Below are 87,517 nucleotides of genomic sequence, written 5' to 3' on the forward strand. Positions count from 1 at the left end.
ACAAGCGCAGGATCCCCCGGCAGCAATTGCTGGAGCGAGAAGATCAGCACCGACACAAAGAACAGCGTCGGCACGATCTGCGCGATGCGGCGGGCGAGGAAGTTCAGCATCGCACGCCTCGCATCCTGGACGCAGCGGCGATCACTTGAACTTCAACCCCACCACGCGCACCAGCCCGTCGGGCATCTGCTTGTAGCCCTGGAGCTTGGTCGTGTGCGCGATCAGGAGCGTGCGGTGATAGATGTAGATGATGGGCAAATCGTCGAGCAGGATTTTTGTCAGCTTTTCATAGATCGCCTTGCGCTCGTCGACGTTGGAGGTCAATCTGCCATCCTCCATCAGCTTGTCCGCATCCGGATTCGCATATCCACCGTCGTTCTGCGCAGCCTTGCTGCGCATGAAGATGTAGGAGTTGCCGTCGGGATCGATGCGGCCGCTCCAGTTGATCTGAAAGATCTGGAATTCACCGGCCTGGGCCTGCTTGAAGGTCGTCGCAAATTCGACGGCGCGAATTTTGATGTCGAAGCCCGCTTCCGCGGCCATCGACTGGACGACCTGCGCCACGGCCTCGTTCTCCGCGCCCTTCGGGATCATATAGTCGACTGAGATGGGCGCGGTGACGCCGGCCTCCTTCAACAGCGCCTTCGCCTTGGCGACGTCGCGGCCACGCACCGGAAAAGCCTTCTGGTAATAGGGATGCGTCGGGCTCACCCATTGATTGCCCGGGGTGAACTCGCCGTTGAACACGACCTGGTTGATCGCTTCCCGATCGATGGAAAGATCGAGCGCCTGGCGAACTTTCGCCGACTGGCTAAGCGGCCCCTTGGCCTTGTCGTTGCCGATGTTGACGGTTAGGCCGAAATAACCGAGCTCTGGCGCGGTCGACAGCACGAGCCGTGAATCGGTGCGCACGTCCTTGATGTCGGTGGCGAGCACGCGCTCGATCAGATCGAGGCCGCCGGATTTGAGGTTGGCGAGGCGCACCGTGGCGTCGACGATCGGCAGGAACACGACGCGATCGATGTGGATGTTGTCCTTGTTCCAGTAGTCGGCGAATTTCTCGAACACCATGCGGTCCTGCTGGACGCGCTCGACGAATTTGTAGGGGCCGGCGCAGACCGGATGCAGGCCGAACTTGTCGCCGGCTTCCTTTGCCGCCTTGGGCGAGACCATCATGCCCGAGCGGTCGGTGAGCTGGGCGATCAGCGGCGAGTAGGGCGTCTTGAGCACAAGCTTGATGGTCAGGGGATCGACCACCTCGACGTGATCGACGCTGCCGAGTTCCGACTTCCGGAAAGAGGTTGGCAGCGTCATGTGACGCTCGATCGAGAATTTCGCGGCTTCCGCGTCGAGCGGCTCGCCATCATGGAATTTGACGTTGGGCCGGAGCTTGATCGTCATCTCCTTGCCGTCGGCGGAAGTCTCGTGAGACAGCGCGAGCTGCGGCACGATATTGAGCTTCTCGTCGATATCGAACAGCTTGTCGCAGAAGGCGGCGAAGACAATGCGGCCGACATAGGTGCGGCCGATGCTGGGATCGAGGATGTCGGGGTCCTCGGCGATGCCGATGCGAAGCGTCGTTTGGGCTTGAGCGCCGCCCGCGAGCGACGTCAGCAATGCCGACGCCAGGATTGCCAAACGCATGAAACTCATCGCTCTCAACCTCATTTTAGGCCAGCCGGGTTCGTCCCCAATGAACTAACCCCGCCGCCGCGTGCTGCTTCCGGGCCGCCGCTGAAAGCGGCGACCAATTTTTCGAGAATCGGCGAGAAGCCACCATCCAATGGGACGATCGCCTCGGAGGACGGCAGTTCCGACGTTCGATGGCAGGCCGTTGCATGTCCGGTGCCATCCGGCACAAGCTGTGGCATTTCGCTGCGGCAGCGGTCGACCACGTAGGGGCAGCGGGTGTGGAAGCGGCATCCTGGCGGCGGATTGAGCGCGCTGGGGATTTCTCCCTGAAGCACAATCCGGCTGCGCTTTGCCCGCGGTTTAGGCACGGGGATCGCCGACAAGAGCGCCCGGCTGTAGGGATGGCGGGGCGCGGCGAACAGCGCATCCGCGGCCGCGGTCTCGACGATCTGGCCGAGGTTCATCACCGCCACGTGGTCGGCGATGTGCTTGACCACGGCGAGGTCATGCGAAACGAAGATGTAGGCGAGGCCGAGCCGATCCTGGAGCTCGCCGAGGAGATTGAGGATCTGCGAGCGGATCGAGACGTCGAGCGCCGAGACCGGCTCGTCGCAGATGATCAGCTTCGGCTCGACCGCGAGCGCGCGGGCAATCGCAATGCGCTGGCGCTGGCCGCCGGAGAATTCGTGCGGATAACGCCGGGCCAGCCGCGGTTCCAGTCCGACCAGCCGCAAAAGCTCCTCGACGCGCTCCCGCCGCCGGGCGGGCTGGACGAGATCGTGCAGTGCCAGCGGCTCGGTCAGGATCTGGGCGACGGTCATGCGCGGATTGAGCGAGGCGTAGGGGTCCTGGAAGATGATCTGCGCCTCGCGGCGAAAGGCGCGGAGAGCTTGGGCGTCGAGCGAGAGCAGGTCGCGGCCGTTAAAGCGCACCGTGCCTGCGTCCGGCTCGATCAGCCGCAGTACGAGGCGGCTGACGGTGGATTTGCCGCAACCGGATTCGCCAACGAGCGCCAGCGTCTTGCCGGGGTCCAGCGAGAAGGAAATGCCATCAACTGCTTTGACATGCGCCAGCGCGCGGCCGAACAGCGAGCGCTCCGCGACGAAATGCTTGACCAGCCCCTCGACCTCGAGCAGCGCCATTACGACACCAAAAGTTCGAGCGGCGCGCGGATGCAGCGCGAGAGGTGGCCGGGGCTGACTTCGACCAGTGGCGGCGGCGCCTGGGTGCAGACGTCCAGCACGAAGGGACAGCGCGCGGCGAAGCGGCAGCCCGCGGGTGGCTGCGCCATGTTCGGCACCATGCCCTCGATCGTCGCAAGCTGCTCGGCGCGATGGTCGAGCCGCGGGATCGAACCGAGCAGGCCTACGGTGTAGGGGTGCTGCGGCGCCGAGAACAATTCGTCCACCGGCGCGCGCTCGACGATCTCGCCGGCATACATCACCGCGACCTCGTCGCAGACTTCGGCGACCACGCCGAGATCATGGGTAATCAGGATGATGGCCGCGCCGCTCGCCGCCTTCAATTCCCGCATCAGCTCGAGGATCTGCGCCTGCAAGGTGACGTCCAGCGCGGTGGTCGGCTCGTCCGCGATCAGGAGCCGTGGGTCGCAGGCCAGTGCCATTGCGATCATGACGCGCTGGCGCATGCCGCCGGAGAGCTTGTGCGGATATTCGTCGATCCGTCGCTCGGGCGAGGGGATGTGGACGCGGCGCAGCAGCTGGATTGTCCGCTCGCGCGCGCTGCGGCGCGAGCCGCCGCGGTGGCGCAAAATGGTCTCGATGATCTGGTCGCCGATGGTGAAGCTCGGATTGAGCGAGGTCATCGGCTCCTGGAAGATCATCGCCAGCCGGTTGCCACGCAGGTCACGCAAGGTCTGGTCCGAGGTCTTCAGCAGGTCAAAACCATCGAAGCGGATCGCGCCTGAGATCTCCGCGCTTTGCTTCGGCAGGAGACCCATGATCGCGAGTGAGGTCACGCTCTTGCCGCAGCCGGATTCGCCGACGAGGCCGAGCGTGGCGCCATTGGCGACGCTGAGGTCGACACTGTCGACCGCATGAGTGACGCGGCCGTCGTCGCCGTGAAAGCGAATGCGCAGATCCTTGATCTCGATGAGGGGACCAGCGCTCATGATCGTTTTGCGCGCGCTGCGGCGATGCTGGCGTCGATGACGCTGCGATCGGTGTTGCCGGCCGGGTTCTGCCGCGTCGGCAGCGCATCACGGAAGTGAACCCAGAGCTCGTGGCTGACGCGCTCGAGCCGTTCGAGCTCGCCGAGCGGATCGGGATGATCGTCGGCGCGCACGTCCAATGCCGGCCATTCCTCCTCGCCGTGAATCAGGAGCGCGGCAGACTGCTTGCCGCGCTTGTCACCGCCGGCGGCCTCGCCCGCCCGCATGGCGGCGAGCAGGCGGCGCGGGAAGGGCAGGCTGTCATTGGCGATGTAGGTTCTTGCGGTCTCGTCGAGGACGTCGGCACCCGCCAGCATGTTGCCGGCAATGGAGAAGCCGCTGCCGGCGATGTGTCCGCACCATTCGACGCAGTCGCGTCCCGTATGCGCCGCGATCTCGCCACTCGCGTCCATGATGTGGATCTGGCGGCTCTCGCGGCCATCGTCGGTCGCGAGCAGCGCGGCCAGCACGTCGTGCGCGTTGAGACCTTCACGCAAGAGCTTGACGCCGTCGATGCCGTAATAGGGATTGACGAAGGCTTGCGTCGCGATGGCGCCGAGGCCAGCCGCGATGTAGGGGACACGCGCGCCGACGGCAAAAAAACGGGTCGCGACTGCGATGCCGAACTGGCCGGCAGCAGGATCGCGCGCGATAATCGACCAGGTCATATGCTGCCTTTAGCGTCCTGCGGCGTAGCCCTGCATGCCGCGTGGATTGGCGGCGGCGCGGCGGCGCGGACCGACGCGCGAGGCCGCAGTGAGGCGGCCTTCCGACCAGTCCGGTCCGACCTCGACGATATGTCCGCGCTCGCGCAGATTTTCGATCGTCGCCTTCGGCACGCGGTTCTCGACCACGAGCACGCCGGGGCGCGCGGTGCGCGGCCAGAACGAGATCGGGAAATGCTCGGAGTGCCAGGCCGGCGCATCGATTGCCTCCTGGAGATTGAGGTTGCAATGGACGTGCCGCAGGAAGAACTGCGTGATCCATTGATCCTGCTGATCGCCGCCGGGCGAACCCCAAGCCAGATACGGCTCGCCGTCGCGCAGCGCCATGGTCGGCGACAGCGTGGTGCGTGGGCGCTTGCCCGGCGCGAGCGAACTGGGTTGGTTCTCCTCCAAATCGAACATTTGTGCGCGGCTGCCGAGACAGAAACCCAGCTCGGGAATGACAGGCGAGGATTGCAACCAGCCGCCCGACGGCGTCGAGGACACCATGTTGCCAGCTTTGTCGATGATGTCGAAATGAACGGTGTCTCCGCGCACCTCGCCGAAGCGCCCCACGGTCGGTTCGCCGGCGCCGAGCGCGCCGACGGCCTCGCGTTGGCCTTCGGCGCGGCGCAGCTTGACCACGCCGCCAAAGCCCTCGATCGCGCCGGGCCGGAGATCGAGCGAAGCCTTCTCGGAAACCAGCTTGCGACGTTCGTTGTTGTAGGCGTCCGAGAGCAGCGTCGTGATCGGGATCTCGCTGAACTTGGGATCGCCGTAGAATTTTTCGCGGTCGGCAAACGCCAGCTTGGCGCATTCGATCTGGAGATGGATGAATTCGGGCCCGGTCGGATCGAGCCCGTCGAGCGCAAAGCCCTTCAACAACGCAAGCTGCTGAAGCGTCACCGGACCCTGGCTCCAGACGCCCGCCTTGCAGACGGTATAGCGGCCATAGTCGTAGGTGAGCGGCGCCTCGATGGTCGGCTGCCAGCGCGCCATGTCGTCGGCGGAGAGCACGCCGCGATGTGGCGAGCCGCTGACGTCCATCACCTCCTGGGTGCGGCAGAACTTGTCGATGGCCTCCGCAACGAATCCTTGCGACCAGGACTTTCGGGCGCGCTCGATCTCCGCGTCGCGGCCGCCACCGCCACTCTCGGCTTCGTCCAGGATCCGCGCATAGGTCGCCGCAAGCGTCTTGTTGGTGAAGAGCGTGCCGGGCCTCGGCACCTCGCCGTTCGGCAGATAGACCGCGGCCGACGTCGGCCAATGCTTGCGGAACAATTGCTCCACGGTCTGAATCGTGGCGCAGGCGCGCTCGACCAGCGGATAGCCGTCGCGTGCATAGGAGATCGCGGGCTCCAGCACGTCGCGCACGCGCATCGTGCCGTAGTCGCGCAGCAGCATCATCCAGGATTCGAAGGTGCCGGGGACGCAGGCCGCGAGCAGGCCGGTGCCGGGCACCATGTCGAGCCCTTCGCTCTTGTAGTGCGCGATGGTGGCGCGCGCGGGCGCGGGTCCCTGACCGCAGATTACCTCGGTGCGACCGCGCTTCACATCGTGCACGATGACAGGCACGTCCCCGCCGGGGCCGTTCAGATGCGGCTCGACCACCTGAAGCGTGAAAGCGGTGGCGACGCCGGCGTCGAAGGCGTTGCCGCCCTTTTCCAGGATGGCCATGCCGACGGCGGTCGCGATCCAGTGCGTGGTGGCGACGACGCCGAAGGTGCCCTCGATCTCGGGGCGCGTCGTGAACGGATCGGGATTGACATTGCTGGCCATGGATTACCTCAGTTGCGGCGCGCGCAATTGATCACAGGGGATGCCGGGCCGCCAATGCGCTGATAGCATGGCACGCGCGCGTCACGCAGGCACCGGTGTGGCGTTGACCGCGTGGCAGGCGACGCCGTCGATCAGCTCCGGGGCTTTGTTGCGGCAGAGATCGAACGCCAGCGGGCAGCGCGGATTGAAGGCACAGCCGGGGGGCGGATTGATCGGATTCGGGATCTCGCCCTTCACCGGAATGCGCTGGCGACCGCTCATCGCGAGGTCGGGCACGGCGCCGAGCAGCATCTTGGTGTAGGGCATGCGCGGGCGGGTGAACAGCTCGCGGCTTTCCGCGATCTCGACGATGCGGCCGAGATACATCACGCCGACCCGGCTCGCCATGTGGCGGACCACGGCGAGGTTGTGGCTGATGAACATGTAGGTCAGGCCGAACTTGTCCTGGAGATCGCGCATCAGGTTCAGGATCTGCGCCTGCACGGACACATCCAGCGCCGAAGTCGGCTCGTCGCAGACGATGAATTCGGCTTCAGAAGCAAGCACTCGCGCGATCGCGATGCGCTGACGCTGGCCGCCGGAGAATTCGTGCGGAAACTTCAGCCGGTCGTCGGGATGCAGGCCGACGAGGCTGAGCAGCTCGCCGACGCGGGCCTGGATGTCGCGCTCCCCCTGGATCAGGTCGAAGGCACGGATCGGCTCGGAGATGATGGCATCGACGCGGAAGCGCGGGTTGAGGCTCGCATAGGGATCCTGGAAGATCATCTGGATGCGACGGCGTAGTTTTCGCCGCGCCAGGGCCTGCCGCGGATCCGTCATCGAGACGCCGTCGATCAACACATTGCCGGCGCTCGGCGGCAACAGGCCGACGACCATGCGCGCCACCGTGGTCTTGCCCGAGCCGGACTCGCCGACCAGCGCAAAGGTCTCGCCCTTCCTGATGTCGAAGGTGACGCCGTCGACAGCTTTGAGGTATTCGAGGTGTCCGCCTTCGAGTACGCGGTTGAGCCAAGGCTTTGAGACGTCGAACACCCGGCGCAGATTCGTGGCCTGGACGAAGGGATCACTCATGCCGCGCTCTCGGCCGGCACGCTGTCATAGAGATGGCAGGCGACCGACTGAGCGCCGCGCGGCAGCGGCTCCGGCCTCTCCACGCGGCACCGATCGAATGCGAATGCGCAGCGCGGATTGAACGAGCAGCCGCTCGGGATCGCCGACAGGCGCGGCATCGAGCCGGGAATCTGCACCAGGCGCTTGTCGTCGCCGGCGAGTGTGGGGATCGCGCCCATCAGACCCTTGGCGTAAGGGTGCAGCGGATTCCTGACGACGTCCTGCACGGGACCGATCTCGGCGACGCGGCCGGCATACATCACCGCGACACGGTCGGAGGTCTCCGCGATCACGCCCATGTCGTGGGTCACCAGCATCACGGCGGTGCCGTGGTCGCGCCCGAGTCGCTTGATCAGCGAGATGATCTGCGCCTGCACCGAGACGTCCAGCGCGGTGGTCGGCTCGTCGGCGATGATCAGCTCCGGCTCTGCGCAGATCGCGAGCGCAATCACCACGCGCTGGCGCATGCCACCGGAGAATTCGTGGGGATAGCCGTCGATGCGCTTTTCGGGCGCGGGAATTCCGACTTCGGCGAGCAGGTCGATGGCGCGGCGGCGGGCGGCCGCCTCAGACAGGTTCAGATGGGTTCTGATCGTCTCGATGAGCTGGTCGCCGATCTTGTACAGTGGATTGAGCGAAGTGAGGGGATCCTGGAAGATCATGCCGATGCGTTTCCCGCGAATGCGGCGCATCTCGTCCGGCGGCAGATTGTCGATACGCAGGCCCGCGAGATGAATCTCGCCGCCGGCGATGCGGCCGGGCGGGTCGATCAGGCCGATCACAGACAGGCCCGTGACGGACTTGCCCGCGCCGGATTCGCCGACCACCCCCAGCACCTCGCCCTTGGCGATGTCGAAGGAGACGCCGTCGATGGCGCGCAGCGTGCCGCGGCGGCCGGCGAACTCGACCTGAAGGTTGCGCACGGAGAGAACAGGTTCGATCATGGGCGGCGCATATTCATCGGAGCTTCGGATTGAGCGCGTCGCGCAGCCAGTCGCCAAGCAGGTTGATCGAGAGGATCAGAGCCGCAAGCGCGAGCCCGGGGAAGGCGACGATCCACCATTCACCCGCGAACAGATAGTTGTTGCCGATGCGGATCAGCGTGCCCAGCGACGGCATGGTTTCGGGCATGCCCGAGCCGAGGAAGGACAAGGTTGCCTCCGTGATGATGGCGAGTGCGAGGTTGATGGTGCCGATCACGAGGATCGGGCCTGTCGTGTTCGGCAGCACGTGGCGCAGCATGATCACGGGGGCAGGAAGGCCGATCAATTGTGCGGCTGCGACATAATCCTTGTTTTTCTCGACCATCACCGAGCCGCGCACCGTGCGCGCGTACTGGACCCAGAAACTCAGGCCGATCGCAAAGACCAGGACCGCCAGCATGCTCATCTCGTCGAGTTTGTTGCCAAAGACCGACTTGGCGATGCCGTTGATCAGCAGCGCGATCAGGATCGCCGGAAATGAAAGCTGTACGTCGGCGATGCGCATGATCAATCCGTCGACGGCACCGCCAAAATAGCCGGCCGTGAGTCCGAGCAGGATTCCGAGCGCGCCGGAGAAGAAGACGCCGAGCACGCCGACGAGGAGCGACACCCGCATGCCGTAGAGGATCGCGGAAAGCACGTCGCGGCCCTGCTCGTCGGTGCCGAGCAGGAAGGGGCTCTGGCCGTCGGCGGTCCACAGTGGCGAGATGCGCGAGTTCATCAGCTGAAGCTGCGCCGGATCGAAAGGATTCTGGACGGACAGCACCGAAGCGAAGACCGCGAGCAGAAAGAACAGCAGCGTCACGGTTGCCGCGATCATGGTGATCCTGGAGCGGCGGAACGAATAGACCAGGTCGCTGTCACGCGTGCGTTTGAACCAGCCAGGCGCCGCGGCGCGTGAACCTCGCTCTTCGACCTTGTGCGGAACGACGGCCTCGCTCATCTCTAGTGCGCCCGGCTGATCGTCGAGCGCAGTCGCGGATCGACGATGGTGTAGAGGATGTCAACCACCAGATTGATGGTGACGAAGATCAGGGATACCATCATCAAATAGGCGGCCATGATAGGGATATCGACATTCTGCACGGCCTGCACGAACAGGAGCCCCATTCCTGGCCACTGGAACACGGTCTCGGTGATAATGGCGAAAGCAATTACCGAGCCAAATTGAAGGCCGGCCACGGTGATGACCGGAATCAGCGTGTTGCGCAACGCGTGACCGAAATGGATAGCGCGGGTGGTGAGGCCGCGGGCGCGGGCAAAGCGGATGTAGTCTGTGCGCATGACCTCCAGCATTTCGGTGCGGACGAGCCGCATGATCAGAGTCATCTGGAACAGGCCGAGCGTAATCGAAGGCATGATCAGCGCTTTCAAGCCCGATAGCGTCAGGAGGCCTGTCGTCCACCAGCCGATATGCACGACATCGCCTCGCCCGAACGAGGGCAGCCAGCCGAGCGTGACCGAGAACAGGTAGATCATGAGAACGCCGATCAGGAAAGTTGGCAGCGAAATGCCGATCAGCGAGATCACCTGGAATAAATGCGCCAGCCAGGTGTCACGGCGGAGCGCCGAGTAGACCCCCATCAGGATGCCAATGACCATGGCAAAGATCGTGGCGCAGATCGCAAGCTCCAGCGTGGCTGGCATCCGTTCCATCAGGAGATTGGTGACGGGCAGGCGGAACTGGTAGGAGGTGCCGAATTGGAAACGCGCGGCATTGCCGATATAGCGGCCGAACTGCACGATGACGGGATCGTCGAGGCCGAGCGACTTGCGGATCGCGGCGCGTTCGGCGCCCGAAGTATCCATCCCGACCATCTGGTTCACGGGATCGCCGGCGAAACGGAACATCGAGAACGAGATGATTCCGACGGCGATCATGACACCGATGGCCTGGATGGCCCGGCGCAGTGTGAAAGCGAGCATCTGTTCCTTTCACATCTCTTGAGCAGCACGCATCATCGCGTTAGCCCGAAACGGCAAGTCCCGGAAGCAGGGCTTCCGGGACTTCACAACTTATCGACACCTACTCGTCCTGCTTGGTCGCCCAATAGAGCAGAACCTGGTTGTCCGCGCGCTGGGTCAGCTTTACTTTTTTCGACACGCCCCAGGCGAGCGCTTGTTGGTGCAGCGGGATGTAGGCCCAGTCCTTCATCGAGATCTCGAAGGCCTGCTTGATCAGGAGATCGCGCTTGGCCGTATCGGACTCAAGGAGAACCTTGTCGGCGAGCTCGTCGAACGGCTTGCTGCAATAGCCTGCCAGATTGGCTTCACCGCGGTTGGGATCCTTGGGGTCGTCCCGACAGCCCATGATGTCGTGGAGCACGTTCTGGGAGTCGAGCGTATCCGGGGTCCAGCCCAGCATGAACAGCGAGGTCTTGTAGCCGCCGGGCTTCAGCACCTTGGCGAAATACAGGGCCTTGGGTTGCGCCAGCAGGTCCACCTTGATGTTGATACGAGCGAGCATGCCGACGATGGCCTGGCAGATCGCGGCGTCATTGACGTAGCGGTCGTTCGGGCAGTCCATCGTCACTTCGAAACCGTCCGCATAGCCGGCGTCTGCCAGAAGCTTCTTGGCGGCGTCGGGATCGAACTTCGGCCGGGTGAAATCTTTCGAGGGAAGGATCTCTGGTGCGACCATCAATGCGGACGGCGTGGACAGTCCGCGCATGACCCGATTCTTGATCAGGTCGACGTCGATCGCCCGATAGACGGCTTCGCGGACGCGAACGTCCTTGAACGGGTTCTTGCCCTTGATGTTGGAATACAGGAGCTCGTCGCGCGCCTGATCCATGCCAACGAAGATGGTGCGGAGCTCAGGTCCGGTCAGGACCGTGGCGTTGGGGCTTGCTTTGACGCGGTCGATGTCCTGGACCGGAACCGGTTCGATCACGTCGACCTCGCCCGATAGCAGTGCCGCGACACGCGTGGCCGGGTTTCCGATCGGCGTGAAGATGATCTCCTTCAGATTATGCTCCGGCTTGCGCCACCAGTTCGGATTGGCCTTGAAGACGGTCTTCACGCCCGGCTGATGGCTGTCGATCATGAAGGGGCCGGTGCCGTTTTCATGGAGCGAGGCATAGCTCGGAGTCGTCGCGGCTGCTGGCGTCGGTGCCGCCGCATCGTTCGCCTCTGCCCATTTCTTGTCCATGATGTACCAGGTCGCCCAGAGCGCCGTCAGGATGGGATTGGGCGAGGTCAGGACGAAATCGACGGTGTAATCGTCGATCTTGACGGCCTTGGCATCGGCGGGAACGCGGCTCTGGAAATTCGAGCCCTTCGCCCGCACGCGCTCGGCCGAGAACACCACGTCATCTGCGGTGAAGGGGTCGCCATTGTGGAATTTGACGCCCTTGCGCAGGTGAAAGCGCCAGCGTGTCGGCTCCGGCGTCTCCCAGCTTTCGGCGAGTGCCGGGATGATCTTCAGGTCCTTGTCGCGCGTGACCAGGCCCTCATAGACATGGCCGAGATGTGCACTGGTCGTCGACTCGTTCAGTGTGTAGGGGTCGAGCGACTTCAGCTCACCCTGGTTGGCGTAGCGCAGCGTCTGGCTCGATGCCGGCGATACCGCCACCGCAAGCGCACCGGCGAGCGTCGCCGCAAACAGACTTCGTCCAACTGACATTCTTGACCCTCTCCACTCGCCCGCGCCGTGATTTTTGATTGTTCGGCGGGGCTGATCGATCCATGTTGCCCAGAGTTCTCGACCCGTGCAAGCGCCATTCCAGCAAGGAACGCGCCAACTTGCGCCGCTGTGCAGCAATGCTAACCAACAAACCGGGGGCGGGGCCGGAATTTGATTGACCATATCCGCCGATCGCGGGAGCAGGGCCCGGCCGCCCCGCCTCAGGTCGCTTGCGTTGCATACCGTCTCGCGGCGATACTGCGACAGGGCGCTCGAATCTCATCTGGAGGGGACATGAAAGTTAACATCGAAATCGATTGCACCCCCCTCGAGGCCCGCCAGTTCTTCGGACTACCCGACGTGATGCCGATGCAGACCGCCGTGATGGACAAACTACAGCAGCAGATGATGTCCAACATCGACAAGGTCTCGCCGGAATCCCTGATCCAGAGCTGGTTCACCTTCGATCCGAAGATCGCCGAGCGGTTTCAGGACATGTTCGTCACGATGGCCGGCCTCGGCGGCACGCGCAGCGGCGACAAGAAGAAATAATGCCGTCCGGGCCGGACGGGCCGCAGGCGTCAGGCCGGCTTCGTCCGCCGGGCCTCGGCCTGTTGCTTGCGGAGGCCCGCGGCCTGTTCGAATTCAACGCCAGCCTGCTGCTGTCGCCGCTCCTGATGCGCGCGCCGAGGGGCGATGGCCATCCGGTGCTGGCGCTGCCGGGCTTTCTCGCCAGCGACCTCTCGATGGCGCCAATGCGGCGCTATCTCAACGAGCTCGGCTATGAGGCACATGCCTGGCGGATGGGCCGAAACCTCGGTGGGCTGGGACGGATGCGGGACACACTGCGCGCACGTCTGGCCGAAATCCACGCCGCGAGTGGACGCAAGGTCAGCCTGGTCGGGTGGAGCCTCGGCGGGGTCTATGCGCGCGATCTCGCGCTCCAGGCGCCCGACATGGTCCGTTATGTCGTCACGCTCGGCAGCCCCTTTGCCAACGACGTACGGGCGACCAACGCCACGCGGCTCTACGAGGCGCTGTCCGGCGAGCGGGTCGAGGATTTTGCGGAAGCGCGCGAGGCGATCGCCGACGATCTTCCGGTGCCGGCGACGTCGATCTATTCGCGCGCCGACGGCATCGTGAATTGGCGAACCTGCCTGCTACGTCCCTCCGACCGTGCCGAGAACATCGAGGTGCACCTGGCGAGCCATATCGGGCTCGGCGTGAACCCCGCGGCGCTGTGGGCCGTGGCGGACCGCCTCGCGCAACCGGAGGGGGAGTTCTGGCCATTTGACCGGGCAGGGCCGTTTGCCATTGCATATGCCCCGCCGGAACAGGCAATATCGGCCTGACGAGAAGCGCTGCTTAAGGCGCCCGTCAACTACTCGGGAGGGAACTATGGCTGACGGTAAGAAGCTGTCGTCGCTGGACGCGTCGTTTCTCTATCTGGAAACGCCGGAAATGCCGATGCATGTCGGGAGCATGGCGATCTTTCGCCTGCCGGACGACTACAAGGGCGACTTTTTCGAAGACTTCAAGGCGATGATCGTCTCACGCCTGCACATTGCGCCGATCCTCAAAGCGCGGCTGGAGAAAGCGCCGCTCGACATCGATCATCCCTCCTGGGTCGAGGACGATCAGTTCGACATCGACCGTCACATCTTCCGCGCCAGCCTGCCGCAGCCGCGCGACCGCGCCACGCTCGAACGCATCGTCGGCTGGATGCACGCCAAGCTCTTGAACCGCGCGCGCCCGCTCTGGGAATTCTACGTATTCGAGGGCATGAAGAACAACGAGGTCGGACTCTATTCGAAGATGCATCATGCCGCCATCGATGGTGGCGCCGGTGCGGCGCTGACCAACATGATCTACGATATCTCGCCGGTCCCCCGCAATGTCGATCCGCCGACGGCAGGGGCCAAGTCCGCCCAGGAGCCGCGCGACATCGCCGCGAACCTGCTCGATTCCTATCAACAGCTCTTCACCCAGCCGCTCGATGCTTCGCAAGCCGCGAAGAACCTGCAACTGCCACGCACCGGCAAGAGCGACATCGGCTCGATCCTGTTCGACAATGCGATGTACCAGATCGAGAGCGCGGTGCGCTTTGCCGGCAACATCCCGACCATGGTCAAGAGCGTCTCCGAGGTGCTCGGCAAGGTCGCCGATCCGAAGTCGCGCGAGAGCCTTGCGAGCATGGTGTCGCCGCCGACCATGCTTAACAAATCGATTTCGTCCGAGCGCAGCTTCGCCGGGGTGTCGATCTCGCTGTCGCGATCCAAGGCGCTGGCCAAGCAGGCCGGCGGCAAGCTCAACGACGTGGTGCTGGCGCTCGCTTCCGGCGTGGTCCGGCGCTACCTGAAGGAGCACAGCACGCTGCCGGCAAAGTCGCTGACCGCGGCGGTACCGATCTCGCTGCGCGAGGAAGGCAACACCGAGGCCAACAACCAGGTGTTCGGCATGATCTGCTCGATCGCGACCAACATCGATGATCCCAAGGCACGGCTGGAAGCCATCATCGCGCAGTCGACCAAGTCCAAGGAAATGTCGCATCCGTTGCGGGCACTGATGCCGCAGATTTCCAACATCTCGATGCTGGGTACGCCGATCATGGTGCAGGTCCTGGCGCTGCTCTACAGCCGCTCGAACCTGTCGGACGTGTTGCCGCCGGCCGCCAACATCACGGTGTCCAACGTGCCGGGACCGCGGCAGACGCTCTACGCGGCCGGCGCCGAGCTGTTGCACATCTTCCCGGTGTCGATCTCGACGCACGGGCAAGCGCTCAACATTACCGTGCAGAGCTATCGCGACCAGCTTGATTTCGGCTTCATCGTCGGCGCCAACATCATTCCGCACGTGCAGGTGATGTGCGACATGCTGCCGGAAGAATTCGCCGCGCTGGAGGCGGCCTACGCTCCGCCGGTGGCCGACCTCAAGGGTGCCGCGGAATAGGAATGCGTCGATGATTGAAATGCCGCCGCTCAAGTTCGCGCAGACGAACGGAATTCGAATGGGCTATTACGAAGCGGGTCCAGCCGATGACAAGCCGCCGATCGTGCTGTGTCATGGCTGGCCCGAACTCGCTTTCTCCTGGCGCCACCAGATCAAGGCGCTGAGCGAGGCCGGCATCCGGGTGATCGCGCCGGACCAGCGCGGCTATGGCGCGAGCGACCGGCCCGAGCCGGTCGAGGACTATGACATGGAGCATCTGACCGGCGATTTGGTCGGGCTGCTCGATCATCTCGGGATCGACAAGGCGATCTTCGTCGGCCACGACTGGGGCGGCTTCGTCGTCTGGCAGATGCCGCTGCGGCATCCTTCGCGCGTGGCCGGCGTCGTCGGCGTCAACACGCCGCATTGGGACCGCGCGCCGATCGACCCGATCGCACTGTTCCGCCAGCGCTTCGGCGATCAGATGTACATTGTCCAGTTCCAGGACCCCGCGCGCGAGCCGGACAGGATCTTTGGCAGCCGCGTCGAGCAGACCTTTGACGCCTTCATGCGCAAGCCTTTGGCGCGGCCGGAGGCGAAACCGGCGGAGCCGCCGATCGCAGGTGTCGGCGCCTCGTCGAAGACCAATCTCGCATTCCCACAGATGATCGCGGCTTACGACGCCCGACACGATCCGCGTACACCGATCCTGACGGCCGACGAGAAGAAGGTGTTCGTCGACACTTTCACGAAAACCGGCTTCACCGGCGGCATCAACTGGTATCGCAACTTCACCCGCAATTGGGAGCGCTCGAAGGGGTTGGACCATCACGTGCACGTGCCGTCACTGATGATCATGGCCGAGAACGACGCGGTGTTGCCGCCGTCAGCGGCCGACGGCATGGAGAAGCTGATCGCTGACCTCGAGAAGTATCTGGTGAAGGAGAGCGGCCATTGGACGCAGCAGGAGAAGCCGGAGGAGGTCAGCGCCAGGTTGATCGAATGGCGTAGAAGGCGGTTTGGCTAGCTCGTCATTGCGAGGAGCGACGAAGAAATCCAAGCCTGTCGTCGCGGATGGATTTCTGGATTGCTTCGTCGCAAGAGCTCCTCGCAATGACGAGGGTTACAAAGGGGAAGCGCATTTACATGTCATCCAAGAACCGACTGGACCCGATTCCGCAGCCGCCGACCAAGCCGGTGGTCGGCAACATGCTGTCGCTGGATTCGGCCGCGCCGGTGCAGCATTTGACGCGGCTCGCCAAGGAGCTGGGTCCGATCTTCTGGCTTGACATGATGGGCTCGCCGATCGTGGTCGTCTCCGGCCACGATCTCGTCGACGAACTGTCCGACGAGAAGCGCTTCGACAAGACGGTGCGCGGTGCACTGCGGCGCGTGCGTGCGGTCGGCGGCGACGGCCTGTTCACGGCCGACACCAAGGAGCCGAACTGGAGCAAGGCGCACAATATCCTGCTCCAGCCCTTCGGCAACCGCGCCATGCAATCCTACCACTCGAGCATGGTGGACATCGCCGAACAGCTCGTCAACAAATGGGAGCGGCTCAACGCCGACGACGAGATCGACGTCGTCCACGACATGACCGCGCTGACGCTTGATACGATCGGCCTGTGCGGCTTCGAGTATCGCTTCAACTCGTTCTACCGCCGCGACTACCATCCTTTCGTCGAATCGCTGGTGCGCTCGCTCGAAACCATCATGATGACCCGCGGCCTGCCGTTCGAGCAGCTCTGGATGCAGAAGCGGCGCAAGACCATGGGCGAAGACGTCGACTTCATGAACAAGATGGTCGACGAGATCATTGCCGAGCGGCGCAAGAGTGCGGACGCAATCGGCGACAAGAAGGACATGCTCGCAGCGATGATGACGGGCGTCGACCGTTCGACCGGCGAGCAGCTCGACGACGTCAACATCCGCTACCAGATCAACACCTTCCTGATCGCAGGCCACGAGACCACCAGCGGCCTGTTGTCCTGCACGCTCTATGCGCTCCTGAAGCATCCGGACATTCTCAAGAAGGCCTATGACGAGGTCGACCGTGTCTTCGGCCCTGATGCCAATGCGAAACCGACCTATCTGCAGGTGACGCAGCTCACCTACATCACGCAGATCCTGAAGGAGGCGCTGCGGCTGTGGCCGCCGGCGCCGGCCTATGGCATCTCGGCGCTGCAGGACGAGACCATCGGCGGCGGCAAGTACAAGCTCCGGAAGGGTACGTTCACCACCATCCTGGTAACCGCGCTGCATCGCGATCCCTCGGTCTGGGGTCCGAACCCGGATGCCTTCGACCCCGAGAATTTCAGCCGGGAGGCGGAAGCCAAGCGACCGGTCAATGCCTGGAAGCCGTTCGGCAATGGCCAGCGCGCCTGCATCGGCCGCGGCTTCGCCATGCACGAGGCCGCGCTCGCGCTCGGCATGATCCTGCAGCGCTTCAAGCTGATCGATCACCAGCGTTACCAGATGCATATGAAGGAGACGCTGACGATGAAGCCGGAAGGCTTCAAGATCAAGGTCCGTCCGCGCGCCGACCGCGAGCGCGGCGCCTATGGTGGGCCTGTCGTGGCTTCGGCACCGAAGGCACCGCGTCAGCCGACGGCGCGGCCCGGCCACAACACGCCGATGCTGGTGCTTTACGGGTCGAATCTCGGCACCGCCGAGGAGCTCGCGACGCGCATGGCCGATCTCGCCGAGATCAACGGTTTTGCCGTGCATCTCGGACCGCTCGACGACTACGTCGGCAAGCTGCCGCAGCAGGGCGGCGTGCTGATCATCTGCGCTTCCTATAACGGCGCGCCGCCGGACAACGCGACGCAATTCGTCAAATGGCTCGGCGACGACCTGCCGAAAGATGCCTTTGCCAATGTGCGCTACGCCGTGTTCGGCTGCGGCAACAGCGACTGGGCCGCGACCTATCAATCAGTGCCACGCTTCATCGACGAGCAATTGTCGGCGCGTGGCGCGCGCGCGGTTTACCCGCGCGGCGAAGGCGATGCGCGCAGCGATCTCGACGGCCAGTTTCAGAAATGGTTCCCGGCGGCCGCCCAGGTCGCGACCAAGGAATTCGGCATCGACTGGAATTTCACCCGCACCGCGGAAGATGATCCGCTCTATGCGATCGAACCGGTGGCGGTGACCGCCGTCAACACCATCGTGGCCCAGGGCGGCGCGGTGGCGATGAAGGTGCTGGTCAATGACGAGCTCCAGAACAAGAGCGGGTCCACTCCCTCAGAGCGCTCGACGCGCCACATCGAGGTGCAGCTGCCGTCCAATCTCACCTACCGCGTTGGCGATCATTTGAGCGTGGTCCCGCGCAACGATCCGACGCTGGTGGATTCGGTTGCCCGCCGCTTCGGCTTCCTGCCGGCCGACCAGATCAGGCTTCAGGTCGCGGAAGGCCGCCGCGCGCAATTGCCGGTCGGCGATGCCGTATCGGTCGGCCGCCTGCTCAGCGAGTTCGTCGAGCTCCAGCAGGTGGCGACGCGCAAGCAGCTTCAGATCATGGCGGAGCATACGCGTTGCCCCGTTACGAAACCAAAACTGCTGGCGTTCGTCGGTGAGGAGGCCGAGCCGCTCGAACGTTACCGCGCCGAGATTCTGGCCAGGCGGAAATCGGTATTCGACCTGCTGCTCGAATATCCGGCCTGCGAGCTGCCGTTCCACGTCTATCTGGAAATGCTCTCGCTGCTTGCGCCGCGCTATTACTCGATCTCGTCCTCGCCGTCGGTCGATCCAGTTCGTTGCAGCATCACGGTCGGCGCGGTCGAAGGGCCGGCTGCGTCAGGTCGTGGCGTCTACAAGGGTGTCTGCTCGAACTATCTCGCCAACCGACGCGCGGACGATTCGATCCATGCAACCGTGCGCGAGACCAAGGCTGGCTTCCGGCTCCCGGATGATTCTTCGGTGCCGATCATCATGATCGGACCGGGGACCGGACTTGCCCCGTTCCGCGGCTTCCTGCAGGAGCGCGCCGCGCGCAAGGCGAAAGGCGCCGCCCTCGGCCCGTCCCTGCTGTTCTTCGGCTGCCGCCATCCCGATCAGGATTTTCTCTACGCGGGCGAACTGAAGGCGTTGGCGGCAAGCGGCATCACGGAGCTGTTCACGGCGTTCTCCCGGGCGGACGGACCGAAGACCTATGTGCAGCACGTGCTCGCCGCGCAAAAGGACAAGGTCTGGCCGCTGATCGAGCAGGGTGCCATCGTTTACGTCTGTGGCGATGGCAGCAAGATGGAGCCGGACGTGAAGGCGGCGCTGGCCGCGATCCACCGCGAGAAGCGCGGCAGCGACGCTGCTGCCAGTGCGCGCTGGATCGAGGAGATGGGCGCGAAGAACCGGTACGTGCTGGACGTGTGGGCGGGAGGTTAGTCTCCCTGCAACAGGCATAAAGCAGACGCAGGTTTGGGACAAAATTCTGCATTAAATCAGAAGTTGATTGTTTTGCGTTGCTGCAATTCATGATAGATTTGTGTGCTTTCGCACAAAGTATTGTTTGAACTAAGCCAGATTTTCAGCGCGACGGCGCTTTCCGGCTCGTCGCAATATTTTATCATTTAACGGAGGCGTGCATGGCACGAGCACCCGCTATCAAGCCGAACCGCAGAACCTGCGCGGCGATGGAGCACCATTTCATTTTGGCGGAGACCGACCCGGTCTATCGGAACAATCGCAGACTCATTGAGGCCGGTACGAAAACCACTCGTTTGGCGACGCGCACGAGCGTGATCCGCATCCCGGTTGTGGTGCATGTGCTCTATCATACTGATCAGGAAAACATCGACGTCAGCCAGATCGAGAGCCAAATTGCCGCGCTGAATCGCGACTACCGGCGACGAAACGAAGACCGGAGCCAAATCCCGGCGCCGTTTCGCGTGTTCGCCGCAGATACGCTCGTCGAGTTCGGGCTCGCTGTTCGGGATCCGCACGGCAATCCCACCAACGGAATAACCAGAACGCGGACGTCGAAGACCGCCTTTCCCTACAACGCAAGTGATCACCAAGCGACTAAGAAGTTGGACGAGATGGTCAAGTTCGATGGCTTCGGCAAAGCCGCCTGGCCGAGCGATTCTTACTTGAATTTGTGGACCTGCACGATCGACGGCGGTCTTCTCGGATATGCGCAATTCCCTGGCGGGCCGCCTGCGACCGATGGTGTCGTAATCCTGAACACTGCGTTCGGCTCGGGCGGGATCACGAGGCCGCCCTATAATCTGGGCCGGACCGCGGTTCACGAGGTGGGCCATTGGCTGAACCTCTTGCACATCTGGGGCGATGACAATGGCGGCTGTACCCGGTCGGACAATGTCGACGACACGCCCAATCAGGCCAATTCGAACGGCTCGGACGTCAGGCTATCGAGCTTCCCTCATATCAGTTGCAACAACGGACCCCATGGCGACATGTTCATGAACTACATGGATTACGTCGATGATGATACGATGGTCATGTTTACGGCCGGTCAGCTGAAACGAATGAATGCCACTCTGGCCGGTCCGCGAGCATCTCTGGTGAATTCCACCGGCTTGACACCAGTCGAAACACCGAGGCTTGGAACCGAAGCCGTTGCCACGCGTAGTCTGGAGGCCTTGAATTTGATCGGAGATGAGCGCGGGCAGCGTCCGACCGAAGAATTTGACGGAGTTTCGTGGGTCTAGGCCTCGTGGAGGCGCCAGATGGCCGAACCGATCGACAAAGAGTTGCTCTCTCGTTATTGGGTCCACTCGCGCGAGGAGGATACCGCCACGGAGACAGTTTATCGGCCGTCTGGCTTTCCGCTGCCACCATCACGGGGAAGAACCGGATTTGAATTCGCCGGAGACGGGACCTTCAAGCGCGTTGGAATCGGTGCAACCGATATTTCGCGCGTCGAGCAAGGCTCGTGGAAGGTCGAGCCCGATAGTGCCAACCGGGTCTCCATCAAGTTGCAAGGCGAAGCTCGCAACCTGGAGATTCTTGATCTCAAGGCGGATCGTCTGGCCATCAAGCGAGACCCGTAGGCGCGTCCCGGTCAGCTCGGTTCGTCCGATCGTGCTAAAGCTCTCCCATGATTCCCTGGGAAAAGATCGACACCGCCAAAATCCCCGGCTCCGATGAAGAGCTACGCCTGATGCGGCGCGGCAAGGAGTTTTCCATCAAGCTCGGCACCAATGAGCTGATGAACAACCGCCTGTCGGGCTCGGAAGCCGCGCTCGCGACGCTTGCGGCGAAGCAGATCGAGAAGGTCGCAAAGCCTGTCGTCCTCATCGGCGGCCTCGGCATGGGCTTTACGTTGCGCGCGGCGCTCACCGTGCTGGGAAGCAAAGCGAAGATCGTGGTCTCCGAGTTGGTGCCGGCGGTGGTCGCCTGGGCGCGCGGCCCGATGGCGGAGGTCTTCGGTGACAGTCTCGAGGACTCTCGCGTGAGCATCCGGGAGACCGATGTCGCTGAAATCATCCGGGCGCGCAATTCGGCCTTCGACGCCATTCTCCTCGACGTCGACAACGGGCCGGAAGGGCTGACCCGGAAGGGCAATGACGCGCTCTACAATGCGAGCGGGTTGAAGGCGGCGAAGACGGCGCTGCGGCCGGGCGGCGTGCTTGCTGTCTGGTCGTCGGGACCCAACCCGGCCTTCACCAAGCGGCTTGGGAGTGCCGGCTTCGACGTCAACGAAGTCAACATTCGCGCCACCGGCAGAGGCGGTGGTGCGCGCCACGTGATCTGGATCGCGAGGAAGAAGAGCTAGGCTGGTTGCGCAGCTACCGGTCCATCAGAACATCGTGTTGTTGTTCGCCGGATTTTCCGGAATCGGCTGCACGACGTCCCAGTGCTCGACGATCTTGCCGTTCTCCAGCTTGAAGATGTCAACGATCGCGTTACCCTTGGTGCCGGTCTCGCGAACCGCGTGAACGTGCAGGATGACGTAGTCGCCATCGACGAAGCTGCGCTTGATGTCGCTGTGTGAGTTCGGAAACTTCTCACGCAGGAAGCCGATGAACTTTCGGAAGCCGTCCGGACCATCGGCCGCGTTGGGATTGTGCTGGACGTAACGGTCGCCGACATAGGCGAGGGCCGCATCGGCGTCCTTCTGGTTGAGCCCCTTCTCGTAGAAGGCCAGCACGGCTTTGCGATTGGCTTCTTCTTGCGCGCTGTCGGCCATCGCGGCACCGTTGCCGAGGGACAGCATGAAAACTGAGGCCGCGATCATTGCGGCAGACCGGACGATGAGATGCATGTGAGCTCCGAGAGGCCGAGAGCCTCTTCTTGCGACTGGGAGGGGCCTGTATAGCTTTCGTGCCGGCTTGCGTTAAGAGAGTAACCGACAGCTCACATGGTCACCGCGAGGAGACCGTCTCTGTCGGTCTATGCCGCCTGCGCCGCCGCGCCATGCGCGTGCTTGTCGATGGCATCGATGATCTCCGGCCAAAAGCGCATCGGCAGGGCGTGGCCCATGCCTTCGATCATCAAAAGCTTCGCGCCCGAAATCGACTCTGCGGTGTCCTTGCCGCCTTCGGGGCGGACCAGCGGATCGACCGTGCCGTGGATCACGAGCGTCGGCGTCTTCACGTCCTGCAGCCGCTCCTTGCGGCTGCCGGACGCAAGCACGGCACGGAGCTGCCGGCCGACGCCGGCCGGATTGAGCCCACGCGCGAACACACGTTCGGCGCGGCCAAGATCGAGCGCTTCCTCCTCCGGAAAATGTCCGGCGCGCAGCACCTTCCAGGTCTGGCCGTAGCGCACGATGAACTCCTCCTTGCTGCGCGGCGGCGGCGCCATCAGCATCGCGGCGGCCTCGCGCGTCGGCGGCGGCACGCGCGGATTGCCTGTCGTCGACATGATCGAGGTCAGCGACCGCACGCGCTCGGGAAACGACAGCGTCACCTCCTGCGCGATCATGCCGCCCATGGAGGCGCCGACCAGATGCGCCGACTTGATGCCGAGCGCATCCATCAGCCCGACCGTGTCCTTGGCCATGTCGATCAGCTTGTAGGTCGCGGCTACGGGAATTCTGAGGAAGCGGAGCTTCAACAGCTCGAGCGGCGTCAGGCGCTTGCCGCCCGTGAGATGGCTCGACTTGCCGATGTCGCGGTTGTCGAAGCGGATCACGCGAAAGCCGTGCACGGCGAGCTGCTCGCAGAACGCATCGTCCCAATGGATCATCTGCGCACCCAACCCCATGATCAGCAGCAGCGGCTCGGCGTTGTCGTTGCCGAAAATCTCGTAGCAGATGTCGATGCCGTTGGCGCGGACGGTCTGCGGCGGCTGATGGGCAGAGGCGTTCACGGACCGCTCCTTGGAACATGGGTTGCAGGACGTTCGTTCTATTGCATGGTTTGCCGCGGCAAAGAAGCCTTCCACGCGCCACCAGGGTCGGGTCGCGCAGGTTGACCGGCCCGCGGCAACGGTGTCGTATGGCTGGAAAAGAAAGGGCGCCAATAGCCCTCGCGAGGTGGAGGACGCAATGACCGACAAGATCAATGACCCTGTCGCCATGTGGCAGAAGATGGTCGGCGAGATGGAGAAGGGATTCAACACCTTCGCCAATCAAGCCATGTCATCGCCCGAGTTCTCGCAAGCGATGAACCGGGCCGGCGGCGTTGCTGCAGGTGCTCAGAAGCAGCTCGGCGAGCTCATGGAGAAATACCTGGTCTCGATGAACCTGCCGAGCCGCGACCAGGTCACCGGCCTTGCCGAACGGATGCAAGCCATCGAAGGCCAGATCGCTGAGATCAAGTCGATGCTGAGCCACATGGCGGAAAGTTCCGGCCTGTCCCAGGGCTCCGATACCGCAGTGCGGCCGCCGCGCACCAAGCGCCCGCCGTCCGGGGGCGGAGAGCAGACATGAATGCAGCCGCCGGGCTCGATTTCGCGGGCATCCCGGAACGCATCCAGTCCGAGGTGCAACGCGCGATCCAGCGCAGCATCAAGGGTGTCGAATATTTCTCGACCTCCGGACCCACGCTCGGATCGACGCCGAAGGACGTGCTGCGTTCCCGCGGCACGATGAGCCTCTATCACTACCGGCCGATGTCGGACGAGATCTACCGCGTGCCGGTGCTGATCGTGATGGCGACGACCAACCGCGGCTACATCCTCGATCTCGTGCCTGGCCAGAGCTTCATCGAGTTTCTCCTGAGGCGCGGCTACGACGTGTACATGCTCGACTGGAGCGCGCCGCGGCCGGAAGAGAAGAGCCTGCGGATGGAGGACTACGTTCTCGACTTTATCCCGGATTGCGTTCGCCGCGTGCAGCAGGATTCCGGCGAGCAGGATGTTTCCGTCATCGGCTATTGCTTCGGCGGCGTGCTGTCGCTGCTCTACGGTTCGATCTTTCAGGACGGACCGATGAAGAATCTGATCTGCTTCACCACGCCGATCGATTTCCGCGAGATGAAGCTGTTCTCGAATTTCTCCGACCGCCGCTATTTCGACGTCGACCGTCTGGTGGATAGCGTCGGCAACGTGCCGCCGGAGATGATCCTGTCGTCATTCGAGATGCTGCGTCCAGCCTCGCGCACGGTGAGCCAGATCCAGCTGTGGGAAAACATCTGGAACGACGAGTTCGTCAAGTCGTACCGAATGTTCGACCGTTGGGCGACCGACACACTGCCGCTCGCCGGCGAATATTTCCGCACCATCACCAAGGACCTGATGTGGGACAACAAGCTGTTCAACGACACCATGTCGGTCGGGGGCCGTGCGGCGAAGCTCGAGGACATCAAGGTGCCGTTCCTGCATGCGGTGGCCGAGCACGATCACATCGTGCCGTATGAGGCCGCAAAGCACCTGATCGCCAAGATCGGGTCGCAGGACAAGGAAGAGGTGATGCTGAAAGGCGGTCACGTCTCGCTGGTCGCCGGCGCCAATGCGGTGAAGCGGCTGTGGCCGAAACTGGACTCCTGGCTGGGGAAGAGATCGACATGAGTGAGCAGCGCTCCTATCCGCGTCATATAAAGACGGACGCGGGCGATATCGAGATCCGCCTGATGTCCCCGGCGGACGAAGCCGCGGTGCTCGCCTTCGGCAAGGGCCTGCCGACCCACGACCTGTTGTTCCTGCCGCGCAACATCAGTGAGCCGAAGGTGCTCTCCGCGTGGGTCAAGGAGATCGAGCGCGGCGCGATCACGAGCCTGCTCGCGGTCAGGGGCGGCACGGTGGTCGGCTGCGGCACGCTGGTGCGCGACCCGCATTCCTGGTCGCCCCATGTCGGTGAGATCCGCATGGTGGTCTCGCTCGACGTGCGCGGGAAAGGGGTGGGGCGGGCGTTGTCGCAGGAGACCTTCGCGCTCGCGCTCGGCGCCGGTCTGGAGAAGCTCTCGGTTCAGATGACGGTCGACCAGCAGGCGGCGATCGCCCTATTCGAGAGCCTCGGCTTCAAGGCCGAGGCGCTATTGCGTGACCATGTCCGGGACGTCGATGGCAAGACCCACGACATTGTCGTACTTGGCCACAACATTGCGCAGGTCCAGGCCCAGATGGAGGCTTATGGGCTGCCCGGCGCTGTCCAGCACTCCTAAGCGCCGCCCGGTCATTGGAAGCCGGTTGGCCAGGGAGGCGCCAGATTGCCTGTCGTTAAGGCGGTTCACGAATTCGTGATATCGCGGTGCAACATGAATATTGCGATGCACAATTAACTATGCCATATAAGCCGTGCCCCGGGCCAATGCGGACGGGGTGAGCCCATAGCTCAAAACAATGAGGATGGAGAGAACCCCATGACCACCGAAACCAACACCGCTTTCGAAGGCTTCAAGGACGCTTTCAAGAACATCCAGAACCTGGAAGTTCCCGAGGCTGCCCGCGAGTTCGTCAAGAAGTCTGCCAACACCGCCAAGGACCGTGCTGCCGAGGTGTTCGCTGGCTCCGAGCGCGTGACCGCTGCCGTCGAGAACGCGGTGACTGAATCGGTCACCGAGGCCGGCAAGATCAGCCGCAACATTCAGCAGGCGATCTATGACGACGCCCAGGCGTTCTTCGCCGGTATCGACAAGCTCGCTTCTGCCAAGTCGGTCAGCGAAGCCGTCGAGATCCAGTCGAGCCTGCTCCGCGCGCACGGCGAAGTGTTCGTCTCGCGTGCCAAGGCAACCGCCGACTATGTCGGCAAGCTCGCTGCCAACGGTGCGAAGTCCGCTCAGGACAATTTTGCCAAGGTCTACAACAAGACCGCCTGATCCAAGGCCTGAGGCGAAAAACTGAAATTTGAGGCCCGCTTCGGCGGGCCTTGTTTTTTGCGTTGCCGTCATTGCGAGCGAAGCAATCCAGTCTGTCTCCGCGGAAGGACTCTGGATTGCTTCGCTTCGCCCACAATGACGGCTACTGTGATCTTGCCATGACTGCGCCAACCACCTTTTCCCTCGGCACTCCCGGCGACGCCGAACGCGCGGCCGAGCTGCGCCGCGTCAAGGGACTGGCGACGCTTGTGCTGGCGTCGATGCTTGTCCTGTTCGTCGTCGCGAAATGGCTTCTCCCCGTGCATCCCGCGTTCGGGTTCATCGCGGCATTCGCGGAAGCCGCGACCATCGGCGGGCTCGCCGACTGGTACGCGGTGGTTGCGCTGTTCAAGCGACCGCTCGGCCTGCCTATTCCGCACACCGCGATCATCCAGAGCAACCAGGCCCGTATTGCCGACAAGCTCGGCGAGTTCATCCAGGTGCATTTCCTCGAGGCCGCTCCAGTCGAGGCCAAGCTGAAGGAGATTGATTTCGGCTCCTTCGTCGCCGACTGGCTGCGCGACCGCAAGCGCAGCGACGATCTCGCGCGCTTCGCGCTGCGTCTGCTGCCGGAGGCGTTCTCGGCCACGGAAAGCTCCGGCCTGATGACCTTCATCATCCGCCGCATGTCCTCGCAGCTCCAGGCGATCGACCTCGCGCCGCTCGCCGCCGGCACGTTGCGCGGCTTTGTTGCGGAGGGACGCCATCAGATCCTGTTCGACGATCTCCTGCGCGTGATGCACGACACGTTGAACCAGACGGAAACGATGGCGATCATCCGCGAGAAGGTGCGCGCGGAATTGCCGACCTTGCTCAGGCTCTATCGCGCCGACAAGTTTTTGGTGAACAAGATCGTGGCGTCCGCCACCTCCTTCTTCAATGAGGTCCGCAGCGATCCCAAGCATCCATTCCGCGGCGAGTTCGATCGCATGGTGCTGAGCTTCGTCGATCGGCTCGGCACCGATCGGGCCTATGTCGATCGCATCGACGGCTTGAAGCGCGATCTGCTTGCACGGCCGGAGCTCGCCGATCTCGCCCGCACGGTCTGGGCCAACGCGCGCTCCTTCATCGAGCGCAGCGCAAGCGGCGAAACGCAGGTGCTGCAGCACCATCTCGCCGGCATGTTCGTTGCCGCTGGTGAAGCGCTCGCCGGCGATGTCGAGCTGCGCGGCGAGATCAACAAGGGTCTGGTGGCGGTGCTGCGCAGTTTCGTCGCCGACCAGAAGAGCGGCGTCTCGACCTTCATCTCCGACCAGGTCAAGTCGTGGGATATGGCGCAGCTGATTTCGCTGATCGAAATCAACATCGGCCGCGACCTGCAATACATCCGCTTCAACGGTTCGCTGATCGGCGGCCTCGCCGGACTTGCGCTCTACTCCGTAGAATTCCTGCTTCGATGGCTGTGACTTTTGCGTCACGGACGTTAGCATTAACGTGTGGGCCTATTGTGGCCCCGCGTCTCTCCCGATTGAATGTGGGGAACCGGCTGCCTAGCTGATTCCTGTTGCGCTGCGGAACGATCAGGAAGCCGGTGTGTTGGAATTCATACCCATTTGCCGGCACGCAACCGGCGGCCTTTTCAGCATTTCTTCCCAGGGGACCATTGATGACCGCCACTGCCCAGACGCTGCGTCCGCCGTCCCGCACCTTGATGTTTCTGGAAGGGCGCGCGATCCACGAGTTCGGTGCGTTCCTGGGCGCGTTGCCGCTCTTGAGCCTCGCTCCGCGCGGCGATGGACATCCGGTACTGGTGCTGCCGGGCCTCGTGGCCTCCGACGAATCCACGCGCGCGTTGCGCACCTTTCTGTCGGCCAAGGGCTATGCGGTGAGCGGCTGGCGCCAGGGCCGGAATTACGGCCTGCGCGAGGGCGTGCAGCACGCGATGGTGGATCTGGTTCAAGAGCTCAGTGACACGCATGGCCGCAAGATCAGCCTGGTCGGCTGGAGCCTCGGCGGACTCTATGCGCGCCAGCTCGCCAAGATGATGCCCGACCGCGTGCGCCAGGTGATCACGCTCGGCAGCCCCTTTGCCGGCGATCCCCATTCGACCAATGCCTGGCGCGTCTATGAATGGGCGAGCGGGCGGAAGTCCGACGAGGTCGATCCGCAGTTCGGCGGCGAACTCGCTGTCCCGCCGCCCGTGCCGACCACCGCCATTTTCAGCCGCACCGACGGCGTTTGCGCCTGGCAGGGCTGCATGGAGAAGTCGGGCGCGCAAACCGAGAGCATCGAGGTCGATAGCAGCCATTGCGGCATGGGCCACCATCCCGCCGCTGTCTTCGCGGTGGCTGATCGCCTTGCGCAGAAGGAAGGCAGCTGGCGAGCCTTCGACCGCAGCGGCTGGCGCAGCGTGGTCTATCCCGATCCGCATCGGTAGCCGAGCCTGCATGGTTCGAGATACGCGGCTTTGCCGCGCTCCTCACCATGAGGATTGAGACCACGTGGCGCCGCGCATAAGTAGTTAGACCTCATCCTGAGGAGGCGCGAAGCGCCGTCTCGAAGGATCGAGCCCGGCTCTCGCTTCCATTGTCGCACCCGTCCATTGTCGCGCCCGCACCAAACGCGCTATGGCTCGCGTATGGCGCATCCGTTGTCCCGCATCATCGATCAGCTCAAGCGCGAACCGTCGCGCACCGGCTCCATCGTCATCACAATGTTCGGTGACGCCATCGTGCCGCGTGGTGGCTCGGTGTGGCTCGGCACGCTGCTGGAATTCTTCGAGAACCTCGCCATCGACAGCGGTGTGGTGCGCACCGCGGTGTCGCGGCTTGCGGCGGACGGCTGGCTGACGCGCGAAAAAGTCGGCCGAAACAGTTTTTATCGCTTGGCCGACAAAGGCCGCCAGATCTTCGAGGCCGCGACACGCCACATCTACGATCCGCCGCCATCGGATTGGACCGGGCGCTTCGAGCTGCTTCTGATCGGCAATGGCGAGGATCGCGACGCCTCGCGCGAGGCGCTCCGCAATGCCGGCTTCGGCAGTCCGCTGCCGGGCGTGTGGGTCGCGCCGTCGGGCGTGCCTGTGCCGGACGAGGCTGCGGGCGCCATCCGTCTGGAAGTCTCGGCCGAGGATGACAGCGGTCGTCGTCTGCTCAGTGCGAGCTGGCCACTGCAGCGCACGGCGGACGCCTATCTGAAATTCATGAAGACCTTCGAGCCGCTGCGGGCCGCGATCGGTCGCGGTACGGATTTATCCGAGGACGATGCCTTCACCGCGCGCATCCTGCTGATCCACCACTATCGCCGCGTTGTGCTGCGCGATCCGTTGTTGCCCGAAACCCTGCTGCCTGCCGACTGGCCGGGCAGGGCTGCCCGCGACCTCTGCGGCGAGGTCTATCGCGCGCTGCTTGCTCCGTCCGAGCAATGGCTTGATGGCCACGGAACCAATGAAAAGGGGCCGCTGCCACCCGCGCGGAAGCTTCTGGAGCGCAGGTTCGGGGTCTGAGTTTTATGTTACAGAAATATCTTGCGTGAGCTAACTCTTGTTATATATTGCCTCCTAATAAAACGGGAGGACGCGCATGTATACCCAGGCGCTGAATACGGCCGAGACCGACGATCGCGGTCTTGAGGACGCGGCCAAGGCTGCGCAGTTCCAGGCGCGCATCGATGCCGAGGAACGCATCGAGCCGAACGACTGGACGCCGGCGGCCTATCGCAAGACGCTGACCCGTCAGATCTCCCAGCACGCCCATTCCGAAATCGTCGGCATGCTGCCCGAAGGCAACTGGATCACGCGCGCGCCGACCTTGCGCCGCAAGGCTGCACTGCTCGCCAAGGTACAGGACGAGTGCGGCCACGGTCTCTATCTCTATGCCGCCGCCGAGACGCTCGGCACCTCGCGCGAAGCGCTGGTCGACGCCATGCTCGCGGGCAAGGCCAAATATTCCTCCATCTTCAACTACCCGACGCTGACCTGGGCCGATATCGGCACCATCGGCTGGCTGGTCGACGGCGCCGCGATCATGAACCAGATCCCGCTGTGCCGCTGCTCCTACGGCCCCTATGCGCGCGCGATGATCCGCGTCTGCAAGGAAGAGTCCTTTCACCAGCGCCAGGGCTACGAGATCATGCTGACGCTGTGCCGCGGCTCGGACGAGCAGAAGGCGATGGCGCAGGATGCGCTGAACCGGTGGTGGTGGCCGGTGTTGATGATGTTCGGCCCGCCGGATGCGACGAGCCAGCACAGCGACACCTCGACGAAATGGAAGATCAAGCGCTTCTCCAATGACGAGCTGCGCCAGAAGTTCGTCGATGCCACCGTACCGCAGGCACAATATCTCGGCCTCACCGTTCCCGACCCCGGCATGATTCAGGATGCCGACGGACACTGGCGCTACAGCGAGATCGACTGGACCGAATTCAAGCAGGTGCTCGCCGGCAATGGTCCGTGCAACCGTGACCGACTGGCTGCGCGCCGCAAGGCCCACGACGAGGGGGCCTGGGTGCGCGAGGCGGCGGCCGCCTATGCCGCAAAGCGCGTGCAGCGTCAGACCGCGCAAGCCGCGGAATAAGGAGATCAGGATGGCCACGCCGAACACGCCGCTGTGGGAAGTCTTCGTTCGCAGTCGCAACGGCCTCGCGCACAAGCATGTCGGCTCGCTTCATGCGAGCGATGCCACCATGGCCCTGCAGGCCGCCCGCGACATCTACACCCGCCGCGGCGAGGGCCTTTCGATCTGGGTGGTGCCGTCGACCGCGATCACCGCGAGCGATCCGGCCGAGAAAGGCATGATGTTCGAGCCGGCGGAATCGAAGATCTACCGGCACCCGACCTTCTATGAGGTGCCCGATGAAGTGGGGCACATGTGATGCGTGTGGCCAACATCCAGGTCTCCGAAACACCGTTGGTGCTCTATGCCCTGCGCCGCGCCGATGATGCGCTGATCCTCGGCCATCGCCTGTCGGAATGGTGCGGCCATGCCCCGATGCTGGAAGAGGACATGGCGCTCTCCAATATTGCACTCGACCTCATCGGCCAGGCGCGCGAGCTCTACAGCTATGCCGCCAAGGTCGAAGGCAAGGACAACGACGAGGACAAGCTCGCCTACCTGCGCGACGTCAGGCAGTACCGCAACCTGCTGCTGGTGGAGCAGCCCAACGGCGATTTCGCCCAGACCCTGGTGCGGCAGTTCTTCTATTCCGCTTTCGCCGATCTCTACTGGCGCGCGATGATGGCGTCGCGGGACACGACGCTTGCGGCGATTGCCGCCAAGTCCGAGAAGGAGAGCGCCTATCATCTGCGCCATGCCTCGGAGTGGATCATCCGGCTCGGCGACGGAACGGACGAAAGCCATCGACGTGCGCAGGCCGCGATCGATCACCTCTGGGCCTTCACCGGTGAAATGTTCGCCGTCGACGACGGCGAGCGCGCCCTGATCCATGCCGCTATCGCCATTGATCCCGGGACCTTGCGCGGCCGCTGGCTGACGACGCTCTCTGATGTCGTCAGTGAAGCCACGCTCGAGCTGCCGCAGACAGACTGGATGCAGCAGGGCGGCCGTTCCGGGCGGCACAGCGAGCATCTTGGCCATCTTCTGTCCGAGCTGCAGTCGATGCAGCGGACCTTCCCGGGGCAGACATGGTGAGGGTGCTGGAGCGCGACAGCGAGCTGCGCCGGCGCGCCTGGGACGCCGCGGCAAGCGTGGTCGATCCGGAAATTCCGGTTTTGACCATCGCCGATCTTGGCGTGCTCCGTGACGTCGTTCTCGACGGCCATCATGTCGAGGTCGCGATCACCCCGACCTATTCGGGCTGCCCGGCCATGAACATGATCGCGCTCGAAATCGAGGTCGCGCTGGAACGCGCCGGTTTCCATCGCCCGAAGGTCCGCACCGTGCTGTCGCCGGCCTGGACCACCGACTGGATGAGCGAGGAGGGCCGCCGGAAATTGCGCGCCTACGGCATCGCACCACCGCAAGCCTCGAATTCTCGCCGCGCGCTGTTTGGCGAACAGGCCGTCGCCTGCCCGCAATGCACCTCGGCGACTACAGAGCTGCTGTCCGAATTCGGCTCGACCTCCTGCAAGGCGCTGTGGCGCTGCAAGGCCTGCCGCGAACCCTTCGATTATTTCAAGTGTCATTGATATGTCAGCAGCCGCACCGCGCTTCCATCGTCTCGCTGTCAACGACCTCCGCCGCGAGGCGTCCGACGCCGTATCGCTGACCTTTGCCATTCCCGACGAGCTCGCCAACGACTACGCCTTCACGCCCGGCCAATACCTCACGCTCCGCACCATGCTGGATGGCGAGGAAGTGCGCCGCTCTTATTCCATCTGCTCCGGCCCCGAGGACGGCGAGATACGCATCGCCGTCAAGAAGGTCGATGGCGGTGCGTTTTCGAGCTGGGCGGCGGACGATTTGAAGTGTGGCGACGAGCTGGACGTGATGACGCCCACGGGACGCTTCGGCGTGGTCCCGCCGGCCGGCGCCGGACGCATCCATGTCGGATTTGCCGCAGGCTCCGGCATCACGCCGATCCTGTCGATCGTCAAGGGCACGCTTGCGCGCGAGCTGGATTGCCATTTCTTCCTGTTCTACGGCAATCGCACGACCGACAACATCATGTTCCTCGAGGCGCTCGAGGAGCTCAAGGACCGCTTCATCGATCGCCTCTCGATCTTCCACGTCATCTCCGGCGAGGAGCAGGACATCCCGATCCTGCATGGCCGTCTCGACGGCGACAAGGTGAGGGTGCTGCTGCGCTCGCTGGTGCCGGCCGCGAGTATCGATCACGTCTTCATCTGCGGTCCGTCCGGCATGAGTGAGGACATCGAGGCGACCTGTCGAGGGCTCGGCATTGCGGAAGAGCGTATCCACGTCGAGCGCTTCGTCTCGGAGTTCGGCGGCAAGCCGAGGCCCAAGAAAGTCGTTGCACCCGACGCGCCGCCGAAGGCGATAGCGTCGCTGATCATCGACGGCAAGCGCCGCGACGTGCCGGTCGCCGAGGACGAGGCGATCCTCGATGCCGCGCTGCGCGCCGGAATCGATCTGCCCTTCGCCTGCAAGGGCGGCATGTGCTCGACTTGCCGTGCAAAACTGGTCGAGGGCGAGGCGCCGATGGACATCAACTATTCACTGGAACCGTGGGAGCTGAAGGCTGGCTTTGTCCTGACTTGCCAGGCGAAGCCATCGTCCGAGCGCGTCGTGGTCGACTACGACCACGTTTGACAGTTATGGCCAGGCAGCAGAGCATGATGGGCAAACATTTGGCCGGGAGAAGCGCGTGAACGTCAAAACCGCCCTGTCGCCTGAGGATGTTGCCCGCGCCTGTACTGAGGCGATGTGGGCGGAGGACGATGCCTCCAAAGGCCTCGGCATGGAGATCGTCGAGATCGGCCCGGGTTTTGCGACATTGGCGATGAATGTGCGGCCGGACATGGTCAACGGCCAGCGCATCGCCCATGGCGGCTTCATCTTCACGCTCGCCGATTCCGCCTTCGCCTTTGCCTGCAACTCGCACAATGAGCGCGTGGTCGCGGCGCAGGGGCAGATCACCTTCATCAAGCCGGGCAAGCTCGGCGACCGCCTCGTCGCGAAAGCGCGCGAAGTCACCCGCAGCGGCCGGTCCGGGATCTACGACGTGCGGGTGACAGTGGGCGACACCGTCGTCGCGGAATTCCGCGGGCATTCGCGTGTTATTCCCGGCACGTGGCTGCCGGCGTTAGATCAATAAAGAAAAGAACAAGCCAAAGATGTGGGGAAACGAGAATGGCTCTGACGAGGCTCAAGGAAAGTGGCAACACCTATCGTGCCGAGATGGACGCGCATGAGCGCGCGTCACGTGACGAGATCATGGCGCTCCAGACCCAGCGGCTGGCCTGGTCGCTGAAGCACGCCTATGACAACGTCGCGCATTATCGCAAGGCCTTCGATAAGGCCGGCGTGCATCCGTCCGACTTTCGCGAGGTCTCGGATCTCGCGAGATTTCCGTTCACGGTGAAGACGGACCTTCGCGACAACTATCCCTTCAACATGTTTGCCGTGCCGCGCGAAAAGCTGGTGCGCGTGCATGCCTCCTCCGGCACGACGGGAAAGCCGATCGTGGTGGGTTACACCCAGCGCGACATCGACACCTGGTCGGAGGTGATGGCGCGCTCGATCCGCGCCGCCGGCGGCCGCACGGGCATGATCATCCACAATGCCTATGGCTACGGCCTCTTCACGGGGGGGCTCGGTGTGCACTACGGCGCGGAGAAGCTCGGTTGCACCGTGGTGCCGATCTCGGGCGGCATGACCGAGCGGCAGGTGCAGCTCATCAACGACTTCAGGCCCGACATCATCACGGTGACGCCGAGCTACATGCTGGCGATCCTCGACGAGTTCAAGCGCCAAAAGCTCGATCCGCGTCAATGCTCGCTCAAGGTCGGCATCTTCGGCGCCGAGCCCTGGACCAATGCCATGCGCGGCGAGATCGAGGACGCCTTCGACATGGACGCGACGGACATCTACGGTCTCTCCGAGGTGATCGGACCCGGCGTCGCGCAGGAATGCATCGAGACCAAGGACGGTCTGCACATCTGGGAGGACCACTTCTATCCCGAAGTGATCGATCCCGAAACGGGCGCGGTGCTGCCCGACGGCGAGAAGGGCGAGCTGGTGTTCACCTCGCTCACCAAGGAGGCGTTCCCGGTGATCCGCTATCGCACCCGCGACCTGACGCGCCTCCTGCCGGGTACGGCGCGGCCGGGCATGCGGCGCATGGAGAAGGTCACGGGTCGTTCCGACGACATGATCATCCTGCGCGGCGTCAACCTGTTCCCGACCCAGATCGAGGAGGTTTTGCTCGCCACCGATTGGTGCGGCGGGCATTTCGTTCTGGAACTGACCCGCGAAGGACGCATGGACGAGTTGACCATCATTGCCGAGGCGCGGCCGGAGAGTTGGGATGGCCGGGGTCTCCTCGATCATGCGAACCGGATATCGACCCACATCAAGAACAGCATCGGCATCAGCTCCAGCGTGCGGGTGGTTGCGCCCGCCACGCTGGAGCGCTCGCTCGGCAAGGCCAAGCGGCTCTACGACAAGCGGCCGAAGGATTAGGGTCTTACCCCTCATGGTGAGCAGGCGCGTAGCGCCGTCTCGAACCATGCAGGCCAGGATGCTGCAACGCGGGCCTTCATCCTTCGAGACGCCGCTGGCGCGGCTCCTCAGGATGAGGGGAGGCAGGTTGACTTGGGTCCCTCCAAGGGCGACAAGGCCCGCGAGAAATCGTGGGTCTTTCGATGTCTATAGCCGATACCAAGTCCGTCGAAGCGCGCTGCGTGCGCCTCAACGCCAAGGCCGAGAATGCCGCCGCGCTTGCACCTCACGTCGAGCGCCATACGCTGACGCGCGGACCGGACGATCTCCTGATCGAGGTCAAGGCCGCCGCCGTCAATCCATCCGACGTCAAGGCCGCGACCGGACTGATGCCCTATGCCGTCTTCCCGCGCACGCCGGGTCGCGATTACGCCGGAGTGGTGATCGACGGGCCAGCAGGTACGATCGGCCGCGAGGTGTTCGGCTCCTCCGGCGACCTCGGCATCCGCCGCGACGGCACCCACGCAACGCATCTCGTCGTAGAGGCCGATGCGGTCGTGGAAAAGCCGAAGTCGGTGTCGTGGGACGAGGCCGCCGGCATCGGCGTTCCCTTCGTCACCGCGATGGAAGGCTTTCGCCGCGCCGGCATTCCAAAGCCCGGCGAAACGGTGCTGGTGTTCGGCGTCAACGGCAAGGTCGGTCAGGCCGCCGTCCAGATCGCGACCTGGCAGGGCGCGCGCGTCATCGGCGTGGTGCGCAAGGCGGAAGCCTATGAGGGCCATGCCAACGCAGCCATAGAGGTGATTGATTCCTCCGCGATCGATGTCGCAACCCGCGTGCGCGAAGTGACCGGCGGCAAGGGCGCCGACATCGTCTTCAACACCGTCGGCGATCCCTATTTCCAGGCGGCGCACAAATCGCTCGCCCTGCGCGGCCGCCAGATCCTGATCGCCGCCATCGACCGCATCGTGCAGTTCAACATTCTCGAATTCTACCGCGGGCAACACACCTATGTCGGCATCGACACGCTCGGTCTGCCGTCGGCCGCGACAGGTGCTGTGCTGCGCGACCTCAGCCCAGGCTTTGCGAGCGGGCACCTGAAGCCGTTCCCGATCAAGGCGAGCGCGGTCTATCCGCTGGAGCGCGCCAAGGAGGCCTATGTCGCGGTCGCCGGCTCGTCGCGGGATCGCGTGATCCTGAAGCCTTGACCATGGAGCCGTCCACCCAACTCGTCATCCTCGCCGGCTTCGTCATTGGTCTGGTTTACGGCGCCGTCGGCCTGCTCAGCGGCTTTTGCCTGATGAGCAGCATGCGTGGCTGGCTGGCGGAAGGGGACGGGCGGCTGGTACGTACCTATGCGCTGGCAATCGCGGTTGCGGTCGCCGCAAGCCAGTTCCTCGCCGGCAGCGGCATGGTCGATCTCGGTAAGTCGATCTACCTGCAACAGTCCTTTTCGGTACCGGTGCTGTTCCTCGGCGGACTTCTGTTCGGATACGGCATGGTGCTGTCGAACGGCTGCGGCTCGCGCGCGCTGGTGCTGCTCGGTCGCGGCAATCTCCGCTCCTTCGTGGTGGTGGTCGTGCTCGCGATCGCCGCTCAGATGACGCTCAAGGGCCTGATCGCGCCGGCACGCATTGCGCTGGTTCAGGCCTCGCAAACGATTGCCAACGCGAATTCGCTGCCGTCACTCTTGGCAACGCTCGGTCCCGGCGAAGTGGTTGCGCGCGCGATGGCTGCCGCTGTGATCGTCGTTGCGCTGGTCCTGTTTGCTTTCGTGCATCCGGCGTTCCGCCGCTCGCCGGGCCAGATCGCCGCAGGTGTCATTGTCGGTCTGCTCGTTGCCGGCGGCTGGTTCGTCACCGGCCATCTCGGCGCTGACGACTTCAACCCGGTCCCGGTTACTTCGCTCACCTTCGTTGCGCCAATCGCGGATGCGCTGCAATACGCTATGCTCTCGACCGGCCTGACGCTCAACTTTGGCATTGCGACGGTTGCCGGCGTCTTCGCAGGCAGTCTGGTCGCCGCGCTTGCCACGGGCCGCTTCCATCTCGAGGGCTATTCCTCGCCACGCCACATGCTGCGATCGGCGGGTGGCGCCGCGTTGATGGGCATCGGCGGCGTGATGGCGTTCGGCTGCTCGATCGGGCAGGGGCTCACGGGCGTGTCGACGCTCGCGCTCGGCTCGTTCGTCGCGGTCGCAGGAATCCTGCTCGGCACGACGGCTGGCCTGCGGGGTGCACTGCGCGTTCAGCCTCTCGCGGTGGCCTGACCGCGCAGCAGGCGATCTCCCAGTGTCGCAAGGCCGATGCCCGCGACGATCAGTCCGGCTGCAACAGCCAGGCTCATGTCGATCGGCTCACCCAGCAGGATGGCCGCGCTGGCGATGCCGACGAGCGGCGTCGCGGTGGTGCCGAGCGAGGTCGTTAGCGCCGAGATGCTCTTGTTGACCATCGACATCGCCCAATAGGCCAGCGCCGTCCCGATCAGGCCCGAATACAGGAACAGCAGCACGAGCTTCCACGACCATTCCGCATGCGGCGGGCCATTCGTGATCACCGCCGATGTTGTCAGTACCATCGTCGCCACGAGCACCTGCCAGATGAGCAATTGAAGCGGCGACGCGATCCAGCGATGGGCGCGGATATAGATGATGTTCGCAGCCCAGGAGATCGCGGCGAGGATGACCATGCCGGCGCCGAGCACGACGTTGCTGTTGGTCCAATCGATCGACGTCGGATTCAGGATCACGGCAAGGCCGACCAGCCCGAGCAGCGCACCTGCGAGCTTTGGCGCAGTCAGTGTGTCCTTCCCGAGCAGCGGCGCTGCGATCGCAACCCAGAGCGGCGTGGTGTAGCCAAGCACGATGGCCTTGCTCGCGGGCAGGAAGCGCACGCCGGCCGCAACGAGGACCGAAAATACCGTCATGTGCAGCAGCGCCACGCTGAGGACCACAGGAATATCGCCCCGCTCGGGGATCACCAGATTTTTGCTCAATCCGAGGATCACGAACAGTGCCGCCAGCGCGATCCAGCTCCGGATCGCTGACGACCACAACGGCGGGAGGAACTGCACGAGCTGCTTTGTCACCGACCAGTTCACGCCCCAGGCCAGCACGACGATGAGGAACAGGCCAACGGCCGCGCGGGGTGACAGTGAATTCATCACGAAGGTCCTTGAAGCAGTCCAGTCCGGCGGATAGCATCTCGATTGGCACCTGAAAAAGTGCCAGATCGAGAAGGAATAAGGTGCCAGTTTCCGACGGTATGATTTCTGCCCTGATCGACCTGAAGCGGGCCGACGATGAGGGACTGGTGGCTCAACTGACCGGCCAGCTCCGAAGCTTGATCGCGACCGGCCGTCTCGGCAAAGGTCGCGCGCTGCCGTCGAGCCGCCGGCTTGCGAGCGATCTCGGCGTTTCGCGCAATACGGTCAGCTATGCGTTCGAGCAGCTAGCCGCCGAGGGATATCTGGAGACGTCGCATGGTCGCCGTCCGGTGGTCACGGTCGATGGCGGCGAACGTATCGAAGGGGCGGGCGCCGTCGCATCTGGCGACCGCTCCGGCAAGCCGCAGCTGTCACCCTGGGCTGCGAAGCTGAAGCAGACCGACTGGCCGATGTCCTATCAGGCGCCGCTAAGACCCCTGCGTCCGGGGCATGGCGATTTCAGGGAGTTTCCGAATGAGGTCTGGGCGCGCTGCCTGCGCCGCAGCGCCGTGCTTGCGGCCAAGCGTGAGCTTGGGCCGGTCAACAGGACGCGCCTGCGTGAGGCGCTGGCGCATTATCTCGCGACCAGCAGGGGAGTCCGGGCCACCGCCGAGCAGATCATGATCCTGCCGAGCGCGCAGGCTGCGCTGACCCTGATTGCGGCCACCGTCATCACGCCCGGCGACAACGTCTGGGCCGAGGATCCCGGCTATCCCGGCGCCGCAGCTGCCTTCCGCGCGTCGGGTGCGCGCGTGGCCGGTATCGGGCTGGACGAGCAGGGCATGCAAAGGATGCCGGGAATGGCCACGCCAAAGCTGATCTTCATGACGCCATCGCACCAGCATCCAACCGGGCGGCTGATGTCGCTGGCCCGCCGTACCGAGTTTCTGAGGCTAAGCCGGCCCGGCAAGACCTGGATTGTGGAGGACGATTACGACGGCGAATTCCACTATGACAGCCGGCCGGTGCCGGCCTTGCAGGGGCTCGATGGCCATGGCCGCGTGTTCTATGTCGGCACGTTCTCGAAGGCGATGACCTCGGACATCCGGCTCGGCTATCTCGTTGTTCCGCCGGCACTGGTCAACACCTTGGAGATCGCACAGCGGCACATCGGACTGATCGCCGCGAGCCACATCCAGGAAGCGCTGGCCGAGTTCATTGCCGACGGGCATTTCCTTGCGCATCTGCGCCGGGTGCGTCGGCTCTATCACGCGCGCCGCGATCACCTCGTCGAGGGCCTGGAGCGTCATCTCGGCGAGACTCTTTCGGTCGAAGTGCCCTCGGGCGGCATCCAGCTCGTGGCCCGCCTCAAGCGCGGTCGCGCCGATCAGGCGGCGGTCAAGCGGCTGGTCGCGGCAGGGGTTGAAACGCGGGCTTTATCCAGCCTTGCGCTCGGCCGTCCCAGCGATCACGGCCTGCTGCTGGGCTTCGCGGCCTGGCGCGAAAGCGAGATCACCGCGGCGTTGCGGACGATGGCGTCGTGCTTCTAACGCGCTAGTCCACGGCCTTCGTCACGATGCGGATTTCCGATGTCAGGGTCCGGTGCACCGGGCACTTGTCGGCGATCTCCATCAATTTCTTGCGCTGCTCGGGATCGAGTGCGCCGTCCATCGCGATGTCGCGCTCGATCTGGTCGAGCATTCCGTCGCGCGTTTCGCACTCTTCGCAGTCCTTGGCGTAAATCTTGGAGTGCTTCAGCGTAACCGTAACGCGATCGAGCGGCAGTGACTTGCGGTCGGCATAAAGGCGCATGGTCATGGAGGTGCAGGCACCTAAGCCTGCAAGCAGGAAATCATAGGGGCCGGGGCCGGCATCCTCGCCGCCGGCGGCGACCGGCTCATCCGCGATCAGGCGATGCGGGCCGACGGTGACGATCTGGTTGAACTTGCTCTTGCGGGTCTCCTGGACCACGATCTGGCGCGGCACCTCAGGAAGATCCATCGCCTTCACGGGGTTGGCTGTGTCGATATACCGGCTCGACCAGGCTGCGATCATGTCGGCCGCGTAGAGGGCGTCGGCAGGCTTGCTCAGCAGATGATCGGCGTGGTCGAGCGAGACGAAGCTCTTGGGGTGTTTTGCCGAAACGAAGATCCTGGTCGCATTGTCGATGCCGACGGTATCGTCGACGGGGGACTGCATCACCAGCAGCGCCTTGTGCAAGCCTGTGACGTCCTTCATCAGCTCGTGCTCGACGATATCGTCGAGGAATTCGCGCTTGATCCGGAACGGGCGCCCCGCAAGCGACACTTCGACCTCGCCTTGCGCGCGGATGTCGTCGAGGTGCTCCTTGAACAGACCGGTCACGTGGGCGGGGTCGGAGGGTGCCGCGATGGTCGCGACTGCTTTGGCTTCGGGAATCCTCCCCGCTGCAGCGAGGATCGCGGCGCCGCCGAGGCTGTGACCAATCAGGACCGACGGTGCCTTGCGGACGCTACGCAGATGATCGGCCGCGCGCACGAGATCGGCGACGTTTGAGGAGAACGTCGAATTGGCGAAATCCCCCTCGCTGGAGCCGAGCCCGGTGAAGTCGAAGCGCAGCACCGCGATGCCCTTGGCAGCGAGCGCGACCGAGATGCGCTTGGCGGCCAGCGTATCCTTGCCGCAGGTGAAGCAGTGCGCAAACAACGCGTAAGCCGCTGGCTCGCCGTCGGGAAGCTCCAGCGCGGCCGAAAGTTGATGGCCGCCTTCGCCCGTGAATTGAAAGCGTTCCGTCGGCATGGGCTTCCCCCGTCGTTGTTTGAACCTAGTCGTCTGAATAGCGCTGCTCGGCCCAGGGATCGCCGCGGTTATGATAGCCGCGGACTTCCCAGAAGCCCGGCGCATCCTCGGTCAGGAATTCGATGGCCTGGAGCCATTTGGCGCTCTTCCAGAAATACAGATGCGGCACGACCAGCCGCACCGGGCCGCCATGCTCGTCCGACAGTGGCTGACCGGACCAGCTATGGGCCAGCAACGCGTCTTCGGCGGCAAAGTCATCCAGGGCGAGGTTGGTGGTGTAGCCGTCATGGGAATGCAGCACGACGAAGCGCGCATCCTCGCGCGGTTGGCAGGCCGCGAGCAGCTCGCGCGTCGCGAGCCCTTCCCACTGGTTGTCGTAGCGCGACCAAGTGGTGACGCAGTGGATGTCGGAGATGAACTGCGCCTGCTTCTGGGCGGCGAACTCGGCAAAGGTCCAGAACACGGGGGTCTCGACCGCGCCGTAGACGTCGAGCCGCCAGCGCTCGCGCGAGACCGGCGGCACCACCCCGAGATCGAGCACCGGCCAGTCCTTGGTGAGGTGCTGGCCGGGCGGCAGGCGCTGATCCTCGGGGCGTGCGATCTTGCCCGTGAGAAAGCGACCTTCGCGCGCCCATTTCTCCTTGGTGCGCGTCAGCTTGCTGTCGGGCGGCTCGTTGTCGTCGGCCATGGCCTACTCGTAAATGGGCTACTCGTAAACGGGCTACTCGTGGCGGTGCATCGCGGAGGCGTGCTTGGTGTCACGCATGGTGGAATAGATGATCAGCGACAGGCAGATGACGCTGGCGAGATAGTAGTAAAACCACTCCTCATGCCCGATGCTCTTGAAATAGAGCGCGATCGCCGGTGCCGTACCGCCGAAGATCGAGACCGTGATCGCATAAGGCAGGCCGACGCCGAGGGCGCGGACATTGGTCGGGAACAGCTCGGCCTTTACCACCGCGTTGATCGAGGTGTAACCGGCGACGAACAGCCACGCGCAGCAGATCAGGATGAACGCCATGAAAGGTGACTTGGTCTCCTTCAGCGTCATCAGCAGCGGCACGGTTGCGAGCGAGCCGGCGACGCCGAAGAAGATCAGCAGCGGCTTGCGGCCGATCTTGTCGGAGATGGCGCCATAGATCGGCTGCAGGATGGTCGCGAAGATCAGCGTGCCGAAGATCACGAAGGTGGTCTGATCCTCGGTCAGCTCGACCGAAAGCTTGACGAAGGTCTGCATGTAGGTGGTGAAGGTGTAGAACGCCGCCGTGCCGCCCGCGGTGAGGCCGACGACCAGCAGCAGCTCGCGCGGATAGCGCAGCAAATTGGCAATCGAGCCGGTCGGCTTCACCACCTTCTTGGCTTCCTCGAACGCTTCGGTCTCGTGCAGGCCGCGCCGCATCACGGCGGCGAAGATCGCCAGCATCGCGCCGATCGCGAACGGGATGCGCCAGCCCCAGGCCCTCAGCTCCTCCGGCGTGAGGAAGACCTTCTGCAGGAGCAGCAGCACGATGATGGCCGTGAGCTGGCCGCCGATCAGCGTGACGTACTGAAAGCTGGAATAGAACCCGCGATGCTTGGGATCGGCGACCTCGCTGAGATAGGTCGCGCTGGCGCCGTACTCGCCGCCGAGGCTCAGGCCCTCGATCATGCGGGCCAGCGCCAGGATCACCGGTGCGGCGAAGCCGATCGAGGCATAGGTCGGCGTCAACGCGATGATCAGCGAGCCGAAGCACATGAAGACGACCGACAGCGTCAGCGAGATGCGTCGCCCGTAATGATCGGCGATATAGCCGAACAGCCAGCCGCCCAGGGGCCGCATCAGGAAGGTCGCCGCGAAGACGACGGCGACGTTCAATTGCTGCACGACGGGATCGCTGCCGGGGAAGAAGGCAGGCGCGAAATAGAGCGCGAACGCCGTGTAGGCGTAGAAATCGTACCACTCGACGAGATTGCCGACCGAGCCGATGAAGATCGCCTTGATCCGGCGCTTGGCGTCGGCGATGTCGATGTGGTCGGAGGCCGGTTGGGTTGCTTGCTCTGTCACGTCCGGCCTCCAGAAATCCGATTATCTGGGAGCCTACATCGCCTTTCCCAGCAGAAATGGCAACTGGCGGGGGCCTCTCACCGTGCCTTGTGACCAGGTCACGGCACCTGCCGGGTCGAGCCTGAAGTCCGGTATCCGCTTCAGCCATTCCTCCAGCGCAACCTGCATCTCCATCCGCGCCAGATTGGAACCGACGCAGCGGTGGATGCCGAGGCCGAAAGCGGCGTGACGGTTCTCACGGCGGTCGATCACGACCTTGTCGGCGTCCGGAAACATTTTTGGGTCGCGGTTGGCGGCGGGGAAGGACAGCAGCACCATGTTGCCCGGCTTCACCGGACAGCCCGAGATCATGGTCTCCCCGACCACCTCGCGCGCCATCGTCACCGGCGAATAGGCGCGGAGCAGCTCCTCCACGGCGGTCGGGATCAGCCCGGGCTCGGCGACCAGGCGCTCGCGGTCGACAGGCGTTTTGGCGAGGTGCCAGAGCGAAGAGCCGATCGCGCTCCAGGTGGTGTCGATACCGGCGATCAGCAGCAGGCGCAGCGAGCCCAGCACGTGGGAGTCCTCGAGTGGGTTCCCCTCCTTGTCTCTGGCATTCATCAGATAGGAGATCAAATCGTCGGTCGGCTTGTTCTTGCGCGCCTCGATATGGGCGCTGAAATAAGCGCTCATCTCGTGCACGGCCTGGAGCAGCATGCTCTCGTCCTTGATGCCGAGCTCGAGGATCATGTGGATCCAATTGACGAAGAGATCGCTGTCGCTCTCGGGAATGCCCAGCATGTGGGCGATCGCGCGCACCGGAATGTGTTTTGTGTAACGTGCGGCCGCATCCACTTGGCGATCCGCGATGAAATCGTCGATCAGCTCGTTGCAGATGGCGCGCACCCGCGGTTCGAGCTTCTTCATCGCATCCGGCGTGAACGGCGGCAACAGCAATTGCTTGGCCGGCTTGTGCATGGGGGGATCGGAGGTGATCGGCGGAGCCGCATTCTTGGCAATCTCCTTGCGCACGTCGCGGACGATGATGCGGCGCGAGGAGAAATGCTCGGTGTCGTTGGCGATCTCGCGGATCGCGTCATAGGTCGTCGGCAAATAGCAGCCGAGAAAGCGGTTTGTGTGCACGACCGGGCTCGCGGCGCGCAATTCATCCCAGATCGGAAAAGGATCCTCCGTCCATTGCGGATCAGTGTGGTCGAAATCATGGACCCAGTCGGTCACGGGCGGATGGGCGGCGGGCTGGCTGACGTCGGACATCTCGGGAATCCCTTGAGGCTCGTGTTCGCGGAAGGCACGCGGGCGGCAGGATTGCGCTACTCCTCGATCACGTCGATTGCGATTTCCGGACAGTTGGATTTGGCAAGCCAGGCCTTGTCTTCAAGGCCGGGCGGGACAGTGCCGTCGCCTGCTTCGTGGGCGTTGCCATATTCGTCGAGATCGAACAGCTCCGGCGCCAGCGCCTTGCAGCGGGCGTGGCCCTGGCACTTGTCCGGATCGACGTGAACCCTCAGTCGCTCTGTCATGGCGGCTTCCTCGGTCGTGTGCGCTCGGCCCGAAGGCAGCGCGCGTTCCCATTTGCGTTTCTATTTAAGTTATAGGCTATTACATTCGCGCCAGGCTTCCCCTGTCAAGCGCAAACTTATAGGCTTCGCCGTAACATGCGCCCACACCTCGCCCGCAAGCCCGAGAACACCTATCACCACGGCGATCTCCGCGACGCCCTGATCAAGGCTGCGCTGCGCGAGGCGGAGCAGGGCGGTACGGAGGCGATCAGCATCAAGGCGCTGGCGAAACAGCTCGGCGTCTCGCAGCCGGCGCCCTACCGACATTTTGCCGATCGCGAGGCGCTGCTTGCGGCGGTGACGGCGGAGGCATTCCGGCAGCTCAGCGCGATTTTGCGGGCGGCGATGGCGAAGCCGGCGAAACGATCAAAACTGTCGCAGCTGGCGCGGGCGACGCTCGATTTCGGTCTGCAGCGCAACGGCATCTATCGCTTGATGTTCGCTTCGCGCACCGTGTCCTGCGCCGGCAAGGGCAGCGAGTTGCACGAGGCCACGCGAGAGACCTTCGCGTTGGTGGTCGAAGCGCTGGAAGCGCCGGCGGTCGGCTATTTGCGCGAGCGGCACGCGCTCAAGATCTGGGCGGCGCTGCATGGCGTGGTGATGCTGGCCGAGCAGGGCCTGTTCACCGGAGAGGCGGCGCACGCCACGCGCGAGGAATTGGTCGAGGATTTCGTCAACGAGACGAAGGCTGCGCTCGCGGTTGCGATCAAAGACGCACGGCGCCAGAAGAAGACCGGCGCCTAAGCTTTTGCTTTCAGCAGCTTCATCAGCTTGTCGACCGCGCTGTCCGGGGTCGTGACGACGGGCCGACCAGTCGCTTCCGCAACCAGCGGTGCCGTCGCCGCGATGCTGAATTGGGCCAGCGCAATGACGTCGCAATCGCGCAGATCCTTTGATGCTTCGACAATCAGCCGGTCGTGCGTGGCGCGGTCACCGCGATCGAGCGCGGCCAGTGCGCCTTCGGCAAGTTTCGGCACGACCCGGACGGAGGCCGGAAACTCCGGCGGCATCGAGGCCAACGTCGGCGGAAAGGTCGAGAGCAGGCCGATCCGCTGGCCCATCGTCACCGCCCGTTCGATCATGGCTTCGTTCGGCTTGAGCACCGGCATCGGCATATGCGCGCGCGCAACCGCCTCGATGCAGGGACCGAAGGCCGAGCAGGTGAACAGGATCGCGTCCGCGCCGGTCGCCGCGGCGTAATCGCCGAGTGCGAGGAAGCGCTCGGTCATGGCCTCGTTGAGTGCGCCATCGCGCGCCAGATCGGCCGACAGGCTGTCGTCGAGCAGATTCATGAGCCGCGCCTCCGGCCACGCCCTTGCGAACGCCGCCTCGATCGGGGCGATGGAGTGCTTGAGGGCGTGGATCAGGGCGATGCGAGGAGACGCCGTCATAGAACGTTACCCGATAGAAGGTTTCGTGCCCCGGACGCAGCGCAATGCGCAGTATTGCGCTGCAGAGCCGGGGCCCATTGTGGCGGCTGGGCCCCGGCTCAGCGCAGCAGCGTTGCACGCTGCAGCGCGTCCGGGACATGCGAGGCCTTTACTTGAATGGCACCGCGTACATCAAGCCGCCCTTGCTCCAGAGGCCGTTGAGGCCACGCTCGAGCTTGAGCGGGCTCGCCTTGCCGACATTGCGCTCGTAGATCTCGCCGTAATTGCCGGTGGCCTTGATCGCCGAAACCAGCCATTTGTTGTCGAGCCCGAGCCGCGAGCCGAGATCTCCGGAGGCACCGAGCAGCCGCTGCACCGCGGGTGTCTGCGACTTCGCCATCTCGTCGACATTGCCTTGCGTGACGCCGAGCTCTTCCGCCTCGATCAGCCCGTAATGCAGCCAGGTGATGATGTCGCTCCAGACCTCGTCGCCGTTGCGGGTGAAGGGGCCGAGCGGCTCCTTGCTGATGGTCTGCGGCAGCACGACGTAGTCGGTCGGGTTCGGCGCCGCGGTCGTCACGGCGCCGGCGAGTGCCGAAGCGTCCTGGGTCATGGCATCGCAACGGCCGCCGAAGAAGGTCTGGTACATGGTGTCGACGCGGTCGAACACCAGCGGCTTCCAGTCGATGCCGTTGGCGCGGCCGTAGTCGCCGAGCGTGACCTCATGCGTGGTGCCCTGCGCGACGCAGACGGTGGCGCCCTTGAGGTCCTTGATCTCCTTCACGCCGAGGTCCTTCTTCACGACAAAGCCCTGGCCGTCGTAGAAGTTGATCGGGCCCTGCCGCAGGCCGAGCGTGACGCCGCGCAGATAGGTCTGCGTCGAGTTGCGGTAGAGCACGTCGATCTCGCCGGACTGGAGCGCGGTGAAGCGGTTCTGCGCGGTCAGCGAGACGTAGCGCACCTTGCTGGCATCGCCGAGCACGCCGGCTGCGAGCGCGCGGCAATAATCGACGTCGAGACCCTTGTAGTTGCCTTGCGAATCCGGCGCGGAGAAGCCGGCAAAGCCGGCGCTGACGCCGCACACCAGCGTGCCGCGGCCCTTCACCGTGTCGAGCGTTGCCGCCGACGCCACGACCGTCGATGCCGCGAGCAGGCCTGCTCCGATAACCACTTTCCTCATCATGTTACTTTCCCCTCAATGATTGACACGACGCAACGCGTTGTCGACGGCGGTGCCGAGCTTGTCGACGATCAGGTCGATCTCGTCAGCCGAAGCGATATAGGGCGGCGCCAGCAGCACGTGGTCGCCGCGGAGGCCGTCCACGGTGCCGCCGCCGGGATAGCACCCGAGGCCGTTGGCAAAGGCCTCCGCCTTGATCTTCTGATTCAGCTTCAGCGCCGGATCGAACGAGCTGCGGCTGGCGCGATCGGCGACGAGCTCGATGGCCCAGAACAGGCCGCGGCCCCTGATGTCGCCGACATGGCGGTGATTGCCGAAGCGCTCGGTCAGCCGCTGCTCGAGCTGCTTGCCGCGCTCCTTGACGCATTCGAGCAGGCCGTCCTCGCGGATCACGTCCTGTACCGCCAGCGCAGCGGCGCAGGCGAGGGGATGCGCCAGATAGGTGTGACCGTGCTGAAACGCACCGGAGCCGGCGCGGATGGTGTCGACGATCTTGCCGCTGGCGAGCATCGCGCCGATCGGCTGGTAGCCGCCGCCGAGGCCCTTTGCAATCGCCTGGATGTCCGGGGTCACACCTTCCTGCTCCCATGCATGCGTGGTGCCGGTGCGGCCCATGCCTGACATGACCTCGTCGAGAATGAGCAGGGCGCCATGCCGATTGCAGATCTCGCGCACCGCCCTGAAATAACCGTCCGGTGCGGTGACGGCGCCGGCGGTCGCGCCGACGACGGGCTCGGCGAGGAATGCCGCAACCGTGTTGGGGCCGAGGCGCTGGAACTCGGCTTCGAGCTCTGCGGCGAGCCGCGCCACGAACTGCGCATCCGATTCACCGTCGTGCTTCTCGTGATAGGCGAAAGCCGGCGTCACATGGCTGAACGCGCCGGAGAGCAGCGGCGCGTAGGGCGCGCGCCGCCAGGCATTGCCGCCGGCGGCGAGTGCGCCGAGCGTGTTGCCGTGATAGCTCTGTCGTCGCGCGATGAAATGCTGCCGCTGCGGCTCGCCGCGTTCGATGAAATATTGCCGCGCGAGCTTGATGCTGGCCTCGATCGCTTCCGATCCGCCGCTGACGAAATAGGCGTAGGCGAGACCGCCTGGCTCGTGCCCGACCAGCCTCTCGGCCAGCGCCTCCGCCGGCTCGGAGGAGAAGAAGGCGGTGTGCGCATAGGCCAGTGTCGAAGCCTGCTTCGCCATCGCCGCGATCACGCGGGGATGCTGATGGCCGAGGCAGGAGACCGCCGCGCCGCCGGACGCGTCGATCACGCGCCGACCGTCCTCGGCGAAGAGATAAACGCCTTCGCCGCCGATCGCCTTGGGTGGCGTCTCACGCAACGAGCGATGCAGCACGCGGCTGGTGCGGGCGGCCATGGGTCAACCTTTCTCTGGGACGTAAATGGAGGCCGCAGCGAGCCGCGCCTCGGTATTCTCCAGGCGCTTCTTCGCAGCCTTGCCGCCGAGCGAGAACGTCACTGCGGCGAGCGACTGCGCGATTGCAATGGCGCCGGTGAGACTCGGGAAAAAGCCGGGCGACGAGGCCGCCTCGAACAGCAGCACGTGATCAGCACCCTCGGCCATTGGCGCCGAAAGACTGTCGGCTATCGCGATCAGCATTGTGCCGGCACGATGAGCGGCTTGTGCGACACGGACGCTGGCGTGGGTGTAGGGCATGAAGCCGATGACGATGACGGCCTCACCAGGCCGGAAGGCGCCGAGATCGAGATCGTCGGGGCCGGACACGCCGACGAGTTGCACCTGTTCGGGACGAAACAGCCGGAGCTCGTAGTTCAGCAGCTCTGCAACGCTGCGGCAGCTACGATAGCCCGCGATCCAGATCCGCTTTGCGTCGTTGAGCGCGCGGGCGGCTTCCACGACAGGCTGCGCAGGAATGCGCGGAAGGCCGGCGCCTTCGGCCTCGAGCTTGTCGGTAACGAGTGTGACGTCGGCATTCGGACCGTGACGGCGGCTCTTGGCGCGGACGGAAAACGGCGCGATCTCCGACGGACGCCGTGCCTCCGTCAGCGCCGCCCGCAATTCGTCCCAGCCGGAATAGCCGATCGCCTTGGCGAGCCGCGTGAACGCGGCGGGGTCGGCACCGGCAACCGCTGCGAGATCGCGCATCGACCGGGTGGTGGCGTCGTAATCATTGGCGGCGACGAAACGGCCGACCTCCTGCAAGCGCATCGGGAGCGATGGCAATGCGATGCGCAGTTCGCTCAGCGGCGAGGATTTCGCGGGCTCGACCATGAAACATTTGTTGCACGATTTAGTGTTTGGTGCAACAGTTGACGTGCGCCGCCGGAAATCGCTGCATTTCAACAAGGGGTTTTTGTGCTGTGACCTCCGATCACCCCAGACCGCCGCCGCGCCGCCGCTTCTTCGCGTTCGGGCGCAACGAATTGAACGGTCTGTTCTGGCAGGTCCTGGTTGTCGGGATCGTCGTCGGGGTCGTCGCCTTCCTCTGGTCCAACACCGTCACCAATCTCTCGGCCCGCCGCATCACGACCGGCTTTGCCTTCCTCGGCCGCGAAGCGGGCATGCCCATTTCCGACAGCCTGCTCGCCTACAATCCGAGAGACAGCTACCTCTGGGCCTTCATTGTCGGCGTCGCCAACACCTTGCGTGTCGCGGTGATCGGCATCGTGCTGGCGACCATTTTGGGTGCGCTGATCGGCATCTCGCGGCTGTCGGCGAACTGGTTGCTGTCGCGGCTTGCCGCCGTCTATGTCGAAGCGCTCCGAGACATCCCGCTGCTGCTTCAACTGCTGTTCTGGTACGTGCTGATGCAGGCGCTGCCGGCCGCGCGGGCGGCTTGGCGGCCGGTCGAGGGAGTCTTCCTGTCCAATCGCGGCCTGATCCTGCCGGCGATTCCGCTCGGGCCGATGCAGCTTTGGGTGCTCGGCACCGCCGTTCTGGGCTGTGCGGCGCTCTATGTCATCCGGCGATGGCTGATCGCCCAGCAGATGCGCGACGGCAAGCCGCGGCCCGCCTGGCCCTTTGCGCTCGGCCTCGTTGTCATGCTGCCGGTGGCGGTGTCGTTGCTGCGCGGCGTATCCTGGACGATTGAATGGCCTGAGCTGCGCGGTTTCAACTTCGTCGGCGGGCTGACGCTTGCGCCGGAATATTTTGCATTGCTGATCGCGCTCGTCACCTACACCTCGGCTTTCATCGCCGAGATCGTGCGCAGCGGCATCCAGTCGGTGCCGCGCGGGCAATGGGATGCCGCCAACGCGCTCGGCCTGCGCCGCAGCTTCATGCTGCGGCAGATCATCCTGCCGCAGGCGCTGCGCGTGATCGTGCCGCCGATGACGAGCCAGTACCTCAATTTGACCAAGAACTCTTCGCTCGCGGTCGCGATCGGCTACCAGGACGTGGTCTCGATCGCCAACACCACGCTGAACCAGACCGGACAGGCGATCGAGGCGATCGCGCTGATCATGGCGGTGTTTCTGACCATCAGCCTCGGCATCAGCTTCTTCATGAACTGGTACAATTCGCGCATCGCACTGGTGGAGCGCTGAGCATGACGGCGATCGCCGACATTCCGGACGCACCGCGCGCCGCCCGCCGTCCGCAAACGGGCAACCCGGTGCTGCGCTGGCTGCGCACCAATCTGTTCTCGTCGATCCCGAACGGCATCCTCTCGATCGTGCTGCTGGCGGTGCTCGCAAAGGGCATCTTCAGCTTCGCGCAATGGGGCATCGCCAACGCGGTCTGGCTGACACCGGCAAACGACTCCAGCGCCTGCAAGGCGGTACGGGGCCTCGGCGCCTGCTGGGCGATCATTCCCGAAAAATACCGCTTCATCCTGTTCGGCACCTATCCGTTCGACGAGCAGTGGCGGCCGGCGCTGGCCGTCGTACTGTTCATCGCGTTGTTCTATCTCTCGACCCGCCGTGCCTTCTGGCGGCGCGAACTGGTCTTTCTCTGGATCGGTACGCTGGCGCTGATCAGCCTGCTGATGTGGGGCGGCGTGCTCGGCCTGTCCTTCGTCTCGCAGGACCGCTGGGGTGGCTTGCCCGTGACGCTGATCCTGGCGACGTTCGGATTGGCATGCGGCTTCCCGCTCGGCATCCTCGTTGCACTCGGCCGACGTTCGAAATTGCCGGCGGTCCGCTCCATCAGCGTGCTCTATGTCGAGCTGATCCGCGGGGTGCCGCTGGTGAGCCTGCTGTTCATGGCGAGCGTGATGTTTCCGCTGTTCATGCCCAGTGGCTTCAATATCGACAAACTGCTGCGCGCACAGATCGCGATCATCCTGTTCGCGGGCGCTTATCTGGCCGAAATCATCCGCGGTGGACTTCAGGCCGTGCCGCGCGGGCAGTATGAGGCGGCGGATGCACTGGGGCTGTCTTACTGGCGCAAGCATCGGCTGATCGTCTTGCCGCAGGCGATCCGCCACGTCATCCCGCCGCTGGTCAACACCTTTATCGCCTTCTTCAAGGACACCAGCCTCGTCCTGATCATCGGTATCTTCGACCTGCTGACGACGGCCAAGACCGCGATCATCGATCCGGCGTGGCAGCAATTCTCCGTCGAAGTCTACATCTTTGTCGCCGCGATCTATTTTGTCTTCTGTTTCGCGATGTCGCGCTACAGCCGGAGCCTGGAGGCGGGGAGCGCGAGGTGAGATCCCGTGTCCCGGACAAGGCGCAGCGCGATAGCGCTGTGCCGCGACCCAGGGAGACATGGGAGGTCGTAGGGGGCATGGACCCCGGCTCTGCAGCCGCACCGCCGAAGAGGCGCTGCGCTGCGTCCGGGCACGAGCACTCTACTTCTTCACCTTCGGATCAATCGGCGTCGTGCCGCGCAGGCCCAAAACGTCCTCCAGCACCCTTGCGCCCGCGATCACCTGCGCGTCGCTCCGCGGTGCGCCGACGACCTGCAGGCCGACCGGCAGACCCGACGCCGTGAAGCCGCAAGGTAGTGACAGCGCAGGGCAGCAGGCCAGCGTGATGGCGTAGACGATGCCGAGCCACTCGACGTAATTGTCGAATCTCTTGCCGGCGCATTCGGCGACATAACGGTGCTCGACCGGGAAGGGCGGCACGATCGTAGTCGGCACCAGCAGCAGGTCGTAGGTCTTGAAGAACTCGATCGCGCGGGCGGTCATGCCGACGCGCTGTGCCTCTGCGCGCTCGAGACGCTCGACGGTGAGCTTGAGGCCTTCCTCGATGTTCCAGATCACTTCGGGCTTGAGCAAATCGCGCTTGGTGCGCAGCAGTTGTGCCTTGCTGATCGCAAAATCGAAGGCACGCAGCACGTGGAAGCATTCGTGCGCTTCGCGCCAGTCCGGATGCGCCTCCTCGACAATGGCGCCGGCCTCGGCGAAGCGTTCCGCCGCCTTGCGCGTGATCGCTTTCACCTCGGGATCGACGGGCGTGATGCCGAGATCGGGCGAATAGGCGATGCGCTTCGGCTTGCTGCCCGACCGTGCCGCCGTCAGGAACGAGGTCGCAGGCGCCGGCAGCGACAGCGGGTCGGCAGCATAGTCGCCGCTCATGGCATCGAGCAGCAGCGCGAGGTCCTCGACATTGCGGGCCATCGGCCCCTGCACGCCGAGATTGCGGTCGATGCCCGCCTTCGGCGTGTGCGCGACGCGGCCGATGCTCGGCCGCATGCCGACGATGCCGCAGAAGCTTGCAGGGCTGCGCAGGCTGCCGCCCATGTCGGAGCCTTGCGCGAGCCAGGCCATGCCGGTGGCAAGCGCCACCGCCGCGCCGCCTGAGGAGCCGGCGGCCGATTTCGATGTATCCCAGGGATTGAGAGTGGCGCCAAAAACCTCGTTGAAGGTGTTGGCGCCGGCGCCGAATTCGGGCGTGTTGGATTTGGCGTAGACAACCGCCCCGTTGCCTTCGAGGTTCTCGACCATGAGGTCGGACTTCGCGGGAATATTGTTCCGGTAGATCGGCGAGCCCTGGGTGTTCAGCACGCCTGCAACGTCGGTCAGGTCCTTGATCGGCACCGGCAGGCCCGCGAGCAGCCCGCGCGCACCGGCCGGCTTCCGCATCAGCGCCTTGGCGCTGTCCCGCGCGCGATCGAAGCACAGCGTCGGCAGCGCGTTGACCTTGCTATCGACCTCACTGATGCGCTTCTCGAGCACATCCAGAAGCTCGATCGGCGAGACGTCGCCGGACCGCAGTCTGTCGACGATGACGCAGGCGGTTTCGCGGATCAGGTCTTCAGACAATTATCTTACTCCTTGTTATTCCGTCATTGCGAGCGCGGCGAAGCAATTCAGGATTGCCCCCGCGGAGATAGTCTGGGTTGCTTCGCTACGCTCGCAACGACGGTGTGTGGTGCGGGAGCGACAGGCGTCAACTAACCCCATCCCGCACTGATGCCGCCATCCACCGTGTAGATCACGCCGGACGTATAGCCGGCGCGATCCGATGCCAGGAACGCCATGAGATCGCCGATCTCGCGGGCATGCGCAGGCCTGCCGAGCGGCAGGCTCTTCTGGAATTCCTTGTAGCGGCTCTCGTCACCAAACTGGTGCTTGGCCCGCGTCTTCAGCAGCGTGACGTGGCGGTCGGTGCCGACAGGGCCGGGATTGATGCCGACCACGCGGATGTTGTCGGTGAGGCTCTTGCCGCCGAGCGCGCGGGTGAAGGCCATCAGCGCGGCGTTGCCGGCGCTGCCGCAGATATAGTTGGCGTCGAATTTCTCGCCGGCAGCGCCGATGTCGTTGACGATGACGCCGTGCCCGCGCGCCTTCATCTGCGCGTAGATTTGCCGCGTCAGATTGATGTAGCCGAACACTTTCAATTCCCAGGCGTGCCGCCAGGTCGCCTCGTCGATCTTGTCGATGGAGCCGCCCGGGATGTCGCCGGCATTGTTGACGAGCACGTCGATGTCGGCGGCTTCTTTCGCCAGCCGCGTCAAATCCTCGCTCTTGCGCAAATCCACGATGCTCGTGGCGGCATCGATCTGGTGCGCGGAGCGCAAGCGCTCGGCCAGAGACTTGAGCTGATCGCCGCTGCGCGCGGCGAGCAGGAGATGGCAGCCTTCCTCGGCAAATGCCTCGGCGGCCGCTGCGCCAATGCCCTTGGACGCGCCCGTGATCAGGACGCGCTTGCCACGCAGATGCAGATCCATGGGATTTACTCGCTCGGTGGGAACAGCATGAAATCAGTAGGCGGTTGGCCGCGCCACGGTCAACATTGCAGTGCAGCGTTGCACTGCCGCCGCGTTTGGTCCATTGCAGTGCGGTCAAAAAGGCGGCGGCTGCCGGACCAACCAGGGACGTTCTCGATGAGCAAGAAACAATACCGGATCGCAGTCATTCCCGGCGACGGCATCGGCAAGGAAGTGATGCCTGAAGGCCTGCGCGTTCTGGAGGCAGCGGCGAAGAAGCACGGGGTGTCGCTGCATTTCGACCATTTCGACTTCTCGTCCTGGGAGTATTACGAGAAGCACGGCCAGATGATGCCGGACGATTGGAAGGAAAAGATCGGCAAGCACGATGCCATCTATTTCGGCGCGGTCGGCTGGCCGGCCAAGATTCCGGATCACGTCTCGCTCTGGGGCTCGCTGATCAAGTTCCGCCGCGAGTTCGACCAGTATGTGAATTTGCGTCCGGTGCGGCTGATGCCCGGCGTGCCGTCGCCGCTGGCGGGCCGCAAGCCCGGCGACATCGATTTCTGGGTGGTGCGCGAGAACACCGAAGGCGAGTATTCCTCCGTCGGCGGCCGCATGTTCCCTGACACCGACCGCGAATTCGTGACGCAGCAGACGGTGATGACCCGCGTGGGCGTCGACCGCATCCTGAAGTTTGCCTTCGAGCTCGCGCAGTCGCGGCCGAAGAAGCATTTGACCTCGGCGACCAAGTCCAACGGCATCTCCATCACCATGCCCTATTGGGACGAGCGCGTGGAGGCGATGGCCAAGAAGTTTCCGGGCGTGAAGTGGGACAAGTACCACATCGACATCCTCACCGCGAACTTCGTGCTGCATCCGGACTGGTTCGACGTCGTGGTCGGCTCCAATTTGTTCGGCGACATCCTCTCCGACCTCGGCCCGGCCTGCACCGGCACGATCGGCATCGCGCCGTCGGGCAACATCAACCCCGAGGGCGATTTCCCGTCGGTGTTCGAGCCGGTGCATGGCTCGGCGCCCGACATCGCGGGGCAGGGCATCGCCAACCCGATCGGCGCGATCTGGTCGGGTGCGATGATGCTCGAGCATCTCGGCGAGAAGGATGCGGGCCGATCGATCGTCGACGCGATCGAGCGCACGCTCGCCGAGCGCACGTTGCGCACAAAGGACCTCGGCGGCAACGCGGACACGACGGCCTGCGGCAAAGCGGTCGCGGAGATGGTGGATTAGGCCGAGTTGCCAACCAAGGCGTCGTCCCGGCGAAGGCCGGGACCCATACTCCGTGTCGAGGTTGTTGCGCGAATTTGCCAACTCCGAGTCTTCGCATAACCACGTCCTGTGGTTATGGGTCCCGGCCTTCGCCGGGACGACGCCGATAGGCCTAACCGACGATCTTCTCGATCGCCGCCTGGTTGAGCCCGAACTTCTTCCCGGCCTCCAAAATCTCCTGCCAGGTCGTGGGGTCGACCGGAATACCCTCAGCCAGCCGCTTCATCTTCGTCTCGCGCTCGGGCTCGCCGGCGATCTTCACCTTGTCGACGCCGGGGGCAGGCGGCGAGCCGGTGTGCCAGGCGACGAAACTCTCGACTTCGCGCGCAAGGTTCTCGGCGGTGCCGAGCTTGCCCGGGTCAATGATGATCGAGAGCATGCCGTTGAGGACGTTGTACTTGCCGTCGGACGGGCCCTTGACCGCCTGCCCGCCGGAGAGCGCGCCCCCGAGGATTTCGCACACCAGCGCGAGGCCCGAACCCTTGTGCTCGCCGAACGGCAGGATGGCGCCGTGCGGCGGGATCACGGTGTAGCGCGGGTTGTTGGTCGGCTTGCCTTCATTGTCGATGATGGTGCCGGGCTCAAGCTCGACGCCCTTGTTGTGGGCGACGCGGGTCTTGCCCTGCGCGATCCTGCTGGTGGCGAAGTCGAGCACGATCGGGTCCTTGCCCCTGCGCGGGATACCGACGCAGAACGGATTGGTGCCGTGGCGCCCATCGCTGCCGCCCCACGGCGCCACGATCGGGCGCGAGATCACGTTGACGAAGTGGATCGATACCAGCCCGTGGTCAATGCACTGCTCGGCCCAGTGGCCGATGCGGCCGATGTGGTGCGAGTTCGACAGGCCGACGAGACACACGCCGTTGCGCTTGGCGCGCTCAGCCGCCAGCTCCATCGCTTCATGTCCGATCACCTGGCCATAGCCCGTGAGGCCGTCGAGGGTGAGAAGCGGACCAGTGTCGAGCACGATTTTGACGTGCTGGTTCACGGCGAGGCCGCCCGTGGTGACACTTTGGACGTAGCGCGGGATCATGCCGACGCCGTGCGAATCGTGTCCCCTGAGATTGGCTTCGACCAGGTTGGTGGATACCAGCTCGGCCTCGCGGTCCGTAGAGCCGCCGGCCTTGACGATGGCGCGGATGACGTTGGTGAGAGGCTGTGCCTTGATAGTGCGGTAATCGGCCATTGTTGTTGCTCTTATCCCTTCACGATCCTGCGGCAGTGCTCCCATGCCGCATGAATGAGGTTCTCGCTCGCCTCCGGCGTGCGAAACGCCGAATGCGCCGACAGCGTCACGTTCGGAATCTTCGTCAGCGGATGATCGCCGGGCAGCGGTTCGATGTTGAAGACGTCGAGGCCGGCATGGCGGATGTGCCCTGACTTCAGCGCGTCGATCATCGCGGCCTCGTCGACGACGGCGGCGCGGGCGGTGTTGATGAGGATGACACCGGGCTTCATCGCAAAAATCTTCTCGCGGTTGATCATGCCGCGCGTCTCGTCGTTGAGCAGCAGGTGCAGCGAGACGACGTCGCTCTTAGCCAACACCGTATCGAGATCGGCGAATTCCACGCCCGGATGGCTCTTCGGCGAACGGTTCCAGGCGATCACCTTCATGCCGCTGCCCGAGGCGATGCGTGCGACCTCGGCGGCGATGCCGCCGAAGCCGATCAGGCCAAGCGTCTTGCCGGTGAGCTGCATGCCGTCCTCGCGCAGCCAGTTGCCGCCGCGCATCTCGCGATCCATCATCGCGATGACGCGGGCCGAGGCCCACATCAGCGCGATCGCGGATTCTGCCACAGCGGTATCGCCATAGCCCTTGATCAGATGGACGGAGATACCGAGCTGGCTAAGCTCCTCCGGATTCATGTAGCTGCGCGCGCCGGTGCCGAGGAACACGACGTGCTTGAGGCCCGCGCATTGCTTCGCGACCTCGGTCGGCAGTGCGGTGTGGTCGACGATCGCGATCTCGGCGCCATCAAGGATTTCAGGATATTGCTCGGGCTTGATGTCGGGATCCCTGTGGATCCGCATCTTGGGATCACCAGGCTGCTCCAGCCGCTCCATGATCACGGCGAGAGCTTCATTGGCGTCGACGAAAACTCCGCGCATGGTTCTCTCCGGTCAGGCTGCGACGCCGGCGATCGCCAGCACGGTATGCATCAGGACGTTGGTGCCGGCCGCGCAATCCGGCTGCGTCGCGTCTTCCAGCTCGTTGTGGCTGATGCCGTCCTTGCAGGGCACGAACACCATTGCCGCCGGCATGATGGTGTTGAGGTTGCAGGCGTCGTGGCCGGCGCCGGAGGTGATGCGGCGAGAGGAATAGCCGAGCGTCTTGGCCGCGTTCTCCACCGCTGCAATCAATTTGGGATCGAAATGCGTCGGCGGTTTGCGCCAGACCAGATCGATCTTGACCTCGACCTTGCGGCGCGCGGCGATCTCCGAGATGGCCGCGCGGAGATCGCGATCGAGCGCGTCCATGATCGTGCCATCGGCGCTGCGGCAATCCATGGTGAAGGCGATCTCGCCGGGGATGACGTTGCGCGAGGGGTTTGCGATCACGGCCTCGCCGATGGTGCCGACCGCTTTCGGCCCGTGCTTCCTGGCGATGGCTTCCATCGCCAGCACGATCTCGGAGAGCGTGGCGAGCGCATCGCGCCGCAGCGGCATCGGCGTCGATCCCGCATGGCTCTCGAAGCCGGAAATCTTGCCGTCGTACCAGAGCACGCCCTGGCCGGAATCGACCACGCCGATGGTCTTGCCTTCGGCTTCCAGGATTGGCCCCTGCTCGATGTGCAATTCCACGAAGCAGCCGAGCTTCTGGAAGCCGACCGGCTTGTCGCCGCGATAGCCGATGCCGTCGAGCGCCTGGCCGACGGTGACGCCTTCGACGTCCTTGCGCGACAGGATGTCGTCGGTGGTGAAGTCGCCGACATAGGCCGCGGAAGCCATCATGGCGGGGGCGAAGCGCGAGCCCTCTTCGTTGGTCCAGTTGACGACGCAGATCGGCGCCTCGGTCTCGATGCCGGCATCGTTCAGCGTGCGGATGACTTCGAGCGCGCCAAGCGTTCCCAGAATGCCGTCATACTTGCCGCCGGTGGGCTGGGTGTCGAGGTGCGAGCCGATCCCGACGGGCAGCTTCGACATGTCGCGGCCCTTGCGCAGGCCGAACTGCGAGCCGAGCGCATCGGTGTGCACTTCGAGGCCGGCGTCCTCGCAGGCCTTGCGGAACCAGTTGCGCACCTGCTTGTCCTCGGCGCTCAGCGTCAGCCGCCGCACACCGCCCTTGGCCGTCGCGCCGAATTGCGCGGTCTCGTGGATGGAGCCCCAGAGGCGGGCGGAATCGATTTGCAGATTGGTGGCGGCTCGGCTCATGCGGTCATTCTCTCGGTGGTCCGGCGCCTTTTTCAATGCCGCGCCGGCGCAGGCGCGTCAACCGCGAGGCTGCTCTGCGCAATCTGACATGCAAGCTCGGCGACGCGCTCCACCGCCACGACGTCGGGCGAGGCGAGCCAGCTCGCCGTGAATGTCAGCGGCGCGATCACGAGATCCGTGTCGAGCAGTTGCAGCCGCCCGTCGGCGAGCTCGTTCTCGACGATGGCATCCGGAATCACGGCGATGCCGAGCCCCTCGACGGCCATGTGGATGACGGTCGCGAGCGATGCGGAGGCGTGCAGGCGGATCGGCGGCAGCTCGGGCCGGTCGAACACCTCACGCACGACCTCGTAGGGCCGCGTCTTGCGCGGAAAGGTGATGATCGGAAACCGCGCGAGCTCGGCGCGCGTCACCGGACCGTTGCCGAGCCCAAGCGACGGGCTTGCAAGGAAGCCGATCGGATAATCCGCGAGCACGCGGTTGTGCACGCCCGAGGCTGACAGCGGCCCCACCACGAACGCCAGCTCGATCTCCTGCGCAAGCAGGCGCGCGGTGAGGTTCGGCGTGATGTCGACCTCGATCTCCAGCGACAGGTTGGGATAGATCTCGTTCATGCTCTTCACCAGTCGCGGCAGCCAGGTATGCACGATGGTCTCGGCGACGCCGAGCCGCATCACGCCGCGCATCGCCGAGCGGTCGCCGACCTCGGCCATCATCTGGGCGCGCAGCCCGATCAGCTTCTCCGCGTAGACCATCATCTGCCGGCCGCTCGGCGTCGGCGAGGCCACGCGATGGTCGCGGTTGAGCAGCTTCACGCCCATCTCGCGCTCGAGCTGGGCAATGCGCTGGGAGATCGCCGGCTGGGTCGTATTGAGGCGCGCCGCGGCCCCGCGGAAGCTGCCGAGTTTCACAACCCACAGGAACGTCTCGATCGACCTGAAGTCCAGCATTGGAAAGATCTTCCCCACCGATAAATAAGATTTATCGATATCCATTAGAAAGGACGATTAGACTTTATAGCACGCTTGGTGTTGGCTGTCTTTGTCGAGTTTATAGGCAGGTCGATTACATGACTGTTTTGGTGGCAGCGCAGCAGACTGAAACGCCCGACGCCCTTCCGAGCCGCAAGGCGCGGCTCGCCTATCGCGAGGGGCTGGTCGCTTCCACCGCCGGAATTGCCCCCGGCTTCGTCCAAGGCAATCTGGCAATCCTGCCGGCGGAATATGCCGGCGCCTTTCACCGCTTCTGCCAACTCAATCCCAAGCCGTGCCCGATCATCGGCATGTCCGACGTCGGCAGCCCGCACATCCCGGCACTGGGCGCCGATCTCGATATCCGCACCGACGTGCCGCGCTATCGCGTCTGGCGCGACGGTGAGGTGGTCGACGAGCCGACCGACGTGGCGAGCTACTGGCGCGATGATCTCGTGACCTTCGTGCTCGGCTGCTCCTTCTCCTTCGAAGAGGCGCTGCTCGACGAGGGCATGCCGATCCGCCACATCGAGCGCAATGTCCGCGTGCCGATGTATCGCACCAATATCGCCTGCGGCGAGTCCGGTCCCTTCGCCGGCCCCATGGTGGTGTCGATGCGTCCGTTCAAGCCGGCGGATGCGATCCGCGCGGTGCAGATCACCTCGCGCTATCCGGCCGTGCACGGCGCGCCCGTGCATCTCGGCCATCCGCACCTGATCGGCATCAAGGACATCGCCAAGCCCGATTACGGCGACCCGGTGCCGGTCGCCGACGACGAAATCCCGGTGTTCTGGGCCTGCGGCGTGACGCCGCAATCGGTCATCAATGCTGCGAGGCTGCCGTTCGCGATCACGCATTCGCCCGGCCTGATGCTCGTAACGGATCTCAAGAACAGGACCATGGCCGTGATTTAGTGGGCAGCTCTTGCTGCTTCTTCGGGCTTTACCACATCCATCAACCGCTTCATTCGATCAGCCGAAATTCAGTAACAGGGGACTTTGCCATGACGATCACTCGCCGCGATGTGCTGTTAGGAGCCACCGCTACGGCCGCGCTGGTGCCGCTGGCGGCCCGCGCGCAGACCACCGAAGTCGTGATCGGCGTGATCTATCCGTTCTCGGGCGGCAGCGCCCAGCAGGGCGTCGACGCGCAGAAGGCCTACGAGACCGCGCTCGAGGTCATCAACAAGGCCACCGATTTCGACCTGCCGCTGGCCAAGGGCGAGGGCCTGCCGGGTCTCGGCGGCGCTAAAATCCGTCTCGTGTTCGCCGACCACCAGGCCGATCCGCAGAAGGGCCGCGCCGAGGCCGAGCGCCTGATCACCCAGGAGAAGGTCGCCGCCATCATCGGCACCTACCAGAGCGCGGTCGCCGTCACCGTCAGCCAGATCTGCGAACGCTACCAGATCCCGTTCGTCTCCGCGGACAACTCCTCGCCGAGCCTGCATCGGCGCGGCCTGAAATATTACTTCCGTGCCTCCCCGCACGACGAGATGTACTCGGCCGCGATGTTCGACTTCTTCGATGCGTTGAAGAAGAAGGGCACCAAGATCGAGACGCTGTCGCTGTTCCACGAGGACACCATCTTCGGCACCGATTCCGGCAACGCCCAGGCCAAGATCGCCGGCGAGCGCGGCTACAAGATCGTCTCGGACATCAAGTACCGCGCCAACTCGCCGTCGCTGTCGGCCGAGGTGCAGCAGCTCAAGTCTGCGAACGCCGACGTGCTGATGCCCTCGAGCTACACCACCGACGGCATCCTCCTGGTCAAGACCATGGCCGAGCTCGGCTACAAGCCGAACGCGATCGTGGCGCAGGATGCCGGCTTCTCCGAGAAGGCGCTCTACGACGCCGTCGGCGACAAGCTCGAAGGCGTGATCTCGCGCGGCACCTTCTCGCTCGATCTGGCGCAGAAGCGCCCGATGGTCGGCAAGATCAACGAGATGTTCAAGACCCGGTCCGGCAAGGATTTCAACGATCTCACCTCGCGCCAGTTCATGGGACTGATCATCCTCGCCGACGCCATCAACCGCGCCAAGTCGACGGACGGCGAGAAGATCCGCGACGCGCTGGCCGCGACCGACATTCCGGGCGAGCAGACCATCATGCCCTGGAAGCGCGTCAAGTTCGACGAAGCCGGCCAGAACAACGACGCCGACCCGGTGCTGCTGCAATATATCGGCGGCAAGTTCGTCACCATCTTCCCGCCGCAGGCCGCGATCGCCGAGGCGATCTGGCCGATGAAGTAAGCGGCGAGATATCTCCCCCAGTCGTCCCGGACGAGCGAAGCGCAGATCCGGGACCCATAACCACAGGCAGGCGTTTTGCGATGTTCGGCTGCCGCTCATCCCATCAAGGGAGTTGTGGTAATGGGTCCTGGCTTTCGCCAGGACGACATCGGAGTAACGCACGAGCAGAGGCGCAAAACCGGTGACAGCCCAAGCCATTATCCAGAGTCTCGCGAGCGGCCTTTTGATGGGCCTGCTCTACGGACTGATCGCCGTCGGCCTCGCGCTGATCTTCGGTCTGATGGACGTCACGAACTTCGCCCATGGCGAGTTCCTGATGATCGCGATGTACGTGTCCTTCTTCCTGTTCACGTTCTTCGCCATCGACCCCTTGCTCTCGGCACCGTTGGTCGCTGCGGCAATGTTCGTATTCGGGGCGGTGGTCTACCTCTTGGTCGTGCGCTTCGCCATGCGCGCCAAGGCCAACGCCGGCATGGTGCAGATCTTCACGACCTTCGGTCTGGCCATCTTGATGCGCGGGCTGGCGCAGTTCTTTTTCACGCCGGACTATCGCAGCATTCCGCAATCCTGGCTCGGCGGCAAAACCATCTCGTTCGCCGGCATCTTCCTGCCGGAGCCGCAGCTGATCGGTGCGCTGGTCTCGATTCTCGCCTTTGCCGGCCTCTATTTCTTCATCCACCGCACCGACTTCGGCCGCGCGCTTGAAGCCACCCGTGAAGACCCCGGTGCGGTCGCCCTCGTCGGCATCGACAAGAACCGCGTGTTCGCGTTCGGTTGGGGCCTCGGCGCCGCGCTGGTCGGTCTGGCCGGCGCGATCATGGCGGTGTTCTTCTACATCTATCCCGACGTCGGCGCCTCCTTTGCGCTGATCGCCTATGTGACGGTGGCGCTCGGCGGCTTCGGCAGCGTGTTCGGCGCCTTCGCCGGCGGCATCATCGTCGGCCTCGTCGAAGCGACCACCGCATTGGTGCTGCCGCCTTCGCTGAAATCGGTCGGCATCTACGCCGTCTATTTGCTCGTCGTCTTTATCCGGCCGCGCGGCCTGTTCGGGTCGATGTGATGGACAAGCATTTTGCCGCGCGGCGCCGCCGCGACCTCGTCATCGCCGCGGTGCTGGCCGCGCTGGCCGCACTCGCCCCGCTGTTCATCAAGGACGTCTATGTCCAGAACATCCTGATCCTGACCCTGATGTATGCGGCGCTGTCGCAGAGCTGGAACATCCTGTCCGGCTATTGCGGGCAGATCTCGCTGGGCCACGCGCTCTATTTCGGTATCGGCGCCTACACCACCGAGCTGCTGTTCACCAAATTCGGCGTGCTGCCTTGGTTCGGCATGCTCGCCGGTGGCGTGATCGCGGCCGTCATCGCGATGGGGCTCGGCTATCCCTTCTTCCGCCTGCGCGGCCATTACTTCGTGATCGCGACCATCGTCATCGCGGAAATTGGGCTGCTCCTGTTCCAGAACTGGGAGTGGGCGGGGGCTGCGATGGGAATCACCATTCCCGTGCGTGGCGACAGCTGGTTGAAATTCCAGTTCATGCGCAGCAAGCTGCCGTACTTCTACTTCGCGCTGGTGCTGTGCAGCGTCGCCTGGTTCGTCACCTGGTGGCTGGAAGATTCCAAATGGGGCTTTTGGTGGCGCGCGGTAAAGGACAACCCGGAAGCGGCCGAGAGCCTCGGCGTCGTCGTGTTCAACTCCAAGATGGGCGCGGCGGCCGTCTCCGCTTTCCTCGTTGCCATCGGCGGCGCCTTCTATGCGCAGTTCCTCGCCTATATCGATCCTGAGAGCGTGATGGGCTTCCAATTCTCGCTGCTGATGGCGCTGCCCGCCGTGCTCGGCGGCATCGGCACGCTCTGGGGACCCGTGTTAGGGGCGGCCATCCTGATCCCGATGACGGAGCTGACGCGCTCCTATATCGGCGGCTCCGGCCGCGGCGTCGATCTCATCGTCTACGGCGCGCTGATCGTGGCGATCTCGCTGGCCCTGCCGCGGGGTCTGGTGAGCCTGTTCTCCCGGTCAAAAGCGAAAGGAGCCACGCGATGACCGCGCTCCTTGAAACCCGCGGAGTCTGGCAGCGCTTTGGCGGTCTCGTCGCCAACAGCGATGTCTCGATCTCGGTCGGCCGCGGCGAGATCGTCGGCCTGATCGGTCCCAACGGCGCCGGCAAGTCGACGCTGTTCAACCTCATCGCCGGCGTGCTGCCGCCGACGCAAGGCTCAATCTGGTTCGACGGCGAAGACGTCACGGCCCTGCCGGCGGCGGAACGCTGCCAGCGCGGCGTCGGTCGTACCTTCCAGGTGGTCAAGAGTTTTGAGACCATGACCGTCATCGACAACGTCATCGTCGGTGCGCTCATGCGCAACACCGTGATGCGCGAAGCCCGCCGCAAGGCGCATGAGGTGCTGGAGTTCACCGGCCTTGCCGCGCGTGCCGACGTGCTCGCGAGCGACCTGGTGCCGGCCGAGAAGCGCCGCCTCGAAGTCGCGCGTGCGCTTGCGACCGAACCAAAATTGTTGTTGCTCGACGAAGTCCTCACCGGCCTGACGCCGACCGAGGCGCAGACGGGCGTTGCGCTGGTGCGCAAGGTGCGCGACGCCGGCATCACCGTGCTGATGGTCGAGCATGTCATGGAAATAGTGATGCCGCTGGTCGATCGCGCCATCGTGCTCGATCTCGGCAAGGTGCTGGTCGAGGGCAAGCCCACTGACGTCGTCCGCGATCCCAAAGTGATCAAGGCCTATCTGGGAGATCGTCATGCTGTCAGTGCATGAAGTCACGACCGCCTATCAGGGCCTGGTCGCGATCTCCGCGGTCAGTATTGAGGTTGCCAAGGGCGAGATCGTCTGCGTCGCCGGCGCCAACGGCGCAGGGAAGTCGACGCTGCTGAAATCCATTGCCGGCGCCGAGCGCCCGCGTTCGGGCACGGTGACGTTCGACGGCAAGCGCCTCGACGGCATGGCGCAGCATCACATCACCGCCACCGGCATCGCCTACGTGCCGGAGAACCGCCGCCTGTTTCCGCGCCTCTCCGTGCGCGACAATCTGCGCCTCGGCAGCTATCTCTACCGCGGCGAGGCCGATCGCGAGAGGCCGCTCGATCTCGTCTTCCAGCTGTTCCCGCGCCTGTCCGAACGCCTCGAGCAGCGCGCCGAGACGCTCTCCGGCGGAGAGCAGCAGATGCTCGCCATCGGCCGCGCGCTGATGACGCGCCCGCGGCTGTTGATGCTGGATGAACCCTCGCAGGGCATCATGCCCAAACTCGTCGACGAGATTTTCCAGGCCGTGAAGCGCATCCGCGATGCCGGCATGACCGTTCTGATCGTCGAGCAGCGCATGGCCGAGTGCCTGGAGATCGCCGACCGCGCCTACATCCTGCAAACCGGCCGCGTGCTGATGCAGGGGAGCGCGGCGGAGATCGGGGGCAATCCCGACGTGAGGAAGGCGTATCTGGGACTGTAGCGAGGAGTGCTCGTGCAACATACTCGGTGTCATCGCCCGACTTGATCGGGCGATCCAGTATTCCAGAGACGCTAGAGAGATGCGGAGAAGCCGCGGCGTACTGGATTCCCCGCTTTCGCGGGGAACGACAGCGGTGGGCGAGACAGCGTTGGTCCGTCCATAACCGCACGACGCTAATGCTGGTGCCCATGCTCCGGCAGCGTGACCCCGAACACCTTCACCAGATCCGTCACTTGCTCCGGCGAGAGATAGCGCGGGTTCAGCCCGCGCAGCAGCAGATACAGCTTCGCCGTCTCCTCCAGCTCCTCGGTCGCGAACACCGCCGCTTCCAGCGTGTCGCCGGCGACGACCGGGCCGTGATTGGCGAGCAGCACGGATGAGTATTTCCCGGCAAGTCCTTTGATCGCATCGGCGACCGCGGGATCGCCGGGGCGGTAATAGGGCACGAGCGCGGTGGCGCCGCATTTCATCAAATAATAGGCCGTCATCGGCGGCAGCACGGCGCGCGGGTCGATCTCCGGCAGCATCGAAAGCGCGACCGAATGGGTGGAGTGCAGATGCACGATCGCCTTCGCGCTTCCGCGCGTGTCGTAGAGCGCGGTGTGCAGCGGAACTTCCTTGGTCGGCGCATCGCCCGAAACCAGCCGTCCCTGCTCATCCAGCCGCGACAGTTTTGCGGGATCGAGGAAGCCGAGCGAGGCATTGGTCGGCGTCACCAGCCAGCCGCCGCCATCCAGCCTGACGCTGATATTGCCGGAGGAGCCCGGCGTCAGCCCACGCTCGAACAGGGACCGTCCGAAGCGGCAGATGTTTTCGCGCAACCTTGTCTCGTTACTCGTTTCAGTTCTCATGGCCGTCATGTCCGTTTGTCTCACGCTTTGGCAGCGCGGCCAAGCCGTGTTATTCGGTTGCCAAGCTGCCGCAAAGGGCGGCCGTCCGGGAAACGTCGCAAGGATCAGTTGCATGTCCGCCTCCAATTCACAAAATCAGCGCATCGCCGTCGTCGGGCTCGGCTCGATGGGATTTGGCATGGCGGCCTCGCTGAAGCGCGCCGGTCATGGCGTCACCGGCTGCGATGTCTCGGCGGAGGCCGTGGCACGCTTCGTGACGGACGGCGGCGTCGGCGCCAGCACGCCGGCCGAGGCTGCCAAGAACGCGGACATCGTCGTCAGCGTCGTCGTCAATGCTGCGCAGACCGAAACGATCCTGTTCGGCAAGGATGGCGCCGCCGAGACCATGCCGAAGGATAGCGTCTTCATATCCTCCGCCACCATGGATCCTGACGTGGCACGGCGCCTCGCAAAACAGCTGGAGGCGACCGGCCGGCACTATCTGGATGCGCCGATCTCCGGCGGTGCGCAGCGCGCAGCCCAAGGCGAGCTGACGATCCTCGCCTCCGGCAGTCCGGCTGCGTTTGAGAAAGCGCGGCCCGCGCTCGATGCCATGGCCGCAAAGCTCTACGAGCTCGGCGATGCAGCCGGCCAAGGCGCCGCCTTCAAGATGATCAATCAGTTGCTCGCCGGCGTGCATATCGCGGCCGCCAGCGAGGCGATCGCGTTCGCGGCCAAGCAGGGCCTCGACATCCGCAAGGTCTATGAGGTGATCACGGCGTCCGCCGGCAATTCCTGGATGTTCGAGAACCGCATGCCGCACGTTCTCGACGGCGACTACACACCGAGGAGTGCGGTCGAGATCTTCGTCAAGGACCTCGGCATCATCCAGGACATGGCGCGCAGCGCCAGATTCCCGGTGCCGGTCTCCGCTGCCGCGCTTCAGATGTTCCTGATGACGTCGGCCGCCGGCATGGGCCGCGACGACGACGCATCGGTGGCGCGGATGTATGCGCAGGTCACCGGCGTCAAGCTTCCCGGCGACAAGTAGAGAGGATTCCAATGCCCAATTTTGCCGCCAACCTCTCGATGATGTTCACCGAGGTGCCGTTCCTCGATCGCTTCGACGCCGCAGCGCAAGCCGGCTTTACCGCCGTCGAATTTCTTTTTCCCTATGAGCATCCGGCCGAGGCTGTCGGCGAGCGGCTCAAGCGCAACGGCCTGACGCAAGCGCTGTTCAATCTGCCGCCGGGCGACTGGAACGCCGGCGAGAAAGGCTTTGCGGCGCTTCCGGCGCGTTTTTCCGATCTCAAGGCAAGCCTCGAGACCGCGCTGCCTTACGCCAAGGCCACCGGCGTCAAGCGCCTACATTTGATGGCGGGCATCGCCAATCGCGGCGAGCGCGTCGCGATCGAGGCGTTCTACAAGTCGGTGGCGTGGGCGGCGGAATTCTTCGCGCCGCATGGCATCGATATCGTGCTCGAGCCGATCAATGCGCGCAACGTGCCCGGCTACTTCCTCAACGATTTCGGCTTCGCGCGCGACCTGATCCACGAATTGAGACTTCCGAATCTGAAGCTCCAGTTCGACATCTATCACTGCCAGATCATCCATGGCGACGTCACGATGCGGCTGCGCGAGATGATGCCAGTTATCGGCCACATCCAGATCGCCAGCATTCCCTCGCGCAACGAGCCCGACGGCGAGGAGCTGAACTATCCGTTCCTGTTCGACGAGCTCGACCGGCTCGGCTATGCCGGCTTCGTCGGCTGCGAATATAATCCCCGCGGCAAGACCACCGACGGCCTTGCCTGGTTCAGGCCCTATGCGGGAGTGAAGCCGTGACACTTGCAGCGAAAATATCCCTTGGCTGCATTGCCGACGACTACACCGGCGCCTCCGACCTCGCCAATACGCTGACGCGCGCGGGCCTGCGCACGGTGCAGACCATCGGCGTGCCCGCGGACGATCTTGCGCTGCCCGAGGTCGATGCCGTCGTGGTGTCGCTAAAAAGCCGTTCGATCGAGGCCGGCCTTGCCGTGTCGCGTTCGCGCGCGGCCGAGACATGGCTGCGAGGTCGCGGTGCGAGCCACGTGCTGTTCAAGATCTGCTCGACCTTCGATTCCACCGTTTCAGGCAATATCGGCCCGGTGATGGACGCGCTGCGCGCCGATAGCGGCGAGCCGATCGTGCTGGTGACGCCGGCCTTTCCGGAGACCGGCCGCACCGTCTACCAGGGCAATCTGTTCGTCGGCGCGGTGCCGCTGAACGAGAGCCCTCTGAAGGACCATCCGCTCAACCCGATGCACGATTCCAATTTGGTGCGCGTGCTCGCGCGCCAGAGCAGGACGGAAATCGGGCTCGTCGACCTCGCCACCATCACACGCGGCGCGGATGCCGTGCGGGCGCGGCTCGCCGAGCTCGTGGGCAAGGGCATCGGCGCGGCGATCATCGACGCCGTCTTCGATCGCGACCTCGAGGCCATCGGCCTCGTCGCTGCCGAGCACCGGCTGTCGGTCGGCGCCTCCGGCATCGGCCTTGGACTCGCGCGTGCGCTGGTGTCGACCGGCAAGGTCAAGTCGACCGCAGCAGGCAGCGATGCGGGCGCCGCGGTCGGCGGACCGGCGGCCTGCCTCGCCGGAAGCTGCTCGCAGGCGACGCTCCAGCAGATCGCGAATGCCGAGCGTGTCATGCCGGTGTTTCATCTCGATCCGGACCGTATTACTACGGGCGAGGACGAGGCGCAGCGCGCGCTGGCCTGGGCGAAGCCGCGATTGGCCGACGGTCCGGTCCTGATCGCATCGAGTTCGACGCCAGATCAGGTTGCCGCGCTCCAGGCGCGCCATGGTCGCGACGCGGCCGGCCACGCCATCGAGCAGGCGATGGCCGACATCGCCGAGGGGCTGGTGCTGGCGGGCGTGAAGCGTCTGGTCGTCGCCGGCGGGGAGACATCCGGCGCCGTGGTCGACCGGTTGAAGATTCCCGGATTTCTCGTGGGGGTGGAGATCGCAGCCGGCGTCCCCGTGCTGCGTGCAGTCGGTGCTGAAAAAGGCGACATGCTGCTCGCCTTGAAGTCCGGAAACTTCGGCGGGCCGGAGTTTTTCTCCGACGCGCTTGGGCTCATGCGCTGAGCGCAGGGCATTTTTAGCGTCGTGTTCACTTGTTTCAGGCTTCCGTACTCGTACGGAGTCGTCGTTAACGTCCGCTCAGGTGCTCTGGTGTTGGATGTCGGTGCTGCTCCCTTAGGTTGATTCGTAAAGCTTCCGGACGCGCCGCCGCGCCAGCACAAAGAGACTCCATATGCTCGCCACTATTTCCATCCGCGCCAAGATCATCAGTGTCGTGGCGTTCCTGCTGGTCGCGATGGCCGGCATGGGCCTGCTCGCCGTCATGAAGATGCGGTCGATGAATGCCAACACCGTCGACATCACCACGAGCTGGATGCCCAGCGTGCGCGTGCTCGGCGATTTGCGTGCCGGCGTGATCACTTACCGCAACGTCATCCGGGAGCATATGCTGTCGGAAACGCCGGACGAGAAGCTCGCGATGGAAAAGACGCTCGCGACCGTGATCGAGGCCAACGCCAAGTTTCGCAAGACTTATGAAGGCATGATCACCTCGCCTGAAGAACGGGCACTCTACGGTGAATGGTCGAAGCTCTGGGAGGAGTACAAGAAGGGCACCCAGGAGGTTATGGCGCTGTCGCGCAAGGAGGCCGGCAAGGTCCCGCACGAGGCGCATGAGCTGAACACCAAGACGGTCAACAAGATCGGGCTTCAGGCCGACGAGGTCCTGAGGAAGGACATCGAGCTGAACACCAAGGGTGGAGACCAGGCAGCCCAGGACGCCGCAGATAGCTACAATTACGCCTTCATGCTGGTCTCGATCATTCTTGGCGCCGCCGTCATCATCGGGATCGCCGTCGGCTTCTACCTCGTCCGGGACGTCTCCAGCGGTATCAACTCGATCATCGAGCCGATGCAGGCACTCGGTAAGGGCGAGCTTTCCGCCGAAGTGCCGCATCGCGGTGAGAAGACCGAGATCGGTGCCATGGCCGAGGTGCTCCAGATATTCAAGGAAGCGCTGATCGCCAAGAAGGCCGCCGACGAGGCTGCCGCCGCCGATGCCGAAGCCAAGATCGAGCGCGGCCGCCGCGTCGACAACATCACCCGCGAATTCGAAACGATGATCGGCGAGATCGTCCAGACCGTGTCGTCGGCCTCGACCCAGTTGGAGGCCTCGGCCTCGACGCTGACCTCGACCGCCGACCGCTCCCAGCGGCTGGCCACCACCGTTGCCGGAGCGTCGGAGGAAGCCTCGACCAACGTGCAGTCGGTGGCCTCGGCGACCGAGGAGATGGCCTCGTCCGTCGGCGAGATCAGCCGCCAGGTGCAGGAATCGGCGCGGATGGCGGGCGACGCCGTCGGCCAGGCGCGCTCCACCACCGAGCGCGTCAGCGAGCTCTCCAAGGCCGCCTCGCGCATCGGCGACGTCGTCGAGCTCATCAACACCATCGCCGGCCAGACCAACCTGTTGGCGCTGAACGCGACCATCGAAGCCGCGCGCGCGGGCGAAGCCGGCCGCGGCTTTGCAGTCGTCGCCTCCGAGGTGAAGGCGCTCGCCGAGCAGACCGCGAAGGCGACCGGTGAGATCGGCCAGCAGATCTCCGGCATCCAGGCGGCGACCAACGACTCGGTCGGCGCCATCAAGGAGATCTCGTCGACCATCGAGCGTCTGTCGGAGATCTCGTCGGCGATTGCGGCCGCGGTGGAAGAGCAGGGCGCGGCGACCCAGGAAATCGCCCGCAACGTCCAGCAGGCCGCCCAAGGCACCCAGCAGGTTTCGTCCAACATCACCGACGTGCAGCGCGGCGCAACCGAGACAGGCACCGCGTCCTCCCAGGTGCTGTCGGCCGCGCAGATGCTGTCCAACGACTCGAGCCGGCTCAAGACCGAGGTCAGCAAGTTCCTGACCAACGTCCGGGCGGCGTAGGCCGGGCAGGCATGGAATTCCTGAAAGCGGCGCCTTCGGGCGCCGCTTTTTTACGTGGATGAAAGCCGCGCCTGTAATCTTTGGGCGCGAGCTGCATATCTGGAATGCGATTTCGCAGTGCGATAGCAGGGAAGTTACTGCGCGTGACGCAGCGTCGTTGGCCATTTGAGCGGTCTTCAGGTAAATCAACCGAGAAACCCGCGGGGGCGGCGTTTCCTGTCCGTTATTTGGAATTTCCCGGCGAATGATTGCTCTGGTCCGTATTGCCCTGAGCCGGCCCTACACGTTTGTCGTGCTCGCGCTCCTGCTCCTGATCGTCGGACCGCTGGCGGCGCTGCGGACACCAACCGACATCTTTCCCGACATCCGCATCCCCGTGATCGGCGTGGTCTGGCAGTACACCGGCCTGCCGCCCGACCAGATGTCCGGCCGCATCACCACGCCGTTCCAGCGCGCGCTGACCACGACGGTCAACGACATCGAGCACATCACCGCCAATTCCTATAACGGCTTTGGCATCATCAAGATCTTCTTCCAGCCCAACGTCGATATCCGCACCGCAAATGCGCAGGTCACCGCGATCTCGCAGACGCTGATCAAGCAGATGCCGCCGGGCGCAACGCCGCCCCTGATCCTGAACTACTCCGCCTCCACCGTTCCGATCGTCCAGGTGGCGCTGTCGGGCGACGGACTGACCGAGCAGAACCTCGCCGATATCGGCATCAACCAGCTCCGTACGCCGCTGGTCACCGTGCCCGGCGCAGCGATCCCCTATCCGTTCGGCGGCAAGCAGCGCCAGATCCAGATCGACCTCGACCCGACCGCGCTCCAGGCCCGGGGCCTGTCCGGCCAGGACGTCGCCAACGCGCTCGCGGCCCAGAACCTGATCACGCCGGTCGGCACCCAGAAGATCGGGCAGTTCGAATACAACATCCAGCTCAACAACTCGCCGCTGAAGATCGAGGAACTCGGCAATCTGCCGATCAAGACGGTCAACGGCGCGATGGTCTATGTGCGCGACGTCGCGACCGTGCGCGACGGCAACCCGCCGCAGACCAACATCGTCCATGTCGACGGCAACCGCTCGGTGCTGATGATGGTGCTGAAGGCGGGCGCGACCTCGACGCTCGACATCATCGCGGGCATCAAGCAGAAGGTGATCGACGTCAAGGACCAGCTGCCGGACGCGCTCAAGATCGGCTTCATCGGCGATCAGTCGGTGTTCGTGCGCGGCGCCATCGAAGGTGTCGCGTTCGAAGGCGTGATCGCGGCACTGCTCACCAGCGTCATGATCCTGCTGTTCCTCGGCAGCTGGCGCTCGACCGTCATCATCGCTGTCTCGATCCCGCTCTCGGTGCTCGGTGCCATCATCATGCTGTCGGCGATCGGCGAGACGCTGAACATCATGACGCTCGGCGGCCTGGCGCTCGCGGTCGGCATCCTCGTCGACGACGCCACCGTCACGATCGAGAACATCAACTACCATCTGGAGCAGGGCAAGCCGGTCGAGCAGTCGATCCTCGACGGCGCCAACCAGATCGTGACGCCGGCCTTCGTCTCGCTGCTCTGCATCTGCATCGTGTTCGTGCCGATGTTCTTCCTCACCGGCGTGGCGCGCTTCCTGTTCGTGCCGATGGCGGAAGCGGTGATGTTCGCGATGATCTGGTCGTTCCTGCTGTCGCGCACACTGGTGCCGACCATGGCCAATTATCTGCTGCAGCCGCATGTGCATCACGAGGGCGGGCCGCCGAAATCGCATAATCCTCTGGTCTGGTTCCAGCGCGGCTTCGAGGCTCGCTTCGAGCGCATTCGCGGCGGCTATCACGGCTTCCTGGGGCTCGCGCTCGCGCACCGCGCGGTGTTCGTGATCGGCTTCCTCTGCGTGGTCGGCGCGTCCTTCGCGCTGGTGCCGTTCCTCGGGCGCAACTTCTTCCCTGCCGTCGATGCCGGCAACATCCTGATGCATGTCCGCACCCAGGTCGGCACCCGCGTTGAGGAGACCGCCAACCAGCTCGCCGACGTGCAGAAGGCGATCCGCAAGCTGATCCCGGGCGAGATCGAGACGCTCACCGATAACATCGGCATGCCGATCTCCGGCATCAACATGACCTACAACAACACCGGCGTGATCGGCCCGCAGGACGGCGACATCCAGATCAAGCTCAGGGAAGGCCACAAGCCGACCGAGGAGCACGTGCGCGTGCTGCGTGAGCAACTGCCGCGGCTGTTCCCCGGCGTGAGCTTCGCGTTCCTGCCGGCCGACATCGTCAGCCAGATCCTGAATTTTGGTGCGCCGGCGCCGATCGACCTGCAGATCCGCGGTGCCAACATCAGTGCCAACTTCGCTTACGCCAACAATCTGCTGGCCAAGGTCCGGAGGATTCCCGGCGTCGCCGATGCGCGCATCCAGCAGTCGCCGAACAACCCGACCTTCAACATCGATGTCGATCGCACCCGCGCGCAATATGTCGGCCTGACCGAGCGCGACGTCACCAACAGTCTCGTGGTCAACCTTGCCGGCTCCTCGCAGGTGGCGCCGACCTACTACCTCAATCCGGATAACGGCGTGTCCTATTCGATCGTGATGCAGACGCCGCAATACCAGATGGATTCGCTCAGCGCGCTGCAGACGTTGCCGATCACGGCCGCCGGCAATTCGCAGTCGCCGATCCTCGGCGGCATCGCGGACATCAAGCGGTCGACCTCGAGCGCGGTGGTCTCGCAATACGACATTCAGTCGATGGTGCAGATCTTCGCCACGACCTCGGGCCGCGATCTCGGTGCGGTTGCGACCGACATCCGCCAGGTGATCGCCGACACCGCCAAGGAGGTGCCGAAGGGCTCATCCGTCGTGCTGCTTGGTCAGGTGCAGACCATGAACAGCGCCTTCACCGGCCTCTTGTTCGGCCTGCTCGGGGCGGTCGTGCTGATCTACTTCCTGATCGTCGTGAACTTCCAGTCCTGGTCCGATCCGTTCGTGATCATCACCGCGCTGCCGGCCGCGCTCGCCGGCATCGTCTGGATGCTGTTCGCGACCGAGACGACGCTGTCGGTGCCGGCGCTGACCGGCGCCATCATGTGCATGGGCGTTGCCACCGCCAACAGCGTGCTCGTGATCTCGTTCGCGCGCGAGCGCTACGAGGAGCTCGGCGATCCCATCGCCGCGGCGCTGGAGGCCGGCTTCGTCCGGTTCCGCCCGGTGCTGATGACCGCGCTCGCCATGATCATCGGCATGGCGCCCATGGCGCTGGGGCTCGGCGAGGGAGGCGAGCAGAATGCGCCGCTCGGCCGTGCCGTGATCGGCGGCCTGATCTTTGCAACCTTCGCCACGCTGATGTTCGTTCCCGTGGTGTTCAGTATGGTACACAAGAAGCAAGGCGCCAAAGGCGCCGCCTCCCTGGAGACTCCGCATGTCGCCCACTGAACCCCGCTCCCCGGTGTCGCACCGGAAACTGGGCATTTTCGGCGTGGTGGCGCTGATCGCGGCAGGCCTCGTGGTCGGCACCGGCATCCGCGCCCGCGAGGAGCAGGGCTCCAGGCTGAAGGAATGGACCGACGACCAGGCCGTTCCCAGTGTCGCCGTGACGCTGCCTAACGCCAAGGCTCTCAACTCGACCATCGACTTGCCCGGCCGTCTCGAAGCCTATTATCGCGCGCCGATCTTTGCCCGCGTTCCCGGCTATCTCAAAAGCTGGAGCGCCGACATCGGTGCGCGGGTGAAGGCCGGTCAGGTGATCGCCGAGATCGAGGCGCCCGACCTCGACCAGCAACTTCTTCAGGCCCGCGCAGACCTCGCCAGCCAGCAGTCCAGCGCCAGGCTGTCGGAAGCCACCCTCAACCGCCGCAAGACGCTGGTCGCTTCCAACTTCGTCTCCGCGCAGGAGATCGACGAGCGTACCGCCGATCTCTCCAACAAGAACGCGGCGGTTCGCTCGGGCCAGGCCAATGTCGAGCGGCTCGAAGCGCTGGCAGGTTACAAGAAGATCACCGCTCCGTTTGACGGCGTGGTGACGGCGCGCGACACCGACGTCGGTGCGCTGATCAACGCGGGCGGCGGCTCGGGACCTGCGATGTTCGTGGTCTCCGACATCACCAAGCTGCGCGTCTACGTCAACGTTCCCCAGAACTACGTGCCGGCAATCAAGATCGGTGCCAAGGCCACCATGGTGATGCCGGAGTATCCGAACCGGACCTTTCAGGCGACGGTGGAAGCCTCCTCGCAGGCGGTCGATGTCGCCTCCGGCACCACGCGCATGCAGCTTGGACTGGACAATTCGTCAGGCGAGTTGATGCCCGGCGGCTATGCCAGCGTGAAGCTGAGCTTGCTGCGCGACTCCGCGCCGTTGAGCATTCCCGCGAGCGCGCTGATCTTCAACGGCAGCGGCCTGCGCGTTGCGACGGTCAGCCCGGATGACAAGGTGCAGTTCAAGACCGTGACGATCGCGCGCGACCTCGGCCGCGAGATCGAGCTTGCCTCCGGCATCGCCGCGGATGATCGCGTCATCACCGCGCCGCCGGACGGCCTCTCCGACGGCGACCAGGTCCGCGTGACCGGCGCCGGCGCCAAGGGCAAGCCCGCGACAGCCTCGGAAAAGCAGGCGCCGAAGGGCTGACGCGGTCTCGTGCCCCGGACGCAGCGCGTCATGAAATGATGCGCTGCTGAGCCGGGGCCCATCTCTCCTTGCTGTACCGTGTTGCTCTCTGGGTCCCGGCTCTGCGGAACGGCATTGCATGCCGCACCGCGTCCGGGACACGAGAGCTACGCCACCCGCCACTCCGGCACGCCATCGACGGCCATCGTGATCTCGCCGAACGAACCGACCGGCGTGCGGTCCATCCTGAGCAAATGCGCCAGCGTCGCACCATCGCTCGCCGGTATCCGCGCCAGCGTGCGACGATCATCTTCCGTGCGCAGCATCACGACACCGTGCTCGACATCGCCGCCACGGCCGTAGAGGACTGTAAAGCTCTCCACCTTGCCCTTGCCGCTCGGCTCCGTGGCGAAATCCGGCACCGCGCGCTTGTTGCGGTCGGCCTCGCCTTGCACGCTCGTCTCCTGCGCCAGCGCCACGCGCGGCAGCACCTTCGACACCACCAGTGCGTGATGCTTGGTGACGAAGCCGCCCTGGCCGTAGAGCAGGCCGAGCTTTGCGCCGTCGCGCACACGCCGCACCATCGCGCAGGCCGCATGGGTCATGTAGGTGTTGAGCGGCGCGCCGAAGAAGGTGAGGCCGCCGGTCACGGTCGGCTGCACGTCCGCGTCCAGGCCCAGCGTCCGCCGTGCCATCTTGGGCACGCACGGGAAGCAGCTATAGAGCTCGATCGCGTCGAATTTTTTGCCGTCCCCACCGGCGAGATCCATCACGGCTTTCAGCACCGCGTTCTGCGAATGGCTCTCGTAGAACTGGTCACGCAGGAGATAGTCGCGCGGTTCTTCCGCCGAGGCGCCGCCGAGTGGATAGACCAGCTTGTCCTCGGCGATGCCGAGAGCGCGCGCCTTGGCGAGGCTGGTGAGCAGCAGCGCGCCGCCCATGTTGACGCTGGGGTTGGCAACCATGAGCTTGTTGTAGGGCCACGCGATGAGACGATTGTCCGCCGTCGGCGTCGTGATCTCGTCAGGCGCATAGCGCCGCTTCAGCCAAGCGTTCGGATTTTGCGCGGCGGCTTCCGAATAGCGCGACCACAGCGTGCCGGACTCTGCCATGGCCTCGCGCGGGGTCTGGCCCCAATGCGCGGAGGAGGCCGCTTCATAGAACGGGTAGACCGTGACGGGCCGGAACACGCCGAGCGTCACCGCCAACGGCTTCTGGTACGCCGCGCCGCGCTTGGGTTCCTCGACATCGTGCGCGAACGGCGTCCAGGGCAGCTTGGCCCCAGTGCGCGCGGCCTTGGTCGCGGTCGACTGCGCCTCCGCGCCGCAGACCGCAGCGACGCTGCATTCGCCCCGCGCGATGCGCTTCGCAGCCTCGTGAATATAACGGATCGGGCTCTCGCCGCCGACCGGGCCGTAATAGCAATGCGCAGGCGTGATGCCGAGCCGCTGCGCCAGCAATTTCTCCGGATCGCGATAGCGCCAGCTGAGGAAGTTGACGACGTCGAGCGATTGCACTTCCCCGAGCAGCCTTGCGCCGGCGTCCAGCTCGGCGCGCCGCAGCGCCTGTTCGAGCAGATCGAGCGGCTCGAGGCCGTCGGTAATTTCCTGCGGACGGTCGACGATCTCGCCGATGCCGACGACGACGGGGATGCGGTCTTCGGGGGTAGATAAGTTGGTCATTTCTTCTTGCTTCACGTTTCAGATCTTGGGCACGCCGTCGTCCTTCGAGGCCTTCGCTGCGCTACGGCACCTCAGGATGACGGCTAGGGGGTGAGCGTCATCCTGAGGTGCGAGGCCGGCGGCGCTTGCGCCGCCGGGCAAGCCTCGACGGATGGGCCACGGGCAACTACTCCGCCACCAGCGCATTCATGTGCTCGACGGCTTCGGCAAACTCTTCCTTGAACTCCTGCACCACGGCCCCCGCCGACTTCACGCTGTCGATCAGGCCGACGCCCTGGCCGACGAAATAACTGACGAGATCGCGCGCCTTGGCGTTGCCGCCCGCCGCCGCGCGGTCGATCGAGTTGAACGCATCGCGGCTGACGATGCTCTGTAGCGGCATCGGCAGCGCGCCGGGGCTCTCGGGTGCGCGGTCCCAGGCGTCGGTCCAGACCGAGCGAAGCTGCCGCGCTGGCTTTCCGGTGCGGCCCTTCGAGCGGATCGCGTCGCGCGAGGATGCCGCGATCATCTTCTCGCGAAAAATTTCCGTGGTCTCGGCCTCGATGGTCGCAAGCCATACCGAGCCGGTCCACGCGCCGGCCGCGCCCATGGCCATGCAGGCCGCCATCTGCCGTCCGGTCATGATGCCGCCTGCCGCCAGCACCGGCACGTCGCGGATCGGTTTGATCGCCTTGATCACCTCCGGTACCAGCACCATGGTCGAGACCTCGCCGCAATGGCCGCCGGCTTCGGTGCCCTGGACCACGAGGATATCGACGCCGGCCGCGACCTGGCGCAGCGCATGCTCCTTGGCGCCGACGAGAGCGGCGACCGGCACCCCGTGCGTCCTGCCCATCTCGATCATGGCCTTCGGCGGCACGCCCAGGGCATTGGCGATCAGCCGGATCGGATGCCGAAATGAAACCTCGAGCAGCTCCAACGCGGTTCTGGCATCGAACGGCTGCGGCTGGTTGTCAGCGACCTCGATGGTTGTGAGTTCGATGTCGTATTTCTTCAGGAGATCGCGGGTGTAGTTGCGGTGCTCCTGCGGCACGCGCGCCTCCAGGCTCTTCCAGGTGACGTCCTTCTCGCCCGCAGTCGAGATGTTCTCGGGGATCAGCACGTCGACGCCGTAAGGCTTGCCGTCGACATGCTCGTCGATCCATCTCAGCTCGCGTTCGAGGGTATCAGGCGTATGCACGGTCGCACCTAACACGCCAAAGCCGCCGGCGCGGCTGACGGCGGCGACGACATCGCGGCAATGGCTGAAGGCGAGCAGCGGGAAATCGATGCCCAGCATGTCGCAGATCGGCGATTTCATGGTCCTCTCCCGGCGGCCGTCGCGTTGCTCTTCTTGTTTTGCCTTGCGAGGGCCGTTCGACGCTAGCCCTTCGTTGCCGGTGATGCCATGCCGGATTTGAGCGAGCATCTTGCGCGCAGGCGTTGCGTTATGGACGATCATTTCGCCGAATAAAATAAAAATAGAGCGTCAACAGACGTCGCCAAGTGCGGCCAGATCATCAGTTGCGCAGGCTGGTGACAGGCTAGACTGCATGACGTCAGCCCGAGGCCCGCGCCGGACGCAGAGCCGACAGGGCTTGCCATTGGCCATTCGCGGGCTAATTAATGCAGGCGCATGTTTCCGCCGGAGCCCTCGCATGACTGACACCCCTTATGTGCCGCCCAAGGTCTGGACCTGGAACAAGGAGAACGGCGGGCAATTCGCCAGCATCAACCGCCCGATTGCCGGCCCCACCCACGACAAGGAGCTGCCGGTCGGCCGCCACCCCTTCCAGCTCTATTCGCTGGCGACGCCGAACGGCGTCAAGGTCACGGTGATGCTGGAGGAGCTTCTGGCGCTCGGCCACAAGGGCGCCGAATACGACGCCTGGTTGATCAAGATCGGCAATGGCGACCAGTTCGGTAGCGGCTTTGTCGATATCAATCCGAATTCCAAGATCCCGGCGCTGATGGACCGCTCGGGTCCGGAGCCGATCCGGGTGTTCGAGTCGGGCTCGATCCTGCTCTACCTCGCCGAGAAATTCGGCGCCTTCCTGCCGAAGGACATCAAGAGCCGTACCGAAGCGATGTCGTGGCTGTTCTGGCAAATGGGCAGCGCGCCCTATCTGGGCGGTGGCTTCGGCCATTTCTACGCCTACGCACCGAGCAAGATCGAATATGCCATCGACCGTTTTGCGATGGAGACCAAGCGTCAGCTCGACGTGCTCGACCGCCGGCTCGCCGACAACGAATATCTCGCCGGCAACGAATATACCATCGCCGACATGGCGGTGTGGCCTTGGTACGGCGCGCTCGCCAAGGGGCTGGTCTACGGCGCCGGCGAGTTCCTGTCGGTGCAGGACTACAAGCACGTGCAGCGCTGGACCGACCAGATCGCCAAGCGCCCGGCCGTCAAGCGCGGCCGCATGGTCAACCGCGTCTCCGGCGATCCCGCCAGCCAGCTCCACGAGCGCCACGACGCCAGCGATTTCGAGACCAGGACGCAAGACAAGATCGGCGAGCCGGCTGCGTCGTAGGGCGGTGCCCGCTTCACCTCGCCCCGCTTGCGGGGAGAGATCGAATTCGGGTGAGGGGGACTCTCCGCGAGTCCGTCCCTCACCGCACTCGCGGAAGCTCCCCTTTATCCCGACCTTCTCGCCGCAAGCGGGGAGAAGGAGAAGAGAGGCCTACGCCATGCTCAGCTCGTGGCGTCCCACCACCATCCAGTGCACCTCGTCCGGACCATCCGCAAAGCGCAGGTGACGCACGTCCTGGTACATTTCGGCGAGCGGGGTCCAGTGCGAGATGCCGGTGGCGCCGTGCATCTGGATCGACTGGTCGATGATCTTGCAGGCGCGCTCCGGCACCATGGCCTTGACCATGGAGACCCAGACGCGGGCCTCCTTGTTGCCGAGCACGTCCATCGCCTTGGCGGCTTTCAAGACCATCAGCCGCATCGCTTCGATCTCGCAGCGCGCCTGCGCGATGATCTGCATGTTGCCGCCGAGATGGGCGATCTTCTTGCCGAAGGCTTCGCGGGTGAGACCGCGCTGCACCATCAAATCGAGCGCCTTCTCGGCCTTGCCGATCGTGCGCATGCAGTGATGGATGCGGCCCGGGCCGAGCCGGAGTTGCGAGATCTCGAAGCCGCGGCCTTCGCCGAGCAGAATGTTCTCCTTGGGCACGCGCACATTGTTGAAGCGCATATGCATGTGGCCGCGCGGGGCGTGGTCCTGGCCGAACACATACATGGGCCCGAGCACCTCGACGCCGGGCGTGTCGCGCGGCACCAGGATCTGCGACTGCTGCTTGCTCGGCGCCGCATCTGGATTGGTCTTCACCATCACGATGAGAATCTTGCAGCGGGGATCGCCGACGCCGGAGATGTAATACTTCTCGCCGTTGATCACCCATTCGTCGCCGACGAGCTTTGCCGTGGTTGAAATGTTCTTGGCGTCGGAGGAGGCGACGTTGGGCTCGGTCATGACATAGGCCGAGCGGATCTCGCCGTTCATCAGCGGCTTCAGCCACTTCTGCTTCTGCTCCTTGGTGCCGACGCGCTCCAGCACCTCCATGTTGCCGGTGTCCGGTGCCGAGCAGTTCATGGTTTCGGACGCCAGCGGACTCTTGCCGAGTTCGACCGCGATATAGGCGTAGTCGAGGTTCTTCAGCCCCGAGCCGGTCTCGTCGTCGGGCAGGAAGAAGTTCCAGAGGCCTTCCTGCTTGGCCTTGTTCTTGGCCTTTTCCAGCACCTCGAGCTGCTTCGGCGTAAAGCTCCAGCGGTCTTCCTTTTTCTCGCCGGCCTTGGCGAACTCGATCGACATCGGCTCGACGGTCTCGCGAATGAATTTTTTGACGTGGTCGTAGAGCGGCCGGACCTGCTCCGACATGCGGAGGTCGTTGAGCTCGTCGCCGGGGTTGAGCGCGTAGTTGGTGGTGCGGGGAATATAGGTGTGTTTTGTCATTGTTCCTCCCGGGGGCGCTGAGATCGTGCTGGGGGAGAGAATAGTCGGAGCGTCGTCAAAGTGCGAGCGCGCATTTTTCTGCGCAAGCCATGCCACGCGATGGAATATCGGGAGGGCGTTTGAAATGTTGTTTGAATGGCGCGCATTCTCGCTGTCATCGCCCGACTTGATCGGGCGATCCAGTACTCCGTGCGTCGGTGGTTCATGGAGAAGCCGCGGCGTACTGGATGCCCCGGTCGCGCCGGGGCATGACAGCGGTGGTTTCGGTCGGCTCAGCTCGCCATCCGATGCATCGCGCAGATCTTGTTGCCGTCGAGGTCACGCAAATACGCAATATAGAGGTTGACGCCGGGCCCCTGGCGGATGCCCGGCGGATCTTCGCAAGGAACGCCGCCGGCGGCGATGCCGGCCGTATGCCATGCGTGGACCTGTTCCGGCGAGTTGGCGGCAAAGCCGATGGTGCCGCCATTCGCGCACGTCGCGGCCTCGCCGTTGATCGGTTTCGTCACCGAGAACACGCCGGTCTTGGTGATGTAGAAGATGCGATGGCCGTCGACCCTGGCGGGCCGCACCTCGAGCGTGCCGAGCAGGCTGTCGTAGAACGCCTTGGCCTTGTCGAGGTCGTTGGTGCCGATCATCACGTGTGAAAACATTTGCCCTGTCCCCTTCTGCGCCTGCGAAATCAGAATCCGTAGGGTGGGCAAAGCGCAGCGTGCCCACCACAACAGTGGAAAATATTTCCGGTAGGCACGGCGCAAGCGCGCCTTTGCGTCCACCCTACGATATCTCAAACCTTGCCGGGAAGGCCCGTCATGCTCGCGGCAGCGCTGCTGTTCTTGTCAGGATTACGACCCCAGATCGAGCCGTTGCAGCCCTGGCCGGCGAGCGCCTGTGCAATGTCGAGTCCAATGCCGCCATTGCCGCCGGTGATCACGGCCACTGCAGAGGTCGAAAAGGTTCATGGCGCGTTTCCTGTTTTTGGTGTCGGGCGCATCAGCCGCTGCGCGCAAGATTGCTGGCTATGCTCCGATCACCATGGACAAGACCGTGCCAAAAATCAAATATGTGCCCCGACAAAGCAATTCCGGTCTGCGAAACTGACGCAGGCCGCAACGCACGAGGAAACCATGCAGTTCAAACACGTCACGCTCGATCTCGATGGTTCGGTCGCGATCCTCAAGCTCGACCATCAGGAGGTGATGAACGCGGTCTCCGTGGACATGCTGGGCGGCCTTGCAGAGGCGCTCGACGCGATCGAGGAGAAGAAGGACGAGGTGCGCTGCGTCGTGCTGACCGGCGCGGGCCGCGCGTTCTGCACCGGCGCGAATCTCCAGGGCCGCAACAACCAGTCGAAGAAGACCAAGGCCGGCCTGACCCTCGAGACCGGCTTCCACCCCTTCCTGCGCCGCATCCGCAATCTGCACTGCCCGATCGTCACGGCGGTCAACGGCCCGGCCGCCGGCGCCGGCATGAGCTTCGCACTGCTCGGCGACATGATTCTGTGCGCGCGCTCGTCCTATTTCCTGCAAGCCTTCCGCCGTATCGGCCTCGTGCCCGATTGCGGCTCGACCTGGCTCTTGCCACGGCTGATCGGCAAGGCACGCTCGATCGAATTGTCGCTGATGGGCGAACGGCTGCCGGCCGAGAAGGCGCTGGAATGGGGGCTCGTCAATCGCGTCTATGACGACGGCGTGCTGATGGAGGAGGCGATGAAGCTCGCGCGTGATCTCGCCAGCGGCCCGACGGTGGCGCTGTCGCTGATCCGCAAGCTCTATTGGGACAGCCCGGAAAATTCCTTCGAGGATCAGCTCAATCTCGAATTCCAGTGCCAGCTCCGCGCCGGCGACACGCAGGACTTTCGTGAAGGCGTCGGTGCGTTCCTGGAAAAGCGCCCGGCGCAGTTCAAAGGCAAATGATCGAGGCGCAGCTTTCCCGCAGCGTCGTGCGCTGGTGCGAAGGGGCAACCGGCGTCACTGGGGCGGCAAAACTGTCCGGCGGTGCCAGCCAGGAAACCTGGCGCTTCGACATCGTGCGTCCCGATGGTGCGATCGGCGCGATCCTGCGCCGCTCGCCGAAAGGCTATGGTGCGGCGCCGACGCGGGCGGCCGGTCTTGCGGCTGAAGCGCAACTGATGCAACTCGCTTATGAGGCGGGCGTGCCGTCGCCCCGCGTGATGCACGTGCTGGTGCCGGACGACGATCTCGGCACCGGCTTCATCATGCAGCGGGTCGAGGGCGAGACCATCGCGCGCAAGATTCTTCGCGATGATGAATTCGCTGCGGCGCGGCCGCTTCTCGCGCGGCAGATCGGCGGCGTGCTCGCGGGCCTGCACAGGCTGCCGCAGGACAAGCTGCCTGAGCTACGGCACATGAGCGCGGCGAAGGAGATCGGCGAGTTCGAGCGCGATTATCGCAGCCTGGATTGGCCAAAGCCGGTGTTCGAGCTGGCGCTGCGCTGGCTGCGCGACCACGATCCGGGTCCTGCCGCCGAGACGACGCTGGTGCATGGCGATTTCCGCAACGGCAATCTCATCATCGGCGCCGACGGCGTGCGCGCCGTTCTCGATTGGGAGCTCGCCCATCTCGGCGACCCCATGGAGGACCTCGGCTGGGTCTGCGTCAATTCCTGGCGCTTTGGCGAGATCGACAAGCCCGTCGGCGGCTTTGGTTCGCGCGAGGAGCTGTTCGCAGGGTATGAGGCGGCCGGCCGCAAGGTCGATCCGGTGCGCGTAAAGTTCTGGGAAGTGATGGGCACGCTGCGCTGGGGCATCATGTGCGGCGGCATGATGCAGCGGTTTCGCGAGGGCCCGGATCATTCGATGGAACGCGCGATGATCGGCCGCCGCGCTTCGGAAACCGAGATCGATCTGTTGCGGCTGCTCGCGCCGCGGGGGAGTTGACCATGCAGGACGAACCGACCCCGATCGAGCTGACCAGGGCGGTCGCCGATTTCCTCCGCAACGACATCGCGCCGCTGACCTCCGGCCACCAGGCTTTCAAGCTCCGCGTGGCCGTCAACATCCTCGACCTCGTCGCGCGGCAATTGGCGCAGGAGGAGGGGAGCGATGCCGCGGAGGTGGAGCGGTTGCGTGCGCTGCTCGGCATCGACGGCTCGGTGACCGATCTCAACCGCGCGCTCGCCGAGCGCATCGCAAAAGGCGAGGTCGATCTCGCGACGCCGGGGCTGGCGCAGCACCTCTGGCAGACCACGATGGACAAGCTCGCGGTCGATCAGCCGAACTACGCGTCATACAAGCGGGAGCTGGGGCGAGACGGGTAGGCAGGTCGCGCTCCATACTCACTGTCATCGCCCGACTTGATCGGGCGCTCCAGTAGCGCGAGGCGTTTGCGATTGACCGAGAAGGCGCGGCGTACTGGATGCCCCGGTCAAGCCGGGGCATGACACCGGTGATGTCTGCGCGTTCTTCGCCTTCACGCGCCGAGCGTGCCTACTTCCCCACCCATTTCGGCGGCCGCTTCTCGGAAAACGCCTTCGGGCCCTCGACGTAATCCTGGGACGCCACCATCGCCTTCACCGCCGGATACTCCCGCTGCTCCTCGATCGCCTGCTCCAGCGATACGCCGAGCCCCTTCTGGATGGTCTGTTTCGAGGCCCGGATTGACATCGGCGAGTTCCTGGTGATCATCTCCGCCCAGCGTAGTGCGCCGGACAACGCTTCACCCTGCGGCACCACCTCGTTGACGAAGCCAAGCTCCAAGCCCTCCTTGGCACCGACATGGCGCGCGGTGAGGATCATGCCCATGGCGCGCTTGAGCCCGATCTGGCGCGGCAGCCGGTGCAGGCCGCCGGCGAGCGCGGCGAGACCGACGCGCGGCTCGGGCAGGGCGAAGGTCGCATTCTCCGAGGCGATGATGAGGTCGCAGGCGAGTGCGATCTCGAAACCGCCGCCCATGGCGACGCCGTTGACCGCGGCGATGATCGGCTTGTCGCAGTCGAAGCGCGCGGTCAGCCCAGCAAACCCGCTCTTGTCCCAGCCGCGCTTGCCGCCCGCCGCCTGCCACTTCAGATCGTTGCCGGCGCAGAACGCCTTGTCGCCGGCGCCGGTGACGATCGCGACCCATTGTTCGGCATCCGCGGAGAAATCGTCGAACACCTTTTGGAGCTCGAAATGCGCGTCGGTGTGCAGCGCGTTGTAGACCTCGGGCCGCGACAGCGTGACGATCGTAATCGGCCCCTTGCGTTCCACCTTTGAAAATTTAAGATCCATCGCGCGCTCCCGCATTTTCTCGTGAAGGAATATTGGCGTCATACTACCGCGCGCCAGCACCGCAACACCATCGAATTGCGCAATGCGCCTTGCGCCTCTCACACGCCTTGCTTTGCTTGACTTGTACGCGCTCTTCTCACCTTAATCGCGAGAAGAGAAAACGCGCCTAGCGCCTTAACGCAAAACGAAAAAATCATCCGGGAGAGAACCGTGGATTTCTCATTGCCTGCAGATCTCGTCGCCTATCTCGCAGAGCTCGACCGTTTCATCGAACGCGAGATCAAGCCGCTGGAAGGCGCCGACGACAACATCCGCTTCTTCGACCATCGCCGCGAATGGGCGCGCACGAATTTCGAGAATGACGGCCTGCCGCGCCACGAATGGGAAGCTCTGCTGCGCAAGGCCAAGGATCTCGCCGATGCCGCCGGCCATTTGCGCTTTGCGGTGCCGAGGCAATATGGCGGCAAGGATGGCTCCAATCTCTGGATGGCGGTGATCCGCGAACACTTTGCCGCGAAAGGCCTCGGCCTGCACAACGATCTCCAGAACGAGCACTCCATCGTCGGCAATTTTCCCGTCGCCACCATGCTCGACCGCTACGGAAGCGACGGCCAGAAGGCGATGATCGACGGCTCGATCAAGGGCAAGTACCGCATCACGTTTGGTTTGACCGAACCGCATCACGGTTCGGACGCGACCCACATGGAAACCCGCGCGGTGCCGGCGACCCGCGACAACGTCAGGGGCTGGATCATCAACGGCGAGAAGATGTGGACCACCGGCATGCACGTCGCTACGCATTGCGCGCTGTTCGCGCGTACGTCGGGCAATGACGGCGATGCGCGCGGCATCACCTGCTTCCTGGTGCCGGCCAAGAGCCATGGCGTGAAGATCGAGGAGTACATGTGGACCTTCAACATGCCGACCGACCATCCCCGCGTCAGCTTTACCGACGTCTTCGTGCCTGATGATGCGCTGTTCGGCGAGGTCGGCCGCGGCCTGTCGCTGGCGCAATGCTTCGTGCACCAGAACCGTATCCGCCAGGCGGCGAGCTCGCTCGGCGCAGCCGTCTACTGCATCAACGAGAGCGTCAAATATGCGCGTGAGCGAAAGCCGTTCGGCAGGGCGCTCGCCGAGAACCAGGCGATCCAGTTTCCGCTGGTCGAGCTCGCCACCCAAGCGGAGATGCTGCGGCTGTTGATCCGCAAGACCGCCTGGGAGATGGACAAGCTCACCGAGGAGCAGATCGAGCGCACGCTGTCCGACCGCGTCTCGATGTGCAACTACTGGGCAAACCGCCTCTGCTGCGAATCCGCCGACCGTGCCATGCAGGTCCATGGCGGCATGGGCTATTCGCGACACAAGCCGTTCGAGCATATCTACCGGCATCACCGACGTTACCGGATCACCGAGGGCAGCGAGGAGATCCAGATGCGGAAGGTGGCGGGGTTCTTGTTCGGCTATATGGGGCCGGGGAAGCACTAGGGCGCCGCGAAAGCGCGCTATCCCGCGCGATGATCCTCTCCACGAGTCGTCCCGGCGAAGGCCGGGACGACGATGTGGATGTGGCGAGGGGCTAATTCACCCGCCGGTCCTTCCCCGCCCAATACGGCTCCC

81 protein-coding genes and 2 pseudogenes are annotated in these 87,517 nt (G+C 64.3%); 47 read left to right on the plus strand and 36 right to left on the minus strand.

Translation table 11 applies throughout. The annotated features are described in order from the left end of the window. The 11 genes and pseudogenes from IVB31_RS00700 to IVB31_RS00750 form a co-directional block, all read right to left on the minus strand. Nucleotides 1-110 (minus strand): annotated as a pseudogene (locus IVB31_RS00700) (ABC transporter permease); the annotation flags it as partial. A gap of 31 nt (nucleotides 111-141) precedes the next feature. Then, a complete protein-coding gene (locus IVB31_RS00705) occupies nucleotides 142-1,653 on the minus strand; it encodes an ABC transporter substrate-binding protein (protein ID WP_247317398.1) in 1,512 nt (503 codons plus the stop codon). Between the two features lie 11 nt (nucleotides 1,654-1,664). Then, nucleotides 1,665-2,774 (minus strand): dipeptide ABC transporter ATP-binding protein, encoded by a 1,110-nt coding sequence (locus IVB31_RS00710; RefSeq protein WP_247317400.1) that lies wholly within the window; start codon nucleotides 2,772-2,774, stop codon nucleotides 1,665-1,667. Beyond that, nucleotides 2,774-3,763 (minus strand): ABC transporter ATP-binding protein, encoded by a 990-nt coding sequence (locus IVB31_RS00715; RefSeq protein ID WP_247317401.1) that lies wholly within the window; start codon nucleotides 3,761-3,763, stop codon nucleotides 2,774-2,776. The genes IVB31_RS00710 and IVB31_RS00715 overlap by 1 nt, the downstream gene beginning before the upstream one ends. Beyond that, on the minus strand, nucleotides 3,760-4,470 hold the full coding sequence (locus tag IVB31_RS00720; protein ID WP_247317403.1) for a DUF1028 domain-containing protein: 711 nt from the start codon (nucleotides 4,468-4,470) through the stop codon (nucleotides 3,760-3,762). Before IVB31_RS00720 ends, IVB31_RS00715 begins: the two co-directional genes overlap by 4 nt. A gap of 9 nt (nucleotides 4,471-4,479) precedes the next feature. Next, the gene (locus IVB31_RS00725) at nucleotides 4,480-6,285 is read right to left on the minus strand and encodes a gamma-glutamyltransferase family protein (protein ID WP_247317405.1); all 1,806 of its coding nucleotides are present in this window, start codon (nucleotides 6,283-6,285) and stop codon (nucleotides 4,480-4,482) included. A gap of 81 nt (nucleotides 6,286-6,366) precedes the next feature. Then, complete coding sequence (locus IVB31_RS00730; RefSeq protein WP_247317406.1) at nucleotides 6,367-7,356, minus strand: ABC transporter ATP-binding protein; 990 nt, start codon at nucleotides 7,354-7,356, stop codon at nucleotides 6,367-6,369. Next, nucleotides 7,353-8,339 carry an ABC transporter ATP-binding protein gene (locus IVB31_RS00735; RefSeq protein WP_247317408.1) on the minus strand — a complete coding sequence of 329 codons (987 nt, stop codon included), beginning with the start codon at nucleotides 8,337-8,339 and terminating at the stop codon, nucleotides 7,353-7,355. The genes IVB31_RS00730 and IVB31_RS00735 overlap by 4 nt, the downstream gene beginning before the upstream one ends. 13 nt (nucleotides 8,340-8,352) lie before the next feature. Then, nucleotides 8,353-9,321 carry an ABC transporter permease gene (locus tag IVB31_RS00740; RefSeq protein ID WP_247317410.1) on the minus strand — a complete coding sequence of 323 codons (969 nt, stop codon included), beginning with the start codon at nucleotides 9,319-9,321 and terminating at the stop codon, nucleotides 8,353-8,355. A 2-nt stretch (nucleotides 9,322-9,323) separates the two neighbouring features. Beyond that, on the minus strand, nucleotides 9,324-10,304 hold the full coding sequence (locus tag IVB31_RS00745) for an ABC transporter permease (RefSeq protein WP_247317413.1): 981 nt from the start codon (nucleotides 10,302-10,304) through the stop codon (nucleotides 9,324-9,326). Between the two features lie 100 nt (nucleotides 10,305-10,404). Then, nucleotides 10,405-12,003 carry an ABC transporter substrate-binding protein gene (locus IVB31_RS00750; protein ID WP_247317416.1) on the minus strand — a complete coding sequence of 533 codons (1,599 nt, stop codon included), beginning with the start codon at nucleotides 12,001-12,003 and terminating at the stop codon, nucleotides 10,405-10,407. Between the two features lie 294 nt (nucleotides 12,004-12,297). On the opposite strand from IVB31_RS00750, the gene IVB31_RS00755 reads away from it, so the two are divergent. The 8 genes from IVB31_RS00755 to IVB31_RS00790 all read left to right on the plus strand — a co-directional run bounded on the left by IVB31_RS00755 (nucleotide 12,298) and on the right by IVB31_RS00790 (nucleotide 21,661). After that, complete coding sequence (locus tag IVB31_RS00755; RefSeq protein WP_247317418.1) at nucleotides 12,298-12,555, plus strand: DUF6489 family protein; 258 nt, start codon at nucleotides 12,298-12,300, stop codon at nucleotides 12,553-12,555. Further along, entirely contained in the window at nucleotides 12,555-13,355 is an 801-nt protein-coding gene (locus IVB31_RS00760; protein WP_247317420.1) for an alpha/beta hydrolase, read from the plus strand. Before IVB31_RS00755 ends, IVB31_RS00760 begins: the two co-directional genes overlap by 1 nt. 46 nt (nucleotides 13,356-13,401) lie before the next feature. After that, the gene (locus IVB31_RS00765) at nucleotides 13,402-14,952 is read left to right on the plus strand and encodes a wax ester/triacylglycerol synthase family O-acyltransferase (protein WP_247317422.1); all 1,551 of its coding nucleotides are present in this window, start codon (nucleotides 13,402-13,404) and stop codon (nucleotides 14,950-14,952) included. Between the two features lie 10 nt (nucleotides 14,953-14,962). Further along, nucleotides 14,963-15,958: an alpha/beta hydrolase gene (locus tag IVB31_RS00770; protein ID WP_247317424.1), complete on the plus strand. Its 996-nt coding sequence runs from the start codon at nucleotides 14,963-14,965 to the stop codon at nucleotides 15,956-15,958. A 119-nt stretch (nucleotides 15,959-16,077) separates the two neighbouring features. Continuing rightward, a complete protein-coding gene (locus IVB31_RS00775; protein ID WP_247317426.1) occupies nucleotides 16,078-19,308 on the plus strand; it encodes a cytochrome P450 in 3,231 nt (1,076 codons plus the stop codon). A 200-nt stretch (nucleotides 19,309-19,508) separates the two neighbouring features. Next, nucleotides 19,509-20,594 (plus strand): zinc metalloprotease, encoded by a 1,086-nt coding sequence (locus tag IVB31_RS00780; RefSeq protein WP_247317428.1) that lies wholly within the window; start codon nucleotides 19,509-19,511, stop codon nucleotides 20,592-20,594. An 18-nt stretch (nucleotides 20,595-20,612) separates the two neighbouring features. Next, entirely contained in the window at nucleotides 20,613-20,936 is a 324-nt protein-coding gene (locus IVB31_RS00785; protein WP_247317430.1) for a hypothetical protein, read from the plus strand. Between the two features lie 47 nt (nucleotides 20,937-20,983). Beyond that, nucleotides 20,984-21,661 carry a spermidine synthase gene (locus tag IVB31_RS00790; protein WP_247317432.1) on the plus strand — a complete coding sequence of 226 codons (678 nt, stop codon included), beginning with the start codon at nucleotides 20,984-20,986 and terminating at the stop codon, nucleotides 21,659-21,661. Between the two features lie 24 nt (nucleotides 21,662-21,685). On the opposite strand, the gene IVB31_RS00795 is transcribed toward IVB31_RS00790, so the two are convergent. Continuing rightward, a complete protein-coding gene (locus tag IVB31_RS00795) occupies nucleotides 21,686-22,150 on the minus strand; it encodes a nuclear transport factor 2 family protein (RefSeq protein ID WP_247317434.1) in 465 nt (154 codons plus the stop codon). Nucleotides 22,151-22,278: 128 nt separating this feature from the next. After that, nucleotides 22,279-23,199 (minus strand): alpha/beta hydrolase, encoded by a 921-nt coding sequence (locus IVB31_RS00800; RefSeq protein WP_247317437.1) that lies wholly within the window; start codon nucleotides 23,197-23,199, stop codon nucleotides 22,279-22,281. Nucleotides 23,200-23,377: 178 nt separating this feature from the next. Here IVB31_RS00800 and IVB31_RS00805 point away from each other — a divergent pair, with 178 nt between their 5' ends. The 16 genes from IVB31_RS00805 to IVB31_RS00880 all read left to right on the plus strand — a co-directional run bounded on the left by IVB31_RS00805 (nucleotide 23,378) and on the right by IVB31_RS00880 (nucleotide 37,415). Next, nucleotides 23,378-23,761 (plus strand): hypothetical protein, encoded by a 384-nt coding sequence (locus tag IVB31_RS00805; protein WP_247317439.1) that lies wholly within the window; start codon nucleotides 23,378-23,380, stop codon nucleotides 23,759-23,761. Next, nucleotides 23,758-24,840, plus strand: a complete 1,083-nt coding sequence (locus tag IVB31_RS00810) for an alpha/beta fold hydrolase (RefSeq protein ID WP_247317441.1) — start codon at nucleotides 23,758-23,760, stop codon at nucleotides 24,838-24,840. The genes IVB31_RS00805 and IVB31_RS00810 overlap by 4 nt, the downstream gene beginning before the upstream one ends. Next, entirely contained in the window at nucleotides 24,837-25,433 is a 597-nt protein-coding gene (locus tag IVB31_RS00815; protein ID WP_247317443.1) for a GNAT family N-acetyltransferase, read from the plus strand. Before IVB31_RS00810 ends, IVB31_RS00815 begins: the two co-directional genes overlap by 4 nt. Nucleotides 25,434-25,631: 198 nt before the next feature. Further along, nucleotides 25,632-26,087: a phasin gene (locus IVB31_RS00820; protein ID WP_247317445.1), complete on the plus strand. Its 456-nt coding sequence runs from the start codon at nucleotides 25,632-25,634 to the stop codon at nucleotides 26,085-26,087. 158 nt (nucleotides 26,088-26,245) lie between these two features. Then, entirely contained in the window at nucleotides 26,246-27,532 is a 1,287-nt protein-coding gene (locus IVB31_RS00825; RefSeq protein ID WP_247317446.1) for a DUF445 domain-containing protein, read from the plus strand. A gap of 200 nt (nucleotides 27,533-27,732) precedes the next feature. Further along, nucleotides 27,733-28,503, plus strand: coding sequence for an alpha/beta hydrolase (locus IVB31_RS00830; RefSeq protein WP_247317448.1), 771 nt, complete (start codon nucleotides 27,733-27,735; stop codon nucleotides 28,501-28,503). Between the two features lie 201 nt (nucleotides 28,504-28,704). Beyond that, on the plus strand, nucleotides 28,705-29,571 hold the full coding sequence (gene paaX / locus IVB31_RS00835; protein ID WP_247317450.1) for a phenylacetic acid degradation operon negative regulatory protein PaaX: 867 nt from the start codon (nucleotides 28,705-28,707) through the stop codon (nucleotides 29,569-29,571). A gap of 76 nt (nucleotides 29,572-29,647) precedes the next feature. Then, the gene (paaA, locus tag IVB31_RS00840) at nucleotides 29,648-30,640 is read left to right on the plus strand and encodes a 1,2-phenylacetyl-CoA epoxidase subunit PaaA (protein WP_247317451.1); all 993 of its coding nucleotides are present in this window, start codon (nucleotides 29,648-29,650) and stop codon (nucleotides 30,638-30,640) included. A gap of 10 nt (nucleotides 30,641-30,650) precedes the next feature. Beyond that, complete coding sequence (paaB, locus tag IVB31_RS00845) at nucleotides 30,651-30,938, plus strand: 1,2-phenylacetyl-CoA epoxidase subunit PaaB (RefSeq protein WP_247317452.1); 288 nt, start codon at nucleotides 30,651-30,653, stop codon at nucleotides 30,936-30,938. After that, nucleotides 30,938-31,714, plus strand: a complete 777-nt coding sequence (paaC, locus tag IVB31_RS00850) for a 1,2-phenylacetyl-CoA epoxidase subunit PaaC (protein WP_247317455.1) — start codon at nucleotides 30,938-30,940, stop codon at nucleotides 31,712-31,714. The genes paaB and paaC overlap by 1 nt, the downstream gene beginning before the upstream one ends. Further along, nucleotides 31,708-32,211, plus strand: coding sequence for a 1,2-phenylacetyl-CoA epoxidase subunit PaaD (gene paaD, locus IVB31_RS00855; protein ID WP_247317457.1), 504 nt, complete (start codon nucleotides 31,708-31,710; stop codon nucleotides 32,209-32,211). The genes paaC and paaD overlap by 7 nt, the downstream gene beginning before the upstream one ends. 1 nt (nucleotide 32,212) lies before the next feature. Continuing rightward, on the plus strand, nucleotides 32,213-33,295 hold the full coding sequence (gene paaE / locus IVB31_RS00860; protein ID WP_247317459.1) for a 1,2-phenylacetyl-CoA epoxidase subunit PaaE: 1,083 nt from the start codon (nucleotides 32,213-32,215) through the stop codon (nucleotides 33,293-33,295). 55 nt (nucleotides 33,296-33,350) lie between these two features. Beyond that, a complete protein-coding gene (gene paaI, locus IVB31_RS00865) occupies nucleotides 33,351-33,800 on the plus strand; it encodes a hydroxyphenylacetyl-CoA thioesterase PaaI (RefSeq protein ID WP_247317460.1) in 450 nt (149 codons plus the stop codon). A gap of 35 nt (nucleotides 33,801-33,835) precedes the next feature. Continuing rightward, nucleotides 33,836-35,167, plus strand: coding sequence for a phenylacetate--CoA ligase PaaK (gene paaK, locus IVB31_RS00870; RefSeq protein ID WP_247317462.1), 1,332 nt, complete (start codon nucleotides 33,836-33,838; stop codon nucleotides 35,165-35,167). A 182-nt stretch (nucleotides 35,168-35,349) separates the two neighbouring features. Next, nucleotides 35,350-36,354 carry a zinc-binding alcohol dehydrogenase family protein gene (locus IVB31_RS00875; RefSeq protein ID WP_247317464.1) on the plus strand — a complete coding sequence of 335 codons (1,005 nt, stop codon included), beginning with the start codon at nucleotides 35,350-35,352 and terminating at the stop codon, nucleotides 36,352-36,354. 2 nt (nucleotides 36,355-36,356) lie between these two features. Continuing rightward, nucleotides 36,357-37,415, plus strand: a complete 1,059-nt coding sequence (locus IVB31_RS00880; protein WP_247317466.1) for a YeeE/YedE family protein — start codon at nucleotides 36,357-36,359, stop codon at nucleotides 37,413-37,415. Here IVB31_RS00880 and IVB31_RS00885 read toward each other — a convergent pair. Next, complete coding sequence (locus IVB31_RS00885) at nucleotides 37,394-38,308, minus strand: DMT family transporter (RefSeq protein WP_247317468.1); 915 nt, start codon at nucleotides 38,306-38,308, stop codon at nucleotides 37,394-37,396. The two genes, IVB31_RS00880 and IVB31_RS00885, sit on opposite strands and share 22 nt — an antisense overlap. A gap of 101 nt (nucleotides 38,309-38,409) precedes the next feature. Here IVB31_RS00885 and IVB31_RS00890 point away from each other — a divergent pair, with 101 nt between their 5' ends. After that, nucleotides 38,410-39,840, plus strand: a complete 1,431-nt coding sequence (locus IVB31_RS00890) for a PLP-dependent aminotransferase family protein (RefSeq protein ID WP_247319326.1) — start codon at nucleotides 38,410-38,412, stop codon at nucleotides 39,838-39,840. 4 nt (nucleotides 39,841-39,844) lie between these two features. Here the strand turns inward: IVB31_RS00890 and IVB31_RS00895 are convergent, their stop codons facing one another. Genes IVB31_RS00895 through IVB31_RS00915 form a run of 5 tightly spaced genes read right to left on the minus strand, consistent with a single transcriptional unit; the run spans nucleotide 39,845 to nucleotide 44,632 of the window. Continuing rightward, nucleotides 39,845-41,068, minus strand: a complete 1,224-nt coding sequence (locus tag IVB31_RS00895; RefSeq protein WP_247317471.1) for a bifunctional alpha/beta hydrolase/OsmC family protein — start codon at nucleotides 41,066-41,068, stop codon at nucleotides 39,845-39,847. A gap of 25 nt (nucleotides 41,069-41,093) precedes the next feature. Continuing rightward, the gene (locus tag IVB31_RS00900; protein WP_247317474.1) at nucleotides 41,094-41,756 is read right to left on the minus strand and encodes a sulfite oxidase-like oxidoreductase; all 663 of its coding nucleotides are present in this window, start codon (nucleotides 41,754-41,756) and stop codon (nucleotides 41,094-41,096) included. 33 nt (nucleotides 41,757-41,789) lie between these two features. Continuing rightward, a complete protein-coding gene (locus IVB31_RS00905) occupies nucleotides 41,790-43,112 on the minus strand; it encodes an MFS transporter (RefSeq protein WP_247317475.1) in 1,323 nt (440 codons plus the stop codon). Nucleotides 43,113-43,145: 33 nt separating this feature from the next. Beyond that, nucleotides 43,146-44,366, minus strand: a complete 1,221-nt coding sequence (locus tag IVB31_RS00910) for a cytochrome P450 (RefSeq protein ID WP_247317477.1) — start codon at nucleotides 44,364-44,366, stop codon at nucleotides 43,146-43,148. Nucleotides 44,367-44,422: 56 nt separating this feature from the next. Next, on the minus strand, nucleotides 44,423-44,632 hold the full coding sequence (locus IVB31_RS00915) for a ferredoxin (RefSeq protein ID WP_247317479.1): 210 nt from the start codon (nucleotides 44,630-44,632) through the stop codon (nucleotides 44,423-44,425). A gap of 135 nt (nucleotides 44,633-44,767) precedes the next feature. Between IVB31_RS00915 and IVB31_RS00920 the strand changes: the two genes are divergently transcribed. Next, on the plus strand, nucleotides 44,768-45,415 hold the full coding sequence (locus tag IVB31_RS00920) for a TetR/AcrR family transcriptional regulator (RefSeq protein ID WP_247317481.1): 648 nt from the start codon (nucleotides 44,768-44,770) through the stop codon (nucleotides 45,413-45,415). Here IVB31_RS00920 and IVB31_RS00925 read toward each other — a convergent pair. The 4 genes from IVB31_RS00925 to IVB31_RS00940 form a co-directional block, all read right to left on the minus strand. Beyond that, complete coding sequence (locus IVB31_RS00925) at nucleotides 45,412-46,062, minus strand: aspartate/glutamate racemase family protein (RefSeq protein ID WP_247317483.1); 651 nt, start codon at nucleotides 46,060-46,062, stop codon at nucleotides 45,412-45,414. The two genes, IVB31_RS00920 and IVB31_RS00925, sit on opposite strands and share 4 nt — an antisense overlap. A 148-nt stretch (nucleotides 46,063-46,210) precedes the next feature. Next, nucleotides 46,211-47,224, minus strand: a complete 1,014-nt coding sequence (locus IVB31_RS00930; RefSeq protein WP_247317484.1) for an amino acid ABC transporter substrate-binding protein — start codon at nucleotides 47,222-47,224, stop codon at nucleotides 46,211-46,213. A 12-nt stretch (nucleotides 47,225-47,236) separates the two neighbouring features. Then, complete coding sequence (locus IVB31_RS00935; protein ID WP_247317487.1) at nucleotides 47,237-48,586, minus strand: aspartate aminotransferase family protein; 1,350 nt, start codon at nucleotides 48,584-48,586, stop codon at nucleotides 47,237-47,239. Between the two features lie 3 nt (nucleotides 48,587-48,589). Further along, on the minus strand, nucleotides 48,590-49,462 hold the full coding sequence (locus IVB31_RS00940; RefSeq protein ID WP_247317490.1) for a MurR/RpiR family transcriptional regulator: 873 nt from the start codon (nucleotides 49,460-49,462) through the stop codon (nucleotides 48,590-48,592). An 89-nt stretch (nucleotides 49,463-49,551) separates the two neighbouring features. Here IVB31_RS00940 and IVB31_RS00945 point away from each other — a divergent pair, with 89 nt between their 5' ends. Together IVB31_RS00945 and IVB31_RS00950 are read left to right on the plus strand one after the other, a co-directional pair. Next, nucleotides 49,552-50,736 (plus strand): ABC transporter permease subunit, encoded by a 1,185-nt coding sequence (locus tag IVB31_RS00945; protein WP_247317493.1) that lies wholly within the window; start codon nucleotides 49,552-49,554, stop codon nucleotides 50,734-50,736. Between the two features lie 2 nt (nucleotides 50,737-50,738). After that, nucleotides 50,739-51,845, plus strand: a complete 1,107-nt coding sequence (locus IVB31_RS00950) for an amino acid ABC transporter permease (RefSeq protein ID WP_247317496.1) — start codon at nucleotides 50,739-50,741, stop codon at nucleotides 51,843-51,845. A 141-nt stretch (nucleotides 51,846-51,986) separates the two neighbouring features. Here IVB31_RS00950 and IVB31_RS00955 read toward each other — a convergent pair whose 3' ends face one another. Together IVB31_RS00955 and IVB31_RS00960 are read right to left on the minus strand one after the other, a co-directional pair. Next, a complete protein-coding gene (locus IVB31_RS00955; RefSeq protein ID WP_247317498.1) occupies nucleotides 51,987-53,405 on the minus strand; it encodes an amidase family protein in 1,419 nt (472 codons plus the stop codon). Between the two features lie 131 nt (nucleotides 53,406-53,536). Next, complete coding sequence (locus tag IVB31_RS00960) at nucleotides 53,537-54,313, minus strand: SDR family oxidoreductase (RefSeq protein ID WP_247317500.1); 777 nt, start codon at nucleotides 54,311-54,313, stop codon at nucleotides 53,537-53,539. A 156-nt stretch (nucleotides 54,314-54,469) separates the two neighbouring features. On the opposite strand from IVB31_RS00960, the gene IVB31_RS00965 reads away from it, so the two are divergent. After that, entirely contained in the window at nucleotides 54,470-55,543 is a 1,074-nt protein-coding gene (locus tag IVB31_RS00965; protein WP_247317503.1) for a tartrate dehydrogenase, read from the plus strand. 151 nt (nucleotides 55,544-55,694) lie between these two features. On the opposite strand, the gene IVB31_RS00970 is transcribed toward IVB31_RS00965, so the two are convergent. Genes IVB31_RS00970 through IVB31_RS00985 form a run of 4 tightly spaced genes read right to left on the minus strand, consistent with a single transcriptional unit; the run spans nucleotide 55,695 to nucleotide 59,904 of the window. Then, entirely contained in the window at nucleotides 55,695-56,768 is a 1,074-nt protein-coding gene (locus IVB31_RS00970; RefSeq protein ID WP_247317505.1) for a malate/lactate/ureidoglycolate dehydrogenase, read from the minus strand. Nucleotides 56,769-56,779: 11 nt separating this feature from the next. Beyond that, nucleotides 56,780-57,691 (minus strand): NAD(P)-dependent oxidoreductase, encoded by a 912-nt coding sequence (locus IVB31_RS00975; protein WP_247317506.1) that lies wholly within the window; start codon nucleotides 57,689-57,691, stop codon nucleotides 56,780-56,782. 12 nt (nucleotides 57,692-57,703) lie between these two features. Continuing rightward, nucleotides 57,704-58,954, minus strand: a complete 1,251-nt coding sequence (locus tag IVB31_RS00980; RefSeq protein WP_247317508.1) for a Zn-dependent hydrolase — start codon at nucleotides 58,952-58,954, stop codon at nucleotides 57,704-57,706. Between the two features lie 32 nt (nucleotides 58,955-58,986). Continuing rightward, nucleotides 58,987-59,904 carry a LysR family transcriptional regulator gene (locus tag IVB31_RS00985; RefSeq protein WP_247317510.1) on the minus strand — a complete coding sequence of 306 codons (918 nt, stop codon included), beginning with the start codon at nucleotides 59,902-59,904 and terminating at the stop codon, nucleotides 58,987-58,989. A 119-nt stretch (nucleotides 59,905-60,023) separates the two neighbouring features. On the opposite strand from IVB31_RS00985, the gene IVB31_RS00990 reads away from it, so the two are divergent. From IVB31_RS00990 to IVB31_RS01015, 6 genes are all read left to right on the plus strand, one after another. Next, nucleotides 60,024-60,839 (plus strand): putative hydro-lyase, encoded by an 816-nt coding sequence (locus IVB31_RS00990; protein WP_247317512.1) that lies wholly within the window; start codon nucleotides 60,024-60,026, stop codon nucleotides 60,837-60,839. A gap of 89 nt (nucleotides 60,840-60,928) precedes the next feature. Continuing rightward, nucleotides 60,929-62,173 (plus strand): ABC transporter substrate-binding protein, encoded by a 1,245-nt coding sequence (locus tag IVB31_RS00995; RefSeq protein WP_247317514.1) that lies wholly within the window; start codon nucleotides 60,929-60,931, stop codon nucleotides 62,171-62,173. A 181-nt stretch (nucleotides 62,174-62,354) separates the two neighbouring features. Beyond that, entirely contained in the window at nucleotides 62,355-63,233 is an 879-nt protein-coding gene (locus tag IVB31_RS01000) for a branched-chain amino acid ABC transporter permease (protein ID WP_346730844.1), read from the plus strand. Continuing rightward, entirely contained in the window at nucleotides 63,233-64,216 is a 984-nt protein-coding gene (locus tag IVB31_RS01005; protein ID WP_247317515.1) for a branched-chain amino acid ABC transporter permease, read from the plus strand. Before IVB31_RS01000 ends, IVB31_RS01005 begins: the two co-directional genes overlap by 1 nt. Beyond that, the gene (locus tag IVB31_RS01010) at nucleotides 64,213-64,944 is read left to right on the plus strand and encodes an ABC transporter ATP-binding protein (protein ID WP_247317517.1); all 732 of its coding nucleotides are present in this window, start codon (nucleotides 64,213-64,215) and stop codon (nucleotides 64,942-64,944) included. The genes IVB31_RS01005 and IVB31_RS01010 overlap by 4 nt, the downstream gene beginning before the upstream one ends. Further along, entirely contained in the window at nucleotides 64,928-65,632 is a 705-nt protein-coding gene (locus IVB31_RS01015) for an ABC transporter ATP-binding protein (protein ID WP_247317519.1), read from the plus strand. The genes IVB31_RS01010 and IVB31_RS01015 overlap by 17 nt, the downstream gene beginning before the upstream one ends. Nucleotides 65,633-65,805: 173 nt before the next feature. Here IVB31_RS01015 and IVB31_RS01020 read toward each other — a convergent pair whose 3' ends face one another. Beyond that, the gene (locus IVB31_RS01020) at nucleotides 65,806-66,492 is read right to left on the minus strand and encodes an aldolase (RefSeq protein WP_247317521.1); all 687 of its coding nucleotides are present in this window, start codon (nucleotides 66,490-66,492) and stop codon (nucleotides 65,806-65,808) included. Between the two features lie 103 nt (nucleotides 66,493-66,595). Here IVB31_RS01020 and ltnD point away from each other — a divergent pair, with 103 nt between their 5' ends. The 6 genes from ltnD to IVB31_RS01050 all read left to right on the plus strand — a co-directional run bounded on the left by ltnD (nucleotide 66,596) and on the right by IVB31_RS01050 (nucleotide 76,067). Next, the gene (gene ltnD / locus IVB31_RS01025) at nucleotides 66,596-67,513 is read left to right on the plus strand and encodes an L-threonate dehydrogenase (RefSeq protein ID WP_247317523.1); all 918 of its coding nucleotides are present in this window, start codon (nucleotides 66,596-66,598) and stop codon (nucleotides 67,511-67,513) included. A gap of 11 nt (nucleotides 67,514-67,524) precedes the next feature. Next, nucleotides 67,525-68,307, plus strand: coding sequence for a 2-oxo-tetronate isomerase (gene otnI, locus IVB31_RS01030; protein WP_247317525.1), 783 nt, complete (start codon nucleotides 67,525-67,527; stop codon nucleotides 68,305-68,307). Then, nucleotides 68,304-69,593 carry a 3-oxo-tetronate kinase gene (gene otnK / locus IVB31_RS01035; RefSeq protein ID WP_247317527.1) on the plus strand — a complete coding sequence of 430 codons (1,290 nt, stop codon included), beginning with the start codon at nucleotides 68,304-68,306 and terminating at the stop codon, nucleotides 69,591-69,593. Before otnI ends, otnK begins: the two co-directional genes overlap by 4 nt. A gap of 169 nt (nucleotides 69,594-69,762) precedes the next feature. Next, nucleotides 69,763-71,454, plus strand: a complete 1,692-nt coding sequence (locus IVB31_RS01040; RefSeq protein ID WP_247317530.1) for a methyl-accepting chemotaxis protein — start codon at nucleotides 69,763-69,765, stop codon at nucleotides 71,452-71,454. Nucleotides 71,455-71,698: 244 nt separating this feature from the next. Beyond that, nucleotides 71,699-74,878: an efflux RND transporter permease subunit gene (locus tag IVB31_RS01045; RefSeq protein WP_247317532.1), complete on the plus strand. Its 3,180-nt coding sequence runs from the start codon at nucleotides 71,699-71,701 to the stop codon at nucleotides 74,876-74,878. Continuing rightward, nucleotides 74,865-76,067: an efflux RND transporter periplasmic adaptor subunit gene (locus tag IVB31_RS01050; protein WP_247317534.1), complete on the plus strand. Its 1,203-nt coding sequence runs from the start codon at nucleotides 74,865-74,867 to the stop codon at nucleotides 76,065-76,067. Before IVB31_RS01045 ends, IVB31_RS01050 begins: the two co-directional genes overlap by 14 nt. A gap of 146 nt (nucleotides 76,068-76,213) precedes the next feature. Here IVB31_RS01050 and IVB31_RS01055 read toward each other — a convergent pair whose 3' ends face one another. Both IVB31_RS01055 and IVB31_RS01060 read right to left on the minus strand, forming a co-directional pair. Then, complete coding sequence (locus tag IVB31_RS01055) at nucleotides 76,214-77,728, minus strand: acetyl-CoA acetyltransferase (RefSeq protein WP_247317536.1); 1,515 nt, start codon at nucleotides 77,726-77,728, stop codon at nucleotides 76,214-76,216. Nucleotides 77,729-77,894: 166 nt separating this feature from the next. Beyond that, entirely contained in the window at nucleotides 77,895-79,028 is a 1,134-nt protein-coding gene (locus IVB31_RS01060; protein ID WP_247317538.1) for a nitronate monooxygenase, read from the minus strand. 337 nt (nucleotides 79,029-79,365) lie between these two features. Here IVB31_RS01060 and yghU point away from each other — a divergent pair, with 337 nt between their 5' ends. Continuing rightward, entirely contained in the window at nucleotides 79,366-80,244 is an 879-nt protein-coding gene (gene yghU, locus IVB31_RS01065) for a glutathione-dependent disulfide-bond oxidoreductase (protein ID WP_247317540.1), read from the plus strand. 150 nt (nucleotides 80,245-80,394) lie between these two features. Here the strand turns inward: yghU and IVB31_RS01070 are convergent, their stop codons facing one another. From IVB31_RS01070 to IVB31_RS01080, 3 genes and pseudogenes are all read right to left on the minus strand, one after another. Next, a complete protein-coding gene (locus tag IVB31_RS01070; protein ID WP_247317542.1) occupies nucleotides 80,395-81,672 on the minus strand; it encodes an acyl-CoA dehydrogenase family protein in 1,278 nt (425 codons plus the stop codon). Between the two features lie 272 nt (nucleotides 81,673-81,944). Then, nucleotides 81,945-82,325 carry a VOC family protein gene (locus tag IVB31_RS01075; RefSeq protein WP_247317543.1) on the minus strand — a complete coding sequence of 127 codons (381 nt, stop codon included), beginning with the start codon at nucleotides 82,323-82,325 and terminating at the stop codon, nucleotides 81,945-81,947. Nucleotides 82,326-82,462: 137 nt separating this feature from the next. After that, a pseudogene (locus IVB31_RS01080) lies at nucleotides 82,463-82,634 on the minus strand (SDR family NAD(P)-dependent oxidoreductase); the annotation flags it as partial. On the opposite strand from IVB31_RS01080, the gene IVB31_RS01085 reads away from it, so the two are divergent. The 4 genes from IVB31_RS01085 to IVB31_RS01100 are packed head-to-tail and all read left to right on the plus strand — an operon-like array spanning nucleotide 82,633 to nucleotide 84,951. Continuing rightward, nucleotides 82,633-82,773 carry a hypothetical protein gene (locus IVB31_RS01085; RefSeq protein ID WP_247317545.1) on the plus strand — a complete coding sequence of 47 codons (141 nt, stop codon included), beginning with the start codon at nucleotides 82,633-82,635 and terminating at the stop codon, nucleotides 82,771-82,773. The pseudogene IVB31_RS01080 and the gene IVB31_RS01085 overlap by 2 nt on opposite strands. A gap of 26 nt (nucleotides 82,774-82,799) precedes the next feature. Next, nucleotides 82,800-83,588 carry an enoyl-CoA hydratase/isomerase gene (locus IVB31_RS01090; RefSeq protein WP_106942925.1) on the plus strand — a complete coding sequence of 263 codons (789 nt, stop codon included), beginning with the start codon at nucleotides 82,800-82,802 and terminating at the stop codon, nucleotides 83,586-83,588. Further along, nucleotides 83,585-84,571: a phosphotransferase family protein gene (locus tag IVB31_RS01095; protein WP_247317549.1), complete on the plus strand. Its 987-nt coding sequence runs from the start codon at nucleotides 83,585-83,587 to the stop codon at nucleotides 84,569-84,571. The genes IVB31_RS01090 and IVB31_RS01095 overlap by 4 nt, the downstream gene beginning before the upstream one ends. Nucleotides 84,572-84,573: 2 nt before the next feature. Continuing rightward, nucleotides 84,574-84,951: a DUF6285 domain-containing protein gene (locus IVB31_RS01100; protein WP_247317552.1), complete on the plus strand. Its 378-nt coding sequence runs from the start codon at nucleotides 84,574-84,576 to the stop codon at nucleotides 84,949-84,951. 169 nt (nucleotides 84,952-85,120) lie between these two features. Here IVB31_RS01100 and IVB31_RS01105 read toward each other — a convergent pair whose 3' ends face one another. Then, a complete protein-coding gene (locus tag IVB31_RS01105) occupies nucleotides 85,121-85,900 on the minus strand; it encodes an enoyl-CoA hydratase-related protein (protein WP_247317553.1) in 780 nt (259 codons plus the stop codon). 210 nt (nucleotides 85,901-86,110) lie between these two features. On the opposite strand from IVB31_RS01105, the gene IVB31_RS01110 reads away from it, so the two are divergent. Beyond that, nucleotides 86,111-87,385, plus strand: a complete 1,275-nt coding sequence (locus IVB31_RS01110) for an acyl-CoA dehydrogenase family protein (protein WP_247317554.1) — start codon at nucleotides 86,111-86,113, stop codon at nucleotides 87,383-87,385. Nucleotides 87,386-87,517: the final 132 nt, after the last annotated feature.

This window comes from Bradyrhizobium sp. 21 (genome assembly GCF_023073335.1).
Taxonomy (GTDB): Bacteria; Pseudomonadota; Alphaproteobacteria; order Rhizobiales; family Xanthobacteraceae; genus Bradyrhizobium.

Bases quoted from the DNA above. Each gene is read 5' to 3' on its own strand.
- IVB31_RS00705 (WP_247317398.1), bottom strand. From the start codon at position 1,653: ATGAGTTTCATGCGTTTGGCAATCCTGGCGTCGGCATTGCTGACGTCG.
- IVB31_RS00710 (WP_247317400.1), bottom strand. From the start codon at position 2,774: ATGGCGCTGCTCGAGGTCGAGGGGCTGGTCAAGCATTTCGTCGCGGAG.
- IVB31_RS00715 (WP_247317401.1), bottom strand. From the start codon at position 3,763: ATGAGCGCTGGTCCCCTCATCGAGATCAAGGATCTGCGCATTCGCTTT.
- IVB31_RS00720 (WP_247317403.1), bottom strand. From the start codon at position 4,470: ATGACCTGGTCGATTATCGCGCGCGATCCTGCTGCCGGCCAGTTCGGC.
- IVB31_RS00725 (WP_247317405.1), bottom strand. From the start codon at position 6,285: ATGGCCAGCAATGTCAATCCCGATCCGTTCACGACGCGCCCCGAGATC.
- IVB31_RS00730 (WP_247317406.1), bottom strand. From the start codon at position 7,356: ATGAGTGATCCCTTCGTCCAGGCCACGAATCTGCGCCGGGTGTTCGAC.
- IVB31_RS00735 (WP_247317408.1), bottom strand. From the start codon at position 8,339: ATGATCGAACCTGTTCTCTCCGTGCGCAACCTTCAGGTCGAGTTCGCC.
- IVB31_RS00740 (WP_247317410.1), bottom strand. From the start codon at position 9,321: ATGAGCGAGGCCGTCGTTCCGCACAAGGTCGAAGAGCGAGGTTCACGC.
- IVB31_RS00745 (WP_247317413.1), bottom strand. From the start codon at position 10,304: ATGCTCGCTTTCACACTGCGCCGGGCCATCCAGGCCATCGGTGTCATG.
- IVB31_RS00750 (WP_247317416.1), bottom strand. From the start codon at position 12,003: ATGTCAGTTGGACGAAGTCTGTTTGCGGCGACGCTCGCCGGTGCGCTT.
- IVB31_RS00755 (WP_247317418.1), top strand. From the start codon at position 12,298: ATGAAAGTTAACATCGAAATCGATTGCACCCCCCTCGAGGCCCGCCAG.
- IVB31_RS00760 (WP_247317420.1), top strand. From the start codon at position 12,555: ATGCCGTCCGGGCCGGACGGGCCGCAGGCGTCAGGCCGGCTTCGTCCG.
- IVB31_RS00765 (WP_247317422.1), top strand. From the start codon at position 13,402: ATGGCTGACGGTAAGAAGCTGTCGTCGCTGGACGCGTCGTTTCTCTAT.
- IVB31_RS00770 (WP_247317424.1), top strand. From the start codon at position 14,963: ATGATTGAAATGCCGCCGCTCAAGTTCGCGCAGACGAACGGAATTCGA.
- IVB31_RS00775 (WP_247317426.1), top strand. From the start codon at position 16,078: ATGTCATCCAAGAACCGACTGGACCCGATTCCGCAGCCGCCGACCAAG.
- IVB31_RS00780 (WP_247317428.1), top strand. From the start codon at position 19,509: ATGGCACGAGCACCCGCTATCAAGCCGAACCGCAGAACCTGCGCGGCG.
- IVB31_RS00785 (WP_247317430.1), top strand. From the start codon at position 20,613: ATGGCCGAACCGATCGACAAAGAGTTGCTCTCTCGTTATTGGGTCCAC.
- IVB31_RS00790 (WP_247317432.1), top strand. From the start codon at position 20,984: ATGATTCCCTGGGAAAAGATCGACACCGCCAAAATCCCCGGCTCCGAT.
- IVB31_RS00795 (WP_247317434.1), bottom strand. From the start codon at position 22,150: ATGCATCTCATCGTCCGGTCTGCCGCAATGATCGCGGCCTCAGTTTTC.
- IVB31_RS00805 (WP_247317439.1), top strand. From the start codon at position 23,378: ATGACCGACAAGATCAATGACCCTGTCGCCATGTGGCAGAAGATGGTC.
- IVB31_RS00810 (WP_247317441.1), top strand. From the start codon at position 23,758: ATGAATGCAGCCGCCGGGCTCGATTTCGCGGGCATCCCGGAACGCATC.
- IVB31_RS00815 (WP_247317443.1), top strand. From the start codon at position 24,837: ATGAGTGAGCAGCGCTCCTATCCGCGTCATATAAAGACGGACGCGGGC.
- IVB31_RS00820 (WP_247317445.1), top strand. From the start codon at position 25,632: ATGACCACCGAAACCAACACCGCTTTCGAAGGCTTCAAGGACGCTTTC.
- IVB31_RS00825 (WP_247317446.1), top strand. From the start codon at position 26,246: ATGACTGCGCCAACCACCTTTTCCCTCGGCACTCCCGGCGACGCCGAA.
- IVB31_RS00830 (WP_247317448.1), top strand. From the start codon at position 27,733: ATGACCGCCACTGCCCAGACGCTGCGTCCGCCGTCCCGCACCTTGATG.
- paaX (WP_247317450.1), top strand. From the start codon at position 28,705: ATGGCGCATCCGTTGTCCCGCATCATCGATCAGCTCAAGCGCGAACCG.
- paaA (WP_247317451.1), top strand. From the start codon at position 29,648: ATGTATACCCAGGCGCTGAATACGGCCGAGACCGACGATCGCGGTCTT.
- paaB (WP_247317452.1), top strand. From the start codon at position 30,651: ATGGCCACGCCGAACACGCCGCTGTGGGAAGTCTTCGTTCGCAGTCGC.
- paaC (WP_247317455.1), top strand. From the start codon at position 30,938: ATGCGTGTGGCCAACATCCAGGTCTCCGAAACACCGTTGGTGCTCTAT.
- paaD (WP_247317457.1), top strand. From the start codon at position 31,708: ATGGTGAGGGTGCTGGAGCGCGACAGCGAGCTGCGCCGGCGCGCCTGG.
- paaE (WP_247317459.1), top strand. From the start codon at position 32,213: ATGTCAGCAGCCGCACCGCGCTTCCATCGTCTCGCTGTCAACGACCTC.
- paaK (WP_247317462.1), top strand. From the start codon at position 33,836: ATGGCTCTGACGAGGCTCAAGGAAAGTGGCAACACCTATCGTGCCGAG.
- IVB31_RS00875 (WP_247317464.1), top strand. From the start codon at position 35,350: ATGTCTATAGCCGATACCAAGTCCGTCGAAGCGCGCTGCGTGCGCCTC.
- IVB31_RS00880 (WP_247317466.1), top strand. From the start codon at position 36,357: ATGGAGCCGTCCACCCAACTCGTCATCCTCGCCGGCTTCGTCATTGGT.
- IVB31_RS00885 (WP_247317468.1), bottom strand. From the start codon at position 38,308: ATGAATTCACTGTCACCCCGCGCGGCCGTTGGCCTGTTCCTCATCGTC.
- IVB31_RS00890 (WP_247319326.1), top strand. From the start codon at position 38,410: ATGATTTCTGCCCTGATCGACCTGAAGCGGGCCGACGATGAGGGACTG.
- IVB31_RS00895 (WP_247317471.1), bottom strand. From the start codon at position 41,068: ATGCCGACGGAACGCTTTCAATTCACGGGCGAAGGCGGCCATCAACTT.
- IVB31_RS00900 (WP_247317474.1), bottom strand. From the start codon at position 41,756: ATGGCCGACGACAACGAGCCGCCCGACAGCAAGCTGACGCGCACCAAG.
- IVB31_RS00910 (WP_247317477.1), bottom strand. From the start codon at position 44,366: ATGTCCGACGTCAGCCAGCCCGCCGCCCATCCGCCCGTGACCGACTGG.
- IVB31_RS00915 (WP_247317479.1), bottom strand. From the start codon at position 44,632: ATGACAGAGCGACTGAGGGTTCACGTCGATCCGGACAAGTGCCAGGGC.
- IVB31_RS00920 (WP_247317481.1), top strand. From the start codon at position 44,768: ATGCGCCCACACCTCGCCCGCAAGCCCGAGAACACCTATCACCACGGC.
- IVB31_RS00925 (WP_247317483.1), bottom strand. From the start codon at position 46,062: ATGACGGCGTCTCCTCGCATCGCCCTGATCCACGCCCTCAAGCACTCC.
- IVB31_RS00930 (WP_247317484.1), bottom strand. From the start codon at position 47,224: ATGATGAGGAAAGTGGTTATCGGAGCAGGCCTGCTCGCGGCATCGACG.
- IVB31_RS00935 (WP_247317487.1), bottom strand. From the start codon at position 48,586: ATGGCCGCCCGCACCAGCCGCGTGCTGCATCGCTCGTTGCGTGAGACG.
- IVB31_RS00940 (WP_247317490.1), bottom strand. From the start codon at position 49,462: ATGGTCGAGCCCGCGAAATCCTCGCCGCTGAGCGAACTGCGCATCGCA.
- IVB31_RS00950 (WP_247317496.1), top strand. From the start codon at position 50,739: ATGACGGCGATCGCCGACATTCCGGACGCACCGCGCGCCGCCCGCCGT.
- IVB31_RS00960 (WP_247317500.1), bottom strand. From the start codon at position 54,313: ATGGATCTGCATCTGCGTGGCAAGCGCGTCCTGATCACGGGCGCGTCC.
- IVB31_RS00965 (WP_247317503.1), top strand. From the start codon at position 54,470: ATGAGCAAGAAACAATACCGGATCGCAGTCATTCCCGGCGACGGCATC.
- IVB31_RS00970 (WP_247317505.1), bottom strand. From the start codon at position 56,768: ATGGCCGATTACCGCACTATCAAGGCACAGCCTCTCACCAACGTCATC.
- IVB31_RS00975 (WP_247317506.1), bottom strand. From the start codon at position 57,691: ATGCGCGGAGTTTTCGTCGACGCCAATGAAGCTCTCGCCGTGATCATG.
- IVB31_RS00980 (WP_247317508.1), bottom strand. From the start codon at position 58,954: ATGAGCCGAGCCGCCACCAATCTGCAAATCGATTCCGCCCGCCTCTGG.
- IVB31_RS00985 (WP_247317510.1), bottom strand. From the start codon at position 59,904: ATGCTGGACTTCAGGTCGATCGAGACGTTCCTGTGGGTTGTGAAACTC.
- IVB31_RS00990 (WP_247317512.1), top strand. From the start codon at position 60,024: ATGACTGTTTTGGTGGCAGCGCAGCAGACTGAAACGCCCGACGCCCTT.
- IVB31_RS00995 (WP_247317514.1), top strand. From the start codon at position 60,929: ATGACGATCACTCGCCGCGATGTGCTGTTAGGAGCCACCGCTACGGCC.
- IVB31_RS01005 (WP_247317515.1), top strand. From the start codon at position 63,233: ATGGACAAGCATTTTGCCGCGCGGCGCCGCCGCGACCTCGTCATCGCC.
- IVB31_RS01010 (WP_247317517.1), top strand. From the start codon at position 64,213: ATGACCGCGCTCCTTGAAACCCGCGGAGTCTGGCAGCGCTTTGGCGGT.
- IVB31_RS01015 (WP_247317519.1), top strand. From the start codon at position 64,928: ATGCTGTCAGTGCATGAAGTCACGACCGCCTATCAGGGCCTGGTCGCG.
- IVB31_RS01020 (WP_247317521.1), bottom strand. From the start codon at position 66,492: ATGACGGCCATGAGAACTGAAACGAGTAACGAGACAAGGTTGCGCGAA.
- ltnD (WP_247317523.1), top strand. From the start codon at position 66,596: ATGTCCGCCTCCAATTCACAAAATCAGCGCATCGCCGTCGTCGGGCTC.
- otnI (WP_247317525.1), top strand. From the start codon at position 67,525: ATGCCCAATTTTGCCGCCAACCTCTCGATGATGTTCACCGAGGTGCCG.
- IVB31_RS01040 (WP_247317530.1), top strand. From the start codon at position 69,763: ATGCTCGCCACTATTTCCATCCGCGCCAAGATCATCAGTGTCGTGGCG.
- IVB31_RS01045 (WP_247317532.1), top strand. From the start codon at position 71,699: ATGATTGCTCTGGTCCGTATTGCCCTGAGCCGGCCCTACACGTTTGTC.
- IVB31_RS01050 (WP_247317534.1), top strand. From the start codon at position 74,865: ATGTCGCCCACTGAACCCCGCTCCCCGGTGTCGCACCGGAAACTGGGC.
- IVB31_RS01055 (WP_247317536.1), bottom strand. From the start codon at position 77,728: ATGACCAACTTATCTACCCCCGAAGACCGCATCCCCGTCGTCGTCGGC.
- IVB31_RS01060 (WP_247317538.1), bottom strand. From the start codon at position 79,028: ATGAAATCGCCGATCTGCGACATGCTGGGCATCGATTTCCCGCTGCTC.
- yghU (WP_247317540.1), top strand. From the start codon at position 79,366: ATGACTGACACCCCTTATGTGCCGCCCAAGGTCTGGACCTGGAACAAG.
- IVB31_RS01070 (WP_247317542.1), bottom strand. From the start codon at position 81,672: ATGACAAAACACACCTATATTCCCCGCACCACCAACTACGCGCTCAAC.
- IVB31_RS01075 (WP_247317543.1), bottom strand. From the start codon at position 82,325: ATGTTTTCACACGTGATGATCGGCACCAACGACCTCGACAAGGCCAAG.
- IVB31_RS01085 (WP_247317545.1), top strand. From the start codon at position 82,633: ATGGCGCGTTTCCTGTTTTTGGTGTCGGGCGCATCAGCCGCTGCGCGC.
- IVB31_RS01090 (WP_106942925.1), top strand. From the start codon at position 82,800: ATGCAGTTCAAACACGTCACGCTCGATCTCGATGGTTCGGTCGCGATC.
- IVB31_RS01095 (WP_247317549.1), top strand. From the start codon at position 83,585: ATGATCGAGGCGCAGCTTTCCCGCAGCGTCGTGCGCTGGTGCGAAGGG.
- IVB31_RS01100 (WP_247317552.1), top strand. From the start codon at position 84,574: ATGCAGGACGAACCGACCCCGATCGAGCTGACCAGGGCGGTCGCCGAT.
- IVB31_RS01105 (WP_247317553.1), bottom strand. From the start codon at position 85,900: ATGGATCTTAAATTTTCAAAGGTGGAACGCAAGGGGCCGATTACGATC.